Below are 114,496 nucleotides of genomic sequence, written 5' to 3'. Positions count from 1 at the left end.
AGAAGATGGGCTTCAAGGGCTTCGTGATCAGCGACTACGCGGCGATCGACCAGATCCCCGGTGACTACGCGAGCGACGTCCGTACGTCGATCAACGCCGGGCTCGACATGATCATGGTCCCGACCAACTACAAGAACTTCACCTCGACCCTGGAGGGCGAAGTAGCCGCGGGCAACATCCCGCAGTCCCGCATCGACGACGCGGTCTCCCGCATCCTGACCCAGAAGTTCCAGCTCGGCCTCTTCGAGAAGCCGTACGCGGACACCTCGAACGCCGACAGGATCGGCTCGCCGGAGCACCGCGCGGCCGCCCGCGACGCGGCCGCCAAGTCCCAGGTCCTGCTGAAGAACGCGGGCGGCGTGCTGCCGCTCAAGTCCTCGCAGAAGGTGTACGTGGCGGGTTCCAACGCCGACGACATCGGCAACCAGGCGGGCGGCTGGACCGTCTCCTGGCAGGGCTCCTCCGGCAACATCACCACCGGCACGACCATCCTGGACGGCATGAAGAAGGACGCCTCATCGGTGACCTACTCCAAGGACGCCTCGGCCTCCACGGACGGTTACGACGTGGGCGTCGTGGTCGTCGGCGAGACCCCGTACGCGGAGGGCGTCGGTGACGTCGGCAACGGCAACGACCTGGAACTCACGCCGGCCGACAAGGCGGCGGTGGACAAGGTCTGCGCCGCGATGAAGTGCGCGGTGCTGATCGTCTCGGGCCGCCCGCAGCTCATCGGGGACCAGCTCGGTGACATCGACGCGCTGGTCGCCTCCTGGCTGCCCGGCACGGAGGGCGACGGCGTCGCCGACGTGCTGTACGGGAAGCAGCCGTTCACCGGCCAGCTCCCGCTGACCTGGCCCAAGTCGGCGTCGCAGCTGCCGATCAACGTCGGCGACGCGACGTACGACCCGCAGTTCCCGTACGGCTGGGGCCTCACCACACTGAAGCCGGTCCCGCACGGCGGCCGGGCCGCGCTGACCGTGCTGTCGCTGGCCGCACACCTGGTGAAGGCCGACTCGCCCGCCGGCCGGGCCGTGGCAACGGCGGCCCGCCGGATCGTCCAGCAGAAGATCGGCGACCACATCACCGCGGCCTCGTCCAAGCCGTTCGCCGAAGCGGACCATCTGCTGCTGACCGGTGACCTGAAGGGAGCGATCGCCAAGCTGACAGCGGCCTACCGGGCGGCCTGACCCGCGTTCCCGGACAGCATGGGGCGGCACTCCCTCGGGAGTGCCGCCCCACCCTCATGTGCCGGGTGTCAGGTGTCAGGCGGACCTGATCGCCGAGATGTCGAAGGTCAGCCTGACCTTGTCGCTGACCATGACGCCACCGGTCTCCAGTGCGGCGTTCCAGGTCAGACCCCAGTCGGAGCGCAGGATCTCGGCACTGCCCTCGAAGCCGACGCGCTGGTTGCCGTACACGTCGGTGGCCGCGCCGTTGAACTCGAGGTCGATGGCGAGTGGCTTGGTGACGTCCTTGATGGACAGGTCACCCGTCATCCGGTATTTGTCGCCGCCCAGGTACTCGGCGTGCGTGGAGCGGAAAGTCATGTGCGGGAACTGCTCGGCGTCGAAGAAGTCGCCGCTGCGCAGATGGCCGTCGCGGTCAGCCATACCGGTGTCGATGCTTTCGATCTTTACGTCAATGGCCGCGGTGGAGTTGGCCGGGTCGGCGCCGTCGAGGTGCAGTCGGCCCTCGTGCTCGGCGAAGGAGCCGCGGACATTGGTGACCATGGCGTGCCGGACGACGAAACCGATGCTGCTGTGCGCCGCGTCGATCGTGTAGTCACCGGACAGGGCGGCCAGTGCGGGGTCCACCTCGGGAGTGGTGGCAGTGGCCTCGGCGGTCGGGTTGTTGCGGTTGAACAGAGCCATGGCTCCTCCGTGAGTTGTCGGGCGGCCCGGGTGGTGACCGGCAATGTTGTTTAGCCTTCAACGACAACCATAGACCCATCTCGTTCAAAGTTCAACAACTTCGGGACTCGACTGAGGGCAAGCGCAGGGCAAGCGCTTTCTGATTGCTGTGTCCGGACCATTGCTCAGTCCCGGGTACCGCTGCTAGACCGGCCATAGCCGATCACCGCCCCTCCGCCCACAGGAGTCCGCTGTGCCCCTGCTGCCCCGTTGGTCCAGCCACTGGTCCCGCCGCACCTTCCTCACCACGGCGGGGGCGGGCATCCTCACCCTCGGCGCCGTGTCGCAGGCCGCAGCCGCCCCGGGGTCACCGGCGGCTGCGAGCGACGACGAGTACGCGGCGCTGCGGGCCCGGTGGCTGGACCTCTCGCTCGGTACGGGCTACGACGCGGCCACCGAGCCGTATGCGACACGGCTCAGGGCGACCGGTGAACTCGCCACCGCTTTCCGGGACTCCATGACCCCGACGGCCAACTCGCTGTGGGCGGACTACCCGTTCGATCCGCCGTCCGGTATCACCCAGAGCTACAGCCGGCTGTGGACGATGACCCAGGCCTATCTGCAGAACGGCACCGGCCTCACCGGCGACCCGGCGCTCCTCGCCGACGTCATCGCCGGGATGGACCACCTCTCCGCGACGATCTACCGCCCCACGACCAAGCCGTACGGGAACTGGTGGGAATGGCAGATCGGCAGCCCCCGGCTGCTGATGGACCTGGTCGCCGCGGTGTACGACCGGCTCAGCGACCCGCAGATCCAGCAGGCCTGCGCGGCCGTCGACCACTTCATCCCCGACTCGGTCCTCGCCGACTACTCGGGGACGTCGACCGGCGCCAACCGCGTCGACCTCTGCCGCTCGGTCGCGATGCGGGGCGTCAACGGGCGCGCACCGGAGAAGATCGCCCTGGCCCGCGACGCGCTGTCCCCCGTCTTCCCGTACGTGGTCACGGGGGACGGGCTCTACACCGACGGCTCCTTCATCCAGCACACGTCGATCGCCTACTCGGGTACGTACGGACAGGTCATGCTCGACGGTCTGGGCAGACTCTTCACCCTGCTCGCCGGTTCCAGCTGGGCGGTCACCGATCCGAACCGGCAGATCATCCTCGACAGCGTCGAGCACGCCTATGCACCGATGATCTACAACGGCCTGGCGATGGACAGCGTCAACGGCCGGGCGATCAGCCGGGGTTACCTCAAGAGCGACGACCAGCACGTGATGCGCAGCGACCACTTCCACGGGAAGGCGCTGATCGCCGCCATGGCCGTCATCGCAGGCGGGGCGTCCGACGCCGAGCGGCTGCGCTGGCAGGGCATGATCAAGGGCTGGATCGAGCGGGACAAGGTGACTCCGATTCTCACCTCGCCCCAGTTCGGCGTCGCGGACCTGTCCCGGCTCCAGGCGGTCGCCGACACCGCGGTGGCGCCGACTCCCGAGCCGGTCGGGCACCGACTCTTCGCGTCCATGGACCGGGCGGTGCACCGGCGTCCGGGCTGGGCCGCCAACATCTCCATGTGCTCGGAGCGGATCTCGTACTACGAGTGCGGCAACGGCGAGAACCCGCACGGCTGGCACACCGGGGCCGGAATGCTCTACTGGTGGCCCGAGGATCAGGCCAACGACCAGTACACGGACTGGTTCTGGCCCACCGTCGACCCCTACCGGCTGCCCGGAACGACCGTGTCCACCAAGCGACTCGCCGACCGGGCGGGCGGTGAGTGGGGCGCCGCCAAACCCGCCGTGCGGTGGGTGGGCGGGGCGAGCGACGGAGAGTTCGCGGCCGTCGGCCAGCATGTGAAGGGGCTGAGCTCGACCCTCCAGGCCCGTAAGTCCTGGTTCTGCGCGGCAGACGCCGTGATCTGTCTCGGCGCGGGCATCACGGCAACCGACGGTGTCCCGGTCGAGACGGTCGTCGACAACCGCAACCTCGGTGCCGGGGGGACCGGCGCGCTCACCGTCGACGAACGCCACAGACCGCGCTGGGCGCACCTGGAGGGGCACGGCGGCTGGGTCTTCCCCGGCTCCACCGATGCTCTGCGCACGCTGCGCGACACGCGCACCGGGGCATGGAGCGACATCAACACCACCAGTTCCACCGAACGGCAGACCCGGACCTACCAGACTCTCTGGCTCGACCACGGCATGGATCCGACGGACGCGGCATACGTGTACCTGCTGATGCCCGGCGCCGCACGGCGTAGGGTGGCCGCCCGAGCAGCCGACCGCGGCTGGTTGGAGATCCTCGCCAACACCGCGGAGCAGCAGTCCGTCGCCATCCACTCACTGGGGCTGACCGCGGCGAACTTCTGGCAGGCCGGTACGGTGGGCCCGCTCACCGCCACCGCCCCGGCGAGCGTGCTGCTCAGGCGCAGCGGGCGCACGGCCACCCTGCACATCAGCGAGCCGCCCCGCACCGGCCGACCGCTGGAGATCAGTTGGAACCATCCGGTGCGCCGGGTCAGCAGCGCCGACCCGTCCGTACAGGTGCTGTCCACCGGACGCTCGCTGCGGCTGCGGATCACCCCGGGGACGGCAGGCGGCACCCATGGCTGTGAGGTATCCCTCAGCTGACCCGTTGTGGAAACTCCACAACGGACACCCGTCCTGGGCTGGTACTTAGGCTGAACAGTAGGGGTCTTCTGTCCATGGCTACCAGGAAACTGGTCAGGAGACTGTGTGAAGTCCACTGCGTTTTTTCTTGGTGGAGTTCGTAAGGTCGATCCATGACCGTTTTGGACGAGACCGCGGGTGAGCCCTCCGACACGCGTGGCCGGGTGGCCGAGCTGCTCGCCCTGCGCGAGCAGGCGCGGCGTGGGCCCAGCGAGCGGGCGACGGAGGCCCAGCACGCCAAGGGCAAGCTGACCGCCCGGGAGCGTATCGAGCTGTTGGTGGATCCGGGATCGTTCAAGGAGGTCGAGCAGCTGCGCCGGCACCGGGCGACCGGGTTCGGGCTGGAGGCGAAGAAGCCGTACACCGACGGTGTGATCACCGGGTGGGGCACGGTCGAGGGCCGCACGGTCTTCGTGTACGCACACGACTTCCGGATTTTCGGCGGGGCGCTGGGCGAGGCCCACGCCACGAAGATCCACAAGATCATGGACATGGCGATCTCGGCGGGCGCACCGCTGGTGTCGCTGAACGACGGTGCGGGCGCCCGGATCCAGGAGGGTGTCTCCGCGCTCGCCGGATACGGCGGGATCTTCCAGCGCAACACGCGGGCTTCGGGTGTCATCCCGCAGATCAGTGTGATGCTCGGCCCGTGCGCGGGCGGCGCGGCCTACAGCCCGGCGCTGACCGACTTCGTGTTCATGGTCCGGGAGACCTCACAGATGTTCATCACCGGCCCGGACGTGGTCCGCGCGGTGACCGGTGAGGAGATCACCCAGAACGGGCTCGGTGGCGCGGACGTGCACGCCGAGACCTCCGGCGTCGCGCACTTCGCGTACGACGACGAGGAGACCTGCCTCGCCGAGGTGCGCTACCTCATCTCGATGCTGCCCTCGAACAACCGGGAGAACCCGCCCGCGCACCCCAGCGAGGACCCGGTCGACCGGCGCTCGGAGGTACTGCTGGACCTGGTCCCGGCCGACGGGAACCGCCCCTACGACATGCACCAGGTGATCGAGGAGCTCGTCGACGACGGCGACTACCTGGAGATCCACGAGCGGTGGGCCCGCAACATCATCTGCGCGCTGGCCCGGCTGGACGGCCAGGTCGTGGGCATCGTCGCCAACCAGCCGCAGGCGCTGGCCGGGGTCCTGGACATCGAGGCGTCCGAGAAAGCCGCCCGCTTCGTGCAGATGTGCGACGCGTTCAACATCCCGATCGTCACTCTCCTGGACGTACCCGGCTTCCTGCCCGGTGTGGACCAGGAACACGGCGGCATCATCCGCCACGGCGCGAAACTGCTCTACGCGTACTGCAACGCCACCGTGCCCCGCATCTCCCTGATCCTGCGGAAGGCCTACGGAGGTGCTTACATCGTCATGGACTCCCAGTCCATCGGCGCCGACCTCACCTACGCCTGGCCGACCAACGAGATCGCGGTGATGGGCGCCGAGGGCGCCGCCAACGTCATCTTCCGCAAACAGATCGCCGAGGCCACCGATCCGGACGCCATGCGCGCCCGCATGGTCAAGGAATACAAGGCCGAGCTGATGCACCCCTACTACGCCGCGGAACGCGGCTTGGTCGACGACGTGATCGACCCGGCCGAGACCCGCGAGGTGCTCATCGCCTCGCTGGCGATGCTGCGGACCAAGCACGCCGACCTGCCGTCCCGCAAACACGGCAACCCGCCCCAGTAAGCCACCGGGAGACACCCCTTGAGCATCCCCACACCTGGCGCCACCGCTTCGCTGCTGCGGGTCGAGAAGGGCCACGCGGAGCCGGAAGAGCTGGCCGCGATCACGGCGATTCTGCTGGCCCGCGCGGGCACGCGGCCGGAGGCCGGAGTCCCGGCGATCTCGGTCCGCTCCACGGCGGGCTGGCGACGGCTGGAGCGGACGCCGGGCTTCCGGGCTCCGCACTCCTGGCAGGGCTGACGGCCCACCACGCCCACCCGGCGGTCCTCTCCCGCTCATCCAGCGGCCGTACCCGCCAACGCGAAGGCCCGCGCTCCGTAGTGAGCGCGGGCCTTCGCGTTGGCGGAGGTGGGCGCGGTCTACCGCAGGCGTGCCATCAGGGCGTGCTCGACGAGGGTGATCAGCGCGCTCTTGGCGTCCGCGCGGTGGCGGGCGTCGGTGGTGAGGATGGGGGTGTCGGGGCCGATCTGCAGGGCTTCGCGGACTTCGTCGGGGGTGTAGGGCTGGTGGCCGTCGAAGCCGTTGAGGGCGATGACGAAGGGCAGGCCCGAGTTCTCGAAGTAGTCGACCGCGGGGAAGCAGTCGGCGAGGCGGCGGGTGTCGACCAGGACGACGGCGCCGATGGCGCCGCGGACCAGGTCGTCCCACATGAACCAGAAGCGGTCCTGGCCGGGGGTGCCGAACAGGTACAGGATGAGGTCCTGGTCCAGGGTGATGCGGCCGAAGTCCATGGCCACCGTCGTGGTGGTCTTGTCCCCGGTGTGCGTGAGGTCGTCGATGCCTGCTGAGGCCGACGTCATGACGGCCTCGGTACGCAGCGGGTTGATCTCCGAGACGGCGCCGACGAACGTGGTTTTGCCCACGCCGAAGCCCCCTGCCACCACGATCTTCGCGGAGGTAGTGGAGCGGGCTGCACCGCCGCTAGAGCTTGCGAAGTCCACTGAGCACCCTTTCGAGCAGTGTCACATCTGGCTGGCCGCCGGCGGCATTGTCGCCACCGGGCTGATGAATGGCGACAAGACCGGCCTCCGCCAGATCGGCGACGAGGATCCGGGCGACGCCGAGGGGAATCGTGAGAAGCGCCGAGATCTCGGCAACCGACTTGATCTCGACACAGAGCCGGCAGATCCGCTGATGCTCGGGCAACTGCCCTTGCAGCCGCGACGGATCGGCCGTGGTGCTGACCAGTGCCTCGATGGCGAGCTGGTAACGCGGCCGGGTCCGGCCACCGGTCATCGCGTACGGGCGCACCAGAGGGTTGTGGGTCGCCCGCTGCGGCTCCGGAGCCCGGCGGGGCTGCACGGGCATGATGCGGGGCGGCTGGTCGTACGGTGACGGCGGCTCGGGCTGTGGCCGGTAGGGCTGCTGGACCTGTCTGCCGGGCGTGGAGGGAAAGTTGAAGCGGTCCCGGTCGTATTCTCCCGGTCCACCGTGGTAGGGGTAACCGCCTGGGGGTGTTGCCACGTTTCCTCCTCCGACTGCCGATCGCTGTTCCTGTGGAGCCGCGCCACCGCACCATATGGTGCGGTGACGAGAAACGCACGGTCTGTATTGCTAGTTGAGAAGACTTCCCTGGAGCTCGGCGCGCAGGTCCGGGGTGAGGACGCTGCCCGCACGATCCACCAGAAGGGCCATTTCGTACCCAACCAGACCGATGTCGGCCTCCGGATGTGCGAGTACGGCCAGCGAGGAGCCGTCCGAGACGGACATGATGAAGAGGAATCCTCGCTCCATCTCCACAACGGTCTGATTCACATGACCGCCTTCGAAGATCCGGGACGCCCCCGCGGTGAGCGAGGTCAACCCGGAAGCGACCGCCGCCAACTGGTCGGCGCGGTCACGCGGGAACCCCTCGGACATCGCCAGAAGGAGTCCGTCGGCGGAGACCACCACGGTGTGGGACACCCCGGGGGTGTTGTCCACGAAGTTGGTGATCAACCAGTTCAGGTTCTGCGCCGCCTGGCTCATCGGGCTCACACTAACGCTCCTGGTTGTAGGTGCTGCTGTCAGGACCACTGTGGTGATTCCCAGTGGCCTGACCGTTCGTGTCACTGCCTGCGTTACGCCCCCGCAGCACACCCCGGTGCAGGTTGCTCAACCTGCCCCGGACGTCCTCGGGCGCGCGGGAGACCTGGGGGCCGCCCTGTGGGGTCTGCTCGGCCTTGCCCTCGACCAGGTTGGCCTTGGGCACCCGCCGGGGGAGACCGGAGGGGGTGACCCCGCCGGCCTTCGGCTCGCGCAGCTTCTCGGCCCGGTGCCAGCGCTCGTCGTTGGACGAACGCCAGTCCTCGGGTCCGTTGCCGTTCGCGCTGCCGTTCCCGTTGCCGGTGCCGTTCCCGCTGCTGCCGTTCTGCTCTGCGGGCTCCGCCTTCGGTGCCTGCGGCTGGCCGCCGCGACGGGGAAGCCCGGCGTCGGTGAGTTCGTGGGAAGTGCTCGGAGACGGTCCCGGTCGATCAGAGCCTACGCGTTCCGAGGCGTCAGCGGGAGCGCTCGGGACAGATTCCGCTTCCGGTCGGTAGGCCGCCTCGTAGCCGTCCTGGTAAGCCGCCTGACCTGGCCAGTCATCCTGGTGGGGCTGGGGGTCGAAGGCGTTCCCGTACTGCGGCCGGGCGGGCTCCCGATCCGGGTAGCCGGATTCCGGATAGATCGGCTCGGAGTAGCCGTCGGGGGCCGGGTAGCCGTTCTGCTCGTACGACGTCTGCTGGGGCTGCGGAGCCTCCGGCGGGTACGGCGCGTACTGCTCCGCCTGGTTGTACTGCTCTGCCGGGTTGTACTGCTCCGCCTGGTTGTACTGCTGTGCCTGGTCGTACTGCTCGTACTCGGACTGCCCGTAGGGCTGACGCGAACCGGTGGGCAGTTCGTCACGGAACGGCGGCTGTTCACCCGCCGAGGTCTGCGCGCCGAGCGCCGCCCGGCGTTCCTCGCGCATCAGCGAACGGTTGACCGGGTCCAGGTCACTGGCGTCGGAGTCGCCGTACTGAGTGTCGTCGAAGCCGAGTTCGGCCGCCGTGCGCAGCGGCGCGGTCTCGAAGGACGCCTGCTCCGGGATGATCGAGGAGACCGTGAAGTTGTCCGCCGGCAGGGGCTCGCCACCGCCACCGTGGGTGATGGCGTCGGGGAGCATCACCAGTGAGGTGGTACCCGCCTGTTCGCCCGAGGGGCGCAGCTGGACCCGTACGCCGTGCCGGTCGGCGAGGCGGCCGACCACGAAGAGGCCCATCCGCTGGGAGATGGCCGCGTCCACCGTGGGTGGATTGGCCAGCTTGTGGTTGATGTCCGCGAAGTCCTCGGCGGTGAGGCCGATGCCCTTGTCGTGGATCTCGATCATCACCCGGTTGTCGGGGAGACGGGTCGCGGTGACGCGCACCCTGGTCTGCGGCGAGGAGAACGTGGTGGCGTTCTCCAGCAGTTCGGCCAGCAGGTGCACCAGGTCGGTCACGGCCTGGCCGTGGATCTCCGTCTCGGGGACCCCGGTCAGCTCGATGCGTTCGTACGACTCGACCTCGGAAGCAGCGGCACGGAGTACGTCGACCAGCGGAACCGGCTGGTTCCAGCGGCGTCCCGGCTCCTCGCCGGCGAGCACCAGGAGGTTCTCGCCGTTGCGGCGCATCCGGGTGGCCAGGTGATCCAGCCGGAAGAGGCTCTCCAGCTGTTCGGGGTCGGCCTCGTTGTTCTCCAGGTCGGTGATCAGCGTCAGCTGGCCCTCGATGAGGGACTGGTTGCGACGCGACAGGTTGGTGAAGATCGCGTTGACGTTGCCCCGCAGCATGGCCTGCTCGGCGGCGAGCCTGACGGCCTCCCGGTGGACCTGGTCGAAGGCCCTGGCGACCTCGCCGATCTCGTCCTGGGTGTTGATCGGGATGGGCTGTACGCGGGTGTCCACCCGGCCCGGCTCGGTGCGCGAGAGCTGGTCGACGAGCATCGGCAGCCGCTGCTCGGCGATGCCGAAGGCGGCGGTCCGCAGCTGACGCATCGCGCGGCTCATCTGCCGCGCCATCATGCCGGCCAGCACGAAGGCGGCGAGCAACGCGACCAGAACGATGGCGCCGTTGGTGATGGCGTCGTTCTTGGCGTTGCTGGAAATAGCGCCCGCGTCTGCCACCGCCTTGTTGACAAGGCCGTTCTCGATCTCGGTGTAGCCGTCGAACTTGGCGGTCGCGGCGGCCATCCAGCTCTGTGGCGTGATGCCCTGGTGCATCAGGGCGTCGGGGGTCTGGCCCTTGCCGATCTCCGCGGCCATTCCGTCGAAGACCGAGCCGCCCTTGGACGGCGGAGCCACGAACGGCACGCCCGCCGCCGCGGCCTTCTTCTTGGCGGCGGCGAGCTGCTTCTGGCCCGCGGCCACCTTGCCGGCCATGACCGTCTTCAGCGTGTCGCTGTCCGCCTGCGTGCCACCGGAGATGTATTCGCCGAGGGCGATCTGCTCGAGGTAGTTGTAGGAGTTGAAGGCGACGGCCTGCGCACGGAACTTCGTGGTGTCCTGGCTGGGCCGCAGCAGCAGGTGCATGCCGATGGACCGCTGGAGCGATTCCGCGGCCTTGGCCAGCTGGATGGCGTAGACCGTACGGCCGTAACTGGTGATGTTGCCGGTGCCGAGACCGAGCTCATTGGAGAACTCCATCAGCGAGTGCTGGACCGAGACGTAGCCCTCCTCGGTCTTCACCGGGTCGAGAGCTTCGGCGTAGGCGGTCTTCCGTATCCCGGCGAGGTTGGGCTCCTCGTCGCGGAAGAGCTTGAGACGACGGGTGAGGCGCTCGGTCTTCGGGAGGTTCTTCACGGCCGCGTCGAACTTCTGCGCAGCGGCGTCGGTGTCGGCGTAGGCGTTGGTGACGACCTGGCTGTCCCGTTTGTTGGACAGCAGCGGCTGGGCGGTGAGGTCGCGCTCATTGAGCAGCGCCTGGCTGTATCCGGACGCGGCACGAACGACGAGTGCGACGCGCTCCGCGTCCTGTGCCTCGTTCCAGGTGTCGATAGAGCTCTTGACCTGGAAACCGCCCATGACCAAGCCGACGACCACAGGAATGAGCAGGATCGCGTTGAGCTTGGTGGGCACACGCCAGTTGCGTGGCGACATCCGGCTGCCGCTGCCACCGCCGGTGCTGCCGTTGTCACCGCCCTTGACGGGGGGCACGGCTCCGGTCCGGCCGGCAGGAGACGTCATTGTCCGCGACGGCGGGGTGAAGTTACCCCTTGACTGCTCCGCCGCGGAGCTGTTTTTGCTTCGCCTCACTCGACCAACAACCTCTCGGCGTCGGCACCAACGCTGTGCCGATTTATCGTTCAGAGCCGTATCTACTCGCGGGTTCGTCGAATTCCAGCACGTCGAACGGCATCGCTCCAAACAGGTGGAGCAAGCCGTTACGAGTGGTGCACGCCTCAGATAAAACGGTCATAAAGAGCGAGCCACGCCAAAAGCAGAGGCCGATGTGAGCGGAGCGGCACCGATCGAGTGCAAGGTGTATCCGCAGCGAATGAATTCTCTGTCGAAACGTTATGAACACGGAGGCGGACCGTGTCAAACGACACAGCCCGTCCCGGTCCACCCCGCTGCGACCTGCCTGTCTCAACTACCGTAGATCAACAGCTACTTGAGGCGTGCCATCAGGGCGTGCTCGACGAGGGTGATCAGTCCGCTCTTGGCGTCCGCGCGGTGGCGGGCGTCGGTGGTGAGGATGGGGGTGTCGGGGCCGATCTGCAGGGCTTCGCGGACTTCGTCGGGGGTGTAGGGCTGGTGGCCGTCGAAGCCGTTGAGGGCGATGACGAAGGGCAGGCCCGAGTTCTCGAAGTAGTCGACCGCGGGGAAGCAGTCGGACAGCCGGCGGGTGTCGACCAGGACGACGGCGCCGATGGCGCCGCGGACCAGGTCGTCCCACATGAACCAGAAGCGGTCCTGGCCGGGGGTGCCGAACAGGTACAGGATGAGGTCCTGGTCCAGGGTGATGCGGCCGAAGTCCATGGCCACCGTCGTGGTGGTCTTGTCCCCGGTGTGCGTGAGGTCGTCGATGCCTGCCGATGCCGACGTCATGACGGCCTCGGTACGCAGCGGGTTGATCTCCGAGACGGCGCCGACGAACGTGGTTTTGCCCACGCCGAAGCCCCCTGCCACCACGATCTTCGCCGAGGTGGTCGCTCTCGCCGCCCCGCCGTCGCTAGAGCTTGCGAAGTCCACTGAGCACCCTTTCGAGCAGTGTCACGTCCGGCGTGCCGCCGGCCTCTCCATTGCCCGGCTGGTGGATGGCCACCATGCCGGCCTCGGCCAGGTCGGCGACGAGGATCCGGGCAACGCCCAACGGCATCGACAGCAGCGCCGACACCTCCGCCACCGACTTGACCTCACGGCACAGGTGGCATATCCGCTGGTGTTCGGGGAGCAGGCCCGCGAGGTGCACCGGGTCGGCCGTGGTGCTCACCAGCGCCTCGATGGCGAGCTGGTAACGCGGCCTGGTCCGGCCGCCGGTCATGGCGTACGGACGTACCAGTGGCTGGTCGCCCTCACTGTCGTACGACGCGTCGTGCAGAGCACCGTACTGATCGTGCGAGGCGGGGGGCGGGGTCATTGATCCTCCGGGCGTGACAGCGGTTGGTCGAATGCCGTCTGAACTGGGCCGGTGGGGGGGTCGGTATGCGGCCGGGCGGTAGGTACGAACGTGCGGGCGGAAACCGGGGCGGCACTGGCTAGTGGAGCAGACTCCCTTGGAGTTCGGCGCGCAGGTCCGGGGTGAGGACGCTGCCCGCACGGTCGACCAGGAGGGCCATCTCGTAACCCACCAGACCGATGTCGCACTCCGGGTGGGACAGAACGGCCAGGGACGAGCCGTCGGAGACCGACATCAGGAAGAGGAAGCCACGCTCCATCTCGACCACGGTCTGCGCGACATCACCGCCTTCGAAGATCCGGGACGCCCCCGCGGTGAGCGAGGTCAACCCGGAAGCCACCGCCGCCAACTGGTCGGCACGGTCCCGCGGAAAGCCTTCGGACATCGCCAGAAGGAGTCCGTCGGCGGAGACCACCACGGTGTGGGACACCCCGGGGGTGTTGTCCACGAAGTTGGTGATCAACCAGTTCAGATTCTGCGCCGCCTGGCTCATCGGGCTCAACTAGTGCTCCTGCTGGTGAGAGGGGCCGGTTCCGGCTTGGCGACCCTGTTGGATTCCGCGCCGGAGATTGGTCAGCCGGCCGCGTACGTCATCGGGCGCACGCGAAACCTGCGGACCGGCCTGATGGGCCTGCTGTTGTGCGGTACCGGGCACCAGGTTGGCACGCGGTACGCGTCGGGGCAGACCGGATGTGGTGACACCACCGGCCGCGGGCTTCTTAGCCCGCTCCGCCTGCCGTACGAGTTCGTCATTGGGCGACGAGCGCCATGCGGAGCTCGGGCCGCCCTCATTGACGGGCTCGCGACGTGACGCCTGGGGAGCGGCCGCCGCCGGCTGCTCGGGGACGGAAGGTGCCTGCGGCTCGGCGTTCCTCGCGGACTGCGCGCCGTGGAACCAGTTGGTCTCCAGCGTGTCGTACAGCGGCGTGCGACCGTCGCCCGGATCGGACGCCGGCGGCAGCGCCTCGTACTCGGGCTGCTGCGGCAGGCTGTGGGGAGCCGGTGGCCGCGGAGCGCCGAAGTCGGTGCCGCCGAGCCGGGGTGCGCCCCCGGGAGCGTCCGACGGGGCGGGCGGACGAGGAGCGTTGAAGTCCGGCCGCAGGAACTGCGTCGTGGACGCGGCATCCTGCGGCAGGGGCTCCTGGTACTGCGGTTCTTGGTGCTGTGGCTGCTGTGGGCCACGGACGTCCGGACGCTCGAAGACGTCGGACCGCTCGAACTGGCCCGATCGCTCGGACTGGCCCGGACGCTCGAACAGGTCGGACCGCTGGAACTGGCCCGGCCGCTGGAACTGGCCGGTGTCCTGCTGGGGCGGCGGCGCGTTGAAATCCGGACGCTGGAACTCGGCGGTGGAGCCCGGTCCCTGCCGGTCGCTGCGGTCGTCGCCGCCGTTCATCGGGCGTCGCGGCGGCGCAGGCTGCCGGTACTGAGAGGTGGAACCGGAGTCCGCCTCGTCGTGGCCCCGCGGGGCGTCCGGATTCGACCGCGGCGGGAGGGGCGGCTGCTCGCTGCCCCAGCTCGTGGTCTGCGGACGCTGGGGTGCCTGCGGCTGCGGGTTGCCGCCCGGCAGTTCGGCCCGGGGGCCGTTGGGCGGGAGCTGCTGCTGGCGGCTCACCGGGGGCGGGAAATCGCCGCCGTGCCGCGGCTGCTGCGGGCGGGGCCGGCCGGAGCCGGGGTTACCGGGGTTCAGGGCGTCCTGATTCTGGTTTCCCGGGTTCTGGATTCCCGGGTTCTGGGGGCGGCCCGGGCCGTCACTGCCGGGACCGGACCGGCGCGGCATGGGCGCGCCCGCACCGAACGCGTTCATCGCGGGGGCCGGAGCGCCCTGCGGCAGACCGCGCTGCGGGGCGCCGCCCTGCGGCTGCGGGCCACCGGGCTGGATCGACCGGTCACCGTCCCGGGCGGGCAGTGCCGCCCGCGGACCCGCACCGGCGACCTGGCCGCGCTGGGCACCGCCGTTCAGCCGTCCCGAGGAACCGGCGGGCTGCTGCGGCATCTGCTGCTGGGCGGGACCGCCGGGCTTGGCGGGCGCCTTCTTGCCACCCTGGGCGACATCCACGGGCAGCATGACCAGCGCGGTCGTCCCACCGGAGTCGGACGGCCTCAGCTGGATACGGATGCCGTGTCGCAGGGACAGCCGGCCGACCACGAACAGACCCATCCGGCGCGAGACGGAAACGTCGACGGTGGGTGGCGACGCGAGCCGCTCGTTGATCGCGGCCAAATCCTCGGGGGAGAGGCCGATACCGGTGTCATGGATCTCGACCAGCACCCGCCCGTCGGGCAGCGCATGACCGGTGACCCGCACCTTGGTCTGCGGCGAGGAGAACGACGTCGCGTTCTCCAACAGCTCGGCGAGCAGGTGGACGAGGTCGTTGACGACGCGGCCGGCGACCTCGGTCGCGGGGACCGCGGCCAGTTCGATGCGCTCGTACTGCTCCACCTCGGACGCCGCGGCACGCAGCACGTCGACCAGCGGCACCGGCCGGGTCCACCGGCGGCCCGGCTCCTCACCCGCGAGGACGAGGAGGTTCTCACCGTTCCGGCGCATACGGGTCGCCAGGTGGTCGAGCTTGAAGAGCGAGGACAGCTGATCCGGATCGGCCTCGCGCGACTCGAGTTCCGAGATGAGCGAGAGCTGACGCTGGATGAGTCCCTGGCTTCGGCGCGAGAGGTTGGTGAACATCGCGTTGACGTTGCCCCGCAGCATGGCCTGCTCGGAGGCGAGCCGGACCGCCTCGCGGTGCACGTCGTCGAAGGCCGCGGCGACCTGTCCGATCTCGTCCCGGCTGTGCACACCGACGGACTCGACGGAGGTGTCGACGTCCTGCGGGTCCGACTCGGAGAGCTGCTTGACCAGCTCGGGCAGCCGCTCGCCGGCGACCTTGGTCGCGGTGTCCTGCAGCCGGCGCAGCGAGCGGATCATGGACCGGGCGACAACAAAGGCCCCGACCAGCGAAACACCCAGGATCAGCACGATCAGCGCGGCGTTGATGATCGCGGCGCGCTCGGCGTCGTTGCGCAGTGAACGGGCCTTCTGCTCCATCTCGCCGAGCAGGGTGGCCTCGATGGTGTTCATGGCCGTGATGCGGTTGGTGTCCGCGTCGTACCAGTCCTTGTACGAACGAGGAGCCTGGCTGGCCAGACCGTCCTTGTTCTCCAGCACATGCTTGGCATAGAGGCTGGCGGCGGTGATCTCCGGGTTACCGGTGTCCAGCGGGGCCGTCAGCGCCTCGGGGTCGCCCGAGTACCGGTACACCTGGCTGAACGAGTCGAGGGCGTCGCCCTCACTCTGCAACGCGGATTCCGCGAAGAGCCGGTCGCTCTCGTCGAGATGACCGTGGTCCTTCTTGTTCGGCGGCAGAGCGGCGGAGATGACCGCGCGCTGCTCCGACGCGTACTCCTTGGCGGAGGAGAAGGCGGCCAGAGCACGGGTGCGCTTGATCATCTCAGGGTTGGCGGTCGCCTGCGCCATGTCCTGCGAAAGGCCGAGCAGTGAGTTGATCAACTCGCTGTACTCGGTGACCGTCTGCGAGATGGTGGCATCGCCCCGGTACGCGGTGCTGCGGATGCCCTTGAGGCGGCCGAGCTTGGTGGCGATGGCGCGGAGGCTGTTGCGGATCGACTCGATCGAGTCGTCGCGCTTCGCGTTGTCGAAGTTCGACGTGCCGTCGATGAACGAGGTGTAGGCGAGGTCGGTCTTCTTGCGCGGCTCGGCGACGTTGAAGTCATTGACGCCCGCGCCGTGCGCCAGCGGACCGGCCGACTTGTCCCGCTCCTCCTGGAGCGCGGCGGCGAGCTCCGTCGCCTGCTTCGTCATCTGAGTGAGCAGCTGCATGTGGTCCAGCTGCTGCATGTTGTTCAGCGACTCGTTGATCTTCAGGCCACCCAGGGTGGCCGAGGCGACCACGGGGAGTGTCAGCAGAGCGACGAGCTTGGTACTGATGTGCCAGTTGCGCAGCGCTATTCGGGAGCCGGTGTTCACCGGACCCGCCGGTTTCGGCGAAGCCGGCGGCGCGGTCCTGGGCGCCTGGGGGGCCTTCGACTCACCGGCCCCGGCCGGGGCCGGGCCGTGGTTCTGCTGGGCCTGGGCGTGCTGGGGCGAGAAGCCGCGGTCGGTCCCGCCGCGCGGCTCCTGTTCCGCCGCAGCTTCCCCGCGGCCCTGGCGGGCCTGGGGAGGCCCCATGCCATCCCTCTTGAAACGTCCCTGCACTAGCGTCGCAACCTCTGGACCAGGCGTTCCGCCGCCGGGCGGTGGAACGGTGTCGAGTCGTGGGGCGCGGCGCGCCCCATGGTGGTCGTAGGTGACCGGCGTTAATCCCCCTTCACCGCCGCCACTCGGCGCGGTTCTGCGCCCCTCGTGCGCCGGCCTGGCTGTGATGGTCACAACGACTGCGCGGCAGTGCGTGGAATTCCAGCACAGTGCCGGATCTCCAACAAGGCCCGTGTGCTGGCCTGTGACCTTTCTGACACGGTGTGAGCACCTTGTCACGAGCCGTAGAAAGGGTTCTTGGATGAAAGCGACATTACCTTATGAACTGCTTACGGCCCGGGGGTGTCCCAGTCGGGATGATCAGGAGCGAAATGAGTGGTTCAAGCGCGTAATGTCCGAATTCACAGTCCGCAGGTGGCGTCCGAGATGCCCGAAATATTCCTCTAGTGGTGAGCAAACTCACACCTAGATCGTTGTCTTGCCCACCGGTCTGCGGGGAATCGGATGTCTAGCCTGACGGTTTACAGGGATGGCGAATCCGACAACATTGGCGCCCTCGGCGCCGCCGATCGACAGGACCGAAACAAGCAGATGAAAACGACGACGCTGTTCCGCAATATTGCCAACCCGCGCCGCACCACGCTGGCCCATCTCGCGGACGCCGCGAAGCTGCAGCGGCCGGCGCAGCCGGAGCACGCCGCCACTCTGCCCACCGTAACGGCCAACCCCCGCCGCACCATCCTGATGGACGTACCGGAGCAGACGCAGGTCGCTGCGGGTAAGTGACCGCCGGCGGTACCAAGCAGCAATGGCGCGACCGCCCCTTCCTGCCCGCGCTAGCCTGGAGCGTCAGACTCCAGCCAGCCAGTAAGTGAGGGGCGACAGCACTCGTGCGCATCGCCAGATTCTCCATCGACGGCAATGTCGCCTTCGGCGTGGTCGAGGACGAAGGGACCGGCGGTACCGCCGGTCCGGTCCTGGACATCATCAAGGGCATTCCGTACGCCGACTTCGAGCGCTCCGGCACGAAGGTCCCGCTGAGCAAGGTCCGGCTGCTGCCCCCCGTGCTCCCCAACAAGGTGGTGGCCTTCGGCCGCAACTACGCGGAGCACGCGGCGGAACTCGGGAACGCGGTCCCCGACGCTCCGTTCGCCTTCTTCAAGCCCACCACTTCGGTGATCGGCTCCGGCGACGCCATCGAGTACCCGACCTTCTCCGCCGAGCTGCACCACGAGGCCGAGCTTGCCGTGGTCATCGGCCGGATGTGCCGGGAGGTCCCGCGCGAGCGCGTCAAGGACGTCATCTTCGGCTACACCTGTGCCAACGACGTCACCGCCCGGGACGTGCAGAAGCGCGAGAAGCAGTGGGCCAGGGCCAAGGGTTTCGACACCTCCTGCCCGCTCGGCCCCTGGGTGGAGACCGAACTCGACCCCTCCGACCTCACCATCCAGGCCACCGTCAACGGTGAACAGCGCCAGCTCGGCCGCACCAGCGAGATGATCAACTCCATCGAGGATCTGATCGTCAACATCACCGAGGCCATGACGCTGCTCCCCGGAGACGTCGTCCTGACCGGCACCCCGGCCGGAGTCGGACCGCTCAACGTCGGCGACGAGGTCGCCGTCACCATCGAAGGCATCGGCACTCTCACCAACAAGGTTGTCAAGCGTGGCTAGCGCATCCGGCTCCCCTTCCCCCAAGTCCTCGACTCCGCTCGGACAGGGGGCATCCCCACGCGTCCGCTTCTGTCCCTCGCCCACCGGTAACCCCCATGTGGGCCTGGTCCGCACCGCCCTGTTCAACTGGGCGTTCGCCCGGCACACCGGCGGCACCATGGTCTTCCGCATCGAGGACACCGACGCGGCCCGTGACTCCGAGGAGTCGTACCACCAGCTGCTCGACTCGCTGCGCTGGCTCGGGCTCGACTGGGACGAGGGGCCCGACGAGGTCGGCGGCCCGCACGCGCCGTACCGCCAGTCGCAGCGGATGGACATCTACGCGGACGTCGCGAAGAAGCTCCGGGACGCGGGCCACGCCTACGACTGCTACTGCACCACCGCGGAACTCGACGAGCGCCGTGAGGCCGCCCGCAAGGCCGGCCGGCCATCGGGCTACGACGGCCACTGCCGGGCCCTCACCGCCGAGCAGACCGAGGCGTACCGCGCCGAGGGCCGTACGTCCATCGTCCGCTTCCGGATGCCCGACGAGACGATCACCTTCACGGACCTGGTGCGCGGCGACCTGAGCTTCGCCCCGGAGAACGTCCCGGACTTCGGCATCGTCCGCGCCAACGGAGCCCCCCTCTACACGCTCGTCAATCCGGTGGACGACGCGCTGATGGAGATCACCCACGTCCTGCGCGGCGAGGACCTGTTGTCTTCGACCCCGCGCCAGATCGCGCTCTACCAGGCACTGATCGAGATCGGTGTCGCCAAGGACGTCCCGCTCTTCGGTCACCTCCCGTACGTCATGGGCGAAGGCAACAAGAAGCTGTCCAAGCGCGATCCCGAGGCATCCCTGAACCTCTACCGCGAGCGCGGCTTCCTCCCCGAGGGACTGCTCAACTACCTGTCCCTGCTGGGATGGTCGTTCTCCGCGGACAAGGACATCTTCACGGTGGCCGAACTGGTCGAGAAGTTCGACATCGCGGATGTCAACGCGAACCCGGCCCGCTTCGACCTGAAGAAGGCCGAGGCGATCAACGCCGATCACATCCGCCTGCTGGACGTGAAGACCTTCACCGAGGCCTGCACCCCCTGGCTGCGCGCCCCGCACGCCAACTGGCCGGCAGAGAACTTCGACCAGGCCGCCTGGGAGGCCATCGCCCCCTACGCCCAGACCCGCCTCACCGTCCTCTCCGACATCACCGCCAACGTGGACTTCCTCTTCCGCGATACGCCGGTCGACGACGAAGCGTCCTGGGCCAAGGCGATGAAGGGCGACCCGATCGCCCTCCTCACCACCGCCCGCGCCAACCTGGCCGACGCCGACTGGAGCAGCCCCGAGGCGCTCAAGGCGGCCGTCCTGGCCGCCGGTGAGCAGCACGGCCTGAAGCTCGGCAAGGCCCAGGCCCCGGTCCGCGTCGCGGTCACCGGCCGCACGGTGGGCCTGCCGCTCTTCGAGTCCCTCCAGATCCTGGGCCGCGAGCGGTCACTGGCCCGGATCGACGCGGCACTGGCGAAGCTTTCCGCCTAGCCGAGTGCTCCGACACGGAGCCCCCTGCGATGTCGCGAAGTCGGGCTGAAAAGCGGCACTCCCAGGGGGCTCTGCGCGCGGCGGCGGGACGGGCCGGCCGCTCGCGGCCCCCCACCGCGCTCGCCGCTGACGCGGTACGTTCGGGGTATGCCGATCCGCGCGGTCCTCTGGGACATCGACGACACGATCTTCGACTACACCAGCGCCGACCGCACCGGTATGCGCCGGCACCTGCGGGCCGAGGGGTTGCCCGACGGGTACGCCTCCATCGAGGAGGCCCTCGTCCGGTGGCGCGAGATCACTGATGTGCAGTGGGCGCGGTTCTCCGCGGGGGAGACGGACTGGGAAGGGCAGCGGCGGGACCGGGTCCGCTCGTTCCTGGGCAGGGATCTGAGCGATGCGGAGGCCGACGGCTGGTTCGCTCGGCACCTCGCGCACTACGAGGCCGCGTGGGCGCTCTTCCCCGACTTCCTGCCGGCGCTGGAGCTGCTCGCGGCCGACTACCGCCATGCGGTGCTCTCCAACTCCTCCACCCACAACCAGGACCGCAAGCTGCGCACCCTCGGCGTGCGGGACCGGTTCGAGGTCCTGCTCTGTGCGGTCGAACTCGGGGTGTCCAAGCCGGACCCGGGAGCGTTCCACGCCGCCTGTGACGCGCTTCACCTGGCGCCGGCCGAGGTGTTGCACGTAGGAGACCATCCGGACATCGACGCGGCCGGTGCGCTCGCGGCCGGGCTCGCGGCGGTCTGGCTCGACCGGGCGGGACTCGGGGGCCGGCCGGAGCTCGTCACGATCAGCGGTCTCGACCAGCTTCCGGCCCTGTTGCGGCGCGATACTCGTTTTGGAGCGCCGTCCACCTTCAGGTAATGTTCTTCCTGCGCCACCCGAGCGGGCCGAAAGATCCGGCCGGGAAGCGCAGACAGAAATGAAGCCCCTAGGGCTTGCGTTTCAGTGGGCTATGGTGTAATTGGCAACACAACGGTTTCTGGTACCGTCATTCTAGGTTCGAGTCCTGGTAGCCCAGCGCAAGACCAGTAGTAACCCATCTTGCAGTACAAGCCCCCGTTGTGTAGCGGCCTAGCACGCTGCCCTCTCACGGCAGTAGCGCCGGTTCGAATCCGGTCGGGGGTACAGATCCTTCCCGCGAGATCATCAGGGTCGCACCCGATGGACTTGATGCAGGATCGCCAGGGCCCCCGTTGTGTAGCGGCCTAGCACGCTGCCCTCTCACGGCAGTAGCGCCGGTTCGAATCCGGTCGGGGGTACTCCACCATGGGCTATGGTGTAATTGGCAACACAACGGTTTCTGGTACCGTCATTCTAGGTTCGAGTCCTGGTAGCCCAGCGCACCATCCACGCACATATTGGTACAAGCCCCCGTTGTGTAGCGGCCTAGCACGCTGCCCTCTCACGGCAGTAGCGCCGGTTCGAATCCGGTCGGGGGTACAGAACAGAGAAGGTCCTTCACATCGGTGAAGGACCTTTTTGCATGCCGGGGGATCCCGTGCGAGCCGGGAAGCCGCGATCAGGCGTTGAGCGGCACCGGATGGATCTCGTCGGCGCTGTGGCCCGCGCGCTCGTGAACGCGCTGCACGGCTTCCGCCGTCGGGCCCTCGGACAGGCAGTACACGGTGCCCGAATCAGGGTCCGCCCATGCCTTCTTGAAGTGCACGCCCTCTTCGCCCTCGATGGCGAGGTCCGCCCGGTGGGCTTCCGTCAACTGGTCGCTCGTGATGCCCTGCATACCGTGGTGCACGTCGATGAACTCGGTCATCGTCCCCACGCCCTTCGCAGTCCGTCCTGGTGCGGGTGCGGAGGCTGCTCCGGCCGAACATGCTGCCGGCCGGGCCACTGATACGACCCGCCGTAATCACCATCCTGCGCCCTGCCGCGGTCTGTCGCACCCGCAGTGGGCGTGAAGCGTATGGCGAGGAGAGCCGCCACGGCGCCGGGGCGGCCTTTGTGGACAAGGGAAGGCGATATCCCGGTCAGCCGGCGCGGCGAAGGGCCTCGGACAGGCGGCCGGCCGCGTCGATGACCGCCTGGGCGTGCATCCGGCCCGGGTGGCGGCTCAGCCGCTCGATCGGTCCGGATACGGAGACGGCCGCGACCACGCGGTTCGAGGGCCCGCGCACCGGTGCGGAGACCGAGGCGACACCCGGTTCGCGCTCACCGATCGACTGGGCCCAGCCCCTGCGTCGCACGCCGGAGAGGGCGGTCGCCGTGAAGCGGGCACCCTGCAGGCCCCGGTGCAGTCGCTCGGGCTCCTCCCAGGCCATCAGGATCTGGGCGGAGGAGCCGGCCTTCATGGTCAGCGTGGAGCCGACCGGCACGGTGTCCCGCAGGCCCGACAGCCGCTCGGCCGCCGCCACACAGATCCGCATGTCGCCCTGGCGCCGGTAGAGCTGGGCGCTCTCACCCGTGACATCGCGCAGATGCGTCAATACCGGTCCTGCCGTGGCCAGCAGTCGGTCCTCGCCCGCCGCGGCGGCGAGTTCCGAAAGCCGCGGGCCGAGAATGAACCGGCCCTGCATGTCCCTCGCCACCAGTCGGTGGTGTTCCAGTGCCACGGCAAGCCGATGTGCCGTGGGTCGTGCGAGCCCGGTCGCCGCGACCAGCCCGGCGAGGGTGGCCGGGCCGGACTCCAGAGCGCTCAGTACCAGAGCTGCCTTGTCGAGAACGCCGACGCCGCTAGAGTTGTCCATGCAACGATACTCGCGTCTCACTCTGTGAAACGCAAGTTCAATTTTCCACGGACCTTGCGACCCTGTAGGGGCGGCCGTACAACGGCCCGCAGTTTTCCGCCCGGTACGGGGGTTCGGACGGGGACGCCCGATGTCTAGTTGGGCCGGCGAAGACGCCGGCCGGAGGGAAAGCGATGGGTAGGACACTCGCGGAGAAGGTCTGGGACGACCATGTCGTCAGGCGCGCCGAAGGCGAGCCGGACCTCCTCTTCATCGATCTGCACCTGCTGCACGAGGTGACCAGCCCGCAGGCTTTCGACGGCCTGCGTCAGAACGGCCGGCCGGTGCGGCGCCTCGACCTCACCATCGCCACCGAGGATCACAACACCCCGACGCTCGACATCGACAAGCCGATCGCGGACCCGGTCTCCCGGGCCCAGCTGGAGACGCTGCGCAAGAACTGCGCGGACTTCGGTGTGCGGCTGCACCCGCTCGGCGACGTGGAGCAGGGCGTCGTGCATGTGGTGGGACCGCAGCTGGGCCTCACCCAGCCGGGCACCACGGTGGTCTGCGGCGACAGCCACACGTCCACCCACGGCGCCTTCGGCGCGCTGGCGTTCGGCATCGGCACCTCACAGGTCGAGCACGTGCTGGCCACCCAGACGCTGACGCTGGACCGCCCCAAGACGATGGCCATCACGGTGGAGGGCGAACTGCCCGACTCCGTCACCGCCAAGGACCTGATCCTGGCGATCATCGCCCGCATCGGTACCGGCGGCGGCCAGGGCTACATCCTGGAGTACCGCGGATCCGCCATCGAGAAGCTGTCGATGGAAGCCCGCATGACCATCTGCAACATGTCGATCGAGGCCGGCGCGCGGGCGGGCATGATCGCTCCGGACCGGACCACCTTCGACTACCTGGAGGGGCGCGACCACGCCCCGAAGGGCGCCGAGTGGGACGCGGCGGTCGAGTACTGGAAGACGCTGCGCACCGACGACGACGCGGTCTTCGACGCCGAGGTGTTCATCGACGGCGCCGAACTGGCCCCGTTCGTCACCTGGGGCACCAACCCGGGCCAGGGCGCGCCGCTCACCGCCAGCGTCCCCGACCCGGCTTCCTACGAAGACGCTTCGGAGCGCCTGGCCGCCGAGAAGGCCCTGGAATACATGGGATTGACGGCCGGGCAGCCGCTGCGTGACATCAAGGTCGACACGGTCTTCGTAGGTTCCTGCACCAACGGCCGTATCGAGGACCTGCGCAACGCGGCCGCCCTGCTGGAGGGCCGCAAAGTTGCCGATGGTGTCCGGATGCTCGTCGTCCCCGGCTCGGTTCGGGTGGCGTTGCAGGCCGTGGCGGAGGGTCTGGACAAGGTCTTCACCGCTGCGGGCGCCGAATGGCGGCACGCGGGGTGCTCGATGTGCCTGGGCATGAACCCCGATCAACTCGCGCCCGGCGAGCGTTCCGCGTCCACGTCCAACCGAAACTTCGAGGGCAGGCAGGGCAAGGGCGGCCGTACCCACCTGGTCTCCCCGCAGGTGGCCGCGGCCACCGCGGTGCTGGGTCATCTCGCCTCGCCGGCCGACCTGTCCGACGTTCCGTCCCTCGTGGAGGCCTGATCACCATGGAAGCTTTCACCAAGCACACCGGCCGAGTCGTTCCGCTGCGCCGTTCCAACGTCGACACCGACCAGATCATCCCGGCGCACTGGCTGAAGAAGGTCACCCGGGACGGCTTCGAGGACGGGCTCTTCGAGGCCTGGCGCAAGGACCCGCAGTTCATCCTCAACCGCCCGGCGCGCAAGGGCGCATCGGTGCTGGTCGCGGGGCCCGACTTCGGTACCGGTTCCTCGCGTGAGCACGCCGTCTGGGCTCTGCAGAACTACGGCTTCAAGACCGTCATCTCGTCCCGGTTCGCCGACATCTTCCGCGGTAACTCGCTGAAGAACGGTCTGCTGACGGTGGTCCTCGACCAGAAGTTCGTGGACGCCATCTGGGAGCTGACCGAGGCCGACCCCACCGCGGAGATCACCGTGGACCTGGAGCAGCGGAAGGTGCTCGCGGAGGGCATCAACGCGGACTTCGACCTCGACGAGAACGCCCGCTGGCGGCTGCTGAACGGTCTGGACGACATCAGTCTCACCCTGCAGAACGAAGCGGACATCACGGCTTACGAGGCGGCCCGCCCCGCCTTCAAGCCGCGTACAATTGACGCCTGAGCAGCGCTTTTTCAGGACTGCGCCCCCTGCCGACCGGCAGGGGGCGCAGTCGCTTGTTGAGCCCCTGTCGGGCGACAACTCGCCCCAGATGGCACAATCGGTGCATGGGAAGCGACAACCAACTCAAGCTCTACGCGGAAGTCGCCGAACAACTGAAACAAGCACACACACGGGTGCGTGAACTGCAAGTCCCGGAGGGCGTAAGGATGGCGCTGTCCCGGAAGCTGTTGGTCATCACGGCCGCGGCGAAGCACGATCTCACCGATGCGGCAACGCGGCTGGATCGGTTGATGAAGGACCTCGACGAGGGTCGATTCCCCGATGGCAACTCCCTTGACGGGTCTCCGTAACGGTTCAGTTCGTTGCGGCACAAGGGTGATTAGACCGTTTCGTGTTTGATTTGCGGTATATATCTGCCTAACGTGCGAAAAAGCCTGAACAGTTTCGTTCTGGCAATGTCTCCGAAGGGGAAGACGTGAACAAGGCGCAGCTCGTAGAGGCCATTGCCGACAAGCTCGGTGGCCGTCAGCAGGCCGCAGACGCGGTGGACGCGGTACTGGACGCACTCGTCCGTGCGGTGGTCGCCGGTGACCGGGTCTCGGTCACCGGCTTCGGTTCGTTCGAGAAGGTCGACCGTCCGGCCCGTTACGCCCGCAACCCGCAGACGGGCGAGCGGGTGCGGGTCAAGAAGACCTCGGTGCCGCGTTTCCGTGCGGGACAGGGCTTCAAGGACCTGGTGAGCGGTTCGAAGAAGCTCCCGAAGAACGATGTGGCCGTGAAGAAGGCTCCCAAGGGCAGCCTCTCCGGACCTCCTCCCACCATCTCCAAGTCCGCGGCCAAGAAGGCGGCGACCAAGAAGGCGGCGGCCAAGAAGACCACGGCGAAGAAGGCCACGCCGGCCAAGACGGCCACTGCGAAGAAGAGCTCGCCCGCCAAGAAGACCACCGCCAAGAAGACCAGCGCCGCTGCGAAGAAGGCCGCACCCGCCAAGAAGACCACGGCCAAGAAGACGGCCCCGGCCAAGAAGGCGCCTGCGAAGAAGACCACAGCGCGCACGACCACCGCCAAGAAGGCCACCGCACGGAAGAAGTGAGCGGCACGGCCACCTACGCGTCGGGCCGGTCTCCCCTGGGGAGCCCGGCCCGCGGTGCGTTGTTCCGAGTGTTCCGTGTTCTGAGCGTTTTCCGGGCTCCGGGTCAGAACGTCTGCAGTGTCACCAGGGTGATCTGCCGGGTATCGCCCTCGCCGGCGATCTCGATCCGTACCCGCTGACCGGGCCGCAGCAGTCGTAGACCCCCCGCATCGAAGGCCGGGGCGTCGAAATCCACCGGGGTGCCGTCGTCGAGCAGCACGCTGCCGCTGCGGGTCTCGGGGTCGTACGTGTACGCGGTCGCCTGCATGTCGGCAGCTTACGGCCTGGCGGGCGGCAGCCGGAGTTCGGCGGCCGCCGGGTACCGCTGGGACGTGTACCGGCCGAGCCCGAGCACGGCAGCGGCCCGCAGATCCTCGCCGGTGTCCACGTCCTGGCGTACCGAAGCGACACCGTCGAGCACCATTTCCACGGCGCCCGACGCGGAATGTCTGGCCCGTGACCGGCCGCCGAAAGCGGGGCGCAATTCCACCCCGGGTCCGGACGCCAGCAAAGTGGTGCCGATTCCGGTGGCGTCCGCCAGGAATGCCCGTGGGAAATCAACTGCCCGCTCGAGCACCCGTCGCAATTCGGCGGGCCGCAGCGCGGGAAGATCCGCATTGAGTGCGGCCACCGGCGCTCCGGGGCGCAGGGCGCGGACCGCGCGGGCACCGTGCGCGAGCGCGCCGTTGAGGCCGGTCGCGGAAATATCCGGCACAATCCGGGCACCCAGTGCCGCCAGTTCCTCCGAGGCGCGTACGTCATTGGTGACTACGGCCACATCGCGGACGACAGAACAAGCCAGTGCCGCCGCCACGGTGTCCTGGGCGAATGCGAGAGCCAGCCCGGGGCGTACACCGTCGTCCGCCGTCGGAGCAAGTCTGCTCTTCGCCAGCGCCAAGGGCTTCAGGGGTACGACCAGGGACCAGTTCGCGTCCCGATCCAAGTTCGCCATCGGCCCTATTGTGGCCCGAGCCCGCGATACCGGCGGGGCCGGGCCGGGCGTACGGTGTTGTCGACAGCGCAGGGGCCTGGGGCCGGACTTGACGTTCGGTAACCGGGCGGCCATGTGGTCCTAGAGGAAGGTGTCCGAGTGTCCCGCCGCAGAATCGGCTTCTGGTACCGCCTGGCGGCGGTCATCGCAAAACCGCCGTTGCTGGTTCTGTTCAAGCGGGACTGGAGCGGAATGGAACACATTCCGGTGGACGGCGGATTTATCACCGCCGTCAACCACAATTCCTATCTGGACATGTTTTCGTACGGACACTTCCAGTACAACACCGGCAAGGTCCCCCGCTTCCTGGCCAAGGCCGCGCTCTTCGACGTGCCGGTCGTCGGGTCGCTGCTGCGCGGGACCGGGCAGATCCCGGTGTATCGCGATTCGTCCAACGCGTTCGGTGCCTTCCGGGCCGCCGTTGACGCGGTCGAGCGCGGTCAATGTGTCGCCTTCTACCCCGAGGGCACCCTGACCCGCGACCCCGGACAGTGGCCGATGACCGCGAAGAGCGGAGTCGCCCGGGCCGCGCTGCTCACCAAGGCCCCGGTGATCCCCGTGGCCCAGTGGGGCGCCAACCTGGCGATGCCGCCGTACGCCAAGGAGAAGAAATTCCGCTTCTTCCCGCGGAAAACCCTTCAGGTCAAGGCGGGGCCACCGGTCGATCTCGCGCGCTTCTACGGCATGGAGCCGGCCCCCGAGGTGCTGCGGGAGGCGACCGCGGTCATCATGGCCGCAGTCACCTCCCTGTTGGAGGAGTTGCGCGAGGAGAAGGCCCCCGCCGAGCCCTACGATCACCGCAAGGCCCGTACGGAAGAGCGGCGCAGGGCCGCAGGGGAGGGCACCAAGTGACGCGAGCAGCCATCTTCGGCAACGGATCCTGGGGCACGGCATTCGCCATGGTCCTCGCCGACGCGGGATGCGAGGTGACCCTCTGGGGCCGCCGCGCCGGGCTCGTGGACACGATCAACACCACCCGTACCAACCCGGACTATCTGCCCGGGACCGTGCTGCCCGCTTCGGTGCGTGCCACCACCGATGCTGCCGAGGCCGCGCGCGACGCCGATTTCACGGTGCTCGCCGTGCCGTCGCAGACAGTGCGGGCCAACCTCGCCGACTGGGCGGAACTGCTGGCGGCCGACACCGTGCTGGTCTCGCTGATGAAGGGCGTCGAACTCGGCACCGCGAAGCGGATGAGCGAGGTGATCGAGGAGGTCGCCAAGGTCCCCGCCGATCGCGTCGCCGTCCTCACCGGGCCCAATCTGGCCAAGGAGATCGCCCGCCGGATGCCGGCCGCGGCCGTGGTCGCCTGCCGGGACGAGGCGGTCGCCCAGCGTCTCCAGGCCGCCTGCCACACCTCGTACTTCCGCCCCTACACCAACACCGACGTGGTCGGCTGCGAACTGGGCGGCGCCGTCAAGAACGTGATCGGGCTCGCCGTCGGCATCGCGGACGGCATGGGCCTCGGCGACAACGCCAAGGGATCACTGATCACCCGTGGTCTGGCCGAAACCACCCGGCTCGGCCTGGCGATGGGGGCGGACCCGCTGACCTTCTCCGGTCTCGCCGGTCTGGGCGACCTGGTCGCCACCTGCTCCTCACCGCTCTCGCGCAACCACACCTTCGGCACGAACCTCGGCCGGGGCATGACTCTCTCGCAGACCATCGCGGCCACCAGCCAGACGGCCGAAGGCGTCAAATCCTGTGAATCGGTGGCCGATCTGGCCCGTCGGCACCAGGTTGAAATGCCCATCACCGAAACCGTCGTGGACATCGTTCACAACGGGAAGGCGCCGGTCGTCGCGCTGAAGGAGCTCATGGCGCGCAGCGCCAAGGCCGAGCGTCGCTGACTGAATTCGTACCAGCAGGTACGCTCAACGCGATATGAGCAGCGAGAACTCCTCCCAGAACCCTGAGCAGCAGCGTCGTAAGCCGCGTGTGGCGGTCGTATTCGGCGGACGCAGCTCCGAACACGCCATCTCGGTGGTCACCGCCGGCGCGATCCTGCGCGCCATCGACCGCGAAAAGTACGACGTGCTGCCCATCGGCATCACCACGGACGGCCGATGGGCGCTGACCGCGGATGATCCGGAGCGGATGGCGATCCAGGAACGCACGCTGCCGACCGTGGCGGGGCTCGCCGAGCGCACCGACGGCACCGTGGTGCTCTCCGTCGATCCCGGCAATCGTGAAGTCGTCTACAGCGAGCCGGGATCGGTGCCCAAGGCGCTGGGCGACGTCGACGTCGTCTTCCCGGTGCTGCACGGTCCCTACGGCGAGGACGGCACGCTGCAGGGGCTCCTCGAACTCTCCGGTGTGCCCTATGTCGGCGCGGGCGTGCTGGCGTCGGCCGTCGGCCAGGACAAGGAGTACATGAAGCGGGTGTTCATCTCCTACGGACTGCCGGTGGGTCCGTACGAGGTGATCCGCCCCCGCGAGTGGAACCGCGACCCGGCGGCAGCGCGTAAACGGATCGTGGACTTCGCCGGCGAGCACGGCTGGCCGCTCTTCATCAAGCCCGCACGTGGCGGCTCCTCGATGGGCATCTCCAAGGTCGACTCGCTCGCGGGTCTCGACGAGGCCGTCGAGGAGGCGCAGCGCCATGATCCGAAGATCCTCGTCGAGTCACTGCTGCACGGCCGGGAGATCGAATGCGGGGTGCTGGAGTTCGACGACGGGCCGCGGGCCAGCGTGCCCGCCGAGATCCCACCGGTCACCTCCTGCGACTTCTACGACTTCGAGGCGAAGTACATCGACGCGGCGAACGGCATGGTGCCGGCGCCGCTGACCCCGGAGCAGACCGCGGAGGTACAGCGCCTGGCGGTGGCCGCGTTCGACGCGACGTCCTGCGAGGGCCTGGTGCGCGCCGACTTCTTCCTCACCGAGGACGGCGGGTTCGTCATCAACGAGATCAACACGATGCCGGGCTTCACCCCGATCTCGATGTATCCACGGATGTGGCAGGAGAGCGGGATCGGCTACCCGGAACTGGTGGACCGGCTGATCCAGGCAGCGCTGAACCGGCCGACGGGGCTGCGCTGAGCGAGCTGCCCTTCACAGGACGGACGGGTCCGTCTTCTTGACGGCGTTCGCGAAGTCGGAGAGCGGGGTGACGTCATGGGCGTACTCCGGGCCCATGGTCACCTCGATGTAGGCCTTGCGATAGGTGGTCGTGAACCGGGTGCCGCTGTCCTGTTGCTCCACCATCCAGTTCACGCCGTTCGCGTCGACCGCCTGCGCGTTCGGGTCGTCCATCTTGTCGGGCCGGGGGACGCCGCAGCGCAGTACGATCGCCGCGTCCCCCCATCCGGCGGTGAGTTCCGACTCGGGCGAGGGATCGCTGCGGGCATGTCCGGCCACGGTCTTCGGCAGTTTCTTGTCGAGCGCCTTGCACACGGCGACCTGGTCCGCGGGCGGCTCGGGAACCGCGACGGAGGCCGCGTCGTCCCCCGATGAGCAGCCCGCGGCGGCCAGCAGCAGCGCGCAGACGGGAACAGGCAGGAACCGGTGGCGGGAGGACTTCACCGGCTCAGCGTAGACGGGTCGGTTCCGGACGGGAGCTACAGGTGCACGACCGGGCAGGTCAGGGTGCGGGTGATGCCCTCCACTTGCTGGATTTTCGCGACCACCATCCGGCCGAGTTCGTCCACGGTGTCGGACTGCGCGCGCACGATCACGTCGTAGGGTCCTGTCACGTCTTCGGCCTGGATGACTCCGGGAATCTTGCCGACGAGTTCGGCGACGGTTGTCGCCTTGCCCACTTCGGTCTGGATAAGGATGTACGCCTGTACCACGGAACCTCCAAGGCGGCCACGAGGATCATGCGGGGACAAGATCATGTGGGGGACGAAGGGACGCCACGGTATCGCGTCGTTCCGCACCACGGGGAGACCCGCGCATCCGGCAGTCGCCGCGTTCGGGGCGTATGAGGAACAGAGTTGACGTACGTATTGACGGTACCTACAGCAGTGATGGCTCGCGACCGCAAGCGCACTGGGGCAGAAGGGGTAACAACCATGAAGGGCACCGTGGGGGAACTCGGCGAGTTCGGGCTGATCAGAGAGCTCACCTCCCGGCTCACCACCACCCCGGCGGTACGACTGGGACCGGGCGACGACGCCGCGGTCGTGGCCGCACCCGACCGGCGGGTGGTGGCGAGTACGGACATCCTGCTCGAGGGCCGGCACTTCCGCCGCGACTGGTCCACGGCATACGACGTGGGCCGCAAGGCCGCGGCCCAGAACCTCGCTGACATCGCGGCCATGGGCGCGGTACCCACCGCGATACTTCTGGGCCTCGTCGTGCCCGCCGAACTCCCGGTCACCTGGCCGGCCGAGCTGATGGACGGGATCCGCGACGAGTGCCAGGTCGCCGGGGCGGCCGTGGTCGGCGGCGACGTCGTACGCGGTGAGACCATCACCGTCTCCATCACCGCACTCGGTGATCTGCGCAACCACGAGCCGGTCACCAGGGCCGGTGCCCAGCCCGGCGATGTCGTCGCCGTCACCGGATGGCTGGGCTGGTCCGCCGCCGGATACGCCGTGCTCTCCCGGGGTTTCCGCTCACCGCGTGCCTTCGTCGAGGCCCACCGCCGCCCCGAACCGCCGTACCACGCCGGCCCCGCGGCCGCCGGGCTCGGCGCCACCGCCATGACCGATGTCAGCGACGGTCTGGTGGCCGACCTCGGTCACATCGCCGAAGCGAGCAAGGTGCGCATCGACCTGCGGGCCGGGCTCATCGACATCCCCACCCAGATGAACGACATCGGGCAGGCGGTCGGCGTCGATCCGCTGCAGTGGGTGCTCACCGGGGGAGAGGACCACGCGATGGTCGCCACCTTCCCTCCCGACGTGAAACTGCCCGCCCGCTGGAAGGTGATCGGCGAGGTGCTCAACCCCTCGGCGCTGCCCCAGGTGACCGTCGACGGAGCGCCGTGGACCAGCAAGGGCGGCTGGGACCACTTCGGGGATGATCCGGCATGACGCCGCCCCTGGTCCTGACCGTGGCGGGCTCCGACTCCGGTGGCGGCGCAGGTATTCAGGCCGACCTCAAGACGATGCTGGCGCTGGGGGTGCACGGAATGAGTGTGCTCACCGCCGTCACCGCGCAGAACTCACTGGGGGTGCACGGGGCGTGGGAGCTGCCTGCCGACGCCGTACGGGCCCAGTACCGTGCCGTCGTCGACGATATCGGTGTGCAGGCCGTGAAGACCGGAATGCTGTCGTCGGCGGAGCTCGTCGAGACCGTCGCCGCCCTGCTCGCCGAGACGGACGCGCCGGTGGTCGTCGACCCGGTGGGCGTCTCCAAGCACGGCGACCCGCTGCTCGCCGCCTCCGCGCTCGACGCCGTACGGACGAAGCTGCTGCCGAGAGCCACCGTCGCGACCCCGAACCTCGACGAAGTCGCCCAGCTGACCGGCGTACAGGTGCGGACCGAGAACGATCTGCCGCAGGCGGCGGCCGCGGTGCTGTCGTACGGACCGCGCTGGGCGCTGATCAAGGGCGGCCACCTGATGGGCGAAGCGGTCGACCTGCTGACCGACGGCACCGAGCAGCACTGGCTGCGCGCTCCCCGGCACGACAACCGTCACACCCATGGCACCGGATGCACCCTGGCCTCCGCGGTGGCCTCCTACCTGGCCCGCGGGCTCGCCGTCCCGGATGCGGTCACCGCGGCCAAGGAGTACGTGACCGGCGCCATCGCTGCGGGCTTCGCGCTGGGCGGCGGCATCGGCCCGGTCGACCACGGCTGGCGCTTCCGTCCCTAGGACGTCCCCAGGACGGTGCCGCCCGTGCATGCGAAGAACCGGGCATGCGAAAAAGCCGGTCCACCGAGGTGGACCGGCTTTTTCAAGGCAACCGCAAGGGGCTGCGCAACGACGAAACGTCCGGCGTTAGCGCGAGACCTTGCCGGCCTTGATGCACGAGGTGCAGACGTTGAGCCGCTTCGGCGTCCGACCGACCACGGCACGCACGCGCTGGATGTTTGGATTCCAGCGACGGGGCGTACGGCGGTGCGAGTGCGAAATGTTGTTGCCGAAGCCCGGCCCCTTGCCGCAGACGTCGCAGTTGGCAGCCACGGGTCACTCCAAAGACTTCAGGTGCACTTACAGTGAAATCCGGCGCGCCGGAATCATTATCTGAAGTGGCGAACCGGGGGAATGGCCCGATTCTCATCGGGCAACCGAAGCAGCATACAACGACTGCTTCGGAGATACGAAACTACCATGCCCACCGCTGCCCCCTTCCCGGCCCTCGGCCCGCGACCCGGGTCTACCCTGCGGTGCAACCCCGCTGCTCAAGGAGGACGCCAGGTGCCGCAGCCCCCCGACGATATCGACGCCGTCGCGGTGCGCACCTGGTGCTCACTGGCACTGGAGGCGCTGGGCAGGGACCGCGAGGCCATCGATGCGATCAACGTCTATCCGGTCGCCGACGGGGACACCGGAACCAACCTCTACCTGACGGTGGAGTCGGCGGCCGCCGCGGTGGAAGCGGTCTTCACCGCGCACGAGACCGTCCCCGGGACCTCGGCCCCGGCGCTCGCCGACGCGGTCCGGGCCATGGCACACGGCGCGCTGATCGGAGCCCGCGGCAATTCGGGCACGATCCTGGCTCAGTTGCTGCGCGGCATGGCCGAGGTGTTCGGCGCCGCTACAGGTGACGATGATCACGCCGAGCTCCTGCGCGAAGCACTTCGCCGGGCAGCCGAATCGGCCTACCGGGCGGTCGCCCACCCCGTGGAGGGAACCGTGCTCACGGTGGCCACGGCGGCGGCGGACGCCGCCGCGGCAGAACCGGGACCGGGCAGCACGGCCGTCGCGCGCGCGGCGTACGCAGGGGCCTGCACGGCGCTGGACGCGACCCCGGGGCAGCTGGCCGTACTCGGTCGCGCCGGGGTGGTCGACGCCGGCGGGCGCGGTCTGGTCGACGTCCTCGCCGCGCTGGTCGGCGCGCTCTCCGGGGAGGTGCCCGCGGCCGTCGGACGGCGTGCCGCCCCCGCGCTGCCGCCGCACTTCACCGACGACTGCCCGGCCGGCGGCGGCCCCGCTTTCGAGGTGATCTACCTCCTGGAGGCGGACGAGGATGCGGTGGCCCGGCTGCGTGCCCGGCTCGACGGGCTCGGGGACTCGCTGGTGGTTGTCGGCGGCGACGGCCTGTGGAACGTCCATGTGCATGTGGACGACGCCGGTGCGGCCGTCGAGGCAGGCCTCGAAGCGGGGCGCCCGCACCGTATCCGGATCACCCACTTCGGGCCGGCGACGCTGCCCCCGGAGCAGGCACAGCGCGCGGTGGTCGCCGTGGTCCCCGGTGAAGGCCTCGCGGGCCTCTGTGCGGAGGCCGGCGCGACGACGGTGCTCGCACGCCCGGGTGAGCTGCCGGCCAGCGGCGAACTGGTCGACGCGATCAGGCGGGCGCACGCCCGGGAGGTGGTGCTGCTCCCCAACGACGCCGAGCTCCGGCACACGGCAGCGGCCGCGGCCGAGCAGGCCAGAGCGGAAGGCGTACGGGTCGCGCTGATCCCCACCCGGTCCGCCGTCCAGGGCATCGCGGCGCTGGCCGTGCACGAACCGGAGCGCCGCTTCGACGAGGACGTGGTCGCGATGACGGCGGCCGCGGGCGCCACCCGCTACGGCGAACTCACGGCGGCCGAGCGGCAGTCCTGGACGACCGCCGGCGTCTGCCAGGCGGGCGATGTGCTCGGCCTGATCGACGGCGACGTGGCGGTGATCGGTACGGACCTGGCCGGCACGGCGGAGACGGTGCTCCAGCGGATGCTGGCGGCCGGAGGCGAACTGGTCACCCTGGTACTGGGGGACGCCGCGCCCTCGACGCTCGCCGACCGGCTGGAGAGGTTCGTCAGGGAGGGGCATCTGGCCGTGGACACGGTGGTCTATCGCGGCGGCAGCCAGGCGGCGCCGCTGCTGATCGGCGTCGAGTAGCTCCGCCCCGGACAGAGAATCGCCCCGCTGAAGAAACCATGCTGTCGGACCCATGGTGTGCAATGGATCCGTGCCCGCTCTTGACGCATCCCTGAAGAACACGCTCGGCGCCCCCACCGCCAAGGTGCTGGCCGAGCAGCTCGACCTGCACACCGTCGGCGACCTGCTGCACCACTACCCCCGCAGATATGCCGAGCGGGGCGAGCTGACGCCCCTCGCCGAACTGCCGCTGGACGAGCACGTCACGGTCTTCGCCCGGGTGGCCGACGCCCGTGTCCTGACGTTCAACCAGGGCCGCGGCAAACGCCTCGAGGTCAACATCACCGACGGCAGCGGCCGGCTGCAGCTGGTGTTCTTCGGCAAGGGCATCCACAAACCGCACAAGGACCTGCTGCCCGGCCGCCGCGCGATGTTCGCCGGCAAGGTGTCCAGGTTCAACCAGAAGCTGCAGCTGGCCCACCCGACGTACGAGTTGCTGGACGACGACACCGACGCGGGGACCGTCGAGGCCTGGGCGAACGAGCTGATCCCGGTCTACCCCGCCTGCAAGGGGCTGGAGTCCTGGAAGATCGCCAAGGCGGTCGACGCGGTACTGCCGAGCGCCCCGGAGGCCGCCGATCCGCTGCCCCCCGCGCTGCGGGAGGGCCGTGGGCTGACCACGCTGCCCGACGCGCTGCGGAAGGTGCACCGCCCGCAGACCAAGGCGGACATCCGGACGGCGCGGGACCGGCTGAAATGGGACGAGGCGTTCGTCCTGCAGGTCGCCCTCGCCAGGCGGCGGCACGCGGAGACCCAACTCCCCGCGGTGGCAAGGAAACCCGTGCCGGGCGGGTTGCTCGACGCCTTCGACGCCACCCTGCCGTTCACCCTCACCGAGGGCCAGCAGAAGGTCTCCAGGGAGATCTTCGACGAGTTGGCGACCGAGCATCCGATGCACCGGCTGCTCCAGGGCGAGGTGGGCAGCGGTAAGACGCTGGTCGCACTGCGGGCCATGCTGGCGGTCGTCGACGCCGGCGGTCAGGGGGCGATGCTCGCGCCCACCGAGGTGCTCGCCCAGCAGCACCACCGGTCCATCACCGAGATGATGGGCGAGCTCGCCGAGGGCGGCATGATCGGCGGCTCGGAGCTGGGCACCAAGGTGGTCCTGCTCACCGGTTCCATGGGGGTCGCCGCCCGCCGCAGAGCGTTGCTGGACCTGGCCACCGGCGAGGCCGGTCTGGTGATCGGCACCCACGCGCTGATCGAGGACAAGGTGCAGTTCCACGACCTGGGCCTGGTCGTCGTCGACGAGCAGCACCGGTTCGGCGTGGAGCAGCGCGACGCCCTGCGCGGCAAGGGCAAGCAGCCCCCGCATCTGCTGGTCATGACCGCGACCCCCATCCCGCGTACGGTCGCGATGACCGTCTTCGGCGATCTGGAGACCTCGGTCCTGGACCAGCTCCCCGCCGGCCGCTCGCCGATCGCCACCCATGTCGTACCGGCCCGGGACAAGCCGCATTTCCTGTCCCGGGCGTGGGAGCGAGTGCGGGAGGAGGTCGGCCAGGGCCACCAGGCGTACGTCGTGTGCCCGCGCATCGGGGACGGCGAGGACGAGCCGAAGAAGAAGCAGGCGGAGGAGGCGGACAAGCGGCCGCCGCTCGCCGTGGTGGAGATCACCGAGCAGCTCACCAGAGGTCCGCTGACCGGGCTCCGCGTCGAGATGCTGCACGGCCGGATGGCGCCCGACGACAAGGACGCGGTGATGCGCCGCTTCTCGGCGGGCGAAGTGGACGTTCTGGTCGCGACGACGGTCATCGAGGTGGGGGTCAACGTGCCCAATGCGACCGTCATGGTGATCATGGACGCTGACCGGTTCGGCGTATCGCAGCTGCACCAGCTGCGCGGCCGGGTGGGCCGTGGTTCGGCGCCCGGTCTCTGCCTGCTGGTCAGCGAGGCCCACGAGGCCGGTCCGGCACGAGCCAGACTCGGCGCGGTGGCCGACACGCTGGACGGCTTCGAGCTCTCCCGTATCGACCTCGAACAGCGGCGGGAGGGCGACGTGCTGGGCCAGGCCCAGTCCGGTGTGCGGTCGTCACTGCGGATGCTCGCCGTCATCGACGACGAGGAGGTCATCGCGGCCGCCCGCGAGGAGGCCGCCGCGGTCGTCGCGGCGGACCCCGGGCTCACGCACCTGCCCGAGCTGCGGATCGCGCTGGACGCCTTGCTGGACCAGGAGCGCGAGCAGTATCTCGACAAGGGCTGAGAGACTGAGCGGGACAGACCCGATCGCACAGCGCTGCGAATCGCTCAGCTCACCGAGAAGGATCGAGATGACCCGCGTGATCGCCGGCACGGCAGGCGGACGGCGTCTGGCCGTCCCGCCGGGCAACGGCACCCGCCCCACGTCCGACCGTGCGCGCGAGGGGCTCTTCTCGACCTGGGAGTCACTCCTCGGGACACTTCGCGGGACCAGGATCGCCGACCTGTACGCGGGGTCCGGCGCCGTCGGCCTGGAGGCGCTGTCCCGCGGTTCGGTGCACGCTCTGCTGGTCGAGGCGGACGGCCGGGCCGCCGCCACGGTCCGTGCCAACGTGCGCACGCTCGGTCTCCCCGGGGCGGAAGTGCGGACCGGCAAAGCGGAACAGATCGTGACGGGCCCCCCGCCGGCCGAGCCGTACGACGTGGTTTTCCTTGACCCGCCCTACGCCGTCACTCAGGAAGATCTCTGCGAGATCCTGCTCACACTCCGCGCCCAGGGGTGGCTGGCGGACGATGCCGTCGCCACGGTGGAACGGAGCACGAGAAGCGGAGAATTCAAGTGGCCCAAGGGTTTTGAGCCTTTGCGGGCCCGTCGTTATGGCGAGGGCACGCTTTGGTACGGTCGCGCCGCCTCTACGTGCGAAGACGCACGATGACCGGACCCGGGAGCGAGGGACTTCAGTTGCGCCGCGCCGTATGTCCGGGGTCATTCGACCCCATCACCAATGGCCATCTCGACATCATCGGCAGGGCGTCGAAGCTGTACGACGTCGTACATGTGGCCGTGATGATCAACCAGTCGAAGCGGGGCCTGTTCTCCGTCGAGGAGCGGATCGACCTGATCCGTCAGGTCACCGCCGATTTCGGAAATGTCGAGGTCGAGTCCTTCCACGGCCTGCTCGTCGACTTCTGCAAGCAGCGCGACATCCCGGCCATCGTGAAGGGCCTGCGGGCGGTCAGCGACTTCGACTACGAGCTGCAGATGGCCCAGATGAACAATGGTCTCTCGGGGGTCGAGACACTGTTCGTACCGACCAATCCGACCTACAGCTTTCTCTCCTCGAGCCTGGTCAAGGAGGTCGCGACCTGGGGCGGAGACGTTGCGCATCTGCTGCCGCCGGTGGTCCACACCGCGTTGACGCAGCGGCTCGGCGAGAAGTGACGAACTGACAGGCCGTCACCAGGTGTCGGGCGGGCGCCGACTGGCCGTACAGTCGTCCCCGTCCGTCTCCAGGCCGGAAGAACAGGTGGCGAGCTCACGGTGGACGTGCAGAAGAAGATCGACGAGATCGTCGACACGGTCGGCAGTGCCAGGTCCATGCCCATGTCGGCCTCCTGCGTGGTCAACCGCGCCGTGTTGCTGGCGATGCTCGAAGACGTGCGGCAGGCCCTGCCGGGATCGCTGGCCCAGGCCCAGGAACTGATCGGCGGCCGTGAGCAGCTGGTCGAGGAGGCCCGGGCCGAGGCCGAGCGGATCATCGAGGCCGCTCACGCCCAGCGCGGTTCCCTGATCTCCGACACCGAGGTCGCCCGGCAGTCCCAGGACGAGGCGGACCGGCTGCTCGCCGAAGCCCGCCGGGAAGCCGACGAGATCCGCGCCGAGGCGGACGACTACGTCGACTCGAAGCTGGCGAACTTCGAGGTCGTCCTCACCAAGACCATCGGATCCGTCGACCGCGGCCGCGAAAAGCTGCTCGGCCGTGGCCCCGGTCTGGACGACCAGGGATACGAGGACCCCGAGGCGCCGGAGCGGAGCCATGACCCGGAGACACTGCGGGTCCGGGCCGACGAATACGTCGACACCAAACTGGGCGCCTTCGAGGCCGTGCTGGCCAAGACGCTGGAAGCGGTCGGGCGCGGCAGGCAGAAGCTGCACGGCCGGGTGGCCACGGACGATCTCGGCGTGCACATGGCCGAGCAGGACGAGCTGGGACGGCAGCACAGCAGCGACGCCGACTTCCTCGCGGATCTGGCCGAGCCGCAGGGGCCGGTGCCGGGTCGCTCGCAGGTGCCGATGCCGGCCCCGATGGCGCAGGCCGCGATGCAGCCCGACGCCGTCCAGCAAGAGGCCATGCAGCAGCCCGGGGTTCCGGCCCAGCAGGGTTACGACCCGTACGGCTATCAGCAGCCCCAGCAGCAGGATCCGTACGGCTACCAGGATCCGTACGCCTATCAGCAGGACCCCTACGCGTATCAGCAGCCGCTGGACGCCTACGGGTACCAGCCGCAGCCCGATCAGTTCCAGCAGCAGGCACAGCAACAGCAGACACAGCAACAGCAGCAGCCCCAGCAGAGTGCCCTCGATGAGACGAGTCTCTTCGACACCAGCATGATCAACCTCGATCAGCTGCGTGCATACGAACAGGGCCGCTAGCGGACCGCGTCGCGGTCCGGGCGCCGCAGGGCCGGCGGAGCGCCGAAGGGGCCGATTGGGTCTACGGCGGCCGGTCCAGTATCCTGGCTGTTCGGTCGCTGTACAGCCGCGATCATCGCTGCCCGTTTTGAACGTTTCTGATGTGGCAGTGCCCACATTTCCCAGCAGTTTCCCAGTGATCCGAAAGCAGGAAGAGCCCTGAACGCCCGCCTCGACCACCGCAACCCCCTCGTGTTCGACACACACGAGCTGGGTCGGCGTCCCGGTGCGCTCCAGCGGCTGACCCGCTCGGTCGCGGCCCCCAGGGACCTCGGCCTCGAAGGGATCATCGGAGTGCCGGAAGGCGCCCCCGTGGAACTGCAGCTCCGCCTGGAATCGGTCATGGACGGGGTGCTTGTCACAGGCACTGCGCGTTCGACCGCTCAAGGGGAGTGCGTAAGGTGTCTGGAGCCGCTGGAGCGCGAGCTCGAAGCGGATTTCCAGGAAATGTTCTCGTACCCTGACGCCGATGACCGGGGCCGCAGCAAGAAGGCGGACCCCATCGACAGCGCCGACGGCGAGGACGAGGAAATCACCCCCCTCGAGGACGGCTTGTTCGACCTCGAACCCGTGCTGCGTGATGCGGTGGTGCTCGCACTGCCGATGCAGCCGGTGTGCCGGGAGGATTGCGCCGGTCTGTGTTCCGAATGCGGAATCAGGCTGGACGACGAACCGGGCCACCACCATGACGCCGTCGACGCTCGATGGGCGGCGCTGCAGGGACTCGTCGGGACCGGCCAGGTCGACGAGAAGGACAACGTGAACGACGCTGCGTCTCAAGTGGAGCGCGGCGCCGAGAAGCAGGAGAAGTAGCCGTGGCTGTTCCGAAGCGGAAGATGTCGCGCAGCAACACGCGCCACCGCCGGTCGCAGTGGAAGGCTGCGGTCCCCACCCTGGTTGCGTGCGAGCGCTGCCAGGAGCCGAAGCTCCAGCACATCGCGTGCCCGAGCTGCGGCACCTACAACAAGCGCCAGGTCCTCGAGGTCTGAGCGGCTGGTGAGAGGCGCAATGTCTGACGTCAACAAGACGGACAATGCCTCGTCCCACACGCTTCTGGAAGGGCGGCTCGGGTACAGACTCGAGTCCGCCCTTCTGGTGCGTGCACTGACCCACCGTTCCTACGCATACGAGAACGGCGGCCTGCCCACCAACGAGCGACTGGAGTTCCTCGGGGACTCCGTGCTCGGTCTGGTGGTCACGGACACGCTGTATCGCATCCACCCGGATCTCCCGGAGGGCCAACTGGCCAAGCTCCGGGCCGCGGTGGTCAACTCGCGTGCGCTCGCAGGGGTGAGCCGTGGGCTCGAACTCGGTCTCTTCATCCGGCTCGGCCGGGGCGAAGAAGGCACGGGCGGGCGGGACAAGGCGTCCATCCTCGCCGACACGCTGGAAGCGGTGATCGGCGCCGTTTATCTCGATCAGGGCCTTGAAGCGGCATCGGAACTGGTGCACCGGCTCTTCGACCCACTGATCGAGATGTCATCCAACCTCGGTGCGGGCCTGGACTGGAAGACCAGTCTTCAGGAACTCACCGCGAGCGAAGGTCTCGGGGTCCCGGAGTACCTGGTCAGCGAGACCGGGCCGGACCACGAGAAGACCTTCACTGCTGCTGCCCGCGTCGGTGGTGTCTCGTACGGCACCGGCACCGGCCGCAGCAAGAAGGAAGCGGAACAGCAGGCCGCGGAATCCGCCTGGCGTGAGATCAGCGCCGCGGCGGAGCAGCGCGCGGTGGTGGCCGATGGAGTCACCGGAGCACCCGCGGAGCCCGAAGAGGACGCCGACGCCCCTTCGACCCCGGCTGCCGACCCGGCTTCGGCCTGACGCTGCCTGTCGCCGCCCGTCCCCTCCGGGGGGCGGGCGGTCCCCGTTCACCGGCCGCTCTGCACTGCCGGCTGCCCGAACCCCTGGCCGTCCCACCCTGCCCGCCCTGCCGAGGAGTACCGTGCCCGAGTTGCCCGAGGTCGAAGTCGTCCGGCGTGGACTCGAGCGCTGGGTGACCGGTCGCACCGTCGCCGAAGTGCAGGTCTTGCACCCGCGTGCGGTGCGCCGCCACACCGCCGGCGGGGCGGACTTCGCGGCTGCCCTCAAGGGCCATCGGTTCGGCGTCGCCCGCCGCCGGGGCAAGTACCTCTGGCTGCCGCTGGCGGACAGCACGTTCTCGGTCCTCGGTCACCTCGGCATGAGCGGCCAACTGCTCGTCCAGCCGGCAGCGGCACCGGACGAGAAGCACCTGCGGATCCGCATCGGCTTCGACGACGCCGAGGGCACCGAACTGCGCTTCGTCGACCAGCGGACCTTCGGCGGGCTCTCGCTGCATACGAACACCGCCGAGGGGGTGCCCGACGTCATCGCTCATATCGCGCGTGACCCGCTGGACCCGGCCTTCGACGACGACGCGTTCCACTCGGCGCTGCGGCTGCGTCGTACCACCATCAAACGCGCGCTGCTCGACCAGGCGCTCATCAGTGGGGTCGGCAACATCTACGCCGATGAGGCGCTCTGGCGCGCCAGGCTGCACTACGAGCGCCCCACCGCGTCCTTCACCCGCCCGCGCACCGCCGAACTCCTCGGTCATGTACGCGACGTCATGAACGCCGCGCTGGCGGTCGGCGGCACCAGCTTCGACAGCCTCTACGTCAACGTGAACGGCGAATCGGGCTACTTCGGCCGGTCGCTGGACGCCTACGGGCGCGAGGACGAGCCCTGCCGCCGCTGCGGCACCGCGATGCGCCGACGCCCCTGGATGAACCGCTCCAGCTACTTCTGCCCGCGCTGTCAGCGACCGCCCCGCGCCGCGTCGTAACGCCCGCGGGCCCGGAGCACCTCGTCCATCCGTCCCTCGACGAGATGGATCAGCTGCAGCAGTCGCTCCGCGACCTCGCTCCCCAGCGGGGTGAGTTCGTAATCGACGCGTGGCGGATTGGTGAGCTGCGCCTCCCGGTGCACCAGACCGTCACGTTCCAGCGCGTGCAGTGTCTGGGAGAGCATCTTCTCGCTCACACCGTCGACGCGCCGGCGCAGTTCGTTGAAGCGCAGCGCGCCGTCGTGCAGGGCGCCCAGCGTCAGGCCGCCCCAGCGCCCGGTGACATGCGCCAGCGTGGCGCGCGAGGGGCAGGCCTTGGCGAACACATCGAACGCGAGCTCTTCGACGCAGTCGGTCCGCTCGCTGGTCGCCTGGTCGCTGGCGGCCTGGTCGGTTGAGGCCTGCTCGCCGTCGGTCGGCGGGGTGGAGTCCATGCATCCGAGCGTACTGCGGCACAGCGCTGCTGTTTCTACTGCGCGGTCCCGAGGTCAGTGCACTCCCGGCGGGCCGGTTCAGAAGCCGAAGTCCTGCGTCCACCAGGGGCCGCCGGTACCGAAGTGCACGCCGATGCCCAGGGTCCGGTAGTCGCAGTCGAGGATGTTGGCGCGGTGGCCAGGGCTGTTCATCCAGGCCTTCATCACGGCCCCCGCATCGGCCTGACCGCGCGCTATGTTCTCGCCGCCCAGCCCTTTCACGCCCGCCTGGTCGGCCCGGTCCCATGGGGTGTCCCCGTCGGGGTCGGTGTGGTCGAAGAAACCGCGGGCGGCCATGTCGTCGCTGAACGCGCCGGCCAGCGCCGCAAGATCGGCGTTCGCCTGCACCGGCCGGCAACCGGCGGTCGCCCGTTGCTGGTTGACCAGGCTCAGCACCGCGGCCGCCGCCGCGGCCTCGGAGCTGGTGGCAGGCGTCGTCCGTGCGGAGGCCGAGCGTTCGGGGGCCGCGGTGGCCGTCGCGGTACGGGTCGGCGACGCGCTTCGGGTGGTGCCGCGGTCCGCCGGTGCCGTTGTCCGGGCCGGCGCCGGAGCGGAAGCCTTCGGCTTGCTCTTCGACGGGTTGCGCGATCGGCTCGGGGAGGGCGAGACCGACGGGGCGTGCGCCGGCGCGGTGGCGGAGCTCGCGGGGGCCGACGGGGTGTCGGCCGTCGGGGTGGCCGACGCACCGCCCTGGGTCTCCAGATCCGGCACACCGTCCGCGCGTATCCGGTCGCCGCCGCCCGAACCGCCGACCGAGTACTGGTTCCCGCCGGGCAGCAGGCCCGAAGCCATCGCCACAGCTCCCACCGCGACCGCGGCGGAGACACCCAGCAGCCCGGTGCGCACCGGCGCTGCCACACCGCGCCTGCGGCGGCCCCGATGCCTGCGCTCCGGAGCCGCCTCCCGGGCAAGGGCGGCGGGTACGGCGGCGGAGCGACCGTGGCGTCCCATGTGCGGTGCCTTCCTCATGCTCGACAGCAACGAATTTCACTCGTAAGGGTGAGGTTCATTGGGTCGGGACTGTAGCCCATGGGGCCTGAGGGAGACGTGCCTCGCGAGCAATTGGCCAGTTAGCGTGCACACATGAAAGAAGATGTACGTCTCACCGCCTGGGTACGAGGCCAGGTCCAGGGTGTCGGCTTCCGCTGGTTCACCAGGGCAAACGCTTTGCAGATCGGTGGACTCAGCGGCTTCGCCCTCAATCTGGAGGACGGCAGGGTGCAGATCGTCGCCGAGGGCCGCCGAGAGAACTGCCACCTTCTGCTGGAGTGGCTGAGGTCCTCCGACACACCCGGGCGCGTCGACGGTGTCACTGAGATCTGGGACACTCCGCGCGGTGGTTATCAGGGGTTCGCGATCCGCTGACGGAGCTGTCGGAAAGAGCTGCCGAACGGTCATGTGATGCGCTTCTGGCATATGCGCTCGGCAGAAAGGGCCTGGTGGTTGCCAAGAAACGCGCTCCGTGCCAGGCTGCCCCCGTAGCGATGATCTCCACGCCCCCGGGCCCCGCAGGAGAGTCGCACCGCAGGGTCTTCTGCTGTGCGCCCCCGGGTCTGCCCGTCGATACGGGGTGTGATCGTGTTGACCGTCAAACTTTTTGGTGAGACTCTGGAAGCCCCGCGCACCTCAGCTGTTCGGCAGTGGAAAACGCAGTGAAATCCGGGGCTGCCGAGCACCGCGGGTGCGATTCCCCCTACGACCACCACCTCGTCGGTCGGTCACTCAGTGTGGAGGACCATCCATCATGGCAAAGGCGCTTCTCGGTTACGTCGGCGGTTCCGACCCGCGACTTCTCTCCGAGATGCGACGGCTTCAGCAGCGTGTCCAGGACCTCGAGTCCGAGCTTGTACGGATTCAGTCCGAGAACGACGCGCTGGCCGCCGCTGTTCAGCACCACGGAGACTCGCTGCTCGACGGTATCGACATGGACGTACCCCACGCGGAGCCTGCGCTCACCTGACCTCAGCCCCCACAAGGGACCGGTCGGGCTGATCCGTCAGCCGCTTGAGATCCAATGCGCAAGGATATGCAAGGGACGCTTCTGCGTCCCTTCTTTCTGTCCGCTTCCGCTGCCGACTCTCCGGACACCGGGGCCGAGGCGCGGATGACCTTCCTTTAACGTCTGATGTGCCCTGCACCTTCATGGGCCAAACCGACGGTGAAAGGTAGAGTCCGGCGGCGTGCACCTCAAGGCCATGACCCTTCGCGGATTCAAATCCTTCGCCTCGGCCACCACGTTGCGGTTCGAGCCGGGCATCACCTGTGTGGTGGGCCCCAACGGATCCGGCAAATCCAATGTGGTCGACGCGCTTTCCTGGGTCATGGGGGAGCAGGGCGCCAAATCGCTGCGCGGCGGCAAGATGGAAGACGTGATCTTCGCCGGCACCACCGGCCGCCCGCCGCTCGGCCGGGCCGAGGTCTCGCTCACCATCGACAACTCCGACGGCGCGCTGCCCATCGAGTACGCCGAGGTCACCATTACGCGGATCATGTTCCGCAACGGTGGCAGCGAGTACCAGATCAATGGCGATACCTGCCGGCTTCTCGACATCCAGGAATTGTTGTCGGACTCCGGTATCGGTCGTGAGATGCACGTCATTGTCGGCCAGGGCCGGCTCGACTCGGTGCTGCACGCCGACCCGATGGGGCGCCGGGCCTTCATCGAGGAAGCCGCAGGGGTACTGAAGCACCGCAAGCGCAAGGAAAAGGCGCTGCGGAAGCTGGACGCGATGCAGGCCAACCTCGCACGGGTGCAGGACCTGACCGATGAACTGCGGCGCCAGCTCAAGCCGCTGGGGCGGCAGGCCGCGGTGGCCCGGCGTGCGGCTGTCATCCAGGCCGATCTGCGCGATGTCCGGCTTCGGCTGCTCGCCGACGACCTGGTGACCATGCGGGAGGCCTTGCGTACCGAGGTCGCGGACGAAGCCGCGTTGAAGCAGCGCAAGGAGGCCGCCGAGGCCGCGCTGAAGGCCTCGGCCTCGCGCGAGTCCGCTCTGCAGGACGAAGTACGCCGGCTGGCGCCGCGGCTCCAGCGAGCCCAGCAGACCTGGTACGAGCTGTCCCAGCTGGCCGAACGGGTACGGGGCACCGTTTCGCTCGCGGACGCCCGGGTGAAGAGCGCGACGGCGACCCCCGACGAGGAGCGCCGGGGCCGCGATCCGGAGGACATGGAGCGGGAGGCGGCCAGGATCCGCGAGCAGGAGGCGGAGCTGGAGGCCGCACTGGAGTCGGCCGAGCGTGCGCTGGAGGACACCGCGGCGCACCGGTCCGAACTGGAGCGTGAGCTGGCGGCCGAGGAGCGCAGACTCAAGGATGCGGCCCGGGCCATCGCGGACCGGCGCGAGGGCCTCGCCCGGCTGAACGGCCAGGTCAACGCGGCCCGCAGCCGTGCGGGTTCGGCCCAGGCCGAGATCGACAGGCTCGCCGAAGCGCGGGACGGCGCCCAGCAGCGGGCCGCCGTCGCCCAGCAGGAGTACGAGCAGCTCAAGGCCGAAGTGGACGGTCTCGACGCCGATGACCAGGAGCTGGCCGAACAGCACAGCGCGGCGAAGTCGGCGTTGGCCGAGGCGGAGTCCGCGCTCACCGCCGCACGCGAAGCCGCCACCGGCGCGGAACGCCGTCGCGCCGCTCTGTCGGCACGGCATGAGGCGCTGGCGCTCGGCCTGCGCCGCAAGGACGGCAGCGGTGCCCTGCTCAGCGCGCAGGACCGGCTCTCAGGCCTGCTGGGCCCGGCCGCCGAGCTCCTCACCGTGACACCCGGGTACGAGATCCCGGTGGCAGCTGCCCTCGGAGCGGCGGCGGATGCCATCGCGGTGACCGACACGGCCACGGCTGCGGACGCGATCCGGCTGCTGCGCAAACAGGACGCGGGGCGGGCCACGCTACTGCCGGGTGCGGGTGCGGGTATCCCCGGCCAGGCGACGACCCCCGGCGGTCCGGCGGCAACCCACGCGGCGGGCCCCGCCGAGCACCCCTCCTCCGACACCCAGGCTGCCCACTCGCGGCGCACCGCCGTGGCCTCCGTGGCCCCGCTCGTGGTCGACCTGGTGCGCGGGCCCGCCGAGTTGCTGCCCGCAGTGCGCAGACTGCTGCGTGACATCGCCGTCGTAGGGACGCTGGAGGACGCCGAAGAGTTGATCGCGGCCCATCCCGGTCTCACCGCCGTCACCGCCGAAGGCGACGTCCTGGGGGCGTACTTCGCACAGGGTGGGTCCGCGGGGGCGCCCAGCCTGATCGAGGTGCAGGCGTCGGTGGACGAGGCGCTCGCCGAGCTGTCGGAACTCGACGTACTGTGCGAGGAACTGGCCGTGGCTCAGCACGATGCGGCAGAGCGGCGCGCAGCGACCGCCGTGCTCGTCGAGGAACTGGGGGAGCGGCGCCGGGCCGCCGACCGGGAGAAGTCGGGGGTCGCGCAGCAGCTCGGGCGGCTGGCCGGGCAGGCCCGCGGCGCCGCGGGCGAGGCCGAGCGGTCGGCCGCTGCCGCCGCCAAGGCTCAAATGGCTCTGGAGCGGGCGACCGAGGAGGCCGAGGAACTGGCCGAGCGGCTGTTGGTGGCCGAGGAAGCACCGGTCGAGGAGGAGCCGGACACCGCCGCGCGGGACAGGCTGGCCGCCGACGGGGCCAATGCCCGGCAGACCGAGATGGAGGCCAGGCTCCAGGCCCGCACGCACGAGGAGCGGGTGAAAGCGCTGGCCGGGCGGGCCGAGGCACTCGACCGGGGGGCGCGCGCCGAGCGCGAGGCACGGGCGCGCGCCGAACAGCGCCGCGCCAGGTTGCGCCACGAAGCGTCGGTCGCAGCGGCGATCGCGGACGGCGCCCGACAGTTGCTCGCCCATGTCGAGGTCTCACTGGTGCGCGCCGACGCGGAACGCGTCGCGGCCGAGGCCGTGAAGGCGGAACGCGAGCAGCAGTTGGTGACCGAGCGGGATCAGGCGCGTGATCTCAAGGGCGAGCTCGACAAACTCACGGATTCAGTTCACCGCGGTGAGGTACTCGGTGCCGAAAAGCGGCTGCGGATCGAGCAGCTCGAGGTCCGGGCACTGGAGGAACTGGGCGTGGAACCCGCAGGTCTGATTGCCGATTACGGCCCCGATCAACTGGTGCCGCCGTCCGCGCCGACCGGCGGAGACACAGCGGACCCGGGCGGCTCGGCCGTCGCGGCCGACGACCCCGAGCACCCGGGGAACCAGCCGGTGCCCTTCGTCAGGGCCGAACAGGAGAAGCGGCTCAGGTCTGCCGAACGGGCGTATCAGCAACTCGGGAAGGTGAATCCGCTCGCTCTCGAGGAGTTCTCGGCGCTGGAGGAACGGCACAAGTTCCTCTCCGAGCAGCTCGAAGACCTGAAGAAGACCAGGACGGACCTCCTGCAGGTGGTGAAGGAGGTCGATGAGCGGGTCGAGCAGGTCTTCACCGAGGCATACCGGGACACCGCCCGAGAATTCGAAGGGGTCTTCTCGCGACTGTTCCCGGGCGGTGAGGGCAGGTTGATCCTGACGGACCCCGACAACATGTTGGCCACCGGTGTGGAGGTGGAGGCCAGACCGCCCGGCAAGAAGGTCAAGCGGCTCTCGCTGCTCTCCGGCGGGGAGCGGTCGCTGACCGCGGTGGCCCTGCTGGTGTCGATCTTCAAGGCGAGGCCCAGTCCGTTCTATGTGATGGACGAGGTCGAGGCGGCGCTCGACGACACCAACCTGCAGCGGCTGATCAGGATCATGGAGGAGCTCCAGGAGAGTTCCCAGCTGATCGTGATCACTCATCAGAAACGGACCATGGAGGTTGCCGACGCTCTGTATGGCGTGTCCATGCAGGGTGACGGTGTGTCCAAGGTCATCAGCCAGCGCCTCCGCTGATCGATCTTCAATATTTGAACACAACACGTGCACGTTCCCCAGATGTCTCGATGATGAGCGGGGTATTGACTTCGAAACTTGAAGGAATAGTCTCTGCAACGTTGTCTTTACCTTCAAGTGGTGGCTGGCAAGAAGCTATGCCCCACTGGAAGGGCTCGCCCCCCATGCCCGTCCCCAGCGGCGGGTCCCAGGAGTTCACGTGACCAGCACAGCGCAGGCACCGTCACCCGGAAGCAGCTCAGGTGCTCCGGAGCATCTCGCTCATGTCATCTTCATCACGGCGGCGGCTGCGATGGGCGGCTTCCTCTTCGGCTATGACAGCTCCGTGATCAACGGCGCGGTCGAGGCCATCCGGGACCGGTACGACGTCGGCTCGGCCGTGCTCGCCCAGGTCATCGCCGTCGCACTGATCGGCTGTGCGATCGGCGCCGCCACCGCCGGCCGCATCGCCGACCGAATCGGCCGTATCCGGTGCATGCAGATCGCCGCTGTCCTCTTCACCATCAGCGCGGTGGGATCCGCCCTGCCGTTCGCCCTGTGGGACCTGGCCTTCTGGCGGATCATCGGTGGCTTCGCCATCGGTATGGCCTCGGTCATCGGCCCCGCCTACATCGCCGAGGTGTCCCCGCCCGCCTACCGCGGCCGGCTCGGATCCTTTCAGCAAGCGGCGATCGTCATCGGTATCGCGGTCTCGCAGCTCGTCAACTACGGCATCCTGCAGACAGCGGACGGCAATCAGCGCGGCCACGTACTGGGCGTCGAAGCCTGGCAGCTCATGCTCGGCGTCATGGTGATTCCGGCTGTCATCTACGGTCTTCTCTCTTTCGCGATCCCCGAGTCGCCGCGTTATCTGATCCACGCGGGCAAGGAGGAGAAGGCCAAGGAAGTGCTGGCCGACGTCGAGGGCAAGAGCATCGATCTGGACGCCCGCGTCGCCGAGATCGAGCACGCCATGCGGAGCGAACACAAGTCGACCTTCAAGGACCTGCTCGGTGGCGGCTTCTTCTTCAAGAAGATCGTCTGGGTCGGTATCGGGCTCTCCGCCTTCCAGCAGCTCGTCGGCATCAACGTGGCCTTCTACTACTCGTCGACGCTCTGGCAGTCGGTCGGCATCGACCCGGCGAAGTCGTTCCTGTACTCGTTCACCACGTCGATCATCAACATCATCGGCACCGTGGTCGCGATGATCTTCGTCGACCGGATCGGCCGCAGGCCGCTGGCACTGATCGGTTCCACGGGTATGGTCATCGGCCTCGCCCTGGAGGCGTGGGCCTTCTCGTACCCCCTGGTCGGCGGCAAGCTGCCGGCCACCCAGGGCTGGGTCGCCCTCATCGCCGCCCACTGGTTCGTGTTCTTCTTCGCGATGTCCTGGGGTGTCGTCGTCTGGGTCTTCCTCGGTGAGATGTTCCCCAACCGGATCCGAGCTGCCGCGCTGGGCGTAGCGGCTTCGGCGCAGTGGATCGCCAACTGGGCGATCACGGCCAGCTTCCCCAGCCTGTCCGACTGGAACCTCTCCGCGACCTACGTGATCTACACCCTCTTCGCCGCGCTCTCGATCCCGTTCGTGCTCAAGTTCGTCAAGGAGACCAAGGGCAAGGCGCTGGAGGAAATGGGCTGACACCGGCTGCCGCGCTGACTGTCGGGTGGCGGTCCGTCAGTGCGGCTGTCGGCGCGGTCAGTCACATGGGCAGGGGTTCCGGGAGTGCGGTCCGCTCGGAGCTTTCGGCCCGGTTCCGGGCCGCCGGCTTCGGGAGCACGGCGTAGAGCGCGCCGGCCAGCAGCACGGTGACCGCCCAGCCGAGCCCGTTGCGGCCCAGCCAGGTACCGGCGAACGGCCCGCTGAACCACGACGATTCGGCGGTGCCCGCCCGGGTGAGCAGCAGACCGGCGATGAGCGCGACCGACCAGGCGGCTATCGCGGCGGGGTTGAAGCCGCCGCGATACCAGTAGGCGCTGGTACGTGTGGTGTCCATCACCGCGGCCGTGTCATAGGTGCGGCCCAGCAGCATGTCCGCGCCGAAGACGCCGATCCACGCGGAGAAGGCCACCGCGAGCAGCGAGAGGAAGGCCACGAAGGAGCCGAGGAAGCTCGTCGCGGCCAGCATCAGGACGAGCCCGAGAACCACACTGATCACCGCGTTGACCGAGACCGCCCAGGTGCGTGGGATCTTCAGCCCCAGGGTCAGTGCCGTGAAACCCGCCGAATACATCGACATGGCGTTGATCAGCAAGGTGCCGAGCACGCAGATCAGCAAATAGGGGACCGCGAGCCACATCGGCAGGATCTCGCCGAGGAAGGAGACCGGGTCCGCCGCTGCCGCCAGATCCGGGGTGGAGACCGCCATCACCGCGCCCATCAGCACCATCGGTACGATGACGACGCCCGCGCCGCCGACCGAGCCGGCCACCATGCTCCGGCCGGCCGATCCACGGGGCAGATAACGCGCGAAATCGGGCGCTGCGGGCGCCCAGCTCAGACCACCCGCAGCGATCAGGCCGATGCCGGCGATCAGCGACGCGGTGGAGCCCGCCGGCGCGGCGAACACCGCCGACCAGTCCGTGGTGGTGATCAGGTGGACCAGTACCAGGACCGAGAAGACGGCGAAGAGGTAGGCAGCCCACTTGTTGCAGAGTTGGACTGCCTTGATGCCGAGCCCTGAGATGGCAAAGGTGCCCGCCACGAAGAGCAGCAGCGTCACCGCGATCAGCGGGGTGCTGCTCCGGATGCCGAAGCAGATGTTCAACACGGTGAGCAGGGCGTACGCGCCGGTGACGGCGTTGATGGTTTCCCAGCCCCAGCGCGCGATCCAGATGAGCGCGCCCGGAAACAGGTTGCCGCGCTGGCCGAAGACCGCACGGGACAGAGCCATTCCGGGGGCGCCGCCGCGCTTGCCCGCGATGCTGATGAAGCCGACCAGGCCGAAGCCGATGACCGGCGCGACCACAGCGGCGATCAGTGCCTGCCAGAAGTTCAGCCCGTCGGCGACCACCAGGCCGGCGCCCAGCGTGAGCAGCAGCACACTGATGTTCGCCGCGACCCAGGTGGGGAAGAGGTCGCGGACGCGCCCGGTGCGTTCACTGTCGGGTACAGGTTCGAGACCGCGGGTCTCCAGCGCGCCATCGGTGACGTCGGAGGCGTGGGGCATGAGGGGGCTCCGTGCGGGCGGTGGGGGAAGGACGGCTCGGGCCGGCCGAAGCGCCATCATCGTATGGTCACCCCATAAAAACCAAATAGTTCTCTTCACGCCTTATATGATCCATTGACAAGGCTCGTCCGACCGAGCCGTGACTGATACTGGGTGGGTTATGGAAATCGTGATCCTTGCTGTAGTCATCGCCCTGGTCGCCGTCGGCGCGATCAGCGGGCTCGTGGTCAGCAGCCACAAGAAGAAGAAACTGCCCACGGCACCGCCGAGTACGCCGACCATCACAGCCCCTCCCGCCGAACCCCAGGTCGGCGATGAGGCTGCCCCGCCGCGCGAGGAACCGCGCCGCACCATCGACGACGTGGACCTTCCGCCGGCCGACACGGCCGCGGGTGTCCCCACCGCCGTCGAGGATCCGGTCATCGCGGAGCCGCTGGTTCCCGAGATCGAGATTCCCGAACCGACCGAGGGCCGTCTCGTACGGCTGCGCGCCCGGCTCGCCCGTTCGCAGAATTCGCTCGGCAAGGGCCTGCTCACCCTGTTGTCCCGGGACAACCTCGACGACGACACCTGGGAGGAGATCGAGGACACACTGCTCACCGCGGACGTCGGCGTCACACCCACCCAGGAACTGGTCGAGCGGCTGCGCGAGCGGGTCCGGGTGCTCGGCACCCGGACCCCGCAGGAACTGCGCGCCCTGCTGCGCGAAGAACTGGTGAGCCTGATCGGTACGGACGCCGACCGTGCCGTCAGGACCGAGAGCGGAGTGGACACCCCGGCCGTCGTCCTGGTCGTCGGCGTCAACGGCACCGGCAAGACCACCACCACCGGCAAACTCGCCCGCGTACTGGTGGCTGACGGCCGCAGTGTCGTGCTGGGCGCCGCCGACACCTTCCGCGCCGCCGCCGCCGACCAGCTGCAGACCTGGGGCGAGCGCGTCGGTGCTCGCACCGTGCGCGGTCCCGAGGGCGGCGACCCCGCCTCGGTCGCGTTCGACGCCGTCAAGGAGGGCATCAACGAGAGCGCCGATGTCGTCCTCATCGACACCGCCGGACGGTTGCACACCAAGACCGGGCTCATGGACGAGCTCGGCAAGGTCAAGCGGGTGGTGGAGAAGCACGGTCCGCTGGACGAGGTGCTGCTCGTCCTCGATGCGACGACCGGACAGAACGGCCTGGTACAAGCACGGGTGTTCGCGGAGGTCGTGGCGATCACCGGCATTGTGCTGACCAAGCTGGACGGTACCGCCAAGGGCGGCATCGTGATCGCGGTCCAGCGCGAGCTGGGCGTACCGGTGAAGCTGGTGGGCCTCGGGGAGGGCGCGGACGACCTGGCCCCCTTCGTTCCGGAGGCGTTCGTGGACGCGCTCATCGGCGACTAGCGCCGATAGCGGTACCGGGCCGCGAGCGGCGCCGTCGACAGCAGAAGGGCTCCACCACACGGTGCAGGTGTGGTGGAGCCCTTCGTTCAGGAGCCGGCGCGCTCGAGGCAGGGTGGGTCACCTACCCGGTAGCCGCCGGTCAGGGAGCGGACAGGCTGCGGTGGCAGGTGTACGCCAGCGTGCCGATCAGCAGCCTGGCCTGGGGGAGGTCGTTCGCCGTCTCCAGGGAAGGCGGACGCAACCAGCGTGCCGGGCCCAGGCCGGCGTGGTTCGACGGTGGAGCGGTGATGTGCTCACCCGCACCCGGGCAGCGCAGATCGAGCTCCGCGTCGTCCCAGCCCATGCGATAGAGCAACTCGGGAAGCTGCCCGGCTGCTCCCGGGGCGACGAAGAACTGGGCGCGGCCGTCCGGCGTGGCACTCACCGGGCCCAGCGGCAGGCCCATCCGTTCCATCCTGAGCAGGGCCTGGTGCCCGGCCCCCTCCGCGATGTCCAGGACGTCGAAGGAGCGACCCACCGGGAGCAGCACCGCGGCGCCGGGCGTCCGTGACCATGCCTTGGCCGCCTCGTCGAGGGTGGCGCCGGCCGGGACCGCTTCGGCGAACCCGAGGGGGTGGGCGCCGGGTGCCGGGCATGCCGCATCACCGCATGAGCACCGGCCGGCCGCGGCCCGCGCGCCGGGGACCACGTCCCAGCCCCACAGCCCGGTGAACTCGGCGACCGCCGTGCACTCCGGCGTCCGGCTGCGACGCCGGGTGCCGGAGCGGATGTCCCGGATGCCAGCGATAGTGAAGCCCATGCCCCCTCCAACGGGTCGAACGCGCCGGTGGTTACGACCTGGAGCCTGTCCGTCACTCTACGTCGCAAACGCCCTGGTCCCGGCGGCGCGGAGTGACGTTGGGGGGCGCGTGGCACGTGCCGCACGCCCCGGCGTACATCGCTCCGCCTGTCTCTGATCGTCGCCTGTCAATTGAATCGCGCCTGAAGCCGGGCGGGTTCATTCGAAGGGGTGGCGAATGGTGGCGTTTCTTGAATCGCCCTCGCCGGACGGGTGACGGAAGGGTTACGTTCAGTGCACGAACCCTCGGATCGAGTGTTCTCGTGGGTATGCCGGAGGCAAGTCGGTTTTCTGTTCGAGGGGTGCTGAGCCCCCGGACGGAGAACATCAACTCCAGTCGTTCTGATATGAGTTGGCGTCATCGGGCTTCAGAGTGAGCAGGCTTAGCGGGATGGGGGCGTTCCAGTGGGCGGCAGTGGCGACGGCGACACGAGCGCCGGAAAGCGCCCGAACGAGCAGCTGAGCTCGTGGTTCGTGCGCAGCGGCTGGTCAAAGGGTGAGCTGGCCCGCCAGGTGAACCGCCGCGCACGCCAGATGGGCGCCCACCACATCAGTACCGACACCTCGCGTGTGCGGCGCTGGCTGGACGGTGAGCAGCCGCGTGAGCCGATTCCGCGCATCCTGTCCGAGCTGTTCTCCGAACGCTTCGGCAGCGTGGTCGCCATCGAGGACCTGGGTCTGCGCTCGGCCCATCAGTCGCCCTCGGTGTCCGGGATCGACATGCCGTGGGCAGGCCCGCAGACGGTTTCCCTGCTCAGCGAGTTCTCGCGCAGTGACCTGATGCTCGCCAGGCGCGGCTTTCTCGGTACGTCCCTGGCGCTGGCCGCGGGCCCCTCGCTCATCGAGCCGATGCAGCGCTGGCTGGTGCCGACCCCGGCCGGTGAGCCCTCGCCCGAGGAACCAGTGGGGCATTCCCGGCGCCCTTCCAAGCTTTCCAGGCCGGAGCTGGAGCTGCTGGAGTCCACCACGGCGATGTTCCGCCAGTGGGACGCACAGTGCGGTGGCGGTCTGCGCCGCAAGGCGGTGGTCGGTCAGCTCCACGAGGTCACCGATCTGCTGCAGGAACCCCAGCCGGGAGCCACCGCGAAGCGGCTTTTCCGCTGCGCGGCCGAGCTGGCCGAGCTGGCCGGCTGGATGAGTTACGACGTGGGACTCCAGCCGACCGCGCAGAAGTACTTCGTGCTCGCCCTGCATGCCGCCAAGGAAGCCGGTGACAAGCCGCTCGGCTCGTACATCCTCTCGTCCATGAGTCGCCAGATGATCCACCTGGGCCGCCCCGACGACGCATTGGAGCTCATCCACCTCGCGCAGTACGGCAGCCGCGAATGCGCCACCCCCCGCACCCAAGCCATGCTGTTTGCGATGGAGGCCCGCGCCTACGCCAACATGGGCCAGCCGAGCAAGTGCAAACGGGCCGTCCGGATGGCCGAGGACACCTTCGCCGACGCGGCGCTGGACGGCGAGCCGGAGCCCGACTGGATCCGCTTCTTCTCCGAAGCCGAGCTGAACGGCGAGAACGGCCACTCGTTCCGCGATCTCGCCTACGTGGCAGGACGCAGCCCCACCTACGCCTCGCTCGCCGAGCCGGTGATGGCACAAGCCGTCACGCTCTTCGGCAAGGACGACGAGCACCAGCGTTCGTATGCCCTGAACCTCGTCGGCATGGCCACCGTCCATCTGCTGAAGCGGGAACCCGAGGAGTCCGCGCTCCTTGCGACCCAGGCACTGACCATCGCCAAGCGGGTCCGCTCCGAACGTGTCAACACCAGGCTTCGCAAGACCGTCGACACCGCGGCCCGGGACTTCGGTGACGTTCCCTCGGTGGTCGACCTCACCGACCGTCTTGCCGAGCAACTGCCGGAGACCCTCGAAGCGGTCTGAGCGGCATACAGAACCCCGGCCACGACAGCACACCCCGTGATGCCCGACTCGGCTCCCCCGCGCCAGGTCAACAGGGTGAGTGTCGTGGCCGGTTTGTGATGTGCGGGGGTATCACCGGCGGCCGGTCCGACCCCGCAATTCATCCGGGCGTAACACACCCGGCCTCATCGTCACGGTGGCGAAACATCGTGCGGCATCGGCGGAAACCGCGCGGGGCCAATCTCAAGGCGCATAACCGGCCCGCACTTCTTCGCAGCCCCCCACAGCTCTCGCCCGCATGCGGCCGCCCGACGACGAGGAGACGCCGATGCCCCAAGGCATCATGACGACCCTTGCTGCAGACGCCCCGAGGCTGTCTTCCGCAAACACCGGGTTCATGCTCATCTGTTCCGCCCTGGTGATGGTCATGACACCGGGCCTGGCCTTCTTCTACGGAGGCATGGTCCGCGTCAAGTCCACCCTGAACATGCTGATGATGAGCTTCGTCAGCCTCGGGATCATCACGATCCTGTGGGTGCTCTACGGGTTCAGCGTCAGCTTCGGCGCTGCCAACGGATTCTTCGGCTGGTCCAAGGACTACCTCGGACTCAGCGGCATCGGCCTGACCGAACTGTGGCCCGGCTACACCATCCCGATCTACGTCTTCGCGGTCTTCCAGCTGATGTTCGCGATCATCACACCCGCACTGATCAGCGGCGCGCTCGCCGACCGGGTGAAGTTCACCGCCTGGGCGCTGTTCATCGCCCTGTGGGCCACCGTCGTCTACTTCCCGGTCGCGCACTGGGTCTGGGCCTCCGACGGATGGCTCTTCAAGAAGGGCGTCATCGACTTCGCCGGCGGCACCGCGGTCCACATCAACGCCGGTGCCGCGGCCCTCGGCGTGATCCTGGTCATCGGCAAGCGCGTCGGCTTCAAGAAGGACCCGATGCGCCCGCACAGCCTTCCGCTGGTCATGCTCGGTGCCGCGCTTCTCTGGTTCGGCTGGTTCGGCTTCAACGCCGGGTCCTGGCTGGGCAACGACGACGGCGTCGGCGCGGTGATGTTCGTCAACACCCAGGTGGCCACGGCGGCGGCGATGCTCGCCTGGCTCGGCTACGAGAAGCTCCGCCACGGTTCCTTCACCACACTCGGCGCCGCCTCCGGCGCCGTCGCCGGCCTGGTCGCCATCACCCCGTCCGGCGGCGCGGTCAGCCCGCTCGGCGCCATCGCCATCGGCGCCATCGCCGGAGTCCTCTGCGCCATGGCGGTGGGCCTCAAATACCGCTTCGGATTCGACGACTCCCTCGATGTCGTCGGGGTCCACATGGTCGGCGGCATCGCCGGCTCGCTGCTCATCGGCTTCTTCGCCACCGGCGGCGTGCAGTCCGACGTGGCCGGGGTCTTCTACGGCGGAGGCTTCCACCAGCTGGGCATCCAGGCCATCGGGGTCTTCTCGGTTCTCGGTTACTCGCTGGTCGCATCCGCGGCGCTGGCCTTCCTGATCGACAAGGCCATGGGCATGCGGGTCACCGAGGACGTCGAGGTCGCAGGCATCGACCAGGACGAGCACGCCGAGACGGCCTACGACTTCAGCGGAACGGGCGGTGGCTCCCGTCAAACGACCGGGCCCGTGTCCGGCACCCCGGCGGGAATTCAGAACAAGAAGGTGGACGCATGAAGCTCATCACCGCGGTAGTGAAGCCGCACCGGCTCGACGAGATCAAGGAGGCGCTGCAGGCCTTCGGGGTCCAGGGGCTCACCGTCACGGAGGCCAGCGGCTATGGACGCCAGCGCGGTCACACCGAGGTCTACCGTGGAGCCGAATACACCGTGGACCTGGTGCCGAAGATCCGTATCGAGGTCCTGGTCGACGACGCCGACTCCGAAGACCTTCTCGATGTGGTGGTGAAGGCCGCCAGGACCGGCAAGATCGGTGACGGCAAGGTGTGGAGCCTTCCGGTCGAAACGGCGATCCGGGTCAGGACCGGCGAACGCGGTCCCGACGCACTCTGAACGACCGAGACAGGAGCTGCCGGGTGACGAGCGCCGACAGGACCAACGACCGGACCGACGACTCGGGACCCAGCGGTTACGCGGCGGCCCGGCTGCGCCTCCTCCAGGAGAAGGCACAGCCCGGGGCGCCGCGCCGTTCCGCGCTGGCGGGGCTCACGGACGAGTGGATCGGTGCGCTGTTCACCTCGGCCGCCAAGGCGGCGGGGGTGCGCGGCGCGGCGCTGGTGGCGGTCGGCGGATACGGGCGGGGCGAGCTGTCACCGCGCAGCGACCTGGACCTGCTGCTGCTGCACGACGGCACAGCGGACGCGAGCGCCGTCGCCGTGCTCGCCGACCGTGTCTGGTATCCGGTGTGGGACCTGGGGATCGCACTGGACCATTCGGTACGGACCCCGGGCGAGGCGCGCAGGACCGCGGCCGACGATCTGAAGGTGCACCTCGGGCTGCTCGACGCCCGTCATGTCGCGGGAGACCTGACGCTCTCGTCGGGACTGCGCACCGCGGTGCTCGCCGACTGGCGCAACCAGGCCCCCAAGCGGCTGCCCGAGCTGTACGAGTTGTGCCGGGAACGCGCCGAGCGCCAGGGTGAGCTGCAGTTCCTGCTGGAACCCGATCTCAAGGAAGCCAGGGGAGGACTGCGTGACGCCACCGCCCTGCGCGCCGTCGCCGCCTCCTGGCTGGCCGACGCCCCGCGGGCGGGCCTCGACGAGGCCCGCCGCCGGCTCCTCGACGCCCGGGACGCGCTGCACCTGGTGACCGGCAGGGCCACTGACCGGCTCGCCCTCCAGGAGCAGGACCAGGTGGCCGCGGAGCTGGGTCTGCTCGATGCCGATGTGCTGCTGCGCGAGGTGTACGAGGCGGCCAGGACCGTCTCGTATGCGAGCGACGTCACCTGGCGGGAGGTCAACCGGGTGCTGCGCTCGCGCGCCGCCCGCCCCCGGCTGCGCAGCCTGCTGGGCGGCAGAGCGCCGGTGGCCGAGCGGACACCGCTCGCCGAAGGTGTCGTCGAGCTGGAGGGTGAGGTGGTGCTCGCCCGGACGGCCAGGCCCGAGCGGGACCCGGTTCTTCCGCTGCGGGCCGCTGCGGCGGCAGCCCAGGCGGGGCTGCCGATCTCCCTGCACGCGGTGCGGCGGCTGGCCGCCGGCGCGCGACCGCTGCCGGTGCCCTGGCCCGCCGAGGCGCGCGAGCAGCTGGTGACGCTGCTCGGCGCGGGGGAGTCCACCGTGCCGGTGTGGGAGGCACTGGAGGCCGAGGGACTGATCACCCGGTTGCTGCCGGACTGGGAGCGGGTGCGCTGCAGGCCGCAGCGCAATCCGGTACACACCTGGACGGTGGACCGGCATCTCGTCGAGACGGCGGTCCGGGCCTCCGCACTGACCCGTCGGGTGGGCCGCCCCGACCTGCTGCTCGTCGCTGCGCTGCTCCACGACATCGGCAAGGGCTGGCCGGGCGACCACGCGACGGCCGGTGAGGTCATCGCCCGGGACGTGGCCGGCCGTATCGGATTCGACGCCATGGACGTCGGGGTGCTGGCCGCTCTGGTCCGGCATCATCTGCTGCTGATCGATACCGCGACCCGGCGGGACCTGGACGACCCGGCCACCGTCCGCTCGGTGGCTGACGCGGTGCGGTCGGTGTCCACCCTGGAGCTGCTGCACGCGCTGACCGAAGCCGACGCACTGGCCACCGGACCTGCGGCCTGGTCGGCCTGGCGGGGCTCGCTGGTGGCCGACCTGGTCAAGCGGGTGGCCGCGGTCCTGGTCGGGGACGCCCCGGAGGAGCCCGTACCCGAGGCGCCCAGCGCGGAGCACGAGCGGCTGGCGATCGAGGCGCTGCGCACCGGCGAACCGGTACTGGCGCTGCACGCCCGGCCGGAGGCTCCGCACGAGGACGGCAGCCCGGAGCCGGTGGGTGTGGAACTGCTCATCGCCCTGCCCGAGCAACCAGGCGTCCTGCCGGCCGCGGCCGGCGTGCTGGCCCTGCACCGCCTCACCGTCCGGGCCGCCGATCTGCGCGCGATGGAACTGCCGACCGAGCTCGGACACCAGGCGGCCGTGCTGCTGCTCAGCTGGCGGGTGGCGGCGGAGTACGGCTCACTGCCGCAGGCGGCGAGACTGCGCGCGGACCTCATCAGAGCGCTGGACGGCTCGCTGGACATCCGGGCCAGACTGGCCGAACGGGAAGCGGCCTACCCCCGGCGCCGTGGCACCAAGGCCCCGCCGCCGACGGTCCGGGTCGCTCCGGCCGGCTCGCGGCTGGCCACGGTGATCGAGGTCAGGGCGCAGGATGCGCCGGGGCTGCTGCACCGGATCGGGCGAGCCCTGGAGGTACCTCGGATCCGGGTGCGCAGCGCCCACATCTCCACGCTCGGGGCGAACGCGGTCGATACGGTCTACGTGACGGGGCCCGAGGGAGACCCGCTCCCGCCGGACGCGGCGGTGGAGCTGGCCCGCGGGCTCGAGGCGGCGCTGCGGGGGTAAAACCGCGGGGCGGCCGCATGCCGCGCGGGTCGCGGCGGAGCGGGCTGTGGCAGATCCGACGCCCGGAAACCGGCGCGGAGCCCGCCCGGGCACGCCCCAGCGCAGGGAAAAGCCCCGCCGCAGACTTGCTGTCCGCGCCGGGCGGATACCCTGGGGGACAACCGTCCCCCTTCCCCCGACCCGAGGATCCGCGACCGCCGTGTTCGACACCCTCTCCGACCGCCTCGCAGCGACGTTCAAGAACCTCCGGGGCAAAGGGCGCCTCAGCGAGGCGGACATCGACGCCACAGCCCGCGAGATCCGTATCGCCCTGCTCGAAGCGGACGTCGCACTGCCCGTCGTCCGCGCCTTCATCAAGCAGGTCAAGGAGCGCGCGGCCGGCGCCGAGGTCTCTCAGGCGCTGAACCCCGCGCAGCAGGTCATCAAGATCGTCAACGAGGAGCTCATCGGCATCCTCGGTGGCGAGACCCGCCGCCTCCGCTTCGCGAAGCAGCCGCCGACCGTGATCATGCTCGCGGGTCTCCAGGGTGCGGGCAAGACGACCCTCGCCGGGAAGCTGGGCCTGTGGCTGAAAGGCCAGGGCCACACACCGCTGCTCGTGGCCTGCGACCTGCAGCGCCCGAACGCCGTCAACCAGCTGAGCGTCGTCGCCGAGCGGGCCGGCGTCGCGGTGTACGCCCCGGAGCCGGGCAACGGCGTCGGCGACCCGGTCAGGGTCGCCCAGGACTCCATCGAGTTCGCCAGGTCCAAGCAGTACGACGTGGTCGTGGTGGACACCGCCGGCCGCCTCGGCATCGACCAGGAGCTGATGCAGCAGGCCGCGGACATCCGCGACGCCGTCAGCCCCGACGAGGTGCTGTTCGTCGTCGACGCGATGATCGGCCAGGACGCGGTCAACACCGCCGAGGCCTTCCGCGACGGTGTCGGCTTCGACGGTGTCGTCCTCTCGAAGCTCGACGGCGACGCCCGCGGCGGCGCCGCGCTCTCGATCTCTCACGTCACCGGTCGCCAGATCATGTTCGCGTCCAACGGCGAGAAACTGGACGAGTTCGACACCTTCCACCCGGACCGGATGGCGTCCCGCATCCTCGGCATGGGCGACATGCTCAGCCTGATCGAGAAGGCCGAGCAGACCTTCAGCCAGGCCGAGGCCGAGCAGATGGCCTCCAAGCTGGCGAGCAGCAAGGGCAAGGACTTCACACTCGACGACTTCCTGGCGCAGATGGAGCAGGTCAGGAAGATGGGCAGCATCTCCAAGCTGCTCGGCATGCTGCCCGGTATGGGGCAGATGAAGGAACAGATCAACAGCATCGACGACCGGGATGTGGATCGCATCGCCGCGATGATCAAGTCGATGACTCCGGCCGAGCGCCAGGACCCGACGATCATCAACGGCTCCCGCCGCGCTCGAGTGGCCAAGGGCTCGGGCGTCGAGGTCAGCGCCGTGAAGGGCCTGGTGGAGCGGTTCTTCGAGGCCCGCAAGATGATGTCCCGGATGGCCCAGGGCGGTGGCATGCCCGGGATGCCGGGGATGCCCGGGATGGGTGGCGGTCCCGGCCGGCAGAAGAAGCAGCAGAAGCAGGCCAAGGGCAAGCGCAAGAGCGGTAACCCGATGAAGCGCAAGGCCGAGGAGCAGGCCGCAGCTCTTCGCCGGGAGCAGGGCGGCACACCCGGGCTGCCGGCCGCCCAGGACAACCAGAACTTCGAGCTCCCCGACGAGTTCAAGAAGTTCATGGGCTGACCCGCGATACCGCCGCCACCGGAACATCGACGGAGAACGGCCCGCACCCCTCGGGGTGCGGGCCGTTCTCCATGCCCGTTTACGGGGTGCGCGCGACCACGTAGCGGAAGATGTTCGGCATCCAGACGGTGCCGTCGCGGCGCAGATGCGGATGGAGCGCCTCAGCGACCTCCTTCTCGACCTGCGAGCGGTCCGTTGCCTGTATCGCGGCGTCGAACAGTCCGGTGGAGAGCAGGCCGCGCACCGCGCTCCTGATGTCCGCGTAACCGAACGGGCAGGCCACCCTGCCCGACCCGTCGAGCCGTAGCCCGGCCTGTGCCGCGACTTCCTCCAGTTCGTCCCTGAGCGGCTGACGCGGCCCATCGGCCAGTCGGGTGGCGACCCGCAGGACCGCCGAGGTGGCGCAGCGCTCGGGCGGGCCCCAGCCGGTGAGCACCACGGCGCTGCCGCGCTCGGTGAGTGGCAGGGCGTCCACGATTGCGGGCCGCAGCCCGTCCGAGTCGCCCGCCACACAGCCGATCGGCTCGAAAGCGGTGAGCAGGTTGTAGGCCGGCAGGGTGGCATCCGAGACATCGGCCGGACCGCCGTGCACCAAGCGGGGCGTGCCCTTCCCGGTGCGCGCCGGGGACTGGCCCTTCGCCTCGTCCGGGAGCAGCCGCTCGCGGGCCAGCGCGACCCGCTCGGCGTGCGTGTCCACGCCGGTGACGGCGGCTCCACGGGCGGCCGCGATCAGCAGCGCCAGGCCCGAGCCGCAACCGATGCCCAGCAGCCGCGTACCGCTGCCGGCGTCCAGCCGTTTGTAGACCGCTTCGTACAGCGGGACGAGCATCCGTTCCTGGATCTCGGCCCAGTCGCGGGCCCGCGCAATCGCTTCCGCAGAAGGAGCCACTGCCGCGTGCCGCTGGTTACGGACGAGCGTTGATGACATCGAAAGCGCCCCAATTCGCCGAGAGATCAGTTGTGCTCTGAAGGCCGGCCCCCGTACAGCTGTGCGCGCACTCTCCGCGTATCGCCAGAGACTCCACGTATGCCAGAGAACTGCGCATCCGCGCTCAAGTCCAGGGGTGGTGCGGCAATGCTTGTGTGAACCGTTGATGCGCCCTGGTCATGCGCCTCCGGGCGATTAATTGCTCACGGTCCCGGCGGCAGTCGCCGTACGATTCGAGCCATGGCAAAGGCTCCCGTTCTCACGCCCCGAGCGGACGATTTCCCCCGCTGGTACCAGGACCTGATCAATAAGGCCGAACTGGCGGACAACGGCCCGGTGCGCGGCACCATGGTCATCCGCCCGTACGGCTACGGGCTGTGGGAGCGGATGCAGCAGGAGCTGGACGCCCGCATCAAGCAGGCGGGTGTCCAGAACGCCTACTTCCCGCTCTTCATCCCCCAGTCTTACCTGAGTCGCGAAGCTGAGCACGTCGAGGGCTTCGCACCGGAGCTGGCGGTGGTCACTCAGGCGGGCGGCAAGGAGCTGGAGGAGCCGGTCGTCGTGCGGCCCACCTCCGAGACGATCATCAATGAATACTTCTCGAAGTGGGTGCAGAGCTATCGGGACCTGCCGTTGATGATCAATCAGTGGGCCAATGTGGTCCGTTGGGAGATGCGGCCGAGGGTGTTCCTCCGAACGACTGAATTCCTGTGGCAGGAGGGGCACACGGCCCACGCCGACCGAACGCAGGCCCGTGAGTTCGCGGCGCACATCCACCGGAACGTCTATGCCGACTTCATGACTCAGGTACTCGGAATCGACGTGGTGCTGGGCCGCAAGACCGCCAGGGAACGGTTCGCCGGAGCCATCAACACGCTCACCCTCGAAGGGATGATGGGGGACGGGAAGGCCTTGCAGATGGGAACGAGCCATGAGCTCGGCACCAATTTCGCCCAGGCGTTCCACACCCGCTACCTGTCGAAGGACGGCCTTCAGGAGCTGGTCTGGCAGACCTCCTGGGGTGCTTCGACCCGGATGGTCGGCGGGTTGATCATGTCGCACGGTGACGACAGCGGTCTGCGGGTGCCGCCCCGGCTGGCAGCCGTCCAGGTCGTGGTCGTCGCCATCAAGGGCGACGAGGCGGTGGCGAAGGCCCGCGCGATCGGTGACGCCCTCCGGGCCGTGGGGATCCGTGTCCAGGTCGACGACCGCACCGACACCCCGTTCGGCCGCCGGAGCGTCGACTGGGAGCTCAAGGGCGTGCCGGTACGGATCGAGGTCGGCCCGCGCGATCTCGCGGCCGGCACCGTGACGCTGGTGCGGCGGGTGGTGCCGCCCGGCGCCCCGGGCGCCAAGGAGTCCGTGCCGATCGATGGCCTGGCCGCGCTGCTGCCCACGGTTCTCGAGGAGGCACAGACCCAGCTGCTGCGGGAATCCCGCGAGCGCCGGGAATCCCGGACCAGCGACGTCGCCACGGCCGGGGAGGCTGCCGAGGTGGCGGCGGCCGGCGGCTGGGCGCGCATCCCGTGGGCCGACCTTGGTCCGGTGGGTGAGGCGGAACTCGCCGAACAGGCGGTGTCCGTACGGTGTCTGGTCGCCGAGGACGGGTCGGTGCCGGAGACGGACGACGCGCCCGGTACGGTCGCTCTGGTGGCCCGCGCGTACTGACCTCGCGGAGATCGGCCCGTGCACAGGCGGCCCGGGGGCCGCAAGTTCGGCCGGAATGCCTCTTGCGTGACAGCCGACCGGTTTCATACCGGCGTGCGAGGTCGTCTCGCGCGCCGGGGCGTACGCAACCCTACGTACCACCTTGGTGTGAGCTGTGAGGCTTCTCCGCAGATCAGCGCACCCGCCCTCGTCCGGACGCATCAATGGCAACTGACGGGTACGTGCAAATTATTTGGGATGGCCCGGAATAGGAACACAGCGGTGCTCCGGCTCGTTGGGTAGACGTGAGCACGACACCAACTGTCCTCGCCGCAGAGCTGGCGCAGGCGTGGGCCGATATTCAGCGGTACCACCCCGAGCTGCCGGATCTAGCCGCGCCCGAGTCCCTGATCGGCGAGTCCTCGTCCGCATGTGGCGCTGAACTCTCCTTCGAGCGACTGCTCCATGAGGCAGTCCACGGCATCGCCGCTGCGCGAGGTGTCCGCGACACCTCCCGAGCCGGCCGCTACCACAACCGCCGGTTCCTGGCGATCGCAGAGGAGATGGGCCTGGACCATCCCGAGGAGCCGCATCCCAGCAGCGGTTTCTCGCTGGTCTCGCTCAATCCGGAGGCGAAGCGCAGATACCGCCCGACCATCGAGCGGCTGCAGCGCGCCCTGAAGGCGCACACCGTCGCCACGGCGGCGGACACCAAGCGCTCGTTCCGCGGGCCCGCGGCCCGGCACGGTTCGTCCGGTGGCGGCGTCCGGGTGAAGGCGGTCTGCGACTGCGGACGCAACGTCCGGGTCGTCCCCTCCGTGCTGGCTCAGGCACCCATTGTCTGCGGTGGCTGCGGGAACGCCTTCCGGATCCCGGAGGCGGTGGCCGCCGCCGGCTGACCTCAGCGGTTCGAGGCACCACTTCCGGGGCCGGGAATGCCGGCCGACGGTGGGGTCACCGGGTGTGCGGACGTATGGCACAATGAACAGCTGTACTCGACAGCCGCACAGGAACCCTCTCGTCCTCCGGCTGACGCGTCCATCGGGCACCCGAGTGCCGCAACCCCACGTGGCATCCCGTTGTGCCCAACCACGTCAAGACCAGGAGACACCACTCCCGTGGCAGTCAAGATCAAGCTGAAGCGTCTGGGCAAGATCCGTTCGCCTCACTACCGCATCGTCGTCGCCGACTCCCGTACCCGCCGTGACGGCCGGGCCATCGAGGAGATCGGCCTGTACCACCCGGTGCAGAACCCCTCGCGCATCGAGGTCAACTCGGAGCGCGCGCAGTACTGGCTGTCCGTCGGCGCCCAGCCGACCGAGCCGGTCATGGCGATCCTCAAGCTCACCGGTGACTGGCAGGCGCACAAGGGCCTTCCGGCCCCCAAGCCGCTGCTCCAGCCGGAGCCCAAGGCCGACAAGCGCGCCGCGTTCGAGGCGTTCGCCAAGTCCATCGAGGACGGCGAGCCGAAGGGGGAGGCAATCACCCCCAAGGCGAAGAAGGCCGACAAGAAGGCGGACGAGGCGGCTCCGGCCGCTGAGTCCACCGAGTCGACCGAGGCCTGAGCATGCTCGAGGAGGCTCTCGAGCACCTCGTGAAGGGCATCGTCGACAACCCCGATGACGTGCAGGTCGCCTCGCGCAACCTGCGTCGCGGGCAGGTGCTGGAGGTCCGGGTGCACCCCGAAGACCTCGGTAAGGTGATCGGCCGCAACGGTCGCACCGCACGCGCCCTGCGCACGGTCGTGGGCGCCATCGGCGGCCGTGGCATCCGCGTCGACCTCGTCGACGTGGACCAGGTCCGCTGAGCAAGAGTTGAACACCGGCTCGGGCCGGGGAGGGCTTACGAGCCATCCCCGGCCCGTCGTCGTACGACAGGAGTGACGCAGGTGCAGTTGGTAGTCGCGCGGATCGGCCGTGCCCATGGCATCAAGGGCGAAGTCACCGTCGAAGTACGCACGGACGAGCCCGAACTGCGACTCGGACCCGGCGCCGTACTCGCCACCGACCCGGCACCGGTGGGCCCGCTGACCATCGAGACGGGCCGGGTGCACAGCGGCAGGCTGCTGCTGCGCTTCGAGGGCGTCAACGACCGGACGGCCGCCGAAGCCCTGCGCAATACGCTGCTGATCGCCGAGATCGACCCGGAGCAACTGCCCGAGGACCCGGATGAGTACTACGACCATCAGCTGATGGACCTGGACGTGGTGCTCGCCGACGGCACGGAGATCGGCCGGATCACCGAGATCAGCCATCTGCCCTCGCAGGACCTGTTCATCGTGGAACGGCCGGACGGCAGCGAGGTCATGATTCCCTTCGTCGAGGAGATCGTCACCTCGATCGACCTGGGGAAGCAGCAGGCCGTCATCGATCCGCCGCCCGGGCTCATCGACGACAGTCAGGCCGAGACGGCCTCCAGCAGGGACGAGGACTGATGCGGCTCGACGTCGTCACGATCTTCCCCGAGTACCTGGAGCCGCTGAACGTCTCGCTGGTCGGGAAGGCGCGCGCCCGTGGCCGGCTGGACGTACGGGTGCACGATCTGCGCGACTGGACGTACGACCGGCACAACACGGTCGACGACACCCCCTACGGTGGCGGCCCCGGCATGGTCATGAAGACCGAGCCGTGGGGCGATGCGCTGGACGAGGTACTGGCCGCCGGATACGAGGCAGGTGCCGGTGAACCGGTGCTGGTCGTTCCCACGCCCAGTGGGCGCCCCTTCACCCAGCAGGTGGCGGTTGAACTCTCCGAGCGTCCCTGGCTGATCTTCACACCGGCGAGATACGAGGGCATCGACCGCCGGGTCGTCGACGAGTACGCGACCCGGATGCCGGTGTACGAAGTCTCCATCGGCGATTACGTGCTGGCCGGCGGCGAGGCAGCCGTACTGGTGATCACGGAAGCGGTGGCCCGGTTGCTGCCGGGTGTGCTCGGCAACGCCGAGTCGCACCGCGACGACTCGTTCGCCACCGGGGCGATGGCCGACCTCCTCGAAGGTCCCGTCTACACCAAACCCCCCGAGTGGCGCGGCCGGGGCATTCCGGACGTCCTGCTCAGCGGCCACCACGGCAGGATCGCCCGCTGGCGACGGGACGAGGCGTTCCGTCGTACGGACCTCAACAGGCCGGATCTGCTGGAGCGCAGCGACCCCGGCTCCTTCGACAAGAAGGACCGCGAGATGCTCTCCATCCTCGGCTGGAAGCAGGGGCCCGGGGGACGATTTGGGCGAGAGCCCGGAGCCGTGGAAGAATAGGCCGCTGCTGTACGTCCGGCGTGCGCCCCTGCCACAGGGGGAACGACGACCGTCCGACGCGATCAGCTCCCGAACTCATCACGATGATTCCGTCGATGACCTGTGGCATCGGCGAAGAAAGCAGAAGATCATGTCCAGCCTGCTCAACGACGTCAACGCCGCATCCCTGCGGAGCGACCTCCCGGCCTTCCGGCCCGGTGACACCGTCAACGTTCACGTCCGCGTGATCGAGGGCAACCGCTCGCGTATCCAGCAGTTCAAGGGTGTAGTCATCCGCCGCCAGGGCGCGGGCGTCAGCGAGACCTTCACGGTCCGCAAGGTCTCCTTCTCCGTCGGCGTCGAGCGCACCTTCCCGGTGAACAGCCCCATCTTCGAGAAGATCGAGCTGGTCTCCCGCGGTGACGTCCGCCGCGCGAAGCTGTACTACCTCCGTGAGCTGCGCGGCAAGGCTGCGAAGATCAAGGAGAAGCGCGACAACTGAGTCCACAGCGCGGCCGGATAAGCTCTGGCCCCGATGGACACCGAAGCACAGCACATGGAGCGTGACCTCTCTCCCGGCCCGGATACGTCCGGCGAGGGACAGAGGTCACGCTCCATGCGGTTCTCCAGGTACTCCGGTTATGCCGCAGGGCCGTGGCGCAGGGCCGGGCTGCTGGCCATGGTCTGCGCCGTCTTCCTGCTGCTCCTGAGCCACTTCGTGATGCAGCCGTTTCTGATCCCCAGCGGCTCGATGGAGCCCACGCTCCAGGTGGGCGACCGGGTCCTGGTGAACAAACTGGCGTACCGCTTCGGCTCCGTACCGCACCGCGGTGACGTGGTCGTGTTCGACGGCACCGGATCCTTCGTGCGGGAGGCCCCGTCGCAGAATCCGGTCACCCGGGCACTGCACGGAGCGGCTGCCGCGCTGGGGTTGGCCGAGCCCGCCGATACCGACTACATCAAGCGGGTGGTGGGTGTGGGCGGCGACCACGTGGTCTGCTGTGACAAGCGGGGGAGGCTCGAAGTGAACGGGCGACCGGTGGATGAGACGTATCTGTACCCGGGAAATCCTCCGTCGAAGGTGCCCTTCGACATCGTCGTGCCCGAGGGGAGGCTCTGGGTCATGGGCGACCACAGATCACGCTCCGGTGACTCCCGCGAGCACCTCGGTGAGCCCGGCGGTGGCACGGTCCCCGTCGACAAGGTCATCGGCCGGGCCGGCTGGATCGGCTGGCCCTTCGGCCGCTGGTCCTCGCTGACCCGGACCGGGGCCTTCGCGCACGTCCCCGCGGCCGGCGGCGCACATGGGTAACCGGGGGCGGGTCCGTCCGGACCGGGAGGACGACGAGCGGCTGCCCACGGGGAGCCGGCCGACCGGCGAGAGGTCATTGCCGACCCGTGCCGAGCGGCGGAAACTCGCCCGCAAGGTCAAGCGGCGGCGGCGCCGGTCGGCGGTGAAGGAGGTCCCCCTTCTGATCGTCGTCGCGGTGCTGATCGCGTTGGTGCTCAAGACGTTTCTGGTGCAGGCCTTCGTCATCCCTTCGGGTTCGATGGAAGAAACGATCCGAATCGGTGATCGGGTGCTGGTCAACAAGTTCACCCCGTGGTTCGGCTGGCAGCCGCACCGCGGGGACGTCGTCGTCTTCCGGGACCCCGGCCACTGGCTGCCGCCCGAGGAACAGCAGGCGAACAACGATCCGGTGGGCGTCAAACAGGTCAAGGAGGGGCTCACCTTCATCGGTCTGCTGCCATCGAACGACGAGCAGGACCTGATCAAGCGGGTCATCGGGGTCGGCGGCGACACCGTGAAGTGCTGCGACACGAACGGCAAGGTCACCGTCAACGGGGTCCCGCTGGACGAGCCCTACCTGCACCCGGGGAATCCGCCCTCGACGCTGAAGTTCCAGGTGAAGGTTCCGATGGGGAGAATCTTCGTGATGGGCGACCACCGGTCGAACTCGGCGGATTCGCGCTTCCATCTCAATGAGGCGTTCCAGGGGACGGTCTCGGTGGACGGGGTGATCGGACGGGCCGAGGTCATCGCGTGGCCGTTCGGACACTGGACCCGCCTGAGTGAGCCGAAGACATTCTCCTCGGTAGCAGCCAGGACGACCGGGTCGTCGGCTGCGCCCGGCGCGTCGAATAGTCTGGGTTTCCAGGATCGGCACGGAATGGCCCGGCTCCCGACTCCTGCGGAACTCCCGCTCGTTATGGGAGTGGTGGGTCTGCGCCTTGTTCGGGGCAGGCGACGACACGGAGTGAGGAGTGGGTGTGGGGGACGTGGCGGTCGGCGCACGATCCGGACACGACGAGCCGGAGGACCGGCCCGGTTCGCCCGTCGGTGGCGCAGAGAACGAAGATTCTGAGGTCGGCGTGGACAGCGGATCCGGCGGGCGGGACCAATCCGGTGGGCCGGGCGGAGCCGACAGGGACGGTGGTCCGACCAAGGACGACCGGGCTGCCAGGAATCAGCGTTCCTTCTGGAAGGAGCTGCCGCTCCTCATCGGTATCGCGCTGGTTCTCGCTCTGTTGATCAAGACCTTCCTGGTGCAGGCGTTCTCCATCCCGTCGGAGTCGATGCAGAACACGCTCCTGGTGGGAGACCGCGTTCTGGTGGACAAGCTCACTCCGTGGTTCGGTTCGAAGCCCGAGCGCGGTGAGGTGGTCGTCTTCCACGATCCGGGCGGCTGGCTCGAGGGGGAACCGACGCCGGACCCGAACGTGGCACAGAAGTTCCTCAGCTTCATCGGTCTGATGCCATCGGCGAACGAGAAGGACCTGATCAAGCGGGTCATCGCGGTCGGCGGCGACACCGTGGAGTGCAAGAAGGGGGGGCCGGTCATGGTCAATGGCAAGGCGCTCTCCGAGAAGTCGTACATCTATCCGGGGAACACGCCTTGCGACGATCAGCCGTTCGGGCCGATCAATGTGCCCAAGGACCGGATCTGGGTGATGGGTGACCATCGACAGGACTCGCTGGACTCCCGCTATCATCAGAATCTGAAGGGCGGCGGCACGGTTTCCGTGGACCAGGTCGTCGGTCGGGCCTTCACCGTGGTCTGGCCGGTCAACCGCTGGTCGTGGCTGGGCGTCCCCAGCACCTTCGACCAGCCGGGCATCAACGCCGCCGCGGCGCTGGGTCCGGGAGCGCTGGGATTCGCCGGCGCCCTGCCGATCGTGCTGCGGCGTAGGCGGAAGGTGTCCCGCAGGCGTACTGCCGGGTAAGGTGCCCTCCCAGATGTCGATCTCCAATGTGTGGGTGAACGCTGGGATGAGCGGAACAGTTCGTACGAGCGGCGATCGCGGTCGGCTCGGCAATGCGTTGTCGGGGCTGGCCGTGGCCGTCGGTTGCGTGCTCTTTCTCGGCGGTTTCGCCTGGGGAGCTGTGGAGTACAAGCCGTACACCGTGCCGACGGATTCGATGACCCCGACCGTCAAGGTCGGGGACCGGGTGCTGGCGCAGCGAATAGACGGCAGCAAGGTCCGCCGGGGCGATGTGGTGATCTTCCAGGACCCGGCATGGGGCGACATGCCCATGGTGAAGCGGGTGGTCGGCGTGGGCGGCGACAAGGTCGCCTGCTGCGACTCCCAGGGCCGGCTGACGGTGAACGGCAAGGGGATCGCAGAACCGTATCTGCAGAACAATCCGCTGACCAAGGGCCGGGCATCGGCGACCGATTTCACCGCGAAGGTACCCGAGGGACAACTGTTCGTGCTCGGCGACGAGCGCACCAACTCGATGGACTCCCGGGTCCACCTGCAGGACGCCGAACACGGTTCGGTGCCGCTGTCCACGGTGTCCGCGCGGGTGGACGCCATCGCCTGGCCGCTGGGCGGCGGGGTGCTGGACCGCCCGAAGGCCTTCTCGGCGCTGCCGGGCGGGGTCTCCCAGCTCGGACCGGTGAAGCTGGTACTCGGATCGGTGCTGCTCGGCCTGCTGCTGATCCTGGGCGGGGCGGCCTACGGGCCCCTGACGCAGCGGCTCGGGCGCAAGAAGGCCGTGGCCGGTGTCCGCTGAGCAGCCCGCTGCGCTCCCCGGTGAACTGCGCAAGGTCGCGCGGGTGATCCTGCTCGATCCCGACGACCGCATTCTGCTGCTCCACGGCTTCGAGCCGGCCGGCCCGGAGCGCACCTGGTGGTTCACCCCGGGCGGCGGCGTCGAGGCGGGTGAGAGCCGGGAGGAGGCGGCGCTGCGCGAGGTGCAGGAGGAGACCGGGCTCGTCGGCGTCGAGCTCGGTCCACTGCTCTGGACCCGGCTGTGCTCGTTCCCCTTCGACGGCCGGCGCTGGAATCAGGACGAATGGTACTTTCTTGCCCGAACCACTCGGACTGAGACCTCCCTGGACGGGTTGACGAGCCTGGAGCAGCGCAGTGTCGCGGGGCTGAGGTGGTGGACCTCCGCCGAACTGTCCGCAGCGCGTGAGACGGTGTACCCGACCAGGCTCGCCGGGCTGCTGCGCACGCTGCTCGACGAGGGTCCCCCGGCTGCACCGGTGGTCCTTGCCCCGGAAATCGCCTAGCGGTGCCAGGAACCGGCGCACAATGGGGGGACGCACGGCTGAAGGGGAACATGCCATGAGCGCCGAGGACCTCGAGAAGTACGAGACCGAGATGGAGCTGAAGCTCTACCGGGAGTACCGCGACGTCGTCGGTCTGTTCAAATATGTGATCGAGACCGAACGGCGCTTCTACCTCACCAATGACTACGAGATGCAGGTGCACTCGGTGCAGGGCGAGGTTTTCTTCGAGGTCTCGATGGCGGATGCCTGGGTCTGGGACATGTACCGGCCGGCCAGGTTCGTCAAACAGGTGCGCGTGCTCACCTTCAAGGATGTGAACATCGAGGAGCTCAACAAGAGCGATCTCGAGCTTCCGGGTGGCTGAGTTGTCCACAACCGCCGAGTAGTCCACCGAGATCCACACGGTGGGCGTTCCGGCCTCAGAGTCGGTACCGGAGGTGGTGCCGACATGAACGCACGGGGGGCACTCGGGCGGTACGGCGAGGAACTGGCGGCAAGGACGCTGGCCGGGGCCGGAATGACCATCGTCGAGCGCAACTGGCGATGCAGGGCGGGCGAGATCGATATCGTCGCGCGGGACGGCGACGCGTTGGTCGTCTGCGAGGTCAAGACCCGCAGGGACGGTCGCTTCGAACACCCCATGGCGGCCGTCACACCGGTCAAGGCGGAGCGGCTCAGACACCTCGCTGAACGCTGGCTGGACGTCCATGGCGGGGCGCCGCCGGGCGGAGTCCGTATCGACCTGATCGGCATCCTGCTGCCGACCCGCGGCGCGCCGCAGGTCGAGCATGCGCGGGGGGTGGCCTGATGGGCTTCGCCCGGGCGTGCTCGGTGGCTCTGGTGGGCGTCGAGGGCGTGGTGGTGGAGGTGCAGGCAGACCTCGAGCCCGGGGTCGCCGCCTTCACTCTCGTCGGGCTCCCCGACAAGAGCCTGGTGGAGAGCCGGGACCGGGTCAGGGCCGCAGTGGTGAACTCCGGCGCCGAATGGCCGCAGAAGAAGCTCACCGTCGGGCTGAGCCCCGCGTCCGTGCCCAAGGGCGGCAGCGGTTTCGATTTGGCCGTGGCCTGCGCGGTGCTCGGCGCCGCCGAGCGGATCGACCCCAACGAGATCGCCGATCTGGTGCTGGTCGGGGAACTCGGGCTCGACGGCCGGGTCAGACCGGTACGCGGAATCCTCCCCGCCGTACTGGCCGCGGCGGAGGCCGGGTACCGCCAGGTCGTGGTGCCCGAACAGACCGCGGGTGAGGCGTCCCTGGTGCCGGGCATCTCGGTCCTCGGGGTGCGGAGTCTGCGACAGCTCATCGCCGTGCTGACCGGAGAGCCCGTCCCGGACGAGTCGGCTCCGCCGGAAGGCCGGCCGGACCCCATGCTGGCCGGGCTGATGGTGCCGGGCGCCGGGGCGGGCACCGGTCTGGCGTCGGCCTCTCCGCACGGCAGCGGTAGCGACCTGGCGGATGTGGCCGGGCAGCAGGCGGCGCGAAAAGCACTGGAGGTAGCCGCCACCGGAGCACACCATCTGCTGCTGCACGGCCCACCCGGAGCGGGCAAGACCATACTGGCCGAGCGGTTGCCGGCCATCCTGCCGCCGTTGACCCGGCACGAGTCACTCGAGGTGACAGCCGTGCACTCGGTAGCGGGGATTCTGCCGCCGGGGGAGCCGTTGGTCAGGACAGCGCCCTACTGCGCCCCGCACCATTCGGCGACCATGCAGTCCCTGGTCGGCGGCGGCAATGGACTGCCAAGGCCGGGAGCGGTGTCGCTGGCCCATCGGGGTGTGCTCTTTCTGGATGAGGCGCCGGAGTTCTCCGGTCGGGCCCTGGACGCGCTGCGCCAGCCGCTGGAATCGGGGCATGTGGTGGTCGCTCGCAGCGCCGGGGTGGTGCGGCTGCCCGCGCGGTTTCTGATGGTGCTGGCCGCGAATCCCTGTCCGTGCGGCAGGCACGGCCTGCGCGGCGCCGTATGCGAATGCCCTCCGTCGGCGGTCCGCCGTTATCAGGCACGGCTCTCCGGGCCTCTTCTCGACCGGGTGGATCTCCGGGTCGGCGTGGAGCCCGTGAACAGGTCGGACCTGCTGGGGCAGGACAGCACCCAAGAATCGACGGCGGTCGTCGCCGCACGGGTGCGAGAGGGCAGGGAACGGGCTGCCGCCCGGCTGCAGGGCACGCCGTGGAGCACCAATAGCGAGGTGCCCGGCCACGAACTGCGGACCCGCTGGACGACCGCTCCGGGCGCGCTGCTGGGCGCCGAGCGCGACATGGAACGCGGACTGCTCACTGCCCGCGGCCTCGACCGGGTGCTGCGGGTGGCGTGGACCGTGGCCGACCTGGCAGGCCGTGACCGTCCGGACGAGACCGATGTGGCGCTCGCCCTGCAGTTGCGTACGGGGGTCGACCGGGGGGCGCTGACGGCTGCGGGCGGTGGTCCCCGATGACCGGTGGCGTGTGCGACGAGGAACGACTGGCACGGGCCGCCCTCACTCGGGTCGTCGAACCGGGTGACGAGCACGGAGGCCGGTGGCTGCGGGAGTGCGGGGCGGTGGAACTCTGGCAGCGGCTCCGCTCACCGGGGCACGACGGGGTTCCACTGCCGGGCGCGAGCGCACGGCGGATCGGGGGGTACCGGCTGCGGGCCGCCGCGGCCGATCCCGACCGGGATCTCGCGGCGGCCGAGGAGGCCGGTAGCCGGTTCGTCTGTCCCGGTGACCAGGAGTGGCCCAGCCAACTGGACGACCTGGGGGACGCACGGCCGATCGGGCTCTGGGTCCGGGGAGGTTCCCATCTGCGCATATGGGCGCTCCGCTCGGTCGCCGTGGTCGGTGCCCGCGCCTGCACCGCCTACGGCGCCCATATGGCGGCCTCGCTGGGCTCAGGTCTCGCCGAGCGGGGCTGGGTCGTGGTGTCGGGTGCCGCTTTCGGCGTCGACGGCGCCGCTCACCGCGGAGCGCTGGCTGCCGGCGGGGCCACGATCGCGGTGCTGGCCTGCGGCGTCGATACGGTCTATCCGCGCGGTCACGCCGAGCTGATCGGTCGCATCGCCGAACAGGGGCTCCTGGTGGGTGAGTTACCGCCGGGCGACCATCCCACCCAGAGCCGGTTCATTCTCAGGAACCGGGTTATCGCCGCACTCACCAGGGGGACCGTCGTGGTCGAGGCGGAGTACCGCAGCGGCTCGCTGGCCACCGCCCGCAGCGCGCAGAAGCTCGGTCGCTTCGTCATGGGAGTGCCGGGTCCGGTCACCAGTGGGCTGTCCTCGGGTGTTCACGAACTGCTGCGCGGCGAAGGCGTGCTGGTGACCGATGCCGCGGAAGTCACCGAACTGGTCGGTGACATGGGGGAGCTCGCACCGCCGAGGGCCGGCCCGCTGCTGCCCAGAGACCTGTTGGATCCCGTCGCGGCGCGGGTCTTGGAGGCGCTGCCGGGGCGGGGCGCGGCCGGCAGCCGCGAGATCGCCCGGGAAGCAGGCACTACGGCTGATGAAGCGCTCGCCAGGTTGTACGAACTCCACTCGTTGGGGTTCGTTGAACGGCGAAGCGAAGGTTGGCAGTTGGTATCGGACAGGACACAGACCGTCGACGCGCGGCGAGGCGGTGCTTGACCAGGGGCAATCGGGTGAAAAGGTGATGTCGCGGGCTCCGGCGGACCCTTCGGCATCACCTCCTCGGTACCTCCTGGGTGGCGTCGAGGAGGCGTCGGCGTGCAGGTGCGATGACATGACGATCGCGCCCCGCAATGGTCCAGTCACGCTACGCTCACCAGGATTCGGCTCAGAGATCGGCGCAGAATCACATCCCACGCAGTCCCAGCAGAACGGCTCAAGGCACCGAATGCCACAGCACACGTCCGGGTCTGACCGCGCGGCAGCACCACCCGCTGCCCGTGGCCATATGCGGCCCTCCGCGCCATCGACGCTCGATGAGCTGTGGCGGTCGTACAAAGCCACGGGCGACAAACGGCTGCGCGAGCAGCTCATCCTGCACTACTCCCCCCTGGTGAAGTATGTGGCGGGCCGGGTCAGCGTGGGGCTGCCGCCCAATGTCGAGCAGGCGGACTTCGTCTCCTCGGGTGTCTTCGGGCTGATTGACGCGATCGAGAAGTTCGACATCGAGCGGGCTATCAAGTTCGAGACCTATGCGATCACCCGTATCCGCGGTGCGATGATCGACGAGCTGCGGGCCCTCGACTGGATTCCACGCTCGGTCCGGCAGAAGGCGCGCGCCGTCGAACGCGCCTACGCCACTCTGGAGGCCAAATTCCGGCGCACCCCTTCGGAGTGTGAGGTCGCTGCCGAGATGGGCATCGCGGTCGAGGAACTACACGCTGTCTTCAGCCAGTTGTCGCTGGCCAATGTGGTGGCGCTCGACGAGTTGCTGCATGTGGGTGGTGAGGGCGGCGACCGGCTGAGCCTGATGGACACGCTGGAGGACACCGCAGCGGACAACCCGGTCGAACTGGCCGAAGGCCGAGAGCTGCGCCGACTGCTGGCCCGCGCCATCAACACCCTCCCCGAGCGCGAGAAGACCGTCGTCACCCTCTACTACTACGAGGGGCTGACGCTGGCCGAGATCGGCCATGTGCTCGGCGTGACGGAGAGCCGGGTGAGCCAGATCCACACCAAGTCGGTCCTGCAGCTCCGGGCCAAGCTGGCTGACGTCGGCCGGTGATCGGAGCTGAATCGTCCCTGCCCGTAGGTGCAAGCGGAGGCGGTTCCGTAAAGTGGCACCGTGCCAAGGATTCGAGCGGCCTCGGTGGCCGAGCACCGGACCATGCAGCGCAGCGCCCTGCTGGACGCGGCCCGCACCCTGCTGTCCGAGGGAGGTACGGAGGCACTGACCTTTCCGGCACTCGCCGAGCGCACCGGTCTGGCGCGCTCCTCCGTCTATGAGTACTTCCGCTCCCGGGCCGCTGTGGTGGAAGAGCTCTGCACCGTCGATTTCCCGGTCTGGGCAGCCGAGATCGAGGCCGCGATGGAGCAGGCCGCCGCTCCGGAGGGCAAGGTCGAGGCGTACGTGCGCCGGCAGCTCGCGCTGGTCGGTGATCAGCGGCACCGGGCCGTGGTCGCCATCTCCGCCAGTGAGCTCGACGTGGGCGCCCGCGAGAAGATCCGTGCCGCGCACGGCGCGTTGATCGCCATGATCGTTGAGGCGCTCGAGGCGCTCGGCCAGGAGCAGCCCCGGCTGGCGGCCATGCTGCTGCAGGGCCTGGTGGATGCGGCGGTACGCCGCATCGAACTGGGGGCGGCGGAGGATCCCCGCGCCATCGCCGACGCGGCCGTCGAGATGGTGCTGCGGGGCGTCCGGGGCTGAACCGGCCGCGACAGGCCCGATGCGTCCAGATCGCTGCCGCGGTCAGCAGTACGGTGCCGACCGCGTCCGGCACCCCGGGAGACGACGACCCGACCGGTGCCGCCCGGGGCCCCCGACGGACCGCGCTGCCGCCTTCCGGGCCGTTGCCTCCCGGAGAGGCGACCCCCGCTTCGGTCAACCGCACGGCTCCGGGCAGCGGGACCCCGGGCAACGGGACCCCGAGGACCGGGAGCAGCCGGGATGGACCGAGGCGCAGCATGTCCGGTGGCAGCAACGACAGCGGGTCGAGATAGGTGTCCCCGCGCAGCAGACCCCAGTGCAGACATCCCGACGCACAGTGGAACGGCCCCTCCCCGAGCACCGCGACCACCTGGCCGGCGGTGACGCGGTCACCCTTCCCGACCAGCGCCCGCACCGGCTGGTAGGTCGTACGCAGCGGGGTGCCGGCCACGGAGATCGTGAGCACCCCGTGCCCTGCCACCTGTCCCGCGAACGTGACCGTCCCCGGGGCGGCGGCCCTGACCGGCGCCCCCGGCGGTGCACTCAGATCGACGCCGCGGTGACCCGGTCCGTACGGCGAGGCGGGCGGGGCCCAGCCGTGCACGATCCGGGGACGGCCCCCGACGGGCCAGCTGCGGTCGGCGGCGGACACGGCCGCCGCCGGGGCGGCAGCGGACAGCACCGTGGTGAGCAGGGGGGCCAGCACCATCAGGATCAGTCGCATGGCAGAAACCGTCCCGCAGTGAACCGATCCGCGGGGATCATGGCCGGTATCTGTGGATGGCTCGTCGGTTGTGGACATCGCCGTCACCCTGCACCCACCCGGTCCCGTACACTTCAGGTGGCGATCCGGGTCACCGGGTCGACTTCGCACGCCCCCCACCACCCCATCCGCGGTCGGTGGACGCGCCACTCGGTCCCTTGTGGCACGGCGCTCAGGGGCGTCAGGCGCGGCGGCAACCCTGCAGTCGCGACAACCGAGCACCTCAAGGAGTACGGCCATGGCCGTCGTCACGATGCGGGAGCTGCTGGAAAGCGGCGTCCACTTCGGTCACCAGACCCGTCGTTGGAACCCGAAGATGAAGCGTTTCATCTTCACGGAGCGCAACGGCATCTACATCATCGACCTGCTCCAGTCGCTGTCGTACATCGACCGCGCCTACGAGTTCGTCAAGGAGACCGTCGCCCACGGCGGCTCCATCATGTTCGTCGGTACCAAGAAGCAGGCCCAGGAGGCCATCGCCGAGCAGGCGACGCGGGTGGGCATGCCGTACGTCAACCAGCGCTGGCTGGGTGGCATGCTGACCAACTTCTCCACCGTCTACAAGCGTCTGCAGCGCCTCAAGGAGCTCGAGCAGATCGACTTCGAGGACGTGGCGGCTTCCGGCCTCACCAAGAAGGAGCTCCTGGTCCTCTCGCGTGAGAAGGCCAAGCTGGAGAAGACCCTCGGTGGTATCCGCGAGATGCAGAAGGTGCCCAGCGCCGTCTGGATCGTCGACACCAAGAAGGAGCACATCGCCGTCGGTGAGGCGCGCAAGCTCCACATCCCGGTCGTCGCGATCCTGGACACCAACTGCGACCCCGACGAGGTCGACTACAAGATCCCGGGCAACGACGACGCGATCCGTTCCGTCACCCTGCTCACCCGCGTGATCGCCGACGCCGTCGCCGAGGGCCTCATCGCCCGCTCCGGCGCTGCGGCCGGCGACCAGAAGCCGGGCGAGAAGGCTGCCTCCGAGCCGCTTGCCGAGTGGGAGCGAGACCTGCTCGACGGCGAGAAGAAGGCTGACGAGGCCGCTCCGGCCGCCGCCGAGGGCGAGAAGGCCGCCGAGGCCCCCGCCGCCGAGGGCGACAAGCCGGCCGAGGCCGCTGCCGAGGCGCCCGCTGCTGAGGCGCCCGCTGCTGAGGCGCCCGCCGCCGAGGCCGCCCCGGCCACGGACGCCGAGCAGGCCTGACGCAGGCCCGACCTTTACCGGGCTTCACCGGTTCGGTAGTTGACGGCGGGGGCCCCAGGGCCCCCGCCGTTCACCCGTAAGATCTTTCAGACTTCGAGAGAGAATTTCACGATCATGGCGAACTACACCGCCGCTGACGTCAAGAAGCTCCGCGAGCTCACCGGCGCCGGCATGATGGACTGCAAGAAGGCGCTCGACGAGGCCGAGGGCAGCGTCGACAAGGCCGTCGAGGCCCTGCGTATCAAGGGCCAGAAGGGCGTCGCCAAGCGCGAGGGCCGCTCCGCCGAGAACGGCGCCGTCGTCTCCCTCATCGCCGACGACAACACCTCCGGTGTCCTCGTCGAGCTGAAGTGCGAGACGGACTTCGTCGCCAAGGGCGAGAAGTTCCAGGCCGTCGCCAACGCGCTCGCCGCCCACGTCGCAGCGACCTCGCCCGCCGACATCGCCGCGCTGCTGGCGTCCGAGATCGAGGCCGGCAAGACCGTCCAGGCGTTCGTGGACGAGGCCAACGCCAACCTCGGTGAGAAGATCGTCCTGGACCGCTTCGCCCAGTTCAGCGGTGCCTACGTGACCTCTTACATGCACCGCACCATGCCCGACCTGCCCCCGCAGATCGGTGTCCTGGTCGAGCTGGACAAGGCCGACGCCGAGCTCGCCCGCGGTCTCGCGCAGCACATCGCCGCCTTCGCGCCGAAGTACCTGGACCGCGATGACGTCCCGGCCGAGGTCGTCGAGGCCGAGCGTCGCGTCGCCGAGGAGACCACCCGCGCGGAGGGCAAGCCCGAGGCCGCCCTGCCGAAGATCGTCGAAGGCCGGGTCAACGGCTTCTTCAAGGAGGCCACCCTCCTCGGCCAGCCGTATGCGCTGGACAACAAGAAGTCCGTCCAGAAGGTCCTGGACGAGGCCGGTGTCGCCCTGAAGCGCTTCGCGCGCATCAAGGTCGGCATCTGAGTCTGTACGCGATTCACCAAAGACCCCGATAGGGTCTGACGCAGTCGTTCGCGTCCGCGCCGGACGGCCGCAGATCTGACGAGGAGGCCATTGCCGCACAGGGAACCGCAAGGACCCACGGCAATGGCCTTCTTCGTATGTGCACGAGGAGACCCCATGGAACAGGCCGACAAAGGCGACAAGGCCGGGAAAGCCGATCGGAGTGACGGCGGCAAGAGGAGCGGCCGCTTCATGCTGAAGCTGTCCGGTGAGGCGTTCGCCGGCGGCGGCGCTCTCGGCGTCGATCCCGACGTCGTGCACGCCATAGCCCGTGAGATCGCGGCGGTCGTCCGGGACGGCGCGGAGATCGCGGTCGTCATCGGTGGCGGCAACTTCTTCCGCGGTGCCGAGCTGCAGCAGCGCGGCATGGACCGGGCACGCTCCGACTACATGGGCATGCTCGGAACGGTGATGAACTGCCTCGCCCTCCAGGACTTCCTGGAGAAGGAAGGCATCGACTCCCGGGTCCAGACCGCCATCACCATGGGGCAGGTCGCCGAGCCGTACATCCCGCTGCGTGCCGTGCGGCACCTGGAGAAGGGCCGCGTCGTCATCTTCGGCGCGGGCATGGGCATGCCGTACTTCTCCACCGACACCACCGCCGCTCAGCGCGCCCTGGAGATCGACGCCGAGGCGCTGCTCATGGGGAAGAACGGCGTGGACGGGGTCTACGACTCCGACCCGAAGAAGAATCCCGATGCGGTGAAGTTCGATGCGCTGGAGTACAGCGAGGTGCTCTCGAGGGACCTCAAGGTCGCCGACGCCACCGCCATCACTCTCTGCCGTGACAACAGTCTGCCCATCCTCGTCTTCGAGCTGCTCGCCACCGGCAATATCGCGCGTGCCGTCAAGGGTGAGAAGATCGGGACTCTCGTCAACGACCAGGGCACCCGGGCCTGAACACCGGGGGCGGGCCGCCCGGAGGTGGACAAGAACCTGCCGGTCGGACACCGTGCAGGGCAACACGCGGATTTACTCCCGGGCCGTGAGTACGCAGGGCCCACTCAAGACATGCAGGAGCAAGTGGTGATCGAAGAGACCCTCCTCGAGGCCGAGGAGAAGATGGAGAAGGCCGTCGTGGTCGCCAAGGAGGACTTCGCCGCGATCCGCACCGGCCGTGCGCACCCGGCGATGTTCAACAAGATCGTGGCGGAGTACTACGGCTCACTGACCCCGATCAACCAGCTGGCCTCGTTCTCGGTTCCCGAGGCACGGATGGCCGTGGTGACCCCGTTCGACAAGAGCGCGCTGCGGAACATCGAGCAGGCCATCAGGGACTCGGACCTCGGCGTCAATCCCAGCAACGACGGCAATATCATCCGGGTGACGTTCCCCGAACTCACCGGCGAGCGCCGCAAGGAGTACACCAAGGTCGCCCGGACCAAGGCCGAGGACTCCAAGATCTCGATCCGCTCCATCCGCCGCAAGGCCAAGGAGACGATCGACAAGTTCATCAAGGACGGTGAGGTCGGCGAGGACGAGGGCCGCCGCGCCGAGAAGGAGCTCGACGACACCACCGCGAAGTACGTCGCGCAGGTGGACGAGCTGCTCAAGCACAAGGAAGCCGAGCTGCTCGAGGTCTGATGAACGACTCTTCCTGGAGTGTCCCGCAGAGCGGCAACTACGTCGGGGAATGGCGACCGGCCCCCGACCAGGGGCCTCTCCCGGCGGGTCCCGCGTACGGCGAGCATGAAGCCGAGCAGACTCGGCCCATGCCCATCGTGCCCGACGCAGGCAGAGACGCCGACGACCACGACCGTAACGACCGCGACCGGGGGGCTACCGGGCCGAGTGGCCCCCCGTTCCGCGCCGAGATGCCGCAGGAGCCCATGTCCGCCCCGTCGCCGCCACCGGACAGGCCGGAGCGGCCCGAGAAGAAGAAGGCCGGCCGTGATCTGCGGTCCGCGATAGGAGTCGGTGTCGGACTCGGCGCCGTGGTGATCGCCTCTCTCTTCATCTGGAAGGCCGCCTTCGCCGGCGTGATCGTGGTCGCGGTGGTGGTCGGCCTCTGGGAACTCACCTCCCGCCTCGAGGAACGCAAAGGCATCAAGGCGCCCCTGGTCCCCCTCGCGGTGGGCGGTGCGGCGATGGTCATCGCCGGATACGCCCGCGGCGCCGAGGGTGCCTGGATCGCCATGGCACTCACCGCGCTCGCCGTCCTGGTCTGGCGGATGACCGAGCCGCCCGAGGGGTATCTCAGGGACGTCACAGCGGGCGTATTCGCCGCCTTCTACGTGCCGTTCCTCGCCACCTTCGTGGCCCTGCTGCTCGCGGCGGACGACGGGCCGTGGCGGGTGCTCACCTTCCTGCTGCTCACCGTGGTCAGTGACACCGGCGCTTATGCGGTCGGCTGGCGTTTCGGTTCGCACAAGCTTGCGCCGCGCATCAGCCCGGGAAAGACCCGGGAAGGGCTGTTCGGCGCTCTCGGTTTCGCGATGGTGGCGGGCGCCCTCTGCATGCAGTTCCTGATCGACGACGGTCAGTGGTGGCAGGGCCTGCTGCTCGGTTTCGCCGTCGCCGCCAGCGCCACGCTGGGAGACCTGGGCGAGTCCATGATCAAGAGAGATCTCGGGATCAAGGACATGGGTACGCTGCTGCCGGGCCACGGCGGAATCATGGACCGGCTGGACTCCCTGCTGCCCACCGCCCCGGTCGTCTGGCTGCTGCTCGCCCTGTTCGTCGGTTCCTGACACCCCGCTGACCTGCCTGTTTCTCGGACGGGCAACCGATGGACGCTCACGGAGGTCCCGCTGTCCACCGGACGGCGGGACCTCCGCCGTGTGTCTGCGACACTGGATGAACCATGCCTAAGCCCGGAGAACTCACTTTCGTCGCGCCCCGCGGAGCCAAGAAGCCCCCGCTCCACCTCGCCGACCTCACGCCCGCCGAGCGTAAGGACGCCGTGGCCGAGACCGGCGAGAAGCCGTTTCGCGCCAAGCAGCTGTCGCAGCACTACTTCGCCAGGTACGCCCACGACCCGGCCGAGTGGACCGACATTCCGGCCGCGTCGCGCGAGAAGTTGCGGGGCGCACTGCTTCCCGAGCTGATGAGCGTGGTGCGGCACATCAGCTGCGACGACGACACGACCCGTAAGACGTTGTGGAAACTGCACGACGGCACGCTCGTCGAGTCGGTCCTGATGCGCTACCCGGACCGGGTGACGATGTGCATCTCCTCGCAGGCCGGCTGCGGTATGAACTGCCCCTTCTGCGCCACCGGGCAGGCCGGCCTGGACCGCAATCTGTCGACCGCCGAGATCGTGCACCAGATCGTCGACGGGATGCGAGCGCTGCGGGACGGCGAGGTGCCGGGCGGACCGGCCAGGCTCTCCAACATCGTCTTCATGGGGATGGGGGAGCCGCTCGCCAACTACAAGCGCGTCGTCGGCTCCATCCGCCGGCTCACCGATCCGGAGCCCGACGGTCTCGGCCTCTCGCAGCGCGGGATCACCGTATCGACCGTCGGACTCGTCCCGGCGATGCTTCGGTTCGCCGACGAGGGCTTCAAGTGCCGCCTGGCGGTCTCGCTGCACGCGCCCGACGACGAGCTGCGGGACACGCTCGTCCCGGTGAACACCCGCTGGAAGGTCCGCGAGGTGCTGGACGCGGCCTGGGAGTACGCCGCGAAGTCAGGCCGCCGGGTCTCCATCGAGTACGCCCTCATCCGCGACATCAACGACCAGGCGTGGCGGGGCGACCGGCTCGGCCGCCTTCTCAAGGGCAAGCCGGTCCACGTCAATCTGATCCCGCTGAACCCGACTCCGGGGTCCAAGTGGACCGCCTCCCGGCCGGAGGACGAGAAGGCGTTCGTCGCGGCGATCGCCGCCCATGGCGTGCCGGTGACCGTACGGGACACCCGTGGCCAGGAGATCGACGGAGCATGCGGGCAGCTGGCGGCGGCGGAGCGGTAGGGCCCGTGTAACGTGAGCCGTACATTTTCATATTCCGACAGGGGAGCGCCACAGCGCTGAGAGTGCGGCAGTCGTCGGGCCGCAGACCCTTTGAACCTTGCCCTCGGGGCCCGGGACGTTCCCGGAGCCCTGGATCCCGGGTAGGAAGTTCGGTCTTTACTCAAGCTGTTGCGCCCTGCCCGTGTTCTGCGGGCAGGGCCGCGTCTCTTCCTGGATACATCCCAGGAGGAAGTTCAGTGAGCACCACCAAGAAGCTGACGGTCACCGCGCTGGCCGCTGCGCTGGGCGTTTCGACGCTCGCCGCCTGCGGCAGCTCGGGCGGATCGGGCTCCTCGGCCGAGAAGTCGAAGACCGTGACCCTGGTCAGTCATGACTCCTTCGTCGCCTCTCCCTCGGTGCTGAAGGAATTCACCAAGGAGACCGGCTACACGGTCCATGTCCTCAAGAGCGGGGACGCGGGCGCGGCGCTCAATCAGGAGATCCTCACCAAGGGCTCACCGCGCGGCGATGTTTTCTTCGGCGTCGACAACACGCTGCTCTCCCGTGCGCTCGACCACGACCTGTTCACGCCGTACCGGGCCAAGGGCCTCGGCCAGGTGTCCGCCGATGTGCAGCTCGACGCGAAGAAACACCGGGTCACCCCCATCGATTCCGGTGACATCTGCGTCAACTACGACAAGAAGTACTTCGCCGACCACAAGCTCGCTGTGCCGCAGAGCTTCGACGACCTGGTCAAGCCGGAGTACAAGAACCTCCTGGTCACCGAGAACGTGGCGACCTCCTCGCCCGGTCTGGGCTTCATGCTCGGCACGGTGGCGAAGTACGGCGACGGGGGCTGGCAGGGCTACTGGAAGAAGCTCAAGGCCAACGGCGTGAAGGTGGTCGACGGCTGGGAGCAGGCGTACAACCAGGAGTTCTCGGGTTCGGCGGGAGGCAGGAAGGCCAAGGGCGACCGTCCGCTGGTGGTCTCGTACGCGTCGAGCCCGCCGGCCGAGGTGGTCTACGCGAAGCCGCAGCCGAAGACCGCCCCGACGGGTGTCGCCACGTCCACCTGCTTCCGGCAGATCGAGTTCGCAGGTCTGCTGGACGGAGCGAAGAACCCGGCCGGCGGCAAAGCGCTGATCGACTTCCTGATCAGCAAGAAGTTCCAGGAGGACATGCCGCTCAACATGTTCGTGGACCCGGTGACCAAGGGGGCCGCGCTGCCCGCCGTGTTCAAGAAGTTCGGTGCCCGGATCCCCGATCCGCAGACGGTCGCGCCCGACACGATCGCCAAGAACCGTGATCAGTGGGTCAAGACGTGGTCCTCGATCGTCCTGTAGCAACCGCCGAACGCGGTAGCGCGGAAGAGGCGCCGACGGGCAGCGGCTGGGCGAGGCTCGGCCTGATGGCACTGCCCGTCGCGTTCTTCGCTCTCTTCTTCGCCTATCCGGTCGTGGCGATCGTCGGCCGTGGGCTCAAGGTGGGCGGCGCCTGGCAGTTCGGGCAGGCCGGCGCGGTACTGGGCCGGTCCGACATCCTGCAGGTGCTCTGGTTCACCACCTGGCAGGCGGTGGCTTCGACTGCGCTCACCGTACTGATCGCGCTGCCCGGTGCTTACGTGTTCGCCCGCTTCGATTTCCCGGGCAAGCAGTTGCTGCGGGCGGTGGTGACGGTGCCCTTCGTGCTGCCCACCGTGGTGGTCGGCACGGCCTTCCTCGCCCTGCTGGGGCGCGACGGGCTGCTGGACCAGATGTGGGGTGTCCGTCTGGACACCACGGTCTGGGCCATTCTGCTGGCCCACGTCTTCTTCAACTACGCGGTGGTCGTCCGGACCGTGGGCGGTCTCTGGTCGCAGCTCGATCCCCGCCAGGAGGAAGCCGCCCGGGTTCTCGGCCTGTCCCGGTTCAACGCGTGGCGGAAGGTGACGCTGCCCGCGCTGGCCCCTGCCGTGGCCGCGGCCGCGCTGATGGTGTTTCTCTTCACCTTCACCTCCTTCGGTGTGGTGCAGATCCTCGGGGGCCCGACCTTCTCCACGCTGGAGGTGGAGATCTACCGGGAGACCGCCGAGCTGCTCGACCTGCCCACCGCCGCCGTGCTCACGCTGGTGCAGTTCGTCGCGGTCGGTGCGATCCTCGCCCTGCACGCCTGGACGGTACGGCGCAGCGAGAGCACCTTGGCCCTGGTGGACCCCGCGCAGACCGCCCGCCGTCCACGCGGTGCGGGGCAGTGGGGACTGCTCGCCGGGGTGCTCGCGGTGGTGTTCGTCCTGATACTGCTGCCGCTCGGCGTCCTGGTCGAGCGGTCGCTGGATGCCCCGGGCGGATACGGTTTCGCCTTCTACCGGGCGCTGCAGTCACAGGGCGCGGGCGGCGGTACGTTCCTGGTGCCGCCGGCCGACGCGATCTGGAACTCGGTGCAGTACGCGCTGGCGGCGACCGCCATCGCGCTGGTCATCGGCGGTCTGGCGGCCACCGCGCTCACCCTCCCCCCGTCCCGGTTCCGCTCGGCCGGAAAGACATCCGTCGTCGGCCGGCTGGTGCGCGGGTTCGATGCCTTGCTGATGCTGCCGCTCGGCGTGTCGGCGGTGACCGTCGGCTTCGGCTTTCTGATCACCCTCGACGAACCGCCGCTGGATCTTCGCTCGTCCTGGATCCTGGTGCCGCTGGCCCAGGCACTGGTGGGCGTGCCGTTCGTGGTGCGGACCATGCTGCCCGTACTGCGTGCGGTCGACGGGCGGCTCCGGGAAGCCGCGGCGGTGCTCGGGGCGTCGCCGTTGCGTGCCTGGCGTGAGGTGGATCTGCCGCTGGTACGGCGGGCACTGCTGGTCGCCGCGGGGTTCGCCTTCGCCGTGTCGCTGGGGGAGTTCGGGGCGACCGTCTTCATCGCCAGGCCGGACAAGCCGACCCTGCCGGTGGCCGTGGCCCGGCTGCTCGGACGGGCCGGGGAGCTCAACTACGGGCAGGCGATGGCACTGTCCACGATTCTGATGCTGGTGTGCGCCGTGTCGCTCCTGGTCCTGGAACGTCTGCGCACCAACCGTTCGGGAGAGTTCTGATGCTGCAACTGGACGGTGTGACGGTGCGCTTCGGTGACCGGGTCGCCCTCGACTCGGTCGACCTGGCGGTCGCCGAGCACGAGACCGTCTGTGTGCTGGGACCCAGCGGCAGCGGCAAGTCCACCCTGCTGCGGGTGGTGGCGGGGCTGCAGCACGCTTCGTCGGGGCGCGTGCTGCTGGGCGGAGCCGACCAGTCGGGGGTGCCGGTGCACCGTCGTGGCGTGGGCCTGATGTTCCAGGATCACCAGCTCTTCCCGCAGCGGGACGTCGGCGCGAATGTGGCGTTCGGGTTGCGGATGCGTTCGGTGTCCCGGTCAGAACAGGCTGCCCGCGCCGATGAGTTGCTTGAGCTCGTCGGGCTGCCCGGCGCTCAGCGGCGGGCCGTCGCAGCGCTCTCGGGTGGTGAGCAGCAGCGCGTCGCGCTGGCCCGCGCGCTCGCGCCGCGGCCCAGGCTGCTGATGCTCGACGAGCCGCTGGGGCAGCTCGACCGCAGCCTGCGGGAGCGGCTGGTCGTCGAGTTGCGGCAGCTGTTCGGCCGGCTGGGCACGACGGTGCTCGCCGTCACGCACGACCAGGGTGAGGCCTTCGCGCTGGCCGACCGGGTGGTGGTCATGCGGGACGGCCGGATCGCCCAGGTCGGCACACCGCTGGAAGTCTGGCAGCGGCCCGCTTCGGAGTTCGTCGCCCGCTTCCTCGGTTTCGACAACGTGGTGGCCGCGACGGTCACCGGTGAGGTGGCGGACACTCCGTGGGGCAAACTCCCGGTGCCCGAGGGCTCGCCGCAGGGGGAGCAGCGACTGCTGGTGCGGCCCGCGGGCGTACGGTTCGTGCCGGCCGACGAGGGCCTGCGCTGCGCGGTGCTGTCGAGGACCTTCCGGGGCAGCCATGTCGCCGTGCGACTGCGGCCGGAGCAGGGCCCGCCGCTGGAGGCCGAGTGTCCGCTGTTCCTGGCGCCGGACGCGGACGGGACGGTCGGGGTCGGCTTCGACGCCGGCGAAGTGGTGCTGCTGCCTGACCGGTGAAGCCGACGGCGCCGGTGCCGACGGGAGGTGGCCGGGGCCGGACTGACGAGTTCCGATCATGGCCGATTATCGTCCTACCGTGGCTGCTGGGCGTTTGGCGCTCCACGGGGGCCCTTCTCCGTAGTGAAGGGGCCTAGCAGATGAACGATGCCGCATGTCAGGTAGATCAAAGACAGCCGCATTAGGACAGTTTTGGTCGTTAACTGGTCAACAGGAAGCTGTATGTGACTGGCTGTGTTCTCCTTGACTGGTTCTCGTGACCCATTGGCCGAATAACCGTGCAGGGGGGCCTGTCATGGACAACCGACTCGCATTACGCGCGACCGCGGTGGAGGAACCCGGTTTCGACGTGGACCAGGTTCCGCTCTACTACTCCGCCAAGACGGCGGCGATCGTCCACAAGTACGGACCCGGACCGCGCATTCACTTCCATGTCGGTCTCTTCGACCCGGGACAGCCCCCCAACACCACAGTCGCCCAGCACGTGATCCGCCGGCGGCTCGTCGCCTCGCAGGAAGCCATGGTGGCCCGGGCCGGGGAGCTGTGGGACGTGGCGGGCGAGCGGCCCGATGAGCTGCTGGACGTGGGCTGTGGACTCGGCGGGGGGTCGATCCACTGGGCCCAGCACCACGGTGCTTCGGTCACCGCGCTCACCATCGCCGGGGACCATGCTCCGCTGATAGCCGATTTCGCCCGGCAGGCCGGTGTCGGCGCGCTGGTCACCCCGCTGGTCGGCGATGTGCACGAGCTCGCCGCAGCCCGCCGGTACGACGCCGCGGTCGCCTTCGAGAGCTCCGGGTACATGGACCGCGAACGGTTGTTCCAGGTGATGGCCCGGGCGCTCAAGCCCGGTGGCTGGTTCGGGGTCCAGGAGCACTTCCTGCGCCGCCCGGAGTGGACCGAGTTCATCGACGGGTACTACCACACCCGGCTCGGCACGCTGACCGAGTACATCTCGGCGGCCCGGTCGGCCGGCTTCGACCTGGAGCAGGACGAGGACGTCACCGACCAGGTCGCGGAGTTCTGGGTACAGAGCATGGCGTGGTCGACCCTGGAGCTGGACCGGACCGCGGGTGCCGACGCGGCCCCCGTGCCACGGGAGCGGCTGACCGAATCCGCGCTGACCCACGGCAAATTCTTCCGGGTCTGGCGGGACCGCAGCATCGAGACCCGCATTCTGCTGTTCCGGCTGCGGGGGGCCTGAGTTGGGCACCCGCGCTCCCGCCATAGGCTGGCGGCTCCCACCGTTCTACTGCCCCATCCAGCCTGCCGTTCACCCGGCAGCAGCGCGGCTGGAACCGCGCGCGCTGGCCTGGGCCGACGCTTTCGGCCTCTACCCCGATGAGGTCGAACGCGCCTGGGGCGCCGCCACCCACAGCACCGATTTCAGCTGCCGCATCATCCCCGGCGGCGACGAGGAGCGGCTGCTGCTGTTCATCCACTGGAACCACTGGGCGTTCGCCCTGGACGACGTGGTCCACGACACCGGCTCGTCCACCACCACGGCCGCCTCGGTAGCCGAGTTCAACTCGCGGGTGGCCCGGGGCCTGGAGACCCCGGGCGCGGGCGGTCTCGGCCCGGGCCCGCTGTCGGCTGCCTTCGACGACCTGGTGCGGCGCACCCGCGCGGCGGCCGGCCCGTTCTTCTTCCACCTGATCTGCCAGGGCCTGCGGGACTGGCTGTTCGGCGCGACCTGGCAGGCGGCCAACACCGAACGCGGCCTGATGCCGAGCCTGGACGACTACGTCTCCATGCGACCGTCGATCAACGGCACCCGCTTCTCACTGGCCTGGAGCATGCTCGCGCAGGGCATCGAGCTGCCGCCGCAGGACCTGTACGACGACCGGGTGCAGGCACTCACCGACATCGCCGGCTACGTGGTCAGCTGCGACAACGACCTCTTCTCGTACGCGAAGGAGGACGACCAGGAGCAGTTGGAGCAGAACCTGGTGAACGTACTGGCGCAGGCCGGGGGCTGCACCCCCGCCGAGGCACTCGCCGAGGCGGTGGGGCTGCGGGACCGGGCGATGACCCTGTTCCTGCGGTTGCGCGAACAGACCGCCAGGGGAGCAGGAAGCGAGCTGCGCCGATACCTGGAAGCACTCGGTCACTACATCGTCGGCTGTGTGCTGTGGATGAACGAGGCTCCTCGCTATGCGAGTCCGCGCAACCGCAACCCCCTGCCGGTGGCCGGCGCCGCCTGGGGCATCGAGCTCACCGACCGGCCCAGCGACCCGCGCACCGACCCGCCGCCGGTGCCTTCGGCGGCCTGGTGGTGGGCCCAGCTGGACCGGAACTGAACGTCCGGCCGCGCGACCGTTCCCAGGCCGCGCGGCCCTGGGAGGACAACGTCAGAAGGACATGGCGGCCAGCGCCTCCGGGGCCTCGTCCACCGTGTCGACCAGGGCGATCCTGGACTCCATCGCGCGCCCCTCGGCCAGTGACACGAGCAGCGGCCAGGCCGGCAGTTCCTCGGTCCAGTGCCTGCGGTCGACCAGGACCATGGGGGCCGGCTCGCCGCGCGAACCGTAGTAGTTCGGGGTCGCGTTGTCGAAGATCTCCTGGACCGTACCGGCCGCGCCCGGCAGGAAGATCACGCCGGCCGTGGAGCGGGCCAGCAGACCGTCCTCGCGGGTCGCGTTGGCGAAGTACTTGGCGATGTGGCCGGCGAAGGGGTTGGGCGGTTCGTGGCCGTAGAACCAGGTGGGGATGCCGATCGAGTCACCGCCGTCCGGCCAGCGGGTGCGCACCTCGAAGGCGGCTCGTGCCCAGTCGGAGACCGACGGGGTGAACGACGGTGTCTTGCCGAGGAGTTCGAGCGCCTCGTCCAGCATGCCGTCCCGGAAAGGTGCCGCGTAGGCGCCGAGGTTGGCGGCCTCCATGGCACCAGGACCGCCACCGGTGGCGAGGGTCAGGCCGGTGCGCGCGAGACTGCGCCCCAGGCGGGCCGCTCCGGCGTACGGCGCGGTGCCGCGGGCCATCGCGTGACCGCCCATCACCCCCACCACCCGTGCGCTCTCGAGGTGTTCGTCGAGGGCGTCCGAGATCGCGTCGTCGTGGATCGAGCGCAGCATCGAGGCGAATATCTCGCCGTTGGCGCTGGTCCGCTGGAACCAGGCGTAGGCCAGCGCGTCCGGAGTGGCCGGGTAGCCGCCGTCGGAAAGCCCCTCGAAGAGCTCGTCGGCGGAGTAGAGCAGACCGCGGTACGGCGCGAAGGGCAGGCCGGGAACGGGCGGGAAGACGAGCGCCCCGTCCGCACGGACCTTGGCTTCGGCCTCCGGGCGCATCGGGCAGCCCAGGAAGACGGCGTTCGCACTGTCCGTCGACAGCAGGGCGTCCGTACGGCCCGTCAGGTCGACGGCCTGGACGCGATAGCCGCCGAGCGGTCCGCGGGCGACCACCCGGTCGAACTCGTCGGGGGTCTCGATCTCACGATCACGCTCAGCGGTGGTGGCCATCGGGCCATCGTAAGGGGGCAGCCGCTTCACCCGGAGAGGGGTACGGCAGCCAGCGCCGAGACCAGCGAAGTGACGGCGGCGACAAGTGCGAACAGGGCCGCCGCGCGGACGGTGGCCGCCGTACGGAGCACCCCCGCGGCGGCGCATCCCCGCAGCAGCGCCGCCGTCTCATCGGCTCGGTCCTGCTTGGCCTCCAGCACAGCGGTGAGGAGCGAGGTGACCGTGCAGGCCACCACCACCACGGCGCCGAGCGCGGTCACCGGGCCGAAGAGGCGCGGGCCGTCGCCGCTGAGCGAGGCCGCTGCGACGAGTCCCGAGAGCACCGCGCACAGGATGCCCAGCGGGCGCCCGATCCGGCGGGCCTCGGCCTGCAGCACCCGTCCGGCGAGAAGTCGCACACCGCCCGGGCGTACCGACTGCAGTACGCGGCCGCACAGATACGTCAGACCGGGCCCCGCCAGCGCCAGCCCCAGCGCGGTCAGCGTCCAGCCGGCCAGCACGCCGGCCGGACTCCCGTCGAAGCGTCCGGGGACCGGCAGCGGCGTACCTCCGGGGTGCCGGCCGCTGTAGGTCTCGACCGCCAGGCCCACCGCGACCAGGGCGACACCCCAGGGCAGCCCGGCCGGCGCCGCGGCCGGCGAGGACCCGGCAGTCCGTGCGGGGTCGTCCGACGCGGCGGCGCGCGGGCGGAGGATCCAGGCGCTGATCGCCGCCGCGGCGACCGGGATCACGGCGAGCAGGGTGACCACGGCGGCCAACGGGAGCGGGGTGCCGGCGCCCAGCAGGCGAGGGGCCGCACCGTCGAAGGGCAGCGCGGTGGAATCGCCCCGCAGATGCAGGAAGACCAGCAGCGCGACCACGCTGCCCAGGGTGCAGGAGAGGGCCGTGGAGGCGGCCGAGAGCGCGGCGATTCCCGCGGGGCCGAGCCCGGCCGCCGTCATGCCCGCGCGCGGCCGGGCGCTGGGGTCCGTGCGGGCCACCGAGACGGCCAGATACACCGCTGCCGTCAGCGGGACCAGGCACCAGAGCAGATGCAGTTGGGCGCCCGACGAGCGCGTCGGGTGTCCCACCGCATAGCCGAGCGAGGCCAGCAGCAGGAATCCGGCCCCCGCCGATGCCGCGGCGACCGTCAGACGCCGCAGCAGCACCAGCGGCTCGGCGCCACGGACTAGACGGAGAGCGAGCACTCGGCGCGGCCCCCCCTGTCGGCTTCGTCGGAAGCCCCCAGCGCGGTGACACGGCGACCGTCCTGCAGCGTGATCGTGCGGTCGGCGTGCGCCGCCACCTCGGCGTCCTGGGTGGCGACGACGACGGTAATGCGGTGGGTGCGGGCGGCGGTGGTGAGCGTACGCAGCACCTGGGCGCCCTCCGCGCAGTGCAGCGCGGCGGTGGGTTCGTCGGCGAAGAGCACCGACGGCATGGCGACCAGCGCCCGCGCCACCGCGACCCGCTGACGCTGCGCCTGGAGCAGGGCGTGCGGGCGCTTGCGGGCGAGCATCCCGACGTCGAGACGCTCCAGCCACTCGGCGGCGGCGTGCTTGGCCGCGCGGTGTGATGTGCCCTTCAGCAACAGCGGCAGGGCGGCGTTCTCCCAGACGGTCAGTTCCGGAACCAGCCGGGGCTCCGGGTCGATCCAGCTGAAGCGGTCCAGCCGCAACCGCTCGCGGGCCACCGGTCGCAGGGTGTGCACCGGGCTGCTGTTGAACCACACCTCGCCCTGCTGCGGCACGAGCTGCCCCGACAGACACCGCAGCAGCGTCGTCTTGCCACTGCCCCGCGGTCCGAGGACGGCGACGATCTCTCCCTCGCCCACCCCGAGCGAGACATTGGTGAGCGCGGGCGAGCCGCGGTGGGAGTAGTGCGCGTTGCGCGCCCAGAGCACGTCGTTGTCCGGCGGGGCCACCATGGCGGAACACCTCGGTTCAGATCTGATATCCGGGCCCCGTTCGGGGGCCCGGAAACGGAGCCGATCGGTCACTGGGCACCGTAGGTACTCGGAACCGGGGTGGCGCACAGCGCGCGGCCCGGCCGCCCCCGTATCCACTCGTACGGGTGCAGCCGGGCCGTGTGCTCAGTTGCTCAGAGCTTCGCCCAGGCGTCGGTGAGGACCACCCGCAGGATCGACTCGATCTCGTCGAACGTCGACTGGTCGGCGATCAGCGGCGGGGCGAGCTGCACGACCGGGTCGCCGCGGTCGTCGGCCCTGCAGTACAGACCGTTCTCGAAGAGGCCCTTGGAGACGGCGTTGTAGAGGATCCGCTCGGTCTCCTCCTCGTTGAAGGTCTCCTTGGTGGCCTTGTCCTTCACGAGTTCGATCCCGTAGAAGAAGCCGTTGCCCCGGACGTCGCCGACGATCGGCAGGTCGTGCAGCTTCTGCAGCGTCGACAGGAAGGCACCTTCGTTGTCGAGGACGTGCTGATTCAGCCCCTCGCGCTCGAAGATGTCAAGGTTGGCCAGGCCGACGGCGGCGGAGACCGGGTGCCCGCCGAAGGTGTAGCCGTGCAGGAAGGTGGCGCCGCCCTGCCGGTAGAACGGCTCGGCCAGCCGGTCAGAGATGATGCAGGCGCCGATCGGGGAGTAGCCCGATGTCATGCCCTTGGCGCAGGTGATCATGTCCGGTATGTAGTCGAACTTGTCGCAGGCGAACATCGTGCCCAGGCGGCCGAAGGCACAGATGACCTCGTCCGAGACGAGCAGCACGTCGTACTTGTCGCAGATCTCGCGCACCCGCTGGAAGTAACCGGGCGGCGGCGGGAAACAGCCGCCCGCGTTCTGCACCGGCTCCAGGAAGACGGCGGCGACGGTGTCGGCGCCCTCGAAGAGGATCTCCTGTTCGATCTGGTCGGCGGCCCAGCGGCCGAAGGCCTCCGGGTCGTCGCCGTGGATCGGGGCGCGGTAGATGTTCGTGTTGGGGACCTTGTGCGCGCCGGGGACCAGCGGCTCGAAGGGTGCCTTGAGGCCCGGCAGGCCGGTGATCGACAGGGCCCCGGCCGGGGTCCCGTGGTAGGCGACGGCGCGGGAGATGACCTTGTACTTGGTGTGGTTGCCGGTGAGCTTGTGGTACTGCTTCGCCAGCTTCCAGGCCGTCTCCACCGCCTCGCCGCCACCGGTGGTGAAGAAGACCTTGTTGAGGTCTCCGGGTGCGTGCTGGGCCAGCCGCTCGGCCAGCTCCACGGCCTTCGGGTGGGCGTAGGACCAGATCGGGAAGAAGGCCAGCTCCTGGGCCTGCTTGTACGCGGTCTCGGCGAGCTCGTGCCTGCCGTGTCCGGCGTTGACCACGAACAGGCCCGCCAGGCCGTCGAGGTAGCGCTTGCCCTTGTCGTCGTAGATATAGGTGCCCTCGCCACGCACGATGGTGGGAACGGGCGCGTTCTCGTACGACGACATGTCGGTGAAATGCATCCACAGGTGGTCGTACGCGGTCTGGCTGAGGTCCTTGCTCATGACTATCGGGTGCCCCACTGGTAGGTCTGCTTCTTCAGCTTGAGATAGACGAAACTCTCGGTGGCGCGCACTCCGGGGAGCGCGCGGATCCGCTTGTTGATCAGTTCGAGCAGATGGTCGTCGTCCTCGCAGACGACCTCCACCATGAGGTCGAAGGAACCCGCGGTCATCACCACGTAATCGACCTCGTTCATGGTGGCCAGCGCATCGGCGACCGGATCGAGATCGCCCTCGACCGTGATGCCGACCATGGCCTGACGCCGGAATCCCACGGTGAGCGGGTCGGTGACGGCGACGATCTGCATGACGCCCTGGTCCTGCAGCTTCTGGACGCGCTGGCGCACGGCCGCCTCGGAGAGGCCGACGGCCTTGCCGATCGCGGCGTACGGACGCCTGCCGTCCTGCTGGAGCTGTTCGATGATTGCCAGGGAGACGGCGTCGATCGGAGAAGTGCCGTTCCCGTTCCTGGGTTCTGCGCTACGACTGGCCACGCCCACACTCTGCATGAGACCTCGCCCGTCACGCAAGCCCAAAGCGATGAAATTCGTTGTCTTATGGCTCTTGAAGAACTGAATCCGAAGTTGACAGCGGCCGGGTATGTCGAAAGCGTCGCCTCTGCGACTAGGGTGGAAGTCTCACCCACTGGACATCTGAGAGGGAGGGGTGGCTGTGACCACCGAGCTGCGCCGGCTGCGTAACTACATCGACGGAGAGTTCCGGGACGCCGCTGACGGGCGGACCATTGACGTGGTCAATCCGGCGACCGGCGAGGCGTACGCGACGTCGCCGCTCTCCGGGCAGGCGGACGTCGACGCCGCCATGGACGCCGCCGCCGCGGCGTTCCCGGCCTGGCGCGACGCCACACCCGCGGAGCGTCAGCGGGTCCTGCTGAAGATCGCCGACGCCTTCGAGGAGCGGGCCGAGGATCTGATCGCCGCGGAGAGCGAGAACACCGGGAAGCCGATCGGGCTGACCCGGACCGAGGAAATCCCGCCGATGGTGGACCAGATCCGCTTCTTCGCGGGCGCCGCGCGACTGCTGGAGGGCCGTTCGGCGGGGGAGTACATGGAGGGCATGACCTCCATCGTCCGCCGTGAGCCGGTCGGCGTCTGTGCGCAGGTGGCGCCCTGGAACTACCCGATGATGATGGCTGTGTGGAAGTTCGCACCGGCGCTGGCCGCGGGTAACACCGTGGTGCTCAAGCCCTCCGACACCACTCCGGCCTCCACCGTGCTGATGGCCGAGATCATCGGTGCCATCGCCCCCAAGGGCGTCTTCAACGTCGTCTGCGGAGACCGGGACACGGGTCGCGCGATGGTCGAGCACAAGGTGCCCGCGATGGCTTCCATCACCGGCTCGGTACGCGCCGGGATGCAGGTGGCGGAGTCCGCGGCGAAGGACGTCAAGCGGGTACATCTGGAACTCGGCGGCAAAGCGCCCGTCGTGGTCTTCGAGGACGCCGACATCGCGAAGGCCGTGGAGGACATCTCGGTCGCGGGCTTCTTCAACGCGGGCCAGGACTGCACGGCGGCCACCCGGGTGCTGGTGCACGAGTCCATCCACGACCAGTTCGTGACGGAACTGGCGAAGGCGGCGGCCGGCACCAAGACCGGACAGCCGGACGACGAGGACGTGCTGTTCGGTCCGCTGAACAACGCCAACCAGCTGAAGCAGGTCAGCGGGTTCATCGACCGGCTCCCCGCACACGCCAAGGTGGAGGCGGGCGGCGAGCGGGTGGGAGACAAGGGTTACTTCTACGCCCCGACCGTGGTCTCCGGGCTCCGGCAGGAGGACGAGATCATCCAGCAGGAGGTGTTCGGCCCGGTCATCACCGTGCAGTCGTTCCGCGACGAGGAGCAGGCGCTCGGTTATGCCAACGGCGTGGAGTACGCGCTGGCTTCGTCGGTGTGGACCAAGGACCACGCCCGGGCCATGCGGATGTCCAAGAACCTGGACTTCGGCTGCGTCTGGATCAACACCCACATCCCGCTCGTAGCCGAAATGCCGCACGGCGGATTCAAGAAGTCCGGCTACGGCAAGGACCTGTCGGCGTACGGCTTCGAGGACTACACCCGCATCAAGCACGTGATGACGTCCCTGGACGGCTGATCGGCGGACCACTACCGGCCGAATCAGTGCCGGCTGGGCTGTTCGGGTGGATCTTCCATCCTGGGGCGGGCGCGTACGTGTGCGCGCTCGCCCTGGGTGCCGAACAGGCTGAGGAATTCGACCGGTTCGGCATCTGCGGCCCCGAACCAGTGCGGTACACGGGTGTCGAACTCGGCCGCTTCGCCCGGTGAGAGCGTGAGATCACGCTCGCCGAGGACGATCCGCAGCCGCCCGTTGAGGACATAGAGCCACTCATAGCCCTCATGGGTCTGGAGATCGGGTTCCCTTCGGCGGCTGCCGGACGGGATCACCAGCTTGTATGCCTGGATGCCGCCTGCTCGCCGGGTCAGGGGCACCATCGTCATGCCGTGGTGGGTGACCGGACGCAGATGGATGCGCGGGTCGCCGGTCGGCGGGGCTCCGACGAGTTCGTCGAGCGTCACGCCGTGCGCCCTGGCCAGCGGGAGCAGTAGTCCCAGGCTCGGCCGGCGGGTGCCGGACTCCAGCCGGGACAGGGTGCTCACCGAGATGCCGGTCGTCGCGGAGAGGTCGGCCAGCGTGATGTCGCGCTGCCGGCGCAACGCGCGCAGCCGCGGGCCGACCACGTCCAGCGCTTGGTCCAGGTCATCGTCCATGGCCACAAGTTTGCCAGACCGGCAACGAAGCTTGCGGTATTGGCCCGGGGCCTCGCATGGTCGTCGTGGAGGTGGTCACGGTGACCGATCAGCTGATGGATGGCTACGACGTAGTGGTGCTCGGTGGTGGCGCCGCCGGGCTGAGCGGGGCGCTGATGCTGGCGCGTGCGCGACGGTCGGTGGTGGTGATCGACGCGGGAGCCCCGCGCAACGCCCCGGCCGCAGGCGTGCACGGGCTGCTGGCCCGGGAAGGAATGCGGCCGGCCGAGTTGCTGGAGCGGGGCCGGACGGAAGTCCGGGGCTACGGCGGCCACCTGGTGTCCGGGGAGGTCGCCGCCGTGACACGTGAGGACACGGAACCGTTCGAGGTGACGCTGGCCGACGGCAGGTCCGTGCGGGCCCGTCGCCTGTTGGTCGCCACCGGACTGGTCGACGAGCTGCCGGACGTGCCGGGGCTGCGCGAGCGGTGGGGCCGGGATGTGCTGCATTGCCCCTACTGCCACGGCTGGGAGGTCCGGGACCAGGCCATCGGGGTGCTGGCCAGTGGTCCGATGTCGGTGCACCAGGCGTTGCTGTTCCGCCAGTGGAGCGAGGATGTCACGTTCTTCTCCCACACCCTGCCGCTGCCGACCGGCGAGGAGACGGAGCAGTTGACTGCACGCGGCATCCGCGTGGTGCACGGCGAGGTGGCGTCCCTGGAGATCGCCGATGATCGTCTGGTGGGCGTACGGCTGGGTGACGGCACGGTGGTGAGCCGCGAGGCACTGACGGTCGCACCCCGGATGGTGGCGCGGGCCGGTTTCCTCCGGGCGCTCGGACTGACGGCGCGGGAACACCCATCGGGCATGGGTGAGTTCGTCCCCTCCGACGCGACCGGCCGTACGGACGTCACCGGGGTGTGGGTCGCGGGCAACGTCACCGACCCTGCCGCCCAGGTCGGAACGGCCGCTGCGGCGGGCGCTGCCGCGGCGGCCCGGATCAACGCCGACCTGGTCGCCGAGGAGACCCGGCAGGCGGTGGCCGACCGAGCCGCGTCCGAAGAGTTCGGCAAGGCTTTCTGGGAAGAGCGTTACCGCGCCCACCACACCCCTGCCGAGGGCCGGCAGCCCAATCCGCAGTTGGTGACGGAGACCGGGGAGCTGGCCCCCGGCACGGCACTGGACGCGGGCTGTGGCGAGGGGGCCGACGCCATCTGGCTCGCCTCGCACGGCTGGCGGGTCACCGCGGTGGATATCGCCGACACCGCGCTGCGGCACGCCCGGAAGTACGCCGAAACCCTGGACGCCGACGTCGCGAGCCGGGTCGACTGGGTACAGGCCGATCTGACCGGTTGGACGCCCCCGGAGGAACACTTCGATCTGGTCTCCACCCACTACGTGCACGTGGCAGCCGACCGTACGGCACTGTTCCGCCGGCTGGCCGCATCGGTCGCGCCGGGCGGCACGCTGCTCATCGTCGGCCACCAGGCAGCGGATTCCGGGACCGCCGCCCCGCACGCCTCGCCGGCGGTGCACTTCACCGCCGAGGAGATCGCGGCGGACCTCGATCCCGACCGGTGGGACATCACCGTCGCCGAGGCCAGAACCCGGCCGGGCACCACCCACGACGGCCACGAGGTCACCCTCCGCGACGCCGTCGTCCGGGCCCGAAAGCGTCCATGACCGCGGGCCGGGCGGCGTCAGGGTTTGCGGGCGACCGCTCCGAACTGGGCGACGTCCGGCCCGTCCGCCACCCTCCCGCTGCGCCACCGGGCGCACGACACGATGCCCGGATCCAGGAGTTGCAGGCCTTCGAAGAAGGTGGCGAACTCCGCGCGGCTGCGGGCCGTGATCGGGGGAGTGGCGTTCTCGTTCCAGAAGCGCATGGCGTCCTCGTTGCCCTCGCCGCCCAGTTCCAGCGTGGGATGGGTGATCACCAGGTGGCTGCCGGAGGGCACGCCGGCCATCAACGCCTGTACGGATCGCCGGGCCTCGGCGGTGTCCAGGACGAAGTTCAGGACGCCCAGGAGTATCACCGCCACCGGCTGCCCGAGGTCCAGCGGCGGCTGCGCCGACCGGAGGATCTTCTCCGGGTGCCGGACATCCGCTTCGACGTAGTCGGTGACCCCTTCCAGACTGCTGGTCAGCAGTGCCCGGGCATGGGCCAGCACACTGGGGTCGTTGTCCACGTACACCACCCGCGCCTCGGGTGACACCCGCTGGGCGACCTGATGGGTGTTGTCCGCCGTCGGCAGCCCGGTGCCGACGTCCAGGAACTGACGCAGTCCCACCTCGCGCGCCAGATGTTCCACCACCCGGCCGAGGAAGGCCCGGTCCGCGCGGGCCACCTCGCCGATGCTCGGGAACATGTCCGTGACCTGGTCGCCCACGGCCCGGTCCACCGGGTAGTTGTCCTTGCCGCCCAACCAGTAGTTCCACACCCGGGCGTTGTGCGCGATGTCGGTCCTGATCCTGTCGGGCATTGCTGCTGCACTCCTTCGCCAGTGGTCCACGTCATTGTGACCGACGCACTCCGGCGGGCAGGCGGACGGACAGGCGGATGGCTGGCGTCCCGACCCGCACCATCCTGATGACGCCCCGCGCCCGCGGGATCCTCGTCGGGCGACTCCACCGGACCCGCCCATGACACCAGAGCGCCGGGGCATCAGGGGAGTGGATGGGGACGCGCCCCTAGGGGCGCGGAGGCCGCAGCAGATCGACCAGCACGTCGATGCGGTTGGTCGTGATCGAGTCGACGCCCCGCCGGATCAGCCGCCGCATGGTGCGGCCGGTGTCCGCGGTCCACGCGGAGACCAGCAGCCCGTCCCGGTGAGCACGGTCGCACAGTTCCGGACTCACCAGCCCGAAACGGTAGTTGAGCCAGCGCGGTCTCACCGCTTCGAGGAGCAGCGGACGCGGTGGGGCGAGCGACGTCCAGGTCATGGCGATCTCGGCGGCCGGATCGGTCCGGCGCACCGCGAGCATGGCGTCCGCACCGGCGCAGTAATACACCCGGTCGGCGGCGCCGCACTCATGGACGATGCCGACGACTTTCCGGGCGTCGGCATCCGAGGCGTTCGGCAGGTCGATCATCACGCGGTGGTCGCCGACTGCCGTCAGCACCGCACGGAGCGACGGAACGCCCTCCGCGGTCAGCCTCCGCAACTCGTCGGCGGAGACCATGACGAGCGGACGGTCATGGCCCCAGAGCCGCTCCAGCGTCGGGTCGTGCAGAAGGACCGCCTCGCCGTCCGCGGTGAGCCGTACGTCGACCTCCACGGCGTCCGCGCCCCGCTCCAGCGCCGAGCGGATGGAGGGCAGGGTGTTCTCGCGGACACGGTAGGGGTCGCCCCGGTGGGCCACAGCGGTAACGGTGCGCATCCCGTCATCTTCGCCGGGAACGACGGGGCGCTGCTACTTCGGGAGCCAGGTCGCGGTGTACGCGTCGATCTCGGCGGTGAGCTGCGCTTTGCCCGGCTCGTCCAGGAACGACGCCTGTACGGCGTTCTTCGCGAGGGCGGCGGTGCCCTGCTCGTCCAGGTCCAGCAGGCGGGCGGCGACCAGGTACTCGTTGTTGAGATCGGTGCCGAACATGGGCGGGTCGTCGCTGTTGACGGTGACCAGGACGCCCGCGTCCACCATCTCCTTGATCGGGTGCTGGTCGAGCGTGGCGACGGCGCGGGTGGCGATGTTGGAGGTCGGGCAGACCTCGAGCGCGATGCGGTGCTCGGCGAGATGCGCGAGCAGCTCGGGGTCCTGGACGGCGCTGGTGCCGTGACCGATGCGCTCGGCGCCGAGATGGTTCAGAGCGTCCCAGATGGTCTGCGGCCCTGTCGTTTCCCCGGCGTGCGGCACGGAGCGCAGGCCGGCCGCGATCGCCTGGTCGAAGAACGGTTTGAACTGCGGGCGGCCGACACCGATCTCCGGTCCGCCCAGGCCGAACGAGACGAGACCTTCGGGGCGCAGGTCCAGCGCGAGCCGGGCGGTTTCGGCCGCCGATTCGAGACCGGCCTCACCGGGGATGTCGAAGCACCAGCGAAGTATGGTGCCGAGTTCCGCCTCGGCTGCCTTGCGGGCGTCTTCGATCGCCTCCATGAAGGCCTGCTCGGGGATCCCCCGGTGGACGGAGGAGTACGGGGTGATGGTGAGCTCCGCGTACCGGATGTTCTGCCGTGCCATGTCGCGTGCGACCTCGTACGTCAGCAACCGGACGTCCTCCGGCGTGCGGATGAGATCCACCACCGAGAGATACACCTCGATGAAGTGACCGAAGTCGGTGAAGGTGAAGTAGTCGGCGAGCGCTTCCGGATCGGTGGGAACCACGGAGTCGGGGTGGCGAGCGGCGAGTTCGGCGACGATGCGGGGGGAGGCGGATCCGACGTGGTGCACGTGCAGCTCGGCCTTGGGCAGCCCCGCAATGAACGGGTGCAGATCGGTCATCAGGGGTCCTCCGGTGTGCGGTGCGCTCTGTGGGTCGCAGATCATCGTATGCGGGGTGCACGGGGCCCCGACCGCACGCTCTAGCATGACGAGCCAAGGATGGGGGAGGCCCAATGCCAGACAATGCACAGCACCCTTCAGGGGATCAGGGGCCGAAGGACCCATGGGCTCCGCCGGAGCACAAGGTGCCGTTGGAGAAGCCGCAGTCATCGCCGGCCACCCCGGCGCACGACCAGCCGACGATCTCGGGCACGGGAAACCAGGGGGCACCGGCGGCCGCGGTGCCCGGACAGCCGGTACAGGGACAGCCGGCGCAGGGACAGCCGGTCCCGGGGCAGCCGGCGCCCGGATACCCGGGCGCTCCGCCCGCACCGCCGGGGTTCATACCGCCGCCGCCGATCGCACCGAACGGCCCGGGCCAGAATCCGCCCGGTGCCTACGGCTACCCGTCGTACCCGGGTGCCGTGCCGGGCGGGCAGCCGCCTGGTTATCCCGGTTACCCCGGTTATCCGGGCTACGGCCAGCAGGGCGGCTGGAACACCATGCAGCAGGGGCCGGCGAACGGCTTCGGCGTCGCCGCGCTGGTGCTCGGCATCGTCGGTGTGGTCATCTTCTGCGCCTGGGGGCTGGGCATCATCGTCGGTTCCCTCGCCCTGATCTTCGGCATCCTCGGCCGGAAGCGCGCTCGGCGCGGCGAGGCGAACAACGGCGGTATGGCGCTCGCCGGGATCATCCTCGGTTCCATCGGGATCGTGGTCAGTGCGGTCTTCCTCGGCTTCATCATCTGGGCCATCCAGCACGACGACAACAACACCTCGGACCCGTACGACTACGGCGACGACACGTATTCCAGCGTGCTGATCATCGGGACGGGCCGGTAGCACCCCGCAGCCGTTCCCTGGCGTCCATGAGGGCGAATCCCAGCAGATTGAGCCCGCGCCAGCGGTCCGGCTGCTGGGCCCGCTCGTCGTCCGCGGCCAGCCCGATGCCCCAGACCCGGTCCAGCGGGCTGGCCTCGACCAGCACCCGGTCCCCGGTGGCCAGCAGAAAATCGCGCAGGGCCGGATTCCGGCCGAACTTGTGCACGCTGCCCTCGACCACGATCCGGTAGCGCTCGCGCCGCCATATCGCATCCTCGAAACCGCGCACCAGTCGTCCGGCGTTCTTGGCCGACGCCGGGTGCGCCGCGCCCAGGACCACGCGCTCCGCTTCGCCGTCGCCGAAGAGACGGGCCTTGCCGGCCATCATCCAGTGCTCGGCCGTCGCGTACCGCACGCCGTCGACCGTGAAAGGTGCCTCCCACCACTGGCTGAGGCAACTCGCCCCGATACCGCCGTCCCGCCGGGGCGCGTGTCCCCAGAAGCACAGAAACTTCGTCCGCTCATCCCGGCTGACCTGCGCGGCGAGTTCCCCGATCCGGTCCATGCACGGGAGTCTGGCAGCCGCCACGGACAATCCGTCGTGGATTTCCCCGTCGAGACGACAGATGGTCGACCGATTCCGTCGCGTAACCAAAAGGAAACAACGGAATCACTTGTTGCTAAGTCATTGCTCTGCCAGGATCGGCACTCAATTCGAGCTTGGGCTACGGACTGTGTGAGGGTGGACGGAGCGTGACGGTGAACGGCTTCCAGGTGCACGACCGGTTCTCGGCCGGTGCGCAGTACATCGGCGGGCGGTTGCGGCCCGGTACCTCGGGGGACGTCCAGGACGTCGTGAACCCCGCGACCGGCGAAACGGTCTTCAGTTACCGGCTCGCCGGTGCCGCCGATGTCGATGCCGCGGTGGCGGCGGCCGGTGCCGCCTTCCCCGGCTGGGCCGCCGCCACCCCGGGTGAGCGCTCCGACGCGCTGCACCGCTTCGCGGGCGTACTGGCCGACCGGGCCGAGGAGTTCGCGTATGCCGAGTCGCTCCAGTGCGGCAAACCGATCAAGCTCAGCCGGGAGTTCGACGTTCCCGGCACCGTGGACAACGCCTCCTTCTTCGCGGGGGCGGCGCGCCACCTCCAGGGCCAGTCGGCAGGCGAGTACAGCGGCGACCACACCTCGTACGTACGCCGTGAGCCGATCGGCGTCGTCGGATCCATCGCGCCCTGGAACTACCCGCTCCAGATGGCCGCCTGGAAGGTCCTTCCGGCCGTCGCGGCAGGCAACACCATCGTGCTCAAACCCGCCGAGATCACCCCGATCACCTCACTGATGTTCGCGCAGGCCGCGACCGAGGCGGGCATCCCGGACGGTGTGATCAACATCGTCAACGGCGTCGGGAAGGTGGCGGGCGAACACCTGGTCGGCCATCCGGATGTGGTCATGACGTCGTTCACCGGGTCCACGACGGTCGGCCGGCGGGTCGCCGAGATCGCCACTGCCGGCGTCAAGCGCCTGCATCTGGAGCTGGGTGGCAAGGCGCCCTTCGTGGTCTTCGACGACGCCGACCTGGACGCCGCGGTGCACGGCGCCGTCGCGGGTTCGCTGATCAACACCGGCCAGGACTGCACGGCGGCCACCCGCGCCTACGTCCAGCGGCCGCTGTACGACGCGTTCGTCCAGGGCGTCGCCGACCTGATGAACACGGTCAGGCTCGGCGATCCCTTCGACGCGTCGACCGACCTCGGTCCGCTCATCAGCCATGCCCAGCGCGACCGGGTCGCCGCCGTCGTCGACCGCGCGCGTGCCTCCGCGCGGGTGGTCACCGGCGGCAAGGCGCCGGCCGGCGACGGCGCGTACTACCTCCCCACCCTGATCGCCGACGCGTCCCAGAGCAGCGAGATCGTCCAGTCCGAGATCTTCGGCCCGGTGCTCGTCGTGCTGCCCTTCGACTCCGACGACGAGGGCATCGCCCTCGCCAACGACACCCCCTACGGGCTGGCCTCATCGGCGTGGACCCGGGATGTCTTCCGGGCCAACCGGGCGACCCGGGAGATCAAGGCGGGCTGCGTCTGGATCAACGACCACATTCCGATCATCAGCGAGATGCCGCACGGCGGTTACAAGGCCAGCGGCTTCGGCAAGGACATGTCCTCGTACTCGTTCGAGGAGTACACGCAGGTCAAGCACGTGATGTACGACAACACAGCGGTGGCCCGCAAGGACTGGCACCGCACGATCTTCGGGGACCGATAAAGGCGTCGGGACCGATCAGGACGTCGGACACCGACAGAGAAAGGGCACCGAGCCCATGGAGCAGTACGAGCCAGACCGTCTCTCCGCGGCCCAACTGGCCGCCATGCGCCGCAGTCTGACCAGCGGCAGGGGCGCCCTCACCCGCCGTTCGCTGCTACGCGCCACCGGCGCGGGCGCGCTCGCGGTCGGCGGCCTCAGCACGCTGAGCGCCTGCGGCATCCCGGCCGCGAAACGCGAGGGCGGGGCCCCGGCATCCGACGATCACTCGGCCGAGGAGAAGGAGGTCAACTTCTCCAACTGGACCGAGTACATGGACGTCAGCGACGACGAGAAGCACCATCCCACGCTGGACGCCTTCACCGGGCGCACCGGAATCAAGGTCAAGTACACCGAGGACATCAACGACAACGACGAGTTCTTCGGGAAGATCAAACCGCAGCTCGCCGCCGGCCAGGACACCGGCCGCGACCTCATCATCCTCACCGACTGGCTGGCGGCCCGGCTGATCCGCTTCGGCTGGGTGGAGAAGCTGGACGCCAGCCGGCTGCCCCACGCGTACGCCAATCTGTCCGGACAGTTCCGCAGCCCCGACTGGGACCCGGGCCGTGCCTACTCCTACCCCTGGGCCGGTATCCCCACGGTCATCGCCTACAACACCAAGGCCACCGGAGGACGCAAGGTCGACTCGGTCACCCAGCTGCTGGACGACCCGAAGCTGAAGGGACGCGTCGGGTTCCTCTCCGAAATGCGGGACTCCGTCGGGATGACCCTGCTCGACATGGGCAAGGACCCGGAGAAGGTCACCGAGGCCGACTACGACGCCGCGATCGGCAGGCTGCAGAAGGGCGTCGACAAGAAACAGATACGCCGCTTCACCGGCAACGACTACATCAGCGACCTGGCCAAGGGCGACATCGCGGCCTGCGTCGCCTGGGGCGGCGACATCACCCAGCTGCAGAGCGACAATCCGGATGTCCAGTACGCGATTCCGGCCAGCGGCTACATGACGTCCACCGACAACATGATGGTCCCGGCCAAGGCACGCCACCAGGCCAACGCGGAACGGCTGATGGACTACTACTACGAGCCGCCGGTCGCCGCGAAGCTCGCCGCGTACATCAACTACGTCTGCCCCGTCGACGGCGTCCGCGCGGAACTGACGAAGATCGACCCGAAGCTCGCGGCGAACACGCTGATCCTCCCGGACCAGGAGATGGCGGCGAAGTCGCACGCCTTCCGCGCGCTGTCCAGCAAGGAAGAAACGGCGTACGAAGCGAAGTTCGCCAAGCTCATCGGCGCCTGACCGCCGCCTGCCACTTCTCCTCCTCGAACCTGGGACCGCACCCATGACGACCGCACCCAAGACGCAGACGAACGAAGGCGGCGACGTCCGTCTCGCCGGGATCAGCAAGACCTATGGCTCCTTCACCGCCGTCCACCCGCTGGACCTGACCGTTCCGCGCGGCACCTTCTTCGCCCTCCTCGGTGCGTCGGGCTGTGGCAAGACCACCACCCTGCGGATGATCGCCGGCCTGGAGGATCCGACCACCGGAACCGTCGCGCTCGGAGACCAGGACGTCACCGACCTGCCGCCGTACAAGCGCCCGGTCAACACCGTCTTCCAGTCGTATGCGCTCTTCCCGCACCTCGACGTCACCGAGAACATCGCCTTCGGGCTGCGCCGGCGGGGCATCAAGTCGGTACGCAAGCAGGTCGGCGACATGCTCGACCTCGTCCAGCTCGGTGACTTCGCCCACCGCAAGCCGCATCAGCTCTCCGGTGGGCAGCAGCAGCGCGTGGCCGTCGCCCGCGCTCTCATCAACCACCCGCAGGTGCTGCTCCTCGACGAGCCGCTCGGCGCCCTCGACCTGAAGCTGCGCCGCCAGATGCAGCTCGAACTCAAGCGCATCCAGACAGAGGTCGGCATCACCTTCGTCCATGTCACTCACGACCAGGAGGAGGCCATGACGATGGCCGACACGGTCGCGGTGATGAACGGCGGCCGGGTCGAGCAACTGGGCGCGCCCGCTGAGCTGTACGAGAACCCGCGGACCACCTTCGTCGCGAACTTCCTCGGTACCTCCAACCTCATCGAGGCCGAGGTCGTCGAGGCCGCTTCCGAGATCACCGTGCTGGCTTCCGGAGCGAAACTGCGGCTGCCGGCGGGCCGGTGTCCGACCGCCACCGCAGGCGGCGGCAGACTGCTCGTCGGGGTGCGGCCGGAGAAGATCTCCCTGGTGCACACGGACGACGCCGCGGAGATACCGGAGGGGCGCAACCGGATCACCGGACGGATAGCCGACTCCAGCTTCATCGGTGTCTCCACCCAGTACCTCATCGACAGCCCGGTCTGCCCCGCACTCGAGGTCTACGTACAGAACGTCGAACGGGACACCCGCCTGGTGCCCGGCGCCGATGTGATCCTGCACTGGAACCCGGAGCACTCCTTCGGTCTCGACGCGGACCAGGCCGTCGACGCGGGCAAGATGGGCGACACCGCTGTCGGGGAGGTCGCGTGAGCCTCACCGAAACCCCTCCGGTGCCCGCCCCCGAGGCCGTCGCCCCGTCAACCCGCAAGCGCCCGGTCCGCAAGCGGCTCGTACCGTACTGGCTGCTGATTCCCGGCATCGTCTGGCTGCTGGTCTTCTTCGCGCTGCCGATGGTCTACCAGGCATCGACGTCCGTGCAGACCGGCTCCCTGGAGAACGGCTTCCAGGTCACCTGGCACTTCCAGACCTACTGGGAAGCGCTGCGGGAGTACTACCCGCAGTTCGTCCGCTCCCTGCTCTACGCGGGCACCGCGACGGTGCTGTGTCTGCTGCTCGGCTATCCGCTCTCGTACCTCATCGCCTTCAAGGCGGGCCGCTGGCGCAATCTGGTGCTGATCCTGGTGATCGCGCCGTTCTTCACCAGCTTCCTGATCCGCACCCTCGCCTGGAAGACGATCCTGGCCGACGGCGGTCCTGTGGTCGGCGCGCTCAACACGCTGCACGTCCTGGACGTCACCAACTGGCTCGGCTGGACCGAGGGCAGCCGGGTCCTGGCCACCCCGATGGCGGTGGTCTGCGGACTCACCTACAACTTCCTGCCGTTCATGATCCTGCCGCTCTACACCTCGCTCGAGCGGATCGACGGACGGCTGCACGAAGCGGCGGGCGACCTCTACGCCACCCCGGCCACCACCTTCCGCAAGGTGACCTTCCCGCTCTCCATGCCGGGGGTCGTCTCCGGCACCCTGCTCACCTTCATCCCGGCGGCGGGCGACTACGTCAACGCCGAACTGCTCGGCTCGACCGACACCAAGATGGTCGGCAGCGTCATCCAGTCGCAGTTCCTGCGCGTCCTCGACTACCCGACGGCGGCCGCGCTGTCCTTCATCCTGATGGCGGTCGTACTGATCCTGGTCACCGTCTACATCCGCCGAGCCGGCACGGAGGACCTGGTCTGATGCTGAGGCACCTCGGACGCCGGCTGCGGCGCCATCTCGTCACCATCGCGGGCCTGATCACGCTCGCCTATCTGATCCTGCCCAATGTCGTCGTGATGCTGTTCTCCTTCAACAAGCCGCGCGGCCGCTTCAACATCACCTGGCAGAAGTTCTCGCTGGACGCCTGGCAGGACCCCTGCGGTGTGGCGGGCCTCTGCGGCTCGCTGAATCTCTCGCTGCAGATCGCCGTCTGGGCGACGCTCGGCTCCACCGTGCTCGGCACGATGATCGCCTTCGCGCTGGTCCGCTACCGCTTCCGGGCCCGCGGCGCGATCAACTCGCTGATCTTCCTGCCGATGGCGATGCCCGAGGTCGTGATGGCCGCCTCGCTGCTGACGCTCTTCCTCAACATGGGCGCCCAGCTGGGTTTCTGGACCATCCTGATCGCACACATCATGTTCTGCCTGAGCTTCGTGGTCACCGCGGTCAAGGCGCGCGTCATGTCCATGGACCCGCGCCTCGAGGAGGCGGCCCGCGACCTCTACGCCGGGCCCGTGCAGACCTTCCTGCGGGTCACCCTGCCGATCGCCGCTCCCGGGATCGCGGCGGGCGCGCTGCTCGCCTTCGCGCTCTCCTTCGACGACTTCATCATCACCAACTTCAACGCCGGCTCGACCGTGACCTTCCCGATGTACGTCTGGGGATCGGCGCAGCGCGGCACGCCCGTGCAGATCAACGTCATCGGCACGTCGATGTTCGTCATCGCCGTTCTGGTGGTCCTCGGCGGCCAGCTGATCAGCCGCCGGAAGAACAGCACGACCACCGAGTAGGACCGCAAGCCGAGCAGTACCCCGAAGGAGTGGAACCCATGGCCCCAGCCGCCATGACCCGTGCCGTTGCCGCATCGCTCGCCGACGCCCGTCCGGTGTCGTTCTGGCTGGAGGACCCCGGTAAGCCGGCCGTTCTCCCCGCGCTGACCGGGGACCACAGCTGCGACCTGCTGGTCGTCGGCGGCGGCTACAGCGGGCTGTGGACCGCGCTGCGGGCCAAGGAGCGCGAGCCGCGTCTTGATGTCGTGCTGGTCGAGGGCCACGAAGTGGGCTGGGCCGCCTCCGGCCGCAACGGCGGATTCTGCGCGGCCTCCCTCACCCACGGTCTGCCCAACGGGATCGAGCGCTGGCCCGACGAGATCCAGCAACTGGAAGCGCTGGGGCAGCGCAACCTCGACGCCATCGAGGCGAGCGTCGCCCGCTACGGGATCGACTGCGACTTCGAGCGCACCGGTGAGATCGATGTGGCCACCCGGCCGCACCAGCTCGATGAACTCCGCGCCTGGCACCGGGAACTGACCGACCGAGGCTTCGGCGGTATCGAACTCCTCGACCGGGACGCGCTGCGCGCCGAGGTCGACTCGCCCACCTTCCTGGGCGGACTGCACGACCGGCGGGGCGTCGCGATGGTGCATCCGGCGAAACTGGCCTGGGGCCTCAAGCGCGCCTGTCTCGGGCTCGGCGTGCGGATCCATGAGCGGACCCGCGCCCTGGACCTGGTGCGCTCGGGCGCCGGCATGGCGGTGCGCACCCCGTACGGCAGGGTCTTCGCACGGCAGGTCGCGCTGGGCACCAATGTCTTCCCCTCGCTGGTCAGGCGGGTCCGCCCGTACACCGTGCCGGTCTACGACTACGCGCTGACCACCGAACCGCTCACCGACGAGCAGCTGGCGTCGGTCGGCTGGCGCCACCGGCAGGGGCTCGGTGACAGCGCCAATCAGTTCCACTACTTCCGGCTGACCGCCGACCGCCGCATCCTGTGGGGCGGTTACGACGCCATCTATCCCTACGGAGGCCGGCTGAGCGCCGAGCTCGACCACCGGCCCGACACCTACCTCACCCTCGCCGAACACTTCTTCCGCTGCTTCCCACAGCTCGAAGGCGTCCGCTTCAGCCATGCCTGGGGCGGCGCGATCGACACCTGTTCACGGTTCTCGGCCTTCTTCGGTACGGCGCACGGCGGCCGGGTCGCCTACGCGGCCGGCTACACCGGCCTGGGCGTCGGCGCTACCCGCTTCGGCGCTGATGTGATGCTCGACCTGCTGTCGGGTGTCCGGACCGAGCGCACCGCACTCGCCATGGTCCGCAGCAAGCCCTTGCCCTTCCCGCCCGAACCGTTCGCCTGGGCGGGGATCGGGCTGACCAAGTGGTCACTGGCCCGGGCCGACGAGCGGGGCGGGCGGCGCAACCTCTGGCTGAAGTCGATGGACCGGCTGGGCCTCGGCTTCGATTCCTGAGCCCTGAGCCCAGCTCCGCGTGCGCCGGGGGCGCACTTCTTCGGTGCGGCTGTGACCCACTTCACCACCGGTGAGTGGCCGAACCCGCGTAACGGAACGGCGTCCGCCCGCTCTCTCCTCGTGAACGCATCACCACGCGTACACGAAGGGAGGCCGGGCCATGACTGGTTCCCGGTCAACGGCCGCGGTGGAGTGGCTGGCATCGGTGGCGCCGGATCCGGGCGCCTGCCATGCGGAATGGCAGCGCAATCCGCGGGGGATCGCGCTCCTTCCGGCCGGCCGGCGCTGGGATGTACTGATCATCCCGGGGACGCTCGGCTATCCCACCCTGGACGTGCTGACCCGGCTGGTCGACCGTCCCGGTCCGGTGCTGACGGACTTCGGCGACGCCCGGATGGGCTTCTTCGTGCCCCCGGGCACGGTCGAACGCTGGCTCGGCACCGGCGTGCGCGGCGCGGGCAACGGCACCTGGATCGTGGTGCCCTACCCCGAGACGGGCCGGGTGACCGGTGGAACGCGCTGGCTGATCCCACCGGACGGATCGGGGAGGCTCACCGATCCGCTGCTGCTGGAAATGGCGATGCACGAAGCGGCGGCACTCCTGGCGGGTGACATAGACGACGGATTGGTCTGAACCACCGCCGAAGCCGGGCAGAGCCTTGACAGCCGTATTGGTCTGGACCATGTTGGGCGCGCTTCACCACACCGATTCCCCCATGTCCGGAGGCAGTTGTGGATCGCCCAAGATTTCTGGCCGTGCTCGCCACGGTCGCACTCGCCGCAGGCGGACTGGCCGCGACGGCGCAGGTCTCCCAGGCGGCCGACTCGGATCTCGCCCGCAACGGCGGGTTCGAGGCCGGTCTGGACGGCTGGAGCTGTACGGCGGGCAGCGGCACCGCCGTCAGTTCACCCGTGCACGGCGGGACCGCCGCCCTGAAGGCCACCCCCGCGGGCGGCGACAACGCGCAATGCGCGCAGACCGTGCCGGTCCGGCCCGGCTCGACCTACACCCTCAGCGCCTGGGTGCAGGGCAGTTACGTCTATCTCGGTGCGTCCGGCGCCGGCACCACTGATGTCTCCACCTGGACCCAGTCGGCGGCAGGCTGGCAGCAGCTGAAGACCATCTTCACGACCGGCGCGTCCACCACCTCGGTGCAGATCTACCTCCACGGCTGGTACGGCACCCCGGCCTACTACGCCGACGACCTCAGCCTCCTGGGCCCGGGCGGGGACCCCATACCGCTGCCGACCGCACCCGGCGGGCTGACCGCGGGCACCGCGACCGCCACCAGTGTTCCGCTCTCCTGGAACGCGGTGCCCGGTGCGACCGGCTACACGGTCTACCGCAACGGCGCCAAGGCCCTCACGGCGACCGGCACTTCGGCCACCGTGACCGGGCTGTCCGCCTCCACCGCCTACAGCTTCCAGGTCACCGCCGGCAATGCGGCGGGTGAGTCGGCGAAGTCCGCCGCCGTCACCGCCACCACCGCGGCGGGCCCGAGTGGCGGTGACGGCGGCTCGGGTGCGTTGCCGACCCACGCACTCGTCGGCTACCTCCACGCCAGCTTCGCCAACGGCTCCGGGTACACGAAAATGGCCGACGTTCCCGACTCCTGGGACGTCATCGACCTCGCCTTCGGCGAACCGACGTCGCCCACATCCGGCGACATCCGGTTCAGCCTGTGCTCCGATGGGGGTACCTCCCGCTCGAGCGAAGCCGAGAGTGGGGGAGGATGCCCCGGAGTCGAGTCCGTGGCCGACTTCAAGGCCGCTATCAAGGCCAAACAGGCGGTCGGCAAGAAGGTGCTGATCTCGATCGGCGGTCAGAACGGGCAGGTGCAGCTGACCACGACGGCGGCCCGCGACACCTTCGTCTCCTCCGTCTCGAAGATCATCGATGACTACGGGCTCGACGGTCTGGACATCGACTTCGAAGGCCACTCACTCTCGCTCAACACCGGTGACACCGACTTCCGGAACCCGACCACACCGGTGGTCGTCAACCTGATCTCCGCGCTCAAGACGCTCAAAGCGAAGTACGGCGAGAAGTTCGTGCTCACCATGGCGCCCGAGACGTTCTTCGTCCAGCTCGGATACCAGTACTACGGATCGGGCCCCTGGGGCGGCCAGGACCCCCGGGCCGGTGCCTATCTGCCGGTGATCAACGCACTGCGCGACGATCTGACCCTGCTGCACGTCCAGGACTACAACTCGGGCTCGATCATGGGCCTCGACAACCAGTACCACTCGATGGGCGGCGCCGACTTCCACATCGCGATGACCGACATGCTGCTCACCGGTTTCCCGGTGGCCGGCGACCGGAGCAGGATCTTCGCACCCCTGCGCCCCGACCAGGTGGCCATCGGCCTCCCCGCCTCGACGAACGCGGGCAACGGCTACACCTCGACGACCGACGTGGACAAGGCGCTCGACTGCCTGACCAAAAAGATCGACTGCGGTGCGTACGCCACCCATGGCAGCTGGCCGGATCTGCGCGGTCTGATGACCTGGTCCATCAACTGGGACCGGTTCAACAATCAGGAGTTCTCGAAGAACTTCGATGCCTATTTCGGCGGCTGACGCACAGCGAGGCGATCAGTAGCAGACACCCGCACATGCACCAACTGGCCA

108 protein-coding genes, 5 tRNA genes and 1 pseudogene (2 of these 114 only partly in view) are annotated in these 114,496 nt (G+C 69.1%); 81 read left to right on the top strand and 33 right to left on the bottom strand.

All coding sequences use genetic code 11. From position 1 onward, the window contains the following. On the top strand, positions 1-1,187 hold the end of the coding sequence (locus tag AB0M87_RS00790; RefSeq protein WP_365849008.1) for a glycoside hydrolase family 3 N-terminal domain-containing protein. Its footprint begins 1,879 nt before the window's first position; only the last 1,187 of its 3,066 coding nucleotides appear in the window; its start codon lies beyond the left edge, outside the window; it ends in the stop codon at positions 1,185-1,187. Between the two features lie 75 nt (positions 1,188-1,262). Here the strand turns inward: AB0M87_RS00790 and AB0M87_RS00785 are convergent, their stop codons facing one another. Beyond that, complete coding sequence (locus AB0M87_RS00785; protein WP_365849006.1) at positions 1,263-1,871, bottom strand: YceI family protein; 609 nt, start codon at positions 1,869-1,871, stop codon at positions 1,263-1,265. 319 nt (positions 1,872-2,190) lie between these two features. Here AB0M87_RS00785 and AB0M87_RS00780 point away from each other — a divergent pair, with 319 nt between their 5' ends. The 3 genes from AB0M87_RS00780 (at position 2,191) to AB0M87_RS00770 (ending at position 6,455) form a co-directional block, all read left to right on the top strand. Next, positions 2,191-4,482, top strand: coding sequence for a polysaccharide lyase 8 family protein (locus AB0M87_RS00780; protein ID WP_365849842.1), 2,292 nt, complete (start codon positions 2,191-2,193; stop codon positions 4,480-4,482). A gap of 152 nt (positions 4,483-4,634) precedes the next feature. Next, a complete protein-coding gene (locus tag AB0M87_RS00775; RefSeq protein ID WP_365849005.1) occupies positions 4,635-6,218 on the top strand; it encodes an acyl-CoA carboxylase subunit beta in 1,584 nt (527 codons plus the stop codon). A gap of 18 nt (positions 6,219-6,236) precedes the next feature. After that, a complete protein-coding gene (locus tag AB0M87_RS00770; RefSeq protein WP_365849004.1) occupies positions 6,237-6,455 on the top strand; it encodes an acyl-CoA carboxylase subunit epsilon in 219 nt (72 codons plus the stop codon). 119 nt (positions 6,456-6,574) lie between these two features. On the opposite strand, the gene AB0M87_RS00765 is transcribed toward AB0M87_RS00770, so the two are convergent. From AB0M87_RS00765 to AB0M87_RS00730, 8 genes are all read right to left on the bottom strand, one after another. Next, positions 6,575-7,156 (bottom strand): ATP/GTP-binding protein, encoded by a 582-nt coding sequence (locus AB0M87_RS00765; protein WP_014048542.1) that lies wholly within the window; start codon positions 7,154-7,156, stop codon positions 6,575-6,577. Further along, positions 7,137-7,679, bottom strand: coding sequence for a DUF742 domain-containing protein (locus tag AB0M87_RS00760; RefSeq protein ID WP_365849003.1), 543 nt, complete (start codon positions 7,677-7,679; stop codon positions 7,137-7,139). Before AB0M87_RS00760 ends, AB0M87_RS00765 begins: the two co-directional genes overlap by 20 nt. Positions 7,680-7,769: 90 nt before the next feature. Next, complete coding sequence (locus AB0M87_RS00755) at positions 7,770-8,183, bottom strand: roadblock/LC7 domain-containing protein (protein WP_164260062.1); 414 nt, start codon at positions 8,181-8,183, stop codon at positions 7,770-7,772. Positions 8,184-8,193: 10 nt separating this feature from the next. Then, entirely contained in the window at positions 8,194-11,445 is a 3,252-nt protein-coding gene (locus AB0M87_RS00750; protein WP_365849002.1) for a nitrate- and nitrite sensing domain-containing protein, read from the bottom strand. Positions 11,446-11,799: 354 nt separating this feature from the next. Continuing rightward, positions 11,800-12,384 carry an ATP/GTP-binding protein gene (locus AB0M87_RS00745; RefSeq protein WP_365849001.1) on the bottom strand — a complete coding sequence of 195 codons (585 nt, stop codon included), beginning with the start codon at positions 12,382-12,384 and terminating at the stop codon, positions 11,800-11,802. Next, on the bottom strand, positions 12,365-12,772 hold the full coding sequence (locus AB0M87_RS00740) for a DUF742 domain-containing protein (RefSeq protein ID WP_365849000.1): 408 nt from the start codon (positions 12,770-12,772) through the stop codon (positions 12,365-12,367). Before AB0M87_RS00740 ends, AB0M87_RS00745 begins: the two co-directional genes overlap by 20 nt. A 118-nt stretch (positions 12,773-12,890) precedes the next feature. Beyond that, on the bottom strand, positions 12,891-13,304 hold the full coding sequence (locus AB0M87_RS00735; RefSeq protein ID WP_365849840.1) for a roadblock/LC7 domain-containing protein: 414 nt from the start codon (positions 13,302-13,304) through the stop codon (positions 12,891-12,893). Between the two features lie 9 nt (positions 13,305-13,313). Next, a complete protein-coding gene (locus AB0M87_RS00730; protein WP_365848998.1) occupies positions 13,314-16,997 on the bottom strand; it encodes a nitrate- and nitrite sensing domain-containing protein in 3,684 nt (1,227 codons plus the stop codon). A gap of 618 nt (positions 16,998-17,615) precedes the next feature. Between AB0M87_RS00730 and AB0M87_RS00725 the strand changes: the two genes are divergently transcribed. The 9 genes from AB0M87_RS00725 to AB0M87_RS00685 all read left to right on the top strand — a co-directional run bounded on the left by AB0M87_RS00725 (position 17,616) and on the right by AB0M87_RS00685 (position 21,665). Then, positions 17,616-17,810, top strand: a complete 195-nt coding sequence (locus tag AB0M87_RS00725; RefSeq protein WP_365849839.1) for a hypothetical protein — start codon at positions 17,616-17,618, stop codon at positions 17,808-17,810. 104 nt (positions 17,811-17,914) lie between these two features. After that, positions 17,915-18,700: a fumarylacetoacetate hydrolase family protein gene (locus AB0M87_RS00720; RefSeq protein ID WP_365848996.1), complete on the top strand. Its 786-nt coding sequence runs from the start codon at positions 17,915-17,917 to the stop codon at positions 18,698-18,700. After that, entirely contained in the window at positions 18,693-20,219 is a 1,527-nt protein-coding gene (gene gltX, locus AB0M87_RS00715) for a glutamate--tRNA ligase (RefSeq protein WP_365848995.1), read from the top strand. Before AB0M87_RS00720 ends, gltX begins: the two co-directional genes overlap by 8 nt. A 147-nt stretch (positions 20,220-20,366) precedes the next feature. Continuing rightward, a complete protein-coding gene (locus tag AB0M87_RS00710; protein ID WP_365848993.1) occupies positions 20,367-21,086 on the top strand; it encodes an HAD family hydrolase in 720 nt (239 codons plus the stop codon). An 85-nt stretch (positions 21,087-21,171) separates the two neighbouring features. After that, positions 21,172-21,243: transfer RNA gene (locus AB0M87_RS00705), tRNA-Gln, on the top strand. A 34-nt stretch (positions 21,244-21,277) separates the two neighbouring features. Then, positions 21,278-21,350: transfer RNA gene (locus AB0M87_RS00700), tRNA-Glu, on the top strand. Between the two features lie 61 nt (positions 21,351-21,411). Further along, positions 21,412-21,484, top strand: a tRNA-Glu gene (locus AB0M87_RS00695). An 8-nt stretch (positions 21,485-21,492) separates the two neighbouring features. Next, positions 21,493-21,564: transfer RNA gene (locus AB0M87_RS00690), tRNA-Gln, on the top strand. 28 nt (positions 21,565-21,592) lie between these two features. Next, positions 21,593-21,665: transfer RNA gene (locus AB0M87_RS00685), tRNA-Glu, on the top strand. A 79-nt stretch (positions 21,666-21,744) separates the two neighbouring features. On the opposite strand, the gene AB0M87_RS00680 is transcribed toward AB0M87_RS00685, so the two are convergent. Together AB0M87_RS00680 and ndgR are read right to left on the bottom strand one after the other, a co-directional pair. Beyond that, positions 21,745-21,993, bottom strand: a complete 249-nt coding sequence (locus AB0M87_RS00680; protein WP_365848992.1) for an SCO4226 family nickel-binding protein — start codon at positions 21,991-21,993, stop codon at positions 21,745-21,747. A 214-nt stretch (positions 21,994-22,207) separates the two neighbouring features. Beyond that, positions 22,208-22,924 carry an IclR family transcriptional regulator NdgR gene (gene ndgR / locus AB0M87_RS00675; protein ID WP_365848990.1) on the bottom strand — a complete coding sequence of 239 codons (717 nt, stop codon included), beginning with the start codon at positions 22,922-22,924 and terminating at the stop codon, positions 22,208-22,210. A gap of 173 nt (positions 22,925-23,097) precedes the next feature. On the opposite strand from ndgR, the gene leuC reads away from it, so the two are divergent. The 4 genes from leuC to AB0M87_RS00655 all read left to right on the top strand — a co-directional run bounded on the left by leuC (position 23,098) and on the right by AB0M87_RS00655 (position 26,214). Next, positions 23,098-24,522, top strand: a complete 1,425-nt coding sequence (gene leuC, locus AB0M87_RS00670) for a 3-isopropylmalate dehydratase large subunit (protein ID WP_365848989.1) — start codon at positions 23,098-23,100, stop codon at positions 24,520-24,522. A 5-nt stretch (positions 24,523-24,527) separates the two neighbouring features. Further along, a complete protein-coding gene (gene leuD, locus AB0M87_RS00665; protein WP_365848987.1) occupies positions 24,528-25,121 on the top strand; it encodes a 3-isopropylmalate dehydratase small subunit in 594 nt (197 codons plus the stop codon). 104 nt (positions 25,122-25,225) lie between these two features. Then, a complete protein-coding gene (locus AB0M87_RS00660) occupies positions 25,226-25,471 on the top strand; it encodes a hypothetical protein (RefSeq protein ID WP_365848986.1) in 246 nt (81 codons plus the stop codon). Between the two features lie 125 nt (positions 25,472-25,596). After that, complete coding sequence (locus tag AB0M87_RS00655; RefSeq protein WP_365848985.1) at positions 25,597-26,214, top strand: HU family DNA-binding protein; 618 nt, start codon at positions 25,597-25,599, stop codon at positions 26,212-26,214. A gap of 103 nt (positions 26,215-26,317) precedes the next feature. Here the strand turns inward: AB0M87_RS00655 and AB0M87_RS00650 are convergent, their stop codons facing one another. Continuing rightward, on the bottom strand, positions 26,318-26,521 hold the full coding sequence (locus tag AB0M87_RS00650) for a hypothetical protein (RefSeq protein ID WP_365848984.1): 204 nt from the start codon (positions 26,519-26,521) through the stop codon (positions 26,318-26,320). 9 nt (positions 26,522-26,530) lie between these two features. Then, entirely contained in the window at positions 26,531-27,205 is a 675-nt protein-coding gene (cofC, locus tag AB0M87_RS00645) for a 2-phospho-L-lactate guanylyltransferase (protein WP_365848983.1), read from the bottom strand. A 138-nt stretch (positions 27,206-27,343) separates the two neighbouring features. On the opposite strand from cofC, the gene AB0M87_RS00640 reads away from it, so the two are divergent. The 3 genes from AB0M87_RS00640 to AB0M87_RS00630 are packed head-to-tail and all read left to right on the top strand — an operon-like array spanning position 27,344 to position 30,286. Continuing rightward, a complete protein-coding gene (locus tag AB0M87_RS00640; protein WP_365848981.1) occupies positions 27,344-28,096 on the top strand; it encodes a lysophospholipid acyltransferase family protein in 753 nt (250 codons plus the stop codon). Continuing rightward, positions 28,093-29,094 (top strand): NAD(P)H-dependent glycerol-3-phosphate dehydrogenase, encoded by a 1,002-nt coding sequence (locus AB0M87_RS00635; protein ID WP_365848980.1) that lies wholly within the window; start codon positions 28,093-28,095, stop codon positions 29,092-29,094. Before AB0M87_RS00640 ends, AB0M87_RS00635 begins: the two co-directional genes overlap by 4 nt. Before the next feature lie 34 nt (positions 29,095-29,128). After that, positions 29,129-30,286, top strand: coding sequence for a D-alanine--D-alanine ligase family protein (locus tag AB0M87_RS00630; RefSeq protein WP_365848978.1), 1,158 nt, complete (start codon positions 29,129-29,131; stop codon positions 30,284-30,286). Positions 30,287-30,298: 12 nt separating this feature from the next. Here the strand turns inward: AB0M87_RS00630 and AB0M87_RS00625 are convergent, their stop codons facing one another. Continuing rightward, positions 30,299-30,769, bottom strand: coding sequence for a DUF3515 domain-containing protein (locus AB0M87_RS00625; protein WP_365848977.1), 471 nt, complete (start codon positions 30,767-30,769; stop codon positions 30,299-30,301). Between the two features lie 35 nt (positions 30,770-30,804). Beyond that, the gene (locus tag AB0M87_RS00620; protein ID WP_365848975.1) at positions 30,805-31,038 is read right to left on the bottom strand and encodes an Lrp/AsnC ligand binding domain-containing protein; all 234 of its coding nucleotides are present in this window, start codon (positions 31,036-31,038) and stop codon (positions 30,805-30,807) included. 222 nt (positions 31,039-31,260) lie between these two features. Between AB0M87_RS00620 and AB0M87_RS00615 the strand changes: the two genes are divergently transcribed. Then, positions 31,261-32,226, top strand: coding sequence for a thiamine-phosphate kinase (locus AB0M87_RS00615; RefSeq protein WP_365848973.1), 966 nt, complete (start codon positions 31,261-31,263; stop codon positions 32,224-32,226). Further along, positions 32,223-33,011, top strand: a complete 789-nt coding sequence (gene thiD / locus AB0M87_RS00610) for a bifunctional hydroxymethylpyrimidine kinase/phosphomethylpyrimidine kinase (protein ID WP_365848972.1) — start codon at positions 32,223-32,225, stop codon at positions 33,009-33,011. Before AB0M87_RS00615 ends, thiD begins: the two co-directional genes overlap by 4 nt. Positions 33,012-33,137: 126 nt before the next feature. Here the strand turns inward: thiD and rpmB are convergent, their stop codons facing one another. Beyond that, positions 33,138-33,323, bottom strand: coding sequence for a 50S ribosomal protein L28 (gene rpmB / locus AB0M87_RS00605; protein ID WP_015036441.1), 186 nt, complete (start codon positions 33,321-33,323; stop codon positions 33,138-33,140). Positions 33,324-33,557: 234 nt separating this feature from the next. Here rpmB and AB0M87_RS00600 point away from each other — a divergent pair, with 234 nt between their 5' ends. From AB0M87_RS00600 to mutM, 9 genes are all read left to right on the top strand, one after another. Next, positions 33,558-35,186 (top strand): DAK2 domain-containing protein, encoded by a 1,629-nt coding sequence (locus tag AB0M87_RS00600; protein ID WP_365848971.1) that lies wholly within the window; start codon positions 33,558-33,560, stop codon positions 35,184-35,186. Positions 35,187-35,256: 70 nt separating this feature from the next. Then, complete coding sequence (gene recG / locus AB0M87_RS00595; RefSeq protein WP_365848969.1) at positions 35,257-37,428, top strand: ATP-dependent DNA helicase RecG; 2,172 nt, start codon at positions 35,257-35,259, stop codon at positions 37,426-37,428. A 67-nt stretch (positions 37,429-37,495) separates the two neighbouring features. Next, positions 37,496-38,080 (top strand): 16S rRNA (guanine(966)-N(2))-methyltransferase RsmD, encoded by a 585-nt coding sequence (gene rsmD, locus AB0M87_RS00590; RefSeq protein WP_365848967.1) that lies wholly within the window; start codon positions 37,496-37,498, stop codon positions 38,078-38,080. A gap of 26 nt (positions 38,081-38,106) precedes the next feature. After that, complete coding sequence (gene coaD / locus AB0M87_RS00585) at positions 38,107-38,586, top strand: pantetheine-phosphate adenylyltransferase (RefSeq protein ID WP_365849837.1); 480 nt, start codon at positions 38,107-38,109, stop codon at positions 38,584-38,586. 99 nt (positions 38,587-38,685) lie between these two features. Then, complete coding sequence (locus AB0M87_RS00580) at positions 38,686-39,798, top strand: cell division initiation protein (protein ID WP_365848965.1); 1,113 nt, start codon at positions 38,686-38,688, stop codon at positions 39,796-39,798. A gap of 198 nt (positions 39,799-39,996) precedes the next feature. Beyond that, a complete protein-coding gene (locus tag AB0M87_RS00575; protein ID WP_365849835.1) occupies positions 39,997-40,650 on the top strand; it encodes a DUF177 domain-containing protein in 654 nt (217 codons plus the stop codon). Positions 40,651-40,652: 2 nt separating this feature from the next. Beyond that, entirely contained in the window at positions 40,653-40,826 is a 174-nt protein-coding gene (rpmF, locus tag AB0M87_RS00570; protein WP_030753522.1) for a 50S ribosomal protein L32, read from the top strand. Between the two features lie 19 nt (positions 40,827-40,845). Beyond that, complete coding sequence (rnc, locus tag AB0M87_RS00565; RefSeq protein WP_365848963.1) at positions 40,846-41,658, top strand: ribonuclease III; 813 nt, start codon at positions 40,846-40,848, stop codon at positions 41,656-41,658. Positions 41,659-41,779: 121 nt separating this feature from the next. Then, a complete protein-coding gene (gene mutM / locus AB0M87_RS00560; RefSeq protein WP_365848961.1) occupies positions 41,780-42,640 on the top strand; it encodes a bifunctional DNA-formamidopyrimidine glycosylase/DNA-(apurinic or apyrimidinic site) lyase in 861 nt (286 codons plus the stop codon). On the opposite strand, the gene AB0M87_RS00555 is transcribed toward mutM, so the two are convergent. Continuing rightward, positions 42,613-43,074 carry a helix-turn-helix domain-containing protein gene (locus AB0M87_RS00555; protein ID WP_365848959.1) on the bottom strand — a complete coding sequence of 154 codons (462 nt, stop codon included), beginning with the start codon at positions 43,072-43,074 and terminating at the stop codon, positions 42,613-42,615. The two genes, mutM and AB0M87_RS00555, sit on opposite strands and share 28 nt — an antisense overlap. Before the next feature lie 78 nt (positions 43,075-43,152). Then, positions 43,153-44,064, bottom strand: a complete 912-nt coding sequence (locus tag AB0M87_RS00550) for a CAP domain-containing protein (protein WP_365848958.1) — start codon at positions 44,062-44,064, stop codon at positions 43,153-43,155. A gap of 132 nt (positions 44,065-44,196) precedes the next feature. Here AB0M87_RS00550 and AB0M87_RS00545 point away from each other — a divergent pair, with 132 nt between their 5' ends. The 4 genes from AB0M87_RS00545 (at position 44,197) to AB0M87_RS00530 (ending at position 50,580) form a co-directional block, all read left to right on the top strand. Continuing rightward, complete coding sequence (locus tag AB0M87_RS00545) at positions 44,197-44,478, top strand: acylphosphatase (protein ID WP_365848956.1); 282 nt, start codon at positions 44,197-44,199, stop codon at positions 44,476-44,478. A 379-nt stretch (positions 44,479-44,857) separates the two neighbouring features. Further along, the gene (locus AB0M87_RS00540) at positions 44,858-45,073 is read left to right on the top strand and encodes a hypothetical protein (RefSeq protein WP_328536446.1); all 216 of its coding nucleotides are present in this window, start codon (positions 44,858-44,860) and stop codon (positions 45,071-45,073) included. 220 nt (positions 45,074-45,293) lie between these two features. Beyond that, positions 45,294-48,962 carry a chromosome segregation protein SMC gene (smc, locus tag AB0M87_RS00535; protein ID WP_365848954.1) on the top strand — a complete coding sequence of 1,223 codons (3,669 nt, stop codon included), beginning with the start codon at positions 45,294-45,296 and terminating at the stop codon, positions 48,960-48,962. Between the two features lie 199 nt (positions 48,963-49,161). Beyond that, entirely contained in the window at positions 49,162-50,580 is a 1,419-nt protein-coding gene (locus tag AB0M87_RS00530; protein ID WP_365848952.1) for a sugar porter family MFS transporter, read from the top strand. 61 nt (positions 50,581-50,641) lie between these two features. On the opposite strand, the gene AB0M87_RS00525 is transcribed toward AB0M87_RS00530, so the two are convergent. Beyond that, the gene (locus AB0M87_RS00525; protein ID WP_365848950.1) at positions 50,642-52,108 is read right to left on the bottom strand and encodes a cytosine permease; all 1,467 of its coding nucleotides are present in this window, start codon (positions 52,106-52,108) and stop codon (positions 50,642-50,644) included. 160 nt (positions 52,109-52,268) lie between these two features. Between AB0M87_RS00525 and ftsY the strand changes: the two genes are divergently transcribed. Next, on the top strand, positions 52,269-53,489 hold the full coding sequence (gene ftsY / locus AB0M87_RS00520; RefSeq protein WP_365848948.1) for a signal recognition particle-docking protein FtsY: 1,221 nt from the start codon (positions 52,269-52,271) through the stop codon (positions 53,487-53,489). Between the two features lie 139 nt (positions 53,490-53,628). On the opposite strand, the gene AB0M87_RS00515 is transcribed toward ftsY, so the two are convergent. After that, the gene (locus tag AB0M87_RS00515; protein WP_365848947.1) at positions 53,629-54,288 is read right to left on the bottom strand and encodes a bifunctional DNA primase/polymerase; all 660 of its coding nucleotides are present in this window, start codon (positions 54,286-54,288) and stop codon (positions 53,629-53,631) included. Positions 54,289-54,732: 444 nt separating this feature from the next. Here AB0M87_RS00515 and AB0M87_RS00510 point away from each other — a divergent pair, with 444 nt between their 5' ends. From AB0M87_RS00510 to ffh, 5 genes are all read left to right on the top strand, one after another. Beyond that, positions 54,733-56,208, top strand: coding sequence for a hypothetical protein (locus AB0M87_RS00510; protein WP_365848945.1), 1,476 nt, complete (start codon positions 54,733-54,735; stop codon positions 56,206-56,208). Positions 56,209-56,515: 307 nt separating this feature from the next. Continuing rightward, entirely contained in the window at positions 56,516-57,865 is a 1,350-nt protein-coding gene (locus AB0M87_RS00505) for an ammonium transporter (protein WP_365848944.1), read from the top strand. Beyond that, complete coding sequence (locus AB0M87_RS00500) at positions 57,862-58,200, top strand: P-II family nitrogen regulator (RefSeq protein WP_365848942.1); 339 nt, start codon at positions 57,862-57,864, stop codon at positions 58,198-58,200. Before AB0M87_RS00505 ends, AB0M87_RS00500 begins: the two co-directional genes overlap by 4 nt. Before the next feature lie 23 nt (positions 58,201-58,223). Beyond that, positions 58,224-60,680, top strand: a complete 2,457-nt coding sequence (locus AB0M87_RS00495; RefSeq protein WP_365848940.1) for a [protein-PII] uridylyltransferase — start codon at positions 58,224-58,226, stop codon at positions 60,678-60,680. Between the two features lie 199 nt (positions 60,681-60,879). After that, positions 60,880-62,421, top strand: a complete 1,542-nt coding sequence (gene ffh / locus AB0M87_RS00490) for a signal recognition particle protein (RefSeq protein ID WP_365848938.1) — start codon at positions 60,880-60,882, stop codon at positions 62,419-62,421. A gap of 79 nt (positions 62,422-62,500) precedes the next feature. Here ffh and AB0M87_RS00485 read toward each other — a convergent pair whose 3' ends face one another. Continuing rightward, positions 62,501-63,349 carry a methyltransferase domain-containing protein gene (locus AB0M87_RS00485; RefSeq protein WP_365848937.1) on the bottom strand — a complete coding sequence of 283 codons (849 nt, stop codon included), beginning with the start codon at positions 63,347-63,349 and terminating at the stop codon, positions 62,501-62,503. A 240-nt stretch (positions 63,350-63,589) separates the two neighbouring features. Between AB0M87_RS00485 and proS the strand changes: the two genes are divergently transcribed. The 18 genes from proS to AB0M87_RS00395 all read left to right on the top strand — a co-directional run bounded on the left by proS (position 63,590) and on the right by AB0M87_RS00395 (position 78,051). Continuing rightward, complete coding sequence (gene proS, locus AB0M87_RS00480) at positions 63,590-65,017, top strand: proline--tRNA ligase (RefSeq protein ID WP_365848936.1); 1,428 nt, start codon at positions 63,590-63,592, stop codon at positions 65,015-65,017. Positions 65,018-65,301: 284 nt separating this feature from the next. Next, positions 65,302-65,895 carry a hypothetical protein gene (locus tag AB0M87_RS00475; RefSeq protein ID WP_365848934.1) on the top strand — a complete coding sequence of 198 codons (594 nt, stop codon included), beginning with the start codon at positions 65,302-65,304 and terminating at the stop codon, positions 65,893-65,895. A 219-nt stretch (positions 65,896-66,114) separates the two neighbouring features. Next, on the top strand, positions 66,115-66,561 hold the full coding sequence (gene rpsP, locus AB0M87_RS00470) for a 30S ribosomal protein S16 (RefSeq protein WP_365848933.1): 447 nt from the start codon (positions 66,115-66,117) through the stop codon (positions 66,559-66,561). 2 nt (positions 66,562-66,563) lie between these two features. After that, on the top strand, positions 66,564-66,803 hold the full coding sequence (locus AB0M87_RS00465) for an RNA-binding protein (RefSeq protein ID WP_042810017.1): 240 nt from the start codon (positions 66,564-66,566) through the stop codon (positions 66,801-66,803). Between the two features lie 81 nt (positions 66,804-66,884). After that, on the top strand, positions 66,885-67,430 hold the full coding sequence (gene rimM / locus AB0M87_RS00460; protein WP_365848932.1) for a ribosome maturation factor RimM: 546 nt from the start codon (positions 66,885-66,887) through the stop codon (positions 67,428-67,430). After that, positions 67,430-68,251 carry a tRNA (guanosine(37)-N1)-methyltransferase TrmD gene (gene trmD, locus AB0M87_RS00455; RefSeq protein WP_365848930.1) on the top strand — a complete coding sequence of 274 codons (822 nt, stop codon included), beginning with the start codon at positions 67,430-67,432 and terminating at the stop codon, positions 68,249-68,251. The genes rimM and trmD overlap by 1 nt, the downstream gene beginning before the upstream one ends. A gap of 130 nt (positions 68,252-68,381) precedes the next feature. Then, positions 68,382-68,732 carry a 50S ribosomal protein L19 gene (gene rplS, locus AB0M87_RS00450; RefSeq protein WP_365848928.1) on the top strand — a complete coding sequence of 117 codons (351 nt, stop codon included), beginning with the start codon at positions 68,382-68,384 and terminating at the stop codon, positions 68,730-68,732. Between the two features lie 33 nt (positions 68,733-68,765). Next, entirely contained in the window at positions 68,766-69,542 is a 777-nt protein-coding gene (gene lepB / locus AB0M87_RS00445; protein ID WP_365848926.1) for a signal peptidase I, read from the top strand. After that, positions 69,535-70,596, top strand: a complete 1,062-nt coding sequence (gene lepB / locus AB0M87_RS00440; protein ID WP_365848924.1) for a signal peptidase I — start codon at positions 69,535-69,537, stop codon at positions 70,594-70,596. Before lepB (AB0M87_RS00445) ends, lepB (AB0M87_RS00440) begins: the two co-directional genes overlap by 8 nt. Next, a complete protein-coding gene (gene lepB, locus AB0M87_RS00435; RefSeq protein ID WP_365849833.1) occupies positions 70,511-71,455 on the top strand; it encodes a signal peptidase I in 945 nt (314 codons plus the stop codon). The genes lepB (AB0M87_RS00440) and lepB (AB0M87_RS00435) overlap by 86 nt, the downstream gene beginning before the upstream one ends. 46 nt (positions 71,456-71,501) lie before the next feature. Continuing rightward, on the top strand, positions 71,502-72,248 hold the full coding sequence (gene lepB, locus AB0M87_RS00430) for a signal peptidase I (RefSeq protein WP_365848923.1): 747 nt from the start codon (positions 71,502-71,504) through the stop codon (positions 72,246-72,248). Further along, positions 72,238-72,750 (top strand): NUDIX hydrolase, encoded by a 513-nt coding sequence (locus AB0M87_RS00425; protein WP_365848921.1) that lies wholly within the window; start codon positions 72,238-72,240, stop codon positions 72,748-72,750. The genes lepB (AB0M87_RS00430) and AB0M87_RS00425 overlap by 11 nt, the downstream gene beginning before the upstream one ends. Positions 72,751-72,805: 55 nt before the next feature. Further along, positions 72,806-73,114, top strand: a complete 309-nt coding sequence (locus tag AB0M87_RS00420; protein WP_003965949.1) for a DUF2469 domain-containing protein — start codon at positions 72,806-72,808, stop codon at positions 73,112-73,114. A gap of 84 nt (positions 73,115-73,198) precedes the next feature. Beyond that, positions 73,199-73,558, top strand: a complete 360-nt coding sequence (locus AB0M87_RS00415) for a YraN family protein (protein ID WP_365848919.1) — start codon at positions 73,199-73,201, stop codon at positions 73,556-73,558. Then, positions 73,558-75,180: a YifB family Mg chelatase-like AAA ATPase gene (locus tag AB0M87_RS00410; protein WP_365848918.1), complete on the top strand. Its 1,623-nt coding sequence runs from the start codon at positions 73,558-73,560 to the stop codon at positions 75,178-75,180. Before AB0M87_RS00415 ends, AB0M87_RS00410 begins: the two co-directional genes overlap by 1 nt. Continuing rightward, entirely contained in the window at positions 75,177-76,343 is a 1,167-nt protein-coding gene (gene dprA / locus AB0M87_RS00405) for a DNA-processing protein DprA (RefSeq protein ID WP_365848916.1), read from the top strand. Before AB0M87_RS00410 ends, dprA begins: the two co-directional genes overlap by 4 nt. A 229-nt stretch (positions 76,344-76,572) precedes the next feature. After that, complete coding sequence (whiG, locus tag AB0M87_RS00400; protein ID WP_365848914.1) at positions 76,573-77,409, top strand: RNA polymerase sigma factor WhiG; 837 nt, start codon at positions 76,573-76,575, stop codon at positions 77,407-77,409. A gap of 84 nt (positions 77,410-77,493) precedes the next feature. After that, the gene (locus AB0M87_RS00395; protein WP_365849832.1) at positions 77,494-78,051 is read left to right on the top strand and encodes a helix-turn-helix domain-containing protein; all 558 of its coding nucleotides are present in this window, start codon (positions 77,494-77,496) and stop codon (positions 78,049-78,051) included. Between the two features lie 190 nt (positions 78,052-78,241). Here AB0M87_RS00395 and AB0M87_RS00390 read toward each other — a convergent pair. Further along, a pseudogene (locus AB0M87_RS00390) lies at positions 78,242-78,688 on the bottom strand (M23 family metallopeptidase); the annotation flags it as partial. A 364-nt stretch (positions 78,689-79,052) separates the two neighbouring features. On the opposite strand from AB0M87_RS00390, the gene rpsB reads away from it, so the two are divergent. From rpsB to AB0M87_RS00335, 11 genes are all read left to right on the top strand, one after another. Then, positions 79,053-80,006, top strand: a complete 954-nt coding sequence (gene rpsB / locus AB0M87_RS00385) for a 30S ribosomal protein S2 (protein ID WP_365848912.1) — start codon at positions 79,053-79,055, stop codon at positions 80,004-80,006. A 114-nt stretch (positions 80,007-80,120) separates the two neighbouring features. Continuing rightward, positions 80,121-80,957, top strand: a complete 837-nt coding sequence (gene tsf / locus AB0M87_RS00380) for a translation elongation factor Ts (RefSeq protein ID WP_365848911.1) — start codon at positions 80,121-80,123, stop codon at positions 80,955-80,957. A 231-nt stretch (positions 80,958-81,188) separates the two neighbouring features. Beyond that, complete coding sequence (gene pyrH, locus AB0M87_RS00375) at positions 81,189-81,896, top strand: UMP kinase (RefSeq protein ID WP_365849830.1); 708 nt, start codon at positions 81,189-81,191, stop codon at positions 81,894-81,896. 126 nt (positions 81,897-82,022) lie between these two features. Next, positions 82,023-82,580 (top strand): ribosome recycling factor, encoded by a 558-nt coding sequence (frr, locus tag AB0M87_RS00370; RefSeq protein ID WP_365849829.1) that lies wholly within the window; start codon positions 82,023-82,025, stop codon positions 82,578-82,580. Then, positions 82,580-83,686: a phosphatidate cytidylyltransferase gene (locus tag AB0M87_RS00365; protein WP_365848910.1), complete on the top strand. Its 1,107-nt coding sequence runs from the start codon at positions 82,580-82,582 to the stop codon at positions 83,684-83,686. Before frr ends, AB0M87_RS00365 begins: the two co-directional genes overlap by 1 nt. Before the next feature lie 113 nt (positions 83,687-83,799). Then, positions 83,800-84,906, top strand: coding sequence for a 23S rRNA (adenine(2503)-C(2))-methyltransferase RlmN (rlmN, locus tag AB0M87_RS00360; RefSeq protein ID WP_365848909.1), 1,107 nt, complete (start codon positions 83,800-83,802; stop codon positions 84,904-84,906). 236 nt (positions 84,907-85,142) lie between these two features. Beyond that, entirely contained in the window at positions 85,143-86,228 is a 1,086-nt protein-coding gene (locus AB0M87_RS00355) for a thiamine ABC transporter substrate-binding protein (RefSeq protein WP_365848907.1), read from the top strand. Positions 86,229-86,293: 65 nt separating this feature from the next. Further along, positions 86,294-87,943, top strand: a complete 1,650-nt coding sequence (locus AB0M87_RS00350) for an iron ABC transporter permease (RefSeq protein WP_365848905.1) — start codon at positions 86,294-86,296, stop codon at positions 87,941-87,943. Beyond that, positions 87,943-88,965 carry an ABC transporter ATP-binding protein gene (locus AB0M87_RS00345; RefSeq protein WP_365848904.1) on the top strand — a complete coding sequence of 341 codons (1,023 nt, stop codon included), beginning with the start codon at positions 87,943-87,945 and terminating at the stop codon, positions 88,963-88,965. The genes AB0M87_RS00350 and AB0M87_RS00345 overlap by 1 nt, the downstream gene beginning before the upstream one ends. Before the next feature lie 295 nt (positions 88,966-89,260). Further along, positions 89,261-90,169 (top strand): methyltransferase domain-containing protein, encoded by a 909-nt coding sequence (locus AB0M87_RS00340; RefSeq protein WP_365848903.1) that lies wholly within the window; start codon positions 89,261-89,263, stop codon positions 90,167-90,169. 1 nt (position 90,170) lies between these two features. Then, entirely contained in the window at positions 90,171-91,265 is a 1,095-nt protein-coding gene (locus AB0M87_RS00335) for a hypothetical protein (RefSeq protein WP_365848902.1), read from the top strand. A gap of 51 nt (positions 91,266-91,316) precedes the next feature. Here the strand turns inward: AB0M87_RS00335 and AB0M87_RS00330 are convergent, their stop codons facing one another. The 5 genes from AB0M87_RS00330 to AB0M87_RS00310 all read right to left on the bottom strand — a co-directional run bounded on the left by AB0M87_RS00330 (position 91,317) and on the right by AB0M87_RS00310 (position 96,358). Next, positions 91,317-92,423, bottom strand: coding sequence for an LOG family protein (locus AB0M87_RS00330; protein WP_365848900.1), 1,107 nt, complete (start codon positions 92,421-92,423; stop codon positions 91,317-91,319). A gap of 26 nt (positions 92,424-92,449) precedes the next feature. Then, positions 92,450-93,610 (bottom strand): hypothetical protein, encoded by a 1,161-nt coding sequence (locus AB0M87_RS00325; protein WP_365848899.1) that lies wholly within the window; start codon positions 93,608-93,610, stop codon positions 92,450-92,452. Next, positions 93,592-94,329, bottom strand: a complete 738-nt coding sequence (locus tag AB0M87_RS00320; protein ID WP_365848897.1) for an ATP-binding cassette domain-containing protein — start codon at positions 94,327-94,329, stop codon at positions 93,592-93,594. The genes AB0M87_RS00325 and AB0M87_RS00320 overlap by 19 nt, the downstream gene beginning before the upstream one ends. Positions 94,330-94,502: 173 nt before the next feature. Then, positions 94,503-95,867 (bottom strand): aspartate aminotransferase family protein, encoded by a 1,365-nt coding sequence (locus AB0M87_RS00315; protein ID WP_365848896.1) that lies wholly within the window; start codon positions 95,865-95,867, stop codon positions 94,503-94,505. A 2-nt stretch (positions 95,868-95,869) separates the two neighbouring features. Further along, positions 95,870-96,358, bottom strand: a complete 489-nt coding sequence (locus AB0M87_RS00310; protein ID WP_365848894.1) for an Lrp/AsnC family transcriptional regulator — start codon at positions 96,356-96,358, stop codon at positions 95,870-95,872. A 178-nt stretch (positions 96,359-96,536) separates the two neighbouring features. On the opposite strand from AB0M87_RS00310, the gene AB0M87_RS00305 reads away from it, so the two are divergent. Then, entirely contained in the window at positions 96,537-97,976 is a 1,440-nt protein-coding gene (locus AB0M87_RS00305) for a gamma-aminobutyraldehyde dehydrogenase (protein ID WP_365848893.1), read from the top strand. Positions 97,977-97,999: 23 nt separating this feature from the next. On the opposite strand, the gene AB0M87_RS00300 is transcribed toward AB0M87_RS00305, so the two are convergent. Continuing rightward, entirely contained in the window at positions 98,000-98,611 is a 612-nt protein-coding gene (locus AB0M87_RS00300; RefSeq protein ID WP_365848891.1) for an XRE family transcriptional regulator, read from the bottom strand. Positions 98,612-98,691: 80 nt separating this feature from the next. On the opposite strand from AB0M87_RS00300, the gene AB0M87_RS00295 reads away from it, so the two are divergent. After that, complete coding sequence (locus AB0M87_RS00295; protein WP_365848890.1) at positions 98,692-100,272, top strand: bifunctional NAD(P)/FAD-dependent oxidoreductase/class I SAM-dependent methyltransferase; 1,581 nt, start codon at positions 98,692-98,694, stop codon at positions 100,270-100,272. 17 nt (positions 100,273-100,289) lie between these two features. On the opposite strand, the gene AB0M87_RS00290 is transcribed toward AB0M87_RS00295, so the two are convergent. From AB0M87_RS00290 to AB0M87_RS00280, 3 genes are all read right to left on the bottom strand, one after another. Beyond that, the gene (locus AB0M87_RS00290) at positions 100,290-101,072 is read right to left on the bottom strand and encodes an SAM-dependent methyltransferase (protein ID WP_365848888.1); all 783 of its coding nucleotides are present in this window, start codon (positions 101,070-101,072) and stop codon (positions 100,290-100,292) included. Between the two features lie 208 nt (positions 101,073-101,280). Further along, positions 101,281-101,970, bottom strand: coding sequence for a glycerophosphodiester phosphodiesterase (locus tag AB0M87_RS00285; RefSeq protein WP_365848887.1), 690 nt, complete (start codon positions 101,968-101,970; stop codon positions 101,281-101,283). 33 nt (positions 101,971-102,003) lie between these two features. Continuing rightward, the gene (locus AB0M87_RS00280; protein ID WP_365848885.1) at positions 102,004-103,029 is read right to left on the bottom strand and encodes an adenosine deaminase; all 1,026 of its coding nucleotides are present in this window, start codon (positions 103,027-103,029) and stop codon (positions 102,004-102,006) included. A 113-nt stretch (positions 103,030-103,142) separates the two neighbouring features. On the opposite strand from AB0M87_RS00280, the gene AB0M87_RS00275 reads away from it, so the two are divergent. Then, positions 103,143-103,910, top strand: coding sequence for a DUF4190 domain-containing protein (locus tag AB0M87_RS00275; protein ID WP_365848883.1), 768 nt, complete (start codon positions 103,143-103,145; stop codon positions 103,908-103,910). On the opposite strand, the gene AB0M87_RS00270 is transcribed toward AB0M87_RS00275, so the two are convergent. Continuing rightward, positions 103,891-104,454, bottom strand: coding sequence for an NADAR family protein (locus AB0M87_RS00270; RefSeq protein WP_365848882.1), 564 nt, complete (start codon positions 104,452-104,454; stop codon positions 103,891-103,893). The two genes, AB0M87_RS00275 and AB0M87_RS00270, sit on opposite strands and share 20 nt — an antisense overlap. Before the next feature lie 188 nt (positions 104,455-104,642). Between AB0M87_RS00270 and AB0M87_RS00265 the strand changes: the two genes are divergently transcribed. From AB0M87_RS00265 to AB0M87_RS00230, 8 genes are all read left to right on the top strand, one after another. After that, positions 104,643-106,151: a gamma-aminobutyraldehyde dehydrogenase gene (locus tag AB0M87_RS00265; RefSeq protein WP_365848881.1), complete on the top strand. Its 1,509-nt coding sequence runs from the start codon at positions 104,643-104,645 to the stop codon at positions 106,149-106,151. 55 nt (positions 106,152-106,206) lie between these two features. Further along, positions 106,207-107,454, top strand: coding sequence for a spermidine/putrescine ABC transporter substrate-binding protein (locus tag AB0M87_RS00260; RefSeq protein WP_365848880.1), 1,248 nt, complete (start codon positions 106,207-106,209; stop codon positions 107,452-107,454). 43 nt (positions 107,455-107,497) lie between these two features. Continuing rightward, the gene (locus AB0M87_RS00255; protein WP_365848879.1) at positions 107,498-108,670 is read left to right on the top strand and encodes an ABC transporter ATP-binding protein; all 1,173 of its coding nucleotides are present in this window, start codon (positions 107,498-107,500) and stop codon (positions 108,668-108,670) included. Continuing rightward, complete coding sequence (locus AB0M87_RS00250; RefSeq protein WP_365848877.1) at positions 108,667-109,599, top strand: ABC transporter permease; 933 nt, start codon at positions 108,667-108,669, stop codon at positions 109,597-109,599. Before AB0M87_RS00255 ends, AB0M87_RS00250 begins: the two co-directional genes overlap by 4 nt. Continuing rightward, the gene (locus tag AB0M87_RS00245) at positions 109,599-110,408 is read left to right on the top strand and encodes an ABC transporter permease (RefSeq protein WP_365848875.1); all 810 of its coding nucleotides are present in this window, start codon (positions 109,599-109,601) and stop codon (positions 110,406-110,408) included. The genes AB0M87_RS00250 and AB0M87_RS00245 overlap by 1 nt, the downstream gene beginning before the upstream one ends. A 38-nt stretch (positions 110,409-110,446) precedes the next feature. After that, positions 110,447-111,865 (top strand): FAD-dependent oxidoreductase, encoded by a 1,419-nt coding sequence (locus AB0M87_RS00240; protein ID WP_365848873.1) that lies wholly within the window; start codon positions 110,447-110,449, stop codon positions 111,863-111,865. Between the two features lie 160 nt (positions 111,866-112,025). Next, positions 112,026-112,499: a hypothetical protein gene (locus AB0M87_RS00235; RefSeq protein WP_365848871.1), complete on the top strand. Its 474-nt coding sequence runs from the start codon at positions 112,026-112,028 to the stop codon at positions 112,497-112,499. Between the two features lie 98 nt (positions 112,500-112,597). Continuing rightward, on the top strand, positions 112,598-114,445 hold the full coding sequence (locus AB0M87_RS00230) for a glycoside hydrolase family 18 protein (protein ID WP_365848869.1): 1,848 nt from the start codon (positions 112,598-112,600) through the stop codon (positions 114,443-114,445). Here the strand turns inward: AB0M87_RS00230 and AB0M87_RS00225 are convergent. Then, positions 114,396-114,496 carry the end of a phosphatase PAP2 family protein gene (locus tag AB0M87_RS00225; protein ID WP_365848868.1) on the bottom strand. It continues 736 nt past the right edge of the window, so 101 of the gene's 837 nt are visible here — the last part of the coding sequence; its start codon lies off the right edge, out of view — the gene reads right to left on this strand; it ends in the stop codon at positions 114,396-114,398. The two genes, AB0M87_RS00230 and AB0M87_RS00225, sit on opposite strands and share 50 nt — an antisense overlap.

The sequence above is a fragment of the Streptomyces sp. NPDC051320 genome (genome assembly GCF_040682175.1).
Taxonomy (GTDB): Bacteria; Actinomycetota; Actinomycetes; order Streptomycetales; family Streptomycetaceae; genus Streptomyces.
Note: the sequence above shows the minus strand (reverse complement) of the source record. Positions and strands in the feature narration are given on the sequence as shown.

Excerpts from the sequence above, each read along its gene's own strand:
- AB0M87_RS00785 (WP_365849006.1), bottom strand. The coding sequence starts at position 1,871 with ATGGCTCTGTTCAACCGCAACAACCCGACCGCCGAGGCCACTGCCACC.
- AB0M87_RS00775 (WP_365849005.1), top strand. The coding sequence starts at position 4,635 with ATGACCGTTTTGGACGAGACCGCGGGTGAGCCCTCCGACACGCGTGGC.
- AB0M87_RS00755 (WP_164260062.1), bottom strand. The coding sequence starts at position 8,183 with ATGAGCCAGGCGGCGCAGAACCTGAACTGGTTGATCACCAACTTCGTG.
- AB0M87_RS00740 (WP_365849000.1), bottom strand. The coding sequence starts at position 12,772 with ATGACCCCGCCCCCCGCCTCGCACGATCAGTACGGTGCTCTGCACGAC.
- AB0M87_RS00735 (WP_365849840.1), bottom strand. The coding sequence starts at position 13,304 with ATGAGCCAGGCGGCGCAGAATCTGAACTGGTTGATCACCAACTTCGTG.
- AB0M87_RS00730 (WP_365848998.1), bottom strand. The coding sequence starts at position 16,997 with ATGGGGCCTCCCCAGGCCCGCCAGGGCCGCGGGGAAGCTGCGGCGGAA.
- AB0M87_RS00725 (WP_365849839.1), top strand. The coding sequence starts at position 17,616 with ATGAAAACGACGACGCTGTTCCGCAATATTGCCAACCCGCGCCGCACC.
- AB0M87_RS00710 (WP_365848993.1), top strand. The coding sequence starts at position 20,367 with ATGCCGATCCGCGCGGTCCTCTGGGACATCGACGACACGATCTTCGAC.
- AB0M87_RS00680 (WP_365848992.1), bottom strand. The coding sequence starts at position 21,993 with ATGACCGAGTTCATCGACGTGCACCACGGTATGCAGGGCATCACGAGC.
- ndgR (WP_365848990.1), bottom strand. The coding sequence starts at position 22,924 with ATGGACAACTCTAGCGGCGTCGGCGTTCTCGACAAGGCAGCTCTGGTA.
- leuC (WP_365848989.1), top strand. The coding sequence starts at position 23,098 with ATGGGTAGGACACTCGCGGAGAAGGTCTGGGACGACCATGTCGTCAGG.
- leuD (WP_365848987.1), top strand. The coding sequence starts at position 24,528 with ATGGAAGCTTTCACCAAGCACACCGGCCGAGTCGTTCCGCTGCGCCGT.
- AB0M87_RS00660 (WP_365848986.1), top strand. The coding sequence starts at position 25,226 with ATGGGAAGCGACAACCAACTCAAGCTCTACGCGGAAGTCGCCGAACAA.
- AB0M87_RS00650 (WP_365848984.1), bottom strand. The coding sequence starts at position 26,521 with ATGCAGGCGACCGCGTACACGTACGACCCCGAGACCCGCAGCGGCAGC.
- cofC (WP_365848983.1), bottom strand. The coding sequence starts at position 27,205 with ATGGCGAACTTGGATCGGGACGCGAACTGGTCCCTGGTCGTACCCCTG.
- AB0M87_RS00630 (WP_365848978.1), top strand. The coding sequence starts at position 29,129 with ATGAGCAGCGAGAACTCCTCCCAGAACCCTGAGCAGCAGCGTCGTAAG.
- AB0M87_RS00615 (WP_365848973.1), top strand. The coding sequence starts at position 31,261 with ATGAAGGGCACCGTGGGGGAACTCGGCGAGTTCGGGCTGATCAGAGAG.
- thiD (WP_365848972.1), top strand. The coding sequence starts at position 32,223 with ATGACGCCGCCCCTGGTCCTGACCGTGGCGGGCTCCGACTCCGGTGGC.
- rsmD (WP_365848967.1), top strand. The coding sequence starts at position 37,496 with ATGACCCGCGTGATCGCCGGCACGGCAGGCGGACGGCGTCTGGCCGTC.
- rnc (WP_365848963.1), top strand. The coding sequence starts at position 40,846 with ATGTCTGACGTCAACAAGACGGACAATGCCTCGTCCCACACGCTTCTG.
- AB0M87_RS00555 (WP_365848959.1), bottom strand. The coding sequence starts at position 43,074 with ATGGACTCCACCCCGCCGACCGACGGCGAGCAGGCCTCAACCGACCAG.
- AB0M87_RS00550 (WP_365848958.1), bottom strand. The coding sequence starts at position 44,064 with ATGGGACGCCACGGTCGCTCCGCCGCCGTACCCGCCGCCCTTGCCCGG.
- AB0M87_RS00545 (WP_365848956.1), top strand. The coding sequence starts at position 44,197 with ATGAAAGAAGATGTACGTCTCACCGCCTGGGTACGAGGCCAGGTCCAG.
- AB0M87_RS00540 (WP_328536446.1), top strand. The coding sequence starts at position 44,858 with ATGGCAAAGGCGCTTCTCGGTTACGTCGGCGGTTCCGACCCGCGACTT.
- AB0M87_RS00525 (WP_365848950.1), bottom strand. The coding sequence starts at position 52,108 with ATGCCCCACGCCTCCGACGTCACCGATGGCGCGCTGGAGACCCGCGGT.
- ftsY (WP_365848948.1), top strand. The coding sequence starts at position 52,269 with ATGGAAATCGTGATCCTTGCTGTAGTCATCGCCCTGGTCGCCGTCGGC.
- AB0M87_RS00515 (WP_365848947.1), bottom strand. The coding sequence starts at position 54,288 with ATGGGCTTCACTATCGCTGGCATCCGGGACATCCGCTCCGGCACCCGG.
- AB0M87_RS00505 (WP_365848944.1), top strand. The coding sequence starts at position 56,516 with ATGCCCCAAGGCATCATGACGACCCTTGCTGCAGACGCCCCGAGGCTG.
- AB0M87_RS00500 (WP_365848942.1), top strand. The coding sequence starts at position 57,862 with ATGAAGCTCATCACCGCGGTAGTGAAGCCGCACCGGCTCGACGAGATC.
- AB0M87_RS00485 (WP_365848937.1), bottom strand. The coding sequence starts at position 63,349 with ATGTCATCAACGCTCGTCCGTAACCAGCGGCACGCGGCAGTGGCTCCT.
- proS (WP_365848936.1), top strand. The coding sequence starts at position 63,590 with ATGGCAAAGGCTCCCGTTCTCACGCCCCGAGCGGACGATTTCCCCCGC.
- AB0M87_RS00465 (WP_042810017.1), top strand. The coding sequence starts at position 66,564 with ATGCTCGAGGAGGCTCTCGAGCACCTCGTGAAGGGCATCGTCGACAAC.
- trmD (WP_365848930.1), top strand. The coding sequence starts at position 67,430 with ATGCGGCTCGACGTCGTCACGATCTTCCCCGAGTACCTGGAGCCGCTG.
- rplS (WP_365848928.1), top strand. The coding sequence starts at position 68,382 with ATGTCCAGCCTGCTCAACGACGTCAACGCCGCATCCCTGCGGAGCGAC.
- lepB (WP_365848926.1), top strand. The coding sequence starts at position 68,766 with ATGGACACCGAAGCACAGCACATGGAGCGTGACCTCTCTCCCGGCCCG.
- lepB (WP_365848924.1), top strand. The coding sequence starts at position 69,535 with ATGGGTAACCGGGGGCGGGTCCGTCCGGACCGGGAGGACGACGAGCGG.
- lepB (WP_365848923.1), top strand. The coding sequence starts at position 71,502 with ATGAGCGGAACAGTTCGTACGAGCGGCGATCGCGGTCGGCTCGGCAAT.
- AB0M87_RS00420 (WP_003965949.1), top strand. The coding sequence starts at position 72,806 with ATGAGCGCCGAGGACCTCGAGAAGTACGAGACCGAGATGGAGCTGAAG.
- AB0M87_RS00415 (WP_365848919.1), top strand. The coding sequence starts at position 73,199 with ATGAACGCACGGGGGGCACTCGGGCGGTACGGCGAGGAACTGGCGGCA.
- AB0M87_RS00410 (WP_365848918.1), top strand. The coding sequence starts at position 73,558 with ATGGGCTTCGCCCGGGCGTGCTCGGTGGCTCTGGTGGGCGTCGAGGGC.
- dprA (WP_365848916.1), top strand. The coding sequence starts at position 75,177 with ATGACCGGTGGCGTGTGCGACGAGGAACGACTGGCACGGGCCGCCCTC.
- whiG (WP_365848914.1), top strand. The coding sequence starts at position 76,573 with ATGCCACAGCACACGTCCGGGTCTGACCGCGCGGCAGCACCACCCGCT.
- rpsB (WP_365848912.1), top strand. The coding sequence starts at position 79,053 with ATGGCCGTCGTCACGATGCGGGAGCTGCTGGAAAGCGGCGTCCACTTC.
- tsf (WP_365848911.1), top strand. The coding sequence starts at position 80,121 with ATGGCGAACTACACCGCCGCTGACGTCAAGAAGCTCCGCGAGCTCACC.
- pyrH (WP_365849830.1), top strand. The coding sequence starts at position 81,189 with ATGCTGAAGCTGTCCGGTGAGGCGTTCGCCGGCGGCGGCGCTCTCGGC.
- AB0M87_RS00365 (WP_365848910.1), top strand. The coding sequence starts at position 82,580 with ATGAACGACTCTTCCTGGAGTGTCCCGCAGAGCGGCAACTACGTCGGG.
- rlmN (WP_365848909.1), top strand. The coding sequence starts at position 83,800 with ATGCCTAAGCCCGGAGAACTCACTTTCGTCGCGCCCCGCGGAGCCAAG.
- AB0M87_RS00350 (WP_365848905.1), top strand. The coding sequence starts at position 86,294 with ATGGCACTGCCCGTCGCGTTCTTCGCTCTCTTCTTCGCCTATCCGGTC.
- AB0M87_RS00345 (WP_365848904.1), top strand. The coding sequence starts at position 87,943 with ATGCTGCAACTGGACGGTGTGACGGTGCGCTTCGGTGACCGGGTCGCC.
- AB0M87_RS00340 (WP_365848903.1), top strand. The coding sequence starts at position 89,261 with ATGGACAACCGACTCGCATTACGCGCGACCGCGGTGGAGGAACCCGGT.
- AB0M87_RS00330 (WP_365848900.1), bottom strand. The coding sequence starts at position 92,423 with ATGGCCACCACCGCTGAGCGTGATCGTGAGATCGAGACCCCCGACGAG.
- AB0M87_RS00320 (WP_365848897.1), bottom strand. The coding sequence starts at position 94,329 with ATGGTGGCCCCGCCGGACAACGACGTGCTCTGGGCGCGCAACGCGCAC.
- AB0M87_RS00315 (WP_365848896.1), bottom strand. The coding sequence starts at position 95,867 with ATGAGCAAGGACCTCAGCCAGACCGCGTACGACCACCTGTGGATGCAT.
- AB0M87_RS00300 (WP_365848891.1), bottom strand. The coding sequence starts at position 98,611 with ATGGACGATGACCTGGACCAAGCGCTGGACGTGGTCGGCCCGCGGCTG.
- AB0M87_RS00290 (WP_365848888.1), bottom strand. The coding sequence starts at position 101,072 with ATGCCCGACAGGATCAGGACCGACATCGCGCACAACGCCCGGGTGTGG.
- AB0M87_RS00285 (WP_365848887.1), bottom strand. The coding sequence starts at position 101,970 with ATGCGCACCGTTACCGCTGTGGCCCACCGGGGCGACCCCTACCGTGTC.
- AB0M87_RS00280 (WP_365848885.1), bottom strand. The coding sequence starts at position 103,029 with ATGACCGATCTGCACCCGTTCATTGCGGGGCTGCCCAAGGCCGAGCTG.
- AB0M87_RS00275 (WP_365848883.1), top strand. The coding sequence starts at position 103,143 with ATGCCAGACAATGCACAGCACCCTTCAGGGGATCAGGGGCCGAAGGAC.
- AB0M87_RS00270 (WP_365848882.1), bottom strand. The coding sequence starts at position 104,454 with ATGGACCGGATCGGGGAACTCGCCGCGCAGGTCAGCCGGGATGAGCGG.
- AB0M87_RS00260 (WP_365848880.1), top strand. The coding sequence starts at position 106,207 with ATGGAGCAGTACGAGCCAGACCGTCTCTCCGCGGCCCAACTGGCCGCC.
- AB0M87_RS00255 (WP_365848879.1), top strand. The coding sequence starts at position 107,498 with ATGACGACCGCACCCAAGACGCAGACGAACGAAGGCGGCGACGTCCGT.
- AB0M87_RS00245 (WP_365848875.1), top strand. The coding sequence starts at position 109,599 with ATGCTGAGGCACCTCGGACGCCGGCTGCGGCGCCATCTCGTCACCATC.
- AB0M87_RS00240 (WP_365848873.1), top strand. The coding sequence starts at position 110,447 with ATGGCCCCAGCCGCCATGACCCGTGCCGTTGCCGCATCGCTCGCCGAC.
- AB0M87_RS00235 (WP_365848871.1), top strand. The coding sequence starts at position 112,026 with ATGACTGGTTCCCGGTCAACGGCCGCGGTGGAGTGGCTGGCATCGGTG.